The following is a 115,343-nucleotide window of genomic DNA, read 5'->3' as shown; positions in this document are numbered from 1 at the left end:
TAGATAGTTCGCTCGGTCATCCGCTCTGCTCCGCAGCCTTTAGCCGGATCGGTCAGCACCGATCATTCCGGCCGCCGCAGGCCCCGGGAAGAGCACTATCAGACGAGGGCCGGGCTCATCTCCCTGGTTCTGGGCGGCCCTATCTACGGCCAGGAAACTGTTGGCGGCCGAGGATCGCCCCGACCAGGCAGAAGTGACGGCAGGACTGGAACATTGCTGCGTGCAGGCGGCCGCCGTCGGCACTGGATCTCAGATGGACTGTGAGACCGCCCCATGTAGCCAAGCCCGTGGTTCGTCAAGCTTCGGTGAGACCGGTCAAGGTCCGCTGAGAGGGGAGCAGGCCCTCAGGTACGTACTCGGGCACCGTGCCGAGCAGCGCATCGATGGCCGCGCGACCCTTGCCGCCGGCCTCCGGCATGAAGTGGGCGTAGTGGTCGAGGGTGATGGTCGGACTTGAGTGACCGAGCCACCGGGCGAGCGTGACGATGGACTCGCCCGCTTCGAGGAGGACCGAGGCGTAGGTGTGCCGAAGCACGTGGAAGCCATCCTTGCGCGAGGCCTTCCACCGTGCACCCTTCTCCCGCACGGGAATGACCCCGGCCGCTGCGAGGGCTGGCTTCCACGCCTCGTCGTTGAAGATGTTGGCGCGGATGGCGTTCCCGTACGTCGTGGTGAGGATGAGCGGGAAGCTCTGCTTCTCCCGGTCGGGCTCCGGTCCGCCCCAGGGGAGCTCGACATCGACCGCCGGATGGTCGAGGAAGTACGCGGCCAGCTCCGTGGCCACCGACCGGGGCATGTCGACGATGCGTGTCTTGCCACCCTTGGGCAGGGCGAAGTAGAGGCGTCCGGAGAGAAGTTGCACCTGCCTGCGCACCCGGATGACACCGCGTTCGAAGTCGATGTCCTTCGGCGACAGCCCGAACACCTCCCCCTGGCGCAGCCCACACCCCAGCGCGACGACGACCGCGATCCGGTAGCGAGGATTGATCACGTCCCGCACCCTCTGTGCCGTTGCCAGCGGCCACGCGTCACGATCCTCGTCGGGGGCCTTCGGCCAACGCACCGTCTTGGCCCGCATCGGGTTGCGGACGAGGCGCTTGTCGTCGATCGCGGTCTCGAAGATGTTCGACAGCGAGGTGAGGATCTGCCGGGCGTACCTCGGAGAGCACTCGCCTTCGAGCGTGGCTATGTAGCCGCGCAGGACGGTCGCCGACACGTCGCGCAGTGCCACCGCGCCGAGGTGCGGAAGGACGTGGAGTCGTACACGCTCGTCAACTCGCTTGACCGTGCCGGGCGCGCCGCGAACGCCGGCGCGCCAGTGGCGCGTGACGAAGTCCGTCAAGGTGATGGAGCCGTCGCGCGGGTCGACGAACTCGCCTCGTTCACTGTCGGTGCCGGACCGTCGGAGCCACCCCTTGGCGTCCTCCAGAACGTCGAACGACATGTCCCGGACGCCCGGGATTCCAGCGACACGATATCGGGACCCCTTGCCGTAACGGGTCGTACGCTCACACTTCCCTGTGACGGGATCCTTCTTCTTTTTGATCCAACGGTCTTCGATATAGCCAGCCAAAGAATTCCTCGGGGTAAGGGTTGGTCGTAGGGCGGGTGGCAAGGCCGGGTAGGTCGGTCATGCCGTGGCCGCGTACCCGGCGCGGCGCTGCGGGGCGGCATTCACCGGATTTAGGGAAGTGTTACTGCGGGAGTCCGCCTGCTCCTGTTCTCGGATCCACTCGTCAAGCGTTTCGATCCGGTACATCACGCGTCCGCTCCGTCCCATCCGAAAACTCGGCGGACCCTGGCGACGGTGCCGCCACACGTAAAGGGTGGCGGGCGACAGACCCAGGTATTCGGCGGCTTCACGCACATTCAGAAAACCCCTCCGCAGCGGCGACACACGGGGAGACATACGGACATTCGCCAGCAATTCACTGTCACAAGCAGCACTTCGCACGTATCGAAACCTTCGGGGTCTTCCGTCGACAGCCTGTGGCGACGGACATCGGGCATGACGAGTCCACCCCCGCTTGCTGTCAGGCAGGTGGAGCGGACTACTTCAATGGTCTGGAGAATCCCCGGTTTGGCTGACCGGGGATCGTCGGGTGTAAGCCGGGGCGACGTCACCGCGCGCCTGCCCGAACCCCCTACGCCGCAGGCTGGAGCAGGGCAAGTGGGGAGACACCGAGGGCAGCCGCAATGGCAACGAGGTCATCCGCGTCGCAGCGCCGGCGGGTGCGTTCGATGCGGGACAGCATGGTGTTGGTCATGGGGTGGCCGAGCTCAGTGACACGGGCAGCGAGCTCTCGCTGGGCGAATCCGCGCGAGGTACGCAGCCGCTCGATGGCGTGGGCGGTCCGTTCTCCGGCGGGACCGATTTCCGTAGCTCTTCGGGGCATGCGTCTGTTGTAGCTCGGGTTCCCGGTTTCTCGTAATCACGGAAGCCCAGACATGGGACTTTGGGGCTCGTTTCACGGAGAACGAACTGATGATTCCCGCATAGGCAGCCATTGCGGAACTATGACCCATCTCGGACCGCAGAGGTGCGCACACCGTCAGCGGCTCCGGGCAGCGGAAACATAGATCGCCTCGCCTACCCCGGTCAATGATTTTCGACGTTCGATCTTCGCCGCTCCCCCTGCGCCGTCGACTTTTTGGTCAACCGGGGATTCGCCCTTACTGTGAAGACGTTCGCGATCAGCGATGCACTCTGACGCTTTTCGAGTGCGGATTCGCTGGACTTCCGCGGGCTGGGTGTGGCTGTCTTGGCTAAGCACCCCTGACAAAGAAATCGGCTCCCGGCGTTGCAGCGCCGAGAGCCGATGGGAGTCCCTTGTTCAAACCGCCCACTCCTGAACGGATCTGAGGAACGTCTATGCCCAACAGTACGGCCGAAGCAGCCGTCCGCACACCTGCGCCCACCCCGGCATTGCCGTCCCAGCAGCAGACGAAGACGGGGCGATAGGCATGGCACGCATCCGCACCATCAAGCCGGAAGCCTTCAGCTCCGAATCGCTGGCCGCCGTCAGCATCACCGCGGAGCGGACGTTCTTCAGTCTGCTCACCCAGGCCGACGACCACGGCCGGTTCCGTGACCAGTCCGCCGTCATCGCAGGCCTCTTGTGGTCCCTGCGCCCCGAACACGGCCCGATCGAGGTCGAGGACGACCTCACCCAGCTCGCCGGCAATGAACTCATCTGCCGGTACGAGGGCGAGGACGGCAAGCGGTACCTGCACATCGTGACCTTCTCCAAGCACCAGAAGGTCAACCGCCCCAGCGGTGTCCGGCACCCGAACTGCCCCTACCACGACGGCGGCCGGGTGCCCCTGACCTCACCGCTGGCGCAGGGAGGGCTCCGTGAGGCGTCCGTGCACCATCAGGCACCCGCCCCTGAGCTCGCACGCACACCTCATGCCGCTTCAGCGAACCTTATATCCGCAGGTCAGGACGGGTTCACTGAACCCTCCGTGCAGCGTCAGGGAGAGGTACGGGAGCCCACGCCGAGCCCTCACGGTCCGGATCTAGGACCTAGGATCATGGATCTAGGATCTCCGTTGGGAGGCGCGAGCGCCCCCACCCCATCCCAGACCGTCACAGCCCAGCAGATGGTCGGCGAGTACGCCGCCGCATGCGGGAAACGTCCCCCGGAGAGCGTTCTGGGCCATGTCGGCCGGGAGATCAAGAAGCTGCTGCGCGAAGGCATCGACCCCGAGCACGTCCGGGCCGGCGTCGAGCGCATGCGCGTCAAGAGCCTCCACCCGGCCTGCTGCCCAGCCTGGTCAACGAGGCCATGAACCCGCCCCAGCCCACTGCTGGCGCCCGCAGAGCCCCTCAGCCGTACACCAACCCCGTTGACGCCGAAGCCGCTTACGGAGGCCAGCTGTGACCACCGCGACCCGCGAACCCCAACGTGCTGGCACCCTGGCAGCCCGTCTCCAGGCCATTCTCGCTGCCAAGGGCATCGACCCCGACACCGCACCCGCCGGGCCCACGGTGGAGCCGGTGACCGCCCTGGAACTCGCCGACCGCCGCATCCCGCCCCGCTACCGCGAGGCACTCGCCACCCAACCCGAAGTCCTGGGCTGGGTGGAGGCGGTCACCCGCGCCGGGCGGAACGGGCCGGCCGGTACCCGGGGCATCGCCTACGGCCCCTCGCTGCTGATCGCCGGAACCACCGGCATCGGCAAGACACATCAGGCCTACGGAGCCGTCCGCTCGCTGCTGGCCGCCGGAGTACGCCTGCGCTGGCAGGCGGTCACCTCCGCCGACCTCTACGCCCAGCTCCGGCCCCGGCCCAACCACGACCCCGAGCGGGAGATCCAAGAGCTCGGCCGGTGCCCGCTGCTGATCCTGGACGACCTCGGCGCGGCCAAGCAGTCCGAGTGGACCGAGGAGCTGACGTACCGGCTGATCAACCGCCGCTACACCGAGATGCTCCCGACCCTGATCACCACCAACCTGCCGATCGCGGAACTCCGCAACGCAGTCGGGGACCGCGTCGCCTCCCGCCTGGCAGAGATGACCACCCGCGTCATCCTCACCGGCCCGGACCGCCGACGCACCCAGCCGTCGGGCTCCTGACCACCACGGTCCCCACCCGGGTCGGCCCCCGTCATCGTAGGGACCGAACCACTGACCTGAGCCGTTCGGGGACCGTACCCAACCCGGTCCCGGTCCCGTCCCCATCACGGTCCCCAACCCGGTCCCAGTCCCCAAACGAGCCCCGGTCCCGTCTGACAGCGCCCTCCCCAGGAGGGAACCGACAGCAGTCGATCGGGGACCGTCCCCTGATTGCGCTGCGCGCGCCGGCCACCACGGGGACCGGTCCCCAACTCTGTTTCCGCAGGTCACCCCCGCCTGACGTCCCCCGACTCAGTGGGGACCGTCCCCTCGGTCCCCACCATCCGGGACCACCCTGCGGCGGTTCGGGGACCGCCAGGTCACCGCGTCGGGGACCGTCCCCACCCACCACTACGGGGACCGAGACGGGACCGGTCCCCCACGCCCTTGCCGCCGGGGACCGAGTTCCTACCCGAAACGGGGACCATCCCCGCCCGGTCCCCGGACAGCACCGGCAGCGTTTCGCGTCACGAGCGAGCGGTCCCCAACCGGTCGACCCCGCCCAACAGCCCCTTCACACGACCAGCCTCTACCACTTCAAGGACACGCATGCACAACCCACCGCACGACCGTCCCACCCACGACGATCACATGCCCTCGCTTCCAGCCTCAGGAGGAGCAAGTTGTACCCAGAGCATTGCTCCCGTCGGGAGCAATGCTCTGGGCTCCCCCGCCCCAGGGGTGGCGGGCGCGGACCGGCACCAGGGGGTGCCGGCCCTTCGGGATGCTGCCGAGGCCGGACCGCACCACGAATCGGAGGGACAGCACGCCTGCCACACCCCCCGCTGCACGCACACCGCCCCAACGACATCGCACGTGCGCCAGCGTGAGCGCCTGCTCGCCGAGAAGAAGCGCATCCACCAGCCCAGTTGCCGCATGAACGACGATGAATTCCAGCTCCTCACCCACGCCGCGGCTGCCTGCCGCATGAGCACCGCCGGGTTCCTCGCCCACTCTGCCCTGAAGGCCGCACGCGACCTCGAACACACCGAAGCCGAGATCGCCACCCACCGGGAGATGGTCAGAGAGCTGTTCGCGCTGCGCCGGGCCCTCGGCCAGATCGGCAACAACCTGAACCAGGTCGCCACCGTCTTGAACTCCGGCGCCGATGCCCCGCACGCCAAGGCGGTCCTCGACGCCGTCCAGCGGACCGCCGAGCGCGTGGACGGCTTCACCCAGCGATACGTAGAGACGGAGGCTCCCACCGGATGATCCCCCGCGTCCACAAGATGGGCACCCGCACCATCGGCCTGATCCGCTACCTCTACGGCCCCGGCACCCACGAGGAACACACCGACCCACACCTCGTGGCGGCCTGGGACAGTCTCGTCCCCGACCCCGGACGCAACTCGAAAGCCACTTACGGGGACCTGCAAAGGCTCCTCGACCAGCCGTCGAAGCCCTGCCCAAGTCGCGACGCCCCACCGAGCACGTATGGCACCTGTCCGTACGTGCCGCGCCCGAGGACCCGATCCTCAGCGACGAGCAGTGGGGCGACATCGCCCGCCGCATGGTCGCCGCCACTGGCATCGCCCCCGACGGCGACACCGCCGCCTGTCGCTGGGCAGCCGTCCGCCACGCCGACGACCACATCCACATCATCGCCACCACTGTCCGCGAGGACGGCCGCCGGCCCCGCCGCCACAACGAAGCCAAGCGCTCCCAGGCCGAAGCCCGTCTCATCGAAGCCGACTACGGCCTGCGCCGCCTCAACGCCGGTGACGGAACCGCAGCCCAGCGCCCCACCAGTGCCGAACACCACAAAGCCGACCGCCACCAGCGGGAACGCACCCCGAGGGAGGAACTGCGCGAGAGCGTCCGACGCGCGGCGGCCGGCGCCCAGAGCGAGGAGGAGTTCTTCGACCGTCTCAGCCGTGCCGGTCTCCTCGTAAAGCGGCGCGTGGCGCCGTCCGGGGACCTCCTCGGCTACACCGTGGCCCTGCCCGACGACCGCAACAAGAACGGCGAACCCGTCTTCTACTCGGGATCCAAGCTCGCCCCCGATCTCTCCCTGCCCCGTATCCGCGAACGCTGGACCCAACCGGCAGAATCCTCCTCGGACGAGGACATCTCACCGGAGCTCCCCGCTCTCCCGCCGGTCACCGGCCCTGCGTACGCCCGCCGCCGCGCCACTACTGCGACCTGGCAGGCACTGCTGCTCATCGAGCATGCCGACGAAGGCACGGCAGCAGCCCAGATCGCCGCTGCCGGGGAGGTCCTCGACGCCCTCGCCAAGACCTCCGCCGCCTACACCCGCAGAGAACTCCGCGATGCAGCCTTCGCGTTCGAGCGGGCCTCCCGCTCCCACGTCCGCGCCGTACGCGGGCACGACCACGCCCTGCGCCAGGCTGCGCACGACCTCGTCCACAGCGGACGGTCCCTCGGCCGCGGAGAGGACGGCGCCACCACCGCCATGCTCATCGACACCGCGTTCTTCCTCGTCACCGCGGCGGCGAACTGGCACACCAAGAAGAAGCACGCCCAGCAAGCCGAAGCCGCGCACCAAGCCGCCGAACACCTGCGCGCCGCCTACGAGATCGCGGGCGCCCAGCCGATGTCCGTGCTCCACCAGCGAGGCCGCTCCCTGCCACTGCAGCGACGACAGGCAGCCGTCCTACGCCAGGCGCTGCCCGAGATTGCCGAACAAGTTCTGGCCGAGCCGGGCTGGCCCGCCCTGGCGGCCACACTCGCCGATACCCAGGCCGCAGGCCATAACCCGGCCCACCTCCTCGCAGAAGCCACCCGGCACCGGGAGCTGGACAGCGCCACCTCCGTCAGCGACGTCCTCGTCTGGCGTCTCCGCCGTCTCGCGCACCTGCCTGCCGATCCCGCAGCATCGCTCCCCCGGCGCGTGGTGACCACACAACCCGCTCCGAAGGCCGCGAACAACGCCTCCCGCCGCCGCTGACGCCCGGACGTGGCCGTCCCTACATAGCCGACGATCCCCGGTCAGCCAAACCGGGGTTTCTCCGGAGCATTGAAAACATCACCACCGGCCCCATCCCGTAAGGAACCCCCGCATGCCCGAAACCGAACTGCGCATCGAAATCATCGCCCTGCTGTTGGACGCGGACTTCAAGCTCCGACCCGACACCAACACCTGGTCCCACAGTGATGGGCGCCCCTTCACACGGGCCGAACAGGCCACCACCTTCCAGGCCACGCGCGCCGAGCTCGAAGCCACGGCAGCACTGAGCGCCCGCAATGCCGCGGCCGTCCTCGAACAGGGCAACGCCGTGGAGGCCCTCACCGAGCTCGTGCTCTCGTACTTCGCCCAGCACCCCGAAGCCCGCATGGTCATGGACGTACTGCCGCACATGACCGAGGAAGACCGCGCCGAGTACGAGCGCCTGTGCGCCATAGCCGCTCCGGACGGCGGTATATACCTCCCCTACGAGGACTGAGAGGCCCCCCAGCACAGCACCCGCCGCCCGGTGCCGGGTACCCCCGGCCACCGGGCGACGGCGTTCCTCATGTGGAAATCCGCCAGGCCCTACCACTGGCAGGCGTAGATCAGTGGCGTGCGTCGCCTGCCGCGAGGAACGGTGCCAGGAGGTCGACGGCTTCCCCCCAGCGGAAGCGGTCGGCGCCGCCGCCGGACTTCGGGCGATGCGGCTCGTAGCTGCCGACCAGAACACCCATCTCGCGCAGCTCTGCGAGGCTCCGCTGGTACGCGCGGTGGGCCGCGAGGGCGGTGTTCACGTAGGGCAGGACGGCGGTGGGGATGCCCATGCCCGGAGCCTCGCAGAGGATGCCGAGGGCGAGGTTGTCCGCGAAGCCGGCCGCCCACTTGTTGACCGTGTTGAAGGTGGCCGGGGCGACGGCGATCGCATCAGCGGGTGGGAAGGACCGTGCGTCGCCGGGCGCGCGCCAGGCGGACCGCACCGGGTAACCGGTCCGGTCCTCGATCTCGGACACGTCGAGGAAGGGAAGCCCCTGCGGGGTGGCGACGACACCGACGTCCCAGCCCCGCTCGTGCGCGGCGTCGATCAGCTTGCCGACGTCGCCCGCGATCCCGGCCGCGCAGACGACGACGTACAGGAAGGGCTTGCGCTGCGGCTCGGTCACGCGGGTACTCCCAGTCGGCGGCTCAAGTGGTCGAGCTCTGGCAGCGTACGCCGACGGTCGCGGGCTGCCATGTCGGCGACCAGGTCCCGGACGGCTGGGCCTCTTTGCCTCTGGGCAGCAGATGGTCCGCGACCACGCCACTGTCTTGAGACGGCCGCCACTCAGCGAGCAGGCTGTTCCCCCAAATGGGACAAGACCTCTGCGACCGACAGGTTGTAGTGGTCCTTGTCTCCTTCCCAGCGGGCCATGACCGCGACCGCCGCTTCGGCCATATCCACAGGCAACCCGGCTGCGCGGAGCGTTTCGGCGATGTCCTCCATCTCCGGAGCCCAGCGCCAGGCGCGTGCGGCCACGCTGGGCAGGTATCCAGGGTCGGAGAGGATGTTGGACGCCATCAGCTGCGCCTCGGCCGTGAGCTCGTCGCCGACGCCATGAGCGTCGGCCAGCGCGTGGGCCACGCCGGCGAGGGTTCGGGCGGCCTTCTGGTAGCTGGCGAACGCCATCTTCAGCGCGGAGGCTGAGCCGACGCTGCCGCTCGCGCGGCGGACGTGCAACGCTGTGTCCTTGAACACGGGCTGCACCGTGTCCACGGCCTGGGCTTCGCCTGCGAGGTAGAGGCGAGCAGCCCGCTGGGCACCGGGCGGCGGGCCGAAGATCGCACCGTCGAGGACCGTGGCGCCCGGCCTGATCTCCTCCGCGATTCGCTGCATTCGCTGGGGGTTGATCGCGTTGGCGTCCACGTACACCCCGGCGAAGGCATGGCCGGCGACCGTGGTTGCCACGTCTTCGGCGGCCTGCGGAGGACAGATCGACAGGACGATCTCACTCCGTTCCAGCGCCTCGTCGAGCGAGTCACACGCGGTGGCGCCGACTTCCTTCGCGCGTCGGTGGGTCGCGTCGCTGCGGCCTTCCGGCACCCACAGCACCTCGTGGCCTGCCTTGACGGCCTGGGCGGCGACGGCCGCGCCCATGGCGCCGGGGTGCAAGAGGGTCACGGTCGTCACTGGCTGCCTCCTGGCGGGAGCTGAGCGGGCATGCGTTCCTGATGAGCAATGATCACCTCACGAAGGCCGATGGCGGCAGGTGATCCGGCCCCGGGGTGCAGCGCGAGCTGACGGCTGAAGTGGCCGATCCGGCGGTCTACGCTCTCGGTGCGGCGCCGGGCGCTGACCCCGAGGACGGCGTGGATCTGGGTCGCGGCCCCGTCGATGTCACCTCGGCCCAGCCGAGCCATGGCCAGGTCCATGCGGGCCAGGGACATCTCGCCGAGTCTCTGCTGCTCCGGCGGCGCAGACTGGAACATCTCCACAGCTTCGTCGGCGCGAGCCTCGGCATCGCTGAGGTGTTGGGTGCCTGCCAGCCAGAGGTGCGTGCTGCTGGAGTAGAACAGTTGCTTCTCGACGGGGAAGGCCATCATCCCGCCTGGCAGTTCGTCTCCCTCGGCGAGACGCTCTCGCAGGTGGTCGGCGGCACTGAGGGCCGCCAGGGCATCGCTGCCCCTGTTGAGCTGGCCGTAGGCGCGTGCCTTGATGCTCTCCAGTCGGATCTGCGCCGTGCCGGACTCCGGGGTGAACGCGCTTCCGGAGTCCGCAAGGCGTACGGCGTCTACGGGGCGGCCGTCCCAGTACGCGATCAGTGCCTGGAGTCCGCGTACCCAGGAGCGCAGTCCGTTGTGCCCCGCGAGTTCGCCGAACAGGAAGGCGGTACGGGCTTGTGTTTCGGCCGCGTCGTAGCGGCCCAGGTCGAAACTGGCGTTCGCCAGTACGCCGCACAGAACGCCGGCGCCCACGTAGAGGTCGGAGGTGTACCGCGGTGGCTGACGTCCTTCGAGAAGTTCGAACGCGCGGTCTCGGAGGGCACGGACCTCGCGGAACAGGGGCCCGACGGGCCGGTTGGGGTACGTCATGACGAGGCGGCGGATGTCAGCTTCCAGCTGCTCCAGCGTGTGCGGTCCCACGTTGCTGCTCTCTGCCCTGGCCGCGAACTGCGCCGACTCATTCGCCGCCGCCATGACCACGTCTTCAAGGCCGTACTCGGATGGATCCACTGCATCGCGGTCGTCAGCCGCTGGGTGGTGTGGGGAGGGGCCCGGCTTGGACTCCGCAGGCCCGAGGAGTCGGGTGGCCGGGATGCCCGGAAACATGAACTCCAGGACGCGGCGGGCGACGGTCTGCGGGGTCCGGACCTCGCCATGCGCGTATCGGAAGAACTGCCGCTTCTCGATCGTCGCGGTCGAGATCGAGGGCGGTCCCTCCAACTCCGCTAATTGCTTGGCCGCCTGCTCGTAGCGCCGCTTGAAGACCTGGTAGTCCTGCCAGCCCCGCTGGTTGATCAGGGTCTGGAAGAGGGTCGGTCCTGATGGCTCCACAGCCGCTCCCTCATGCCGGGGTCCTTGTCCGGCATCCACGCTAGACATCAGCAGCCGCCGATCGAAGATCTGTTGTCGAGAAATTCCAGGTGGAGGGCGAATAGACATCGGTTAGGCACGAAAGGGCCGCGTTCGGCGTCGTTCAGAGCCTCGTTCAGGCGGGAGCCGCCGGGAACACTTCGTCTTCGCCCCGGCAAGACAGCGGTCCCTGCGAGGCCGAGTCTCCGCCGTGGTAACGCAAGCCAGGCAGTTCAGGAGGCCCGCTCATGGCAGCGCACCATCAGCTCGCGTTCACAGTCGCCCGCACGTCAGCCGCCGCCCAGCAGGCACGACACCACGTCGTGGCCGAGATCCGCTCCTGGGGCATACGGCTCGACGCGGAGGCACTGGCCGGAATCGAGCTGGCGGCTGGCGAGCTGATCACTAACGCCGTGCGCCACACCGCGTCGGGGCCGGTCACCGTCAGCGTCTACCAGGAGGGGCCTGTGCTTGTGGTCGAGGTGCATGACGCTACGAAGGCGCTGCCGCGACCGGAGCCCTTGAGCGGGAGTGCCGAGTCCGGGCGCGGTCTGTATCTCGTATCCGTGCTCGCCGACCGCCACGGTGCCGATCTGACGGCGACGGGCAAGCGCTGCTGGGCGGAGTTCGATCTGCCCCGCAGTGCGGGTGATCGACCGACAGATCAGGACAGCCGTCGTGATCGGCGTCTGCCCCACGACCATGCCGGCGACGTGGCTGATCGGGCGGTGACGAGGGTTCGTACACCGGCAGCTGGAGCGCCATCGCACACCCGAACGAGGGCCAGGCGCCGGACTGTAGCCCCGGCAGCAGGGCGGCCCTTTGCGGGCCAGCCCATCGACTGAATAACGCTGATTTGACAGCAAGTTGGGGGCCTAGACTCGTGGGCTTCCCCGGGACACCGACTATCGCGGTCGACCACGGGACAAGCAGTCCCCGGCCCTCTACCGGGCCGGCCCACGAATCAGCTCCTGTACCAAGTGGAGGTTGTTGCTATGCCCGAGAAGGTCACGAAGGAAAAGGTCCTCGTCTACGTCGTGCGCGACGGGCGCCTGCTGGTGTTCCGCCACACCGACTATTCCTACGAGGAGGTCGGCATCCAGGTCCCGGCGGGCAGCATCCGCCCCGGTGAGACCCCGGAAACCGCCGCCCTGCGCGAGGCCCGCGAGGAGACCGGCCTGTCGGACTTCAAGATCGTCCGCAAGCTCGGCGAGACCGAGTACGACATCAGCCCGTACCGGTTCGAGATCCAGCACCGGTATGTCTTCCACCTGGAGCTCACGGAGCCGACGCCGAAGCGGTGGATGAGCCAGGAGGACCACGACGGCGAGCAGGAGCCTACTCACTTCGAGTGCTTCTGGATCCCGCTGGAGGCCGCGCACATCCTCCAGTCGGGCCAGGGCGCCCTGCTGGGGCGTTTGTCCGACTAGCCAGTCATCCGGTCACGGCAGCGTAGGAGGGGGCAGCCGATGAACCTCAGCACAGAACAGCGCCACACGCTCGACGGGCTCTACCGGAGCCTGGACGCCGATGACACCAGCACCGCGGTGTCGGTCATCGTCAAGACGCGCGGCGAGACGTGCGACATCGACTGCCTCTACTGCTACGAGAAGCGCAAGGAGGCCCCTGGGGGTGCCAGGGTCAGCGCCGGGCAGATCAGGCGCCTGGCCGACATCTTCAAGGGTCGCTCGCTCGCCGTCGAACTCCACGGCGGCGAGCCGCTGACCGCGGGGCGGGAGCACGTCGGCGAGATCCTCAAGGAGCTGGCCGACCTGCCGCAGGTCGTCCGCGTCAGCCTGCAGACCAACGGTGTCCTGCTCGACGCCGACTGGCTCGACATGTTCGACACCCTCTGCCCTGACCTCCAGATCGGTATCTCCCTCGACGGTGACGCCCAGGGCAACGCCTGGCGCGTCGGCTACGACGGCAAGCCCGTGTATCCGCGCGTCGCCGCCGCCCTGAACCTGCTCGCGGAGCGGGGCCGGAGCGTCGGTGTGATCGCCGCGGTGACCCCGGCGGTGCTGGACCGCGCCGAGGAGGTGCTGGACCACCTCGCCGGCTTCGGTTCGGTCAACGCGATCAGCTTCGTACCCTGCTTCGACTCCACGATCCGCCGCTCCACGGCCCTGCCGAGTAGACGCAAGTCGGCCAGCCGACTGCTTCAGCAGGCTGCCGTGAACGCAGCCGATGGCCCGGCCTGGGCGATCCATCCCGACGAGTACGCCCAGTTCGTCCTTGCCGCCACCGCTCACTGGATCACCGACGGACACTTCGCCCGCATCAAGCTGGAACCTGCTGTCTCCACAATCCGGCGATTACGGGGTCTGCCGACAGGGTTCTGCCACTTCTCGGATCTCAAGTGCGACCACGTCTTCACCCTCTACCCCGATGGCCGCCTCGGGAGTTGCGACGAACTGCCCTGGCCCCAGGCCCGCCTCACCCAGCTGGAGTCCACGGCCGACGAGCACGAGGTGGTCCGCGCCCAGCAGGACTCCCTCCTCCTGGATCAGGGCAAAGCCCTGATGGACAAGTGCACGACCTGCGACTACCGCACCACCTGCGGCGGAGGGTGCATCGCCACCCGCTGGCGCCAGGACCCGACCAACGATCACGACGCGTACTGCGACTACCGCATGCGGATGATCGACGGCGTCGCCGCACTGCTGGCCCAGCCCGCACACCCCGCCGGCGCCTGGTGCCAGAGCCTGCGCTGGCGCCCGCGCACCCCGAACAACATGCGCGACGTGAACGCCTTCCTGACCAGCTGGGACGCTCCCGACCTCGCCCGAGGCGAAGTGAGGCTGCACACCAGTGAGCACGGCAACATCAACGCCGTGGGCCTCGCCGGTATCCACGAGGCCGACGATCTGACCCCAGCCCACCCGATGTGGCGGGCCGCCATCGAACCCGGCGTCTGGCCGTTGGTCGACACGGTCACCCGAGCCTGGGGGCTCGTCACGTACGACAGCTGCCAGGGCCACCAGTACACCGGCGCGTACCTGGCCCCCACGGGTCTACGCATCGGGCTCCTCCCCCGCGACCGCCAGGAGTACGCCAGCGCTGCTGCGGCCCTGTGCCGGGCCGCCACCTTCGCAAGCACCCTCCTCCCCGCGGGCATCGAGGTCAACGTCGGCCGCTCGGAGCTCACCTGCGAGAACACGGGCACCACCACCCCGGTCCTCGACCTGAGCCTGGACCCCGGCTCCGGTCAGGGGTGGGACGGCTACTTCGCCCGCCTGAACGAGGCCACCGCCGTGTTGGCGGCAGCCCTCGACGCCGAGCGCCCCAAGGTCGAATCCGCGTGCGTCTGCCCGCTACCGGTGTCGCCGCAAGCCGCCGAGGGGGTGCTGCGATGAAGCCCGGCGACGCGGTCACCATCCACCAGCTCCTGGGACGCATCGCCTACTTCCACACCCTGTTCATCGAACCCGCCCTCACCTCCAGCGAGCAGCCCGGAGCGGGCGAGCCTTGCTGCAACCACAAGGACACCGCGGGATCCGGACAGCCAGACGTCGGAACCGTGCTGGCGAGGACCGCTTGGGCAGTCCTCGACGAGATCGCAACCACCCTATGCGAGCACCTCCGCCCATGCCCGGACTCCGACCACCGATGCTGCGCGGCCTGCCGCATCGCAGCCTCCGGCGCCGCCATCGCCCAGGCATGGGCAGTCACCGAACACCGCTCATACGGACTGCCACTGCCCCCGGACCCCCTCGTATGGGCCTGCCGCACCACGGCCGCAACCCGTCTCGCCCTCGTCTTCACCCAGCAGCACGGGACCTCGTGCCGCACCCTGGCCCAGGCCGATACACCTGCTGCTGACCTGCTGCCCGACAGCAGCGCCCTGCCGTTGACCGGAGAGCTCCTCGCCCTGTGGCGGGACCCGCTGGCTGCCACCCGTAGGCCGGTCGTCAGCTGGCTCAACCACTGCACGGACCTGAACGACATCCACCGCGTGCTCCAGCAAGGGGGAACCACGAAGTGATCCACACAGCCGAGACCGTCGGCGTCGGAAGCATCGAGAACTTCCTCAGCAACGCCGAGCGGACCCACCTCGCCAATCTGATGAACGACGTCCTGACCAACGGCGGCACCAGCCGCTTCGGTGACGAGCGCCGCACCTCCATCCACGAGATCCCCGGCCACAGCCCCGAACAAGCTATGGCCGTCTACGAGCCGGCCGGACGCGTCGAGATCCCCTCGATCCCCCAGGCCGCCGAGAAGCTCTTGGGCGACGCCTTCGAACGCGCTCGCCCGGCGCTCTCCCGCGTCATGCCCTCGATCACCATCTGCCGCCCGTGGACGTACGTCGAGTACGGCGTGGGCCAGCACATCACCTGCCACCTCGACGGCATCGCCCCCGACCCGCTCGCCTGGCCCCGCCAGATCGCCGGCATCAGCGTCGTGATCACCCAGGCCGACGCCGGGGGCGACTTCTACGTCGAGACCTCCTCCAGCGACCGGCTGTGGAACGGCAAGGCCCCCGATGCCGCATCGAACGGCTACGCGGAGGGCATGTGGCTGGCCCACGACGGCGCGGACAACTCCGCGACCTGGTTCCAGCAGATGCCCCGAACCCGCTGGAGCGTCGCCCCGGCCCCCGGTACCGCCCTGCTGTACGGCTCCCAGCTCGCGCACGGAACCCGCCCGGTCACCGCTGGCCGGGTCGCCAAGTTCATCAGCTGGCTCATCGCCGAGCCCACCGCGGCCGGGTGAGCGCGTGCTCCTGGCTTTGGAAGGCATAGCGGGCGCCGGAAAAAGCACCCTCCGCGACCAACTCCTGGCCATTGCCCACGCCGAGGGCATCCCCCTCAGCCACATCGGCCAGTTCTCCTGGCTCTCCCACTCGGCCACCCGCACCCTGATCCGCCTGCGGGCCGGCCACGGAGGGGACGAGCAGGAGGCCATCGAGGCCGCCACACAGGACTTGGCCCTGCACTCCCGCTTCAACATCGCCGTCGCCCTCACCGAGGGCCCGGTCCTCGCCGACCGGTTCACCCTCTCCACCGCCTGCCTGCTCGCCCTGCTCCACCAGCAGCCCGTCGACGCGTACGTCGAGCGCCTCGCCGAGCAAACCCAGGCCCGTCCGCAGCTGACCGTCCTGCTGATCACCGATCCCGACATCTGCCACACCCGCATCACTCGACGCGCGACAGAGCGCCGCTTCACCGAACGCCCCGAGGCCGCCGCCCGGCTGGCCGACCTCTACAACGAGGCCTCCGACGCATGGACCAAGGCCACTGGCCTTCCCGTGCTGAAGCACCCCTGCACGACCCATGCCGATCTCGAAGCCCTGGTCGACGCCTGCATGGAGGACCTCCGCTCGGCCGGCAACCCAAGAACAAGGAAGCGAGCCGATGAACCTGCACCCGATGCATCCCGCAGCCTGGGTCCTTGATCAGCTCCGCACGGACGGGTGGCACATCAGCGACCTCCTCGCGTTCACGCGGGCCAGCACCCTGGTCAGAGCGAGCCGCCCCGGCAAGCAGGACGTCGTACTGAAGGCGGGCTTCGGCAGCAACCACGTCCTCGCCGACCTCGACCCCAGCCAGAAGCCGGCCGCGTACGGTTTCTACTGGTACGCGCAGATGACCGAGACCGAACGTGCCCTCACCCGTGAAGACTTTCGCCATGAGGCGGAGCTGACCGCCGCCGCCGGAGGAACCGATCACGTCGTCCCGCTGCTGGAACAGGGCAGCTCGGAGCGGTTCGACTGGTACACCATGCCGCACTGCGACGGCGGGAACTTCCGGGCCTTCATGGCCTCGTCGAAAGACACCGGGAAGGGTCTCAGCATCCTCGCCGACGTCGCCGACGGCTTGGACAACCTGCACCAGCGCGGAATCGTCCACCGCGACGTCTACCAGGAGAACATCCTCATTGACCAGGGCCGGGGCCTGATCACCGACCTCGGAGCCGCCCGCCGCCTGTCCACCCCGCGCGGGCCTGAACACCGCGGCCCCGAGGTCCACTGGCCGCCGGAGTACCTCACCGGCTACAACAAGGCGTCCCCGGCTGCCGATGTCTTCAGCCTCGCCGTCCTCGTCTACCGCTACCTGTGCGGGGACATCCCCCGCCTGGCCAGCCACACGAACCTGCCCTTCGTCTCGGAGCCCCTGCGCAGCGTCGTGACCGCCGCGCTCTCCGACGACGCGGGCGACCGGCCCGCCATGGAGGACCTGCGGACCGCGCTCCGCACGGCGGCCGACCTCCACCAGCGCTGACCGACACGAGGGAGCCCCTCATGCCCAGGGCGAGATCTCCGCCCCGAATCCGGGCTCACAGCAGAGCAAGCGGAACAAGCCGAAGCCAACGAGACCGAAAGGCGGAACACCCCATGAACCAGGACCGCATCGCCGACTTCCTCGCCAACGTCGAGGACCTGCGCGGCGAGGACGAGACCGTCCGTACCACCGCCCACACCTCCAGCGTCTCGGCCGAGGGCTGGCCGGCGGCCGAGGCGGAGACCACCACCGCCTGAACCGCCGCAGCCGCCCGGCGCTCTGAGCGCCGCCGGTGAACACACCCGGGGCCGGGCCGCCAGGACCTGCGGCCCGGCCCCGGGCCCACCACGTAACAGGAGAGCCGCCTTATGCACACCCTCGCCGACCTCTTCGACCTCCCGCCGATCGACCGTCTGCACCACGAACGCACGCAGCGCATTCACGCGGTCATCCGCCCCGGAGCCCAGCCGCCTCAGTCGAGCACCAGTACGGCGGCTGACTACTGCCTGGCCCACCACGCCCTCGAAGGGGCCGAAGCCGCCGCCCGCGCCGGAGATGCCGCGACCTTCGACTGGTACGTCGCCCACCCCGACGCGGGGGCCACCATCAACTCTGTCCCCACAGCGGTCGGCACCCGTGTGGTCGCCGCGCCCACACTCTCCGAGCTGCCCCGGTCCGCGATCTCCGAGACCCCCTACTACGTCCTGGGCCCCGGTACCGAGCCCGCCCCGGCCCACCTGCTCAGCCTCGCGGCCGACGCGTACACCAGCGCCGCACGAGCGGGCTTCGGCGATCTGCTCGCCGCGCACGCCGTCGTCCTGTGCCTGCTGCGGACCAAGAAGCTCGGCGAGACCCTCGACAGCTGGACCATCAGCCGCCTGCCCGGCACGGTTTTCATGGACCACGTCGACGACCCGGTCGTCCTAGCCCGCGACCTCATCCACGAGGCCGGGCACAACTGGCTGAACGACGCCCTCGCGGCAACGGGATGCAAGATCAGCGACACCGCGCACTTCCACTCCCCGTGGAAGCAGACAACGCGGCCTGCGTTCGGATTCCTCCACGCCTGCTGGGCGTTCCCGCTCACCATACTGTTCACCGCGCACGCGCTGAACAGCACCGCGGGAGACCTGCACCGGTTCCTGACCGCCTACCTCGACCAGCAGCGAAGCCTCCTCGCCGATACGGCCCCCGACCATGCCCGCGCTCTGGAGCTGATCAGCGACGACGGACTCCGCCACCGCCTCGCCGCCGCCCACCACCAGGCACTCGCCCTGTGAACGCGGCCCGCGACGAGGAGCCCGGCCTGTCCCTCCTGGTCCACCGGCCAGGCGAAGAGCCCGCTCTTCTACACACCGGTCTGGCAAGCCTCGAACACGGACTGCCCATCGGACCGGACACCACCTTCAACGTCGGCTCGGTCGCGAAGCAGATCACCGCCCACCTGATCCTGCTCGCCGCGCATGACGACCTCCTGCGCCTGGACCAGCAGGCCGCGGACCTGCTGCCCCGACTCAAGATCACCGATGTCACCGTCGCGGATCTGGTCGCCCACCGATCGGGCATACGCGATGCCGAGTCCCTGCTGTCCCTCGCCGGCTTCCGGGACCTGGACCACTACACGGCCGACGATCTGCGAACCCTCGCCTACCGGCAGGACCAGCGCGCCGTCCCCGAAGGCCGCTTCCTCTACAGCAACACCAACTACCTCCTCCTGGCAGAGATCCTCGAAACGGTCCACCGCACCACACTGCCCGACCTCGCCCAGCACCGCGTTTTCGGCCCGCTCGGCATGCACTCCACCCACTTCAAGAGCGACCCCCGCCAGGTCACCCCCGGAGCCGCATCCGCCTACCAGGCCACCCAACACGGGTGGCAGCACACGGAAACGCCGGTCACCCTGCCCGGACCCGGCACCCTATGGACCGCAGTCGGCGACCTCGACCGCTGGCTCGCCCACCTCCACCAGCTCTGGCAGCACCCCCACCAGCTCCCCTGGCAGGAAGCTGTCGACTACGAGCCTGGCGACCACGAGCCCTATCTCTATGGCCCCGGCCTCTACGCCGACGCCCGCCCCGGCCGCACTGCCGTCTTCCACTACGGCCACGAACAGGGCTTCTCCGCCGCTGCCCACGTGGAAGCATCAGGGCTACGCGTGATCGCCCTGTCCAACAACGCGGGGCTCTCGGCCGACCGCGTCACCGCCGCCACCCTCCGGGACCTCCACCAGCAGCCGACGCTGGCCCCGAAGGAGGCCGTCGTCCGCGCCACAGCCCTGCAGCGAACCGCAAGCACTGCCACACGAGACCAGCCCACACCCGATGACCTCGGCCAGCACACAGAGCTAGGCACCTTCGCCTGCGACCAGGCCCCCGGCAGCCTGCGCCTCACCCGCAGAGCCGACGATCTCCACCTGTGGCGCCGGGGGACATGCGACCAGCTCACCCCCACGGGCTCGGGCACCTACGTAGGCAACGGCTACACCCTCACCGTGCCCAGCAGCACGGACCAGGTCGACCGCTTCACCCTCGACCTCGACCGCGCCCCCAGACTCACGTACATCCGCCAGTAGCCACCGCCGCAAGGCGCCATCTGACTTCCCCGCCCACAACTGGTGGGGACGCGAACCGAACTGGAGACTCCTGATGCTCAACCACCTGGTGATTTCCGGGATCGCGGCGTACACCCACGAAGGTCTGCCCACGCCCGCCCAAACCGATGACTCGAACACCTGGGTCGACGGTGTCTGCTGGCTGTACTGCGGACAACGCCGGACACGCGTCTTATGGATAGGGCCAGCGAGCGTCGCGGGCATGCAGGCACCAATGTTTGCCTGTAGCCCCTGTATCTCCGAACTCCACGAGCGGGTATGGCAGTCCATCCGCCTCAGAGACGAACCACACCGGAACAGCACCCGCACGCGAATCGAGGTCGACGACCATCCCCGCCCCCACGGTGGCCGCCACCGAGCCCGCAGTAGTTCCCTGCGTGCATGAACCACAGCACCTGCCTGAACAGCGATGGCGGATGATGATAGCCGAGCGAAGCCGACCCAGGGAGTGCCGTGAACCTGCTGCCGACTACCACCAGCATGGACGTCGCGAAGCTTCAGCCGCGCGTCGCAGTGCTCCCCGTCGGCTCCTTCGAGCAGCACGGCCGCTACCTCCCACTGATCACCGACACGGCGATCGCCTGCACTATCGGCCAGGCGATCGCCGACGCGTATCCCGTGCACATGCTCCCGCCGATCACGATGTCCTGCAGCCACGAGCACGCCGCGTTCCCCGGCACCGTCAGCATCAGCGCGAAGACCCTCTACGCCGTTATCGACGACATCCGGGCATCCCTCGCCCGGTCCGGCATTAGGAAGCTCGTGATCGTCAACGGCCACGGCGGCAACTACGTCCTGTCCAACATCGTCCAGGAAGCCAACGTCGACGGCCCCGCCGTCTCCCTCTTCCCGCTCAGCGCCGACTGGGACCGCGCCCGCGACCACGCCGGCCTGGTCTCCGACCGCCACGCCGACATGCATGCCGGCGAGATCGAGACCTCCATCCTCCTCCACGCCGCCCCAGAGCTCGTGCGAGACGGAAACACCGATGCCGACCATGATGGCGGCCCCCGCCCCTTCCTCCTGGTCCAGGGGATGAGCGCGTACACCGAATCCGGCGTGATCGGCTTTCCGTCCTTCGCCACTGCGGGCAAGGGCAAAGCCGTGCTGGCCAGCCTCACCGATAGCTTCGCTGACCACCTTAAAGTCCTCGGTGCCACCTCTTTCAGGCACGGGGGCCTCGGCGAGGGTGGCTAGGACGGCTGCTCTCCAGGTCCGAATGTAAGGACGAGGCTTCCGGTCTTCTTGATCCCGCTGAGCAGGACATTCCCGGTGGGGCGGATGCGGAGCTGACTCAGGGGATCCGGGATCAGGCGCAGGGTGGGCTCGGAGCCCGCAACGAGTCCGGAGGCCACCACCAGAAAGAAGGCGTCTCCAGAAGCGGCCCGTTCGCACTCCGCTGCCGTCAGAGTCACTGTGTCCTGTTCGGGTCCGTACGTTGTCTTAAGCTCGTAGAACCGGCCCAGACCGTCCACGGCGTCAGCGCCCACGCCGTGCTGGGCCCGCAGGTCACGCAGCCACTCCGGTTCCTCCTCTGCACCAAGGACCTTGCGCAGCAGGTCCAGGGCGACCCTCTCCTGCCGGTCGACGTCGTGCGCGGGTGGCATCGGACGCGGGCCCGGCACGACCGGCACCGGAGCAGGCTGGGCGAGGCCGGACCTGGCCGGGGCCTGTCCACCAGACCCGGCGACCCCGACATCGCTGGACGGTGTCACCTGGGTGGTCCGCCGGGTGCTGACCAGGCGGACGGCCGCCGGATCGACGAACTCGCGTGGTGCCGGGACGGGTACGTGGGGGACCTGGTGGGCAGAGGGAGGGGACGGTGACGGCCGGGCGGGTGGCCTTGCCGCGGCCTTGGTCTGAGCCTGCTTCAGGTCCTGCTCCATCGATGCGAGTCGTAGATCGAGCTCGGCGTCCGTCGCTGCCTGATCCCGTTCAACTTGTTCTTCGGCGAGCCTGAGCAGTACCGCCGCGCGTCCCCGTTCCGCCTCGTCGTAGGCAGCTGCCCAGGAGTTGGCGACCTCGCGCCTGTCCTGGGTGAAGCGTGTCGCGATGGCCCGGCCCACCTCTGAGGGCCGGCCCAGAAGGCTCGGGTCCACCGTCCACAGCGTGCGGGACTGCAGGTCGAGGGCGGTACGGACCTGACCCCGGGCGGATTCGCCACCGGGGAGGGTGACGACGCACTCCAGAGACGAGGTGAACCGCACACTGACGTCGACGAGGTCTTCCCAGGAACAGTCAAGCGATCTCGCCGCTGATAGGGCGTTGCGCTGCAGGTCTTCCCGCAGCAAGGCCAGCGCCGACCGCGCCAGGGCGGTCGCGTCCTCGTCGATGGGTGCGTCTTCGCTGGGGCTGAAGGTAACGCTCTTCGCTCCCAGCTCGACCACGCGGAGCGGTCCCAGGAGAGCACGGAACTGTTCGAGCTCCGCACCCGGCAGCCATACCGGTATCTGGGAGCCCAGTGCTTCGGCCAGCATCGCGTCGGCCGCGTACACCGGGCGTTTCGTGGTCCAGCCCTTACTCGTGCGCAGCGGCAGTTTCCCCAGGAGAGAGGCGGTCACCGAATCGGGCCGGCCACTCGCCATCTGCGCAAGCATCTGCAAGGTCTGGAGCATGACGGTCTCGGATTCGGGATCGACCGATGCCTGCGGACCTCGCTCCTGCTTCGCCTCTCGGGCCACTTCCCTGACGACCCGTACCGCGTCCTCGACACCGGCCTCCGGTACTCCCAGAGTCTCCCAGAAGCCATCACTCCCCTTAAAGGAAGGCGCAAAGCCAGCCCAGCGGCCGAAGACCGGCAGACCACGGAGACACTCAGCCGGCCGACGCCAGCCCAAGGAGGTAAGGACCAGTCCTCGGTCCTGCGCGAAGGCACGCACGACCGTGGCAGTCACTTGCGGGGCGTCCTTCCCCCTGTGGGCGGCCAGGCGCTCAGCGAGCGCCCGGTACAAGAGCTGCGCCGCCGGATGGTCGGGGCCATCGCCTTCCTTGCCTCGCAGCCTGCGCAGCGACTCGAGGAGGTCGTCGATGCCCGGCTCGCCAGTGACCCCCAGAGCGACCAGGACCTCTCCTCGCCTGCCCACCGCTTGTTGGAGCTCAGGGTGCAGGAATCCGGTGCTGTCCGTGCCGTAGACGGCGACCGTACTGGTCGTACGCTCGCGCAACTGGCTGGGAGCAGTCGGGACACCCACCTGGTTGTCCAGCCATGCAGTCGTCTTCAACTTCCACAGCCAGAAGCCGTCCGTCTCCCCACGGGCGATCCACTGCTGGTAGTCGTACACCGCGCGCACTTTCCGGTGCTCGGACAGGACGCCCCAGCCCCGCCCCAGCACCCGCAGAAGCGCGGCGGCCCGCCGCCGTCGTACGTGCTCGTCCGGCTCTGCGGCAATGTTACGGATGACGGCCATCAGATCAGGGCTGTCGCAGTCCGCCAAGGTGTACGTGGCCGACCGGCTCTGCAGGTCCTTCAAACGCTCGGAGGGGCCGCCCGTGATCCGGGCCGGCAGCCCCTCATTTGGAAACGAAGCGTTGAACCGGTGCTCAGTGCCGGGGTGCGGCCGGAGCCGAGGGCCCTTCTCGGCACCGAGCAGGTGGAAGAAGGCCCGGGCGCCCAGGCCGGTCCCCGCCCCGGGCAGAACCTTGGCGTAGCGGGGCAGGAGCCACGCCAGGCCAACGGCCGCACCCGCGGCGGTCTCGAAGCTGTCCTCGCGGTCCACGCTGTCCAGCCGGGCCGGGAGGTACGCCTCGGCGGGCCGGACCTTTACCTTTGCATCCTCCCGATGGCCCTTCGGCCCAAAGCGGCGGCCCTGCAGCAGGATGGCGCGGCCCGCGTCCCGCCCCAGCCGTTCCCGCTCCTTCTCGGGAACGTGCAGGAAACCGTTGCGCAACGCCACCAGCTGGTCATCCTCCAGAAACAGGGGCGCGGCCGAGCCGTTGGCACCACGAGCAGCGAGCAGCCGGATGGCGGGCACCGGATCCGCACCGGTCACGAAGACCTTCTGCTGGCTCAGCCACGTACGCACCTTGCCTGCTGCCGGGTTCTCAGCGAGGAACGCGGAGTGCAGGGCACGGCCGAGCCCGAGTACCTTCGAGAGCCCTTGGGCCTTGTCGGTGAAAACCTCGGCGGCTCCGGTTGTCGGTAGCCCGTGCCGTGCGCCAGAAGCATCAACCAGCCAGTCATTCCATCGGAGTGCGAAGGTCTCATTGTTGGCAATCGCCACTGCGGCAAGCGCGACCGTTGCCTCCGGGCTGCGGGACTCGTCCCCCAGGAGGGTGTGCAGAGCCATTGGGACGCTGACGGCCGCTGGCGCCGCTCCGCCATGGCCAGCCCAGTCCCTGAGTAGGTCCTGCCACCGGCCGGCTCCGTCTCGCGCCGACTGGGGCAGGACCGCCGTTCGCCGGGCTACCTGCGCAATTTCGGACTCCGAGAGCACGCTGGCGAGTGCCTCGTCGCAGACCGCAAGGTCTGCAAGGCCGAGATCGCCGTGGCTCACCGTCTGAAGGCGGAGTTCGTGGGACACCTTTTCGCGGGCCAATGTCAGCAGCTGCTTCTCCAACTTGCGCACCGGGCCCTTCGGCGCCTGTACGTCCTCAGGCAGCGGCAGGCACTGCCAGGCCACGGCCGGGTCCAGCCGGAGCTGGCGGATCATCGCTGCTGCCCAAAGATCGGCCAGCAACGGACGCAGCGCCCCGTTCCACGAGGTGTCGTTGAGCTGTTGGCGGCTCGGGTTCGGATCGAACTGGGCACTCACCCTGAGCGGGAGGCCAAGCTCGATGACGGGCAGTCCGACATGCACCTGCCCGGGAACCCCGCGGTCCACGGCCTGCTGCAGAGGTAGTGCGACGGCCAGCCCTGTCGTTTCACCTGCGGCCTTGCGGATGCGCGGGACATCCGGCGGACTCGGCACGGTGGCGCGGCTGACCTGCCACGACGTACCGTCCGTTGCCTGAGCTGTACGAACGCCAACCATGGTGTCCCGACCGTCGACGGTCGCTTCATAGGTGCCGCGTTCGGTCCACTTCAGAGCGAGCTGGCTGCGTACGCTCCCGTCCTCCCGCTGATGCAGGACTGTGCGGACGTGGTCGAGGAACAGCAGCGCCTCATCGCCCCACGTGTTCAGCCAGTCGTCCACGTCGCCGCCCTGGACTTCAGTGGGTGCGGCGAGCGGGATACGCAGGACCGTCCAGCCGTCCTCAGCAAACGGGCCAGGAACCGGGAAGGGGTCGGCGAGGGACACGTCGGGGTCGCCGATCCGGACTCGGTAGAAATCACAGAACACTTCCAGCACAGGTGAAAGCCGCCGGAGGGTCATGAGACCGATGCCGAACCTGCCCGTGGCGTCCGGGTCGTCGGCCTTGCTCGTTAGCCACGGCATGGCCAGCGCCATTACGTCGGGCAGCCTCACTGGACTGCCGTCGTGCGCCACCAGCAGTTCCGTCTCCCGCACCAGAATCCTGACCTGGGAGGCTCGGAGATCATCGGCGTTCTGCACGATCTCGGACAGTCCTTGCAGAGGGTCAGTTGAAAGATCCCCAGCGTTGTCCCGCTGCTGGCGCAACCCAAACCGCATCATTCCGGGAAGGCCCGCGAACAGTTGCCCGAGCCGTTCAACAGCCGCACAGGTCGCCTCTGGACCGACTGGTTCCGCCACCTCTGCCCCGCCCGCGAGTCCCTCCCGTTCGAAGAGCTCCTCGGCCGCCTGTACCGCACACGCCACTTCGGCCGCACTCGACTCGGCGCGCTCAGCACCCATGCCCCGCCCCCTTGGTTTCCCATCCCCCGAGCACCGATCGTAGATCGTCAACGGGGATGAGGGACGAGAACAGCAAACGAGCGTGACACCCTTGCCTGGCTGATAGCCAAGCAGAACGCGAAAGTGCGTGGTCTCATTTCGAGTCTAATTCGCCCGCGTCCAAAGCCTTCCAGAATCCCGGCGGCCAAACGCTCCGCCGCAGGTCGGGGCCACGCAGCCGGGCGGCCTACGCCACTCTCCAGCACCCTCTTCGTCGTCGCCGAGTCAGTTCTGGCCCCAGTTGCGCTTCCGCGCCCCAGTTCGCCCCAATGTCCGATCGTCGACACCTTCAAACAATTGCTCGCGTAGCGCGCCCGCAGGAGCCCTCCGCAGAGCCCTGAGCAGGCCGGAGGCCCCGATCCGGTCCAGGTGCCATTTGGTCGGAATCAGTCCTGATGTGCAGGACTGTCCCCACTGCTGCTAGACATGGAACCGTGCACTCAGATCTCTCCCCTTCGCAGCTTCAACTTCTACACCACCTCATGACCGCCGAGATTCCATCCGTCGATGCGATAGCGGTGGCAGTCCGGGATCTCGACGAGACGAACATCGCTGGCGACGTGCAGACTCTCAGCTGGATGGGCCTGTTGGAAGTCACGGGTGAACGTATCTCCATCAATCCACGCGGCAGGGCGGCCTGCCTCGAAGCCGAGTGCGCCACTCTTGGGAAACGTCTGGTCGAGGTCAGCGTCTTCGCGGACGAGCTGCAGCGCCGTGCCCCGTCACTCAGCACGGAAATGCATGCACTCCGTCAACTCGCAGAAGGGGTGTGGAGCATGACGGAGGCGACCGCGTACCTGGAGCGCCGGGCGTAGGAGGCTGAGGCGCCCCTACGGCTCCTCGCCCACGTGCGGGGGAAACTCGACTCGCCGGTGGGGTTTGCGTGCCTTGGCGGGTACCGGAAGGATGCCAGCCTTCTCCAGATCGGCTGCCGTGACCGTGGGAGCAGCGAGGATCCGATCCAACAGGTCCTGCTGTGCCGGAGCGAGGTCCACGAGCCGACGCAGTACGGAGAGCAGTTCCATGAGCTCGCGGGACCAGTCGGCCGGCCAGGACTCGACATGCAGATCGTCCAGGGGACTGGTCTTACGACTGTTGGGGCTTGCCTTGCGGTAGCCGAACCACTTTTTGACGATTTGCATGCCGCCGACGTCGTAGTTCCACACCTCTGCGGGGACCGGACTGACGTATCCAGCACCCAGGTGCAGGGTCCCGTTCATTTCGGCGTAGCGGATCTCTGCGGGAACTTCCGTCCCGATGTGCTGGTCGTATCGGAGCCGGCGTGGATCACCCTGCGGGAAGAGGACGTCGCCGGCTAGCCGACCGTCTTCCGGATCGACGTACCGTTCCCCGTAGGTCGAGGCCCACAAGAGCTGGCTGCCCAGTTGTACCGCCTCATGCCACATGGCGGGATCACGGGTGAGCGGAAGCCGCACGCCCGGGGTGAGGAGTTCTTCGGTGAACCGCTTGGTGAATCCGGCGTGGCCGGCGACAGCCGCCGCGTACGCAGCCAGATCGTGCACCGTGATGTGGTCCAGGCCGAGTTCGCCAGCGAGGTACGTGAGGAGGCGAGGGTGCACGTTGGGGGTGCCGTCTGGATGGAGGATCGGCATGATCTTGCCACCGCGGCCGTTGAAGTGGTGGGTGTCGGGGAGCAAAGCGGTAGCGACGATCGCTGGCCCGGTCTCGATCTCATGCGAGGACTGCTGGTTCAGGAAGAGCTGACCCGGCCGCATGGCTTCCCACAACTCAGGTCGGGGGCGGTCGACGACACGGCTGTCAGAGATCAGCCACTGGCGGTCGAAGCTGCGCATAGCGATGGGTACCACGTCAGGCGTCAGGTCTGTTTCGGCCGCGAGTGGCCGGAGGTGCTCAGGCTGTCCGTACAACGGAGCCCTGCTGGCGTGCAGCGAACGGTCTTCTGTCTCCTTGAGTAGTTCCGCCTTCTTGACCAGGTCGTCCTCATGGATCAGCCGTGCCCATCGCTTCTCAAGTACCTGCTTGCTCGGGCCGTTCACCCACGAGCGGTTGGCCTTGATGCCCGGGTTTCCCCAACGGAAAAGATCGTCGAGAGCGGGGTAGTCCTCCCACCCCGTCTCGGTGGTCGGGCGGAAGGGGCGGATGGCATCCGTGTGCGTGTCCTGCCAACCGTCATCGTCCAGTCGGATCTCTTTGAGCTGGCGGTACTTGACTGCCCGCTTGCCGTGCACAGCGCGGTAGTGGATACGGGCTGGCCGCGCAGGGTCGGTGTCCTTGCTGCGGACGAAGATGCAAATGGCCAGCGGCTGGGCGACGCCGGGGAAGATCCGACTGGCCACGTCTGGGCGGTGCCCTTCCGGAGACAGGTCGATGATCCAGCCCTCGTCACAGGTGCGCCGCAGGTAGTTCCGCATGCCGCGCCCGCCCGGTCCGGTGGTGAAGCCGGAGGGGGTGATGAAGCATACGACCCCCTGCTGGTCCTGCGGATGGGCGTCGAATACCTTCCATGTCGCCCAGCGCCAGAAGTAGACATACAGGTTCTTGAGCACGTGCTCATAGCGACCGTTGCCGGACCACTTGAAGGCCTCGATGGGGGCAATGCCCTGAGCGGAGGTTCCCTTCTCGATCCAGCCGCCGCGCCCCTTGGCCTTGTCGTCGTAGGGCGGATTACCGATCGCGACGGTGACGGGCGTCTTGGCTTTCACCTCGTTCGCCCGCTTACGGGACTCCGATATAACGCCGTATGTCGAGGCGAGAGATTCCTCAGCCAGGTAGGGGTCGTCCAATGTGTCGGTGACGAACAGCTTCAGGCCGTCCGGCGGTGCAACTGCTTGATGCCGCTTGAGCAGGTCCGAAGCCCGTAGTTCCGCGACAGCGAAGGGGCCCATCTGCAGCTCGAAACCGATCAGGCGCTTCGCCAGACTGCCAATCGCGTCCGGTGTCGCCCCCGGTCCGATGTTCTCCGCTGTCCAAGCGGCGACATGCTCGATGACCGCGTGAAGGTACGTGCCGGTCCCCATAGCCGGATCGACGATTCGCACGCTCTCGTCCGCGTAGCCGTCCGCACGCCCCAGGCGGGTACGCAGCACGTCCTCAGTGAGGCGCACCATCTCCTCGACCACTTCGCGCGGGGTGTAGTACGAGCCGCTTTTCTGCCGCAGCTTCTCGTCATACACCTCCAGGAACGACTCGTACAGGTGCAGGTACGCGTCCCTGCGGCCCTTGCGAATCGCGGCCCAGTCGACCGCGTCGATGACTTGGATGAGCAGGTCGAGGCTGACCTCGAAGCTCACCGTGATGTTGTCGGTCAGGAGCTGGAGAGCTTTACCCATCAGGGCATGTCCGGCATCCAGGCGCCGGCCGACCTCATGCAGCCCCACCCCCTTCAGGGAGATGCCCTCCGTGCGCGCGAGCAGCAGCGCGAAGGTCACCGTCTGGGCGTATCCATCAGCGAACGTCGCATCGTCCGCTGTCGGAAAGAGCAGTCTGCGCCAGTCGTTCTTCAGCCCGGTGAAACGCAACTCCTCGGGACGCGCGCCTTCCGCCGCATACTGCCCCTCGAAGTCCAGTTGTTCCAGGACGGCCGCCCGCAGAAGGCGGCACAGCGGGGCAGTGCGTCGGACCAGTGCGGAGGCTTGACGGATCGGCTCGGGAACCCAGTGCAGGAAGGTTCGCAGGAGACTACTGAACGCGGCAGGCTCACGGGCGGCCAACGAGCGTCCCGCAGCAGCCAAATCCCCCTCGAAGATGACCGGGGAGCCGATCAGCTCTCCGGTGCGGAAGAGCCGCCATTCCGTACCATTTGTGTAGAGCACGTTCGGCAGATCGCGCAGGCGCTCCCACTGCTTCTTGTTACGCCCGGTGAACTTCTCCGGATCAACAGGGTGGCCAGGACGCTTGACCTCGATGTAGCCGACGATGTCGCCATGCACCTCGACCGCATAGTCGGGGCGCACACCCACGTCACGCAGAGGCGTTTCGGAGTGCCACAGGACACCGTCCATGGCGTCGTGACTACCCACGGTCTCCAGGAGCTTCTGCAACGGCGGGCGGATAGACGCCTCCGGGTCACCCGGACCGAGCACCATGTCCTTGCACGACGCACCGAAGGTCGATATGGCCTCCGAGAGCCAGTCAAACTGCTCCTGCGTCACTGCCGCACCCCCACGCACTGCCGATCATGATCCAAGGAGTATGTCAGGCATGCCAGGTGCATGGGACCACATCAACTCAGTCTATTTTCAGCCACCTTGGCCCAACGACTATCGGTGTTGACGGTTCTCCTGGCGCCCGCCGGGGCGCAGAAACCGAACAGGAGTCGGCCCTCTACAGCTCCACAGGCACTGGCATGTGGATCAGTACGGCCCAAAGCCGCTGGGCCGTACTTCTGACCAACAAGCTCCGCCTCAACCGCGACCGCGACCCCTCACGGCCGTCCGCAACAATCTCCGGGCAACCGCCTTCGGCACTCGCGCCTCCCACCCGATCGTCCTACTGCTCGTCATTCGGCGTGTTTGGCTTCTGGCTCTGTGGTGCGTTTCGCGGCTCAGTTGGGCCTGTGCTTGGATCAGGCATCCGGCCGAGGTCGTGGGGGAAGGTGTCCCGCCTTCCGATAGGAAACCTCCTCCGGGTGCCGGCGGAGGCGGATCTCCCTCCAGGCGACGTCGAATGAGATGGTGCCGCGGCTGGCCCTGGAGAGCCTCCAGGCAAAGAAGCTGGTCCGCGGCGAAAGCGTCCAGCGCCAGAACGCGCTGGTTACCTTCACCGCCGGGCCTCAGAAGTGCCGCGGGGCATTGCGGTGTTCATCTGGCGCTCCAGATGGCGCCGGTATCTCTGTGATTGCATCTGCGATCTCCTCGACCCTTGCCGCGTGGGCGGGCCGCTCGGCCCTCTGCATTCCTGCGCTGAGGAGCCCGTAGACCATCTGTTTCTGTGCTGGCTCAGGGAAGGAGGCCAAGAACTCCCGAACCGCTTCCACCAGTGCGTACTCGACGCCGTGACGCCCTGGTGGCCGGTAGCCGGCGAACAGCTCGGCGAGACTCTTGGCCTCGCCCGAGCGCTTTGCCCAGTCGGTTGCGTCGGTCGTGACCCAGCGCGCCATGACCCCGGCGGGGTCGGAGAGCTCCTCGGCGAGATCCTCGAGTTCCTGCCGCCGGATAGCCGTGGCCTTTGACTGCTCGCGCTGGGAGGCCAACAGCGCCTCCACGGCAGCCTGGTCCCCCGGCAGCAACGCCACGTCCACGCGCGCGTCGTACCGGATCTCAGGATCGACCAGCGTATGACTCCGCGCCATTTCGCGTGCCAGCAGGTCCTGAACAGAGTGGAGGTCTGTCGCGGACTGCTGCCGGAGGAAATCTGCCGCCTCGTGTCTCAAGGCGATGCGGACGGCACGAGCCGCCCCGTCCGCATCCCCCAAGGCCAGGCCGGCGTTCCGGACCCGCGCGTGGAAGACCACCTGGAAGGCGATGCCCTCGTGCGCGCTGTCCAGCCGGGCCTCGAAGCGCTCCAACAGAGCCTGGACTTCACCCCGCGGGTCGGGCGGATTCTGCTTTCTCCAACCCACGATTTACGGCTCCCGGCTGCCATCGGTTGCCGACCACGGACCGACCTGCGAAATCTGCCTCAGGTCGGCCCGCAATTCGATCACCGCGGCGTCGTAGGCAACGCCCGGCTCGCCGATCAGCAGCGCAGAGACCGGCGCGGCCGTCAGGTACCGGGAGATGACCCGCCCGAGGATCTCCGTGACGTGCTCACGAGGCACAGTGCCGTCCGCCCGCGCATGGGCCCACCGGTCGATCAGCGCCCGGCACTCCGGATCGACAGCTCGGTTCTCCAGCGCGGTGCTCCACCCGGTGACCAGTGCATCCGCAACGACTGGGTCAGCCGCGGCCGAGGCAAGGGTGACCTGCAAGGCGTACGGGTCGGTCTGTGGGTCGATGACTGCGAGGAACGCCCGGCTCCCGGCGGTGTTGCCTCGCTTGGCAGCCCAGGAGTTGACCATGCGCCAGACGGTGGGCAACTGCTTCTCCGTGGCCGCCATGGCCCGCAGCGCCGCGTCCGCCTCCGTGACAGCGGTGTCCCGCTCGGCCCTTCCCAGGATGTGCTGGATGCGCACCAGTGCCTGCCGGGGGTAATGCTGGGCGAAGTCGCTCTGACAGACCAGAGCCACCACCCGGGCAACAGATTCCTGCCCGTCCTGTGCCCAGTCGAGGAGTTTCGCCCGGACGGCAGGGCCCAGTCTGTCGGCCTGCGCAGTTCGGCTCAGGACACTGGCGATCAGTCGCAGGTGCCGTTCGTCGGTGCTGACCCCAATCCAGCTCTTGATGGTCTCCACCACGCGGATGTCGTTCTCGGCGATGGCCAGCTCGACCAGCAGATCACTGATCTTCTCCAAGCGTTTCGTGCCGCCGGCCCGGTCCGCCACCAACCGGTCCAGCCAGCGCAGTAGAGGGGTGTGGATGTCGGGACGCTGGTGCCACAGGTGCAGGAGCACCGCCCTGGTGTAACCCGGCCGGTGGTCGAAAGATGCCTGCCGGCCCGACACCCTTGCCTTGACCGATTTGAGCCGGTCGCTGAGGTCCGGCCCGGTGAGGATCTCGCGGACGCCGTCCTCCCCCTGGTCTCCCAGCAGCGCCCGGGCGCCCTCCTGAATCGCGAGGGCGTCTTCGCCGCTGAGGAAGATTGCGGCAATGAGCAGCGCCCGGTCCTCGGGCATCTGCGTCGTAGCCGCGAACACCGCGCTGACGTCGGTGGACCACTCCTGGAACCTGCTCACCGCCGTCTCGATGCTCTCCGGCGAGCCGTCCGCAGCCGCCAGGAGGGCGGCCAGCCGGGCTCCGTCCGCCGGTGTGGACTCAACAGTCAGCAACCGGGCGGCCGGGCCCGCCTCGAGGTTGGTGCGATCGGCGGTGACGAGATCGGCCCGGCCGGGCAGGTCGTATACGTACTCCAAGTGAGTACGGGCCACCAACTGGGCCGACGGCCTATTCTTCACGCGGACAAGGGCCGCGGTATGCGCGGCTCCCTGAGGCCAGACCCTCTCATCGGCGATCACGACCAGACATGATCCGACCTTCGCCAACTTCTCCGCATGGACGGCCAATGCGCCAGCCACCCGGTCCGGGTTCGCCCAACCGGCCATCTCATTTTCGACGTCCAGCAGGTATCCGGTGTTGGCCGCGTCGGGCAGTACGGAGCAATCCGGCTCCGCTGGATCCTCCCAGTCGGGCTCAATCTCCTTCAGCTCCATGGAGCCGTCCCTGGCCACCCGCGAACGCGCTGTCCGCCACAGGGCCCGGATACCGGTGGTCCGCTTGCCGTACTCCGGAGCGCCGGCGATGACGGTCAGAGCGTTGCCCGGTACAGAAAGCACCTTGGCGGCCTCGTCGGCAGCGGTAACGGGCAGATCGTCCGCATCCTTGGACACCCACCCCTGGCTGGCCGCCCTCAGCTCGAACGCAGATAGGTCGATGACGGTGAGTGGCTGCTTGCCCGTCGACAGGAACACGGACCCGAGGGCAGCCACAACGAACGCATTGTGGTTGCCGGACACTTTCAGCCCAGGCGGCGATACTTCCCCGTCGCCCTCTGGCGCACCCGTGTCTGCGCCTTTCCCATCGGCCGTGGGCGTATGCCCGGACACGTCTGCGCCGTTCGGATGGCCGGTGTCCTTCTCCAGTGGGCCGGTGGGCTCGGCCGGCTCAGGGGTGTCCGCCGACTGGCGCTGCCCAGAGCGCTGGGGGCGCACCCAGTCCGGGATTCCGTCGTCGAAGGCAGCCGTCACTTGGACTCCTCCGCCCGATAGGTGAAGCTGCCACCGAAGATCGAATTTCCGGTCATGACGACCTGGCTGTTCGTGTTGTTCTCCGCTACCATCCGCGGCCCCGAGTTTCCTTCACCGTTGGCCCGCTGCCGCTCACGTACAAGCGCCATGAGGTCGACGGCGGTGTCGGGGTACTTCGCGAGGAAGCCCTTCAGCTGAATGAACAGCTCTCCGCAGATCTCCTCGCGCACCCGCTCGCGTTCCGCCTCCGGGGTCTCCACCAGCCGGACCTGGTGGAGATCCAGCACGCGAAGCTCGTCTGCGGCTGTCCCCTCGTTGCCTCCCCGGAAGAACGCGACCAATGCGTCGCGCACACCCTGCCAGCCCGACCTGGCCATCTCGGCCGCCAGCACCCCCGCGCCACTGGTCGCCACCTCGAGGACGTTGAACGCTTCGGTCATGCCCGCACCCCCACCCGCTTCGTCGCCGAATTCGAGAGATCAGAGTGGGGGGTCAAATTGCGGCGAACAATCGAAACGGCGTTCTTGGCCGATAACAGTCGAAGGTGTGCGACATCAATCAGCCATGATTCACCCGACATTGAGGCAAGTGGATCACGATTCGCGCTGGCCCCAGCCAACTGCAACGATCTGCCTGAATCAATCCCGGCCGTCGAATTTGACTAACGAGTGGCTTAAAGATTTCGAAATACTATCGGACAAAGTTACAGAACTGCGCTTCAGAGTAGACCGCCAAATGCAAACATTGTCACTCTCATGGCGTGTCGCCCGGTGAGGGCCGGGCTGGCGCCGGGAGCCGGCTTGGGTTTTTTAGCCGAGCCCCGTTGTCTGGCGGCCATGCAACCTCTTCGAGCTCCGGGACGCCACCCAAGGGCCCGCGGATCCGTCGGCGCAACCGGCGGCGGAGGACGACGGCCTGGTTAGCCTTGGAATGGCGATCGCACTGCACGCGCAGCGTTGCGGCAATGCATTGGATGAACTGGCCAAGGCTGTCGGACAACGAAAGGTATGTTCCGCCCCGTCCCGCGGCGGCAGGCTGAGCCTTACGGGGCGCGCCACCACATCCAGCGCCTCACCTTCCACACGATCACGTCAGAGCGGGCCCTGTTCCACCGACTCGACCATATGTCCGACACGGAACTCGCACTCGACCTCAGGGAGTACGCCCTCGGCACAGTCTGCGCGGCGGTGCCCACGCCCCTTGGCTCGGCACCCGAGTGCGTGGCGCTGTCGCTGCCTGTCGGGCAGGCACACCACCTACCCCAAACGTCCCGTACCCTGCGGCGCCCCGCCCTGGCGGTGATGCTCAGCCAGCAGTGAGCGGGGCGCGGGCGACGGAGCGCAAACGCCCGGCCGCCCACGCCCCCGCACCACGCTTCCCAGGGAAGCCGGCCGACGCTGAGGCTCTCCACCTCCGCAACGCGTCCGTGCACGTCACAACGCCCGTGAAGCAGCTGGGAGCAGCCACCTTCGAAGCACTTGGCTGCAGCACCGAGCTGTGTAAGAGGCCTCGGATACCCGGCTTTGGGGAACTTCATGCGTCACCGTCCACCCCGGCCCAGCCCACCGGCACACGCCACTGTGTCTGTTTGGGGGAACTTCAGTATCGGTGTCCCCCAAACCGTCATACGGCGATGAGCCCCGACGTGGCCAGGTCTCGCAGGTCGGCCGTCTCCGGTCGGCCTCCCACCCGCTCATAAATGCTCAGCGCCTCGCTCCAGCACACCCTGGCCTCTTCGTTCCGTCCGAGGCGGTCCCAGGCCCGGCCCAGCACGGTGAGGACACCGGCCCGGCGCCGCTCGCCTCCGATACTGCCCAGGGCGAGGGCGCGTTCCGCGTGCAGTGCGGCGGCTTCGTACCGGCGGGCGGCGAGATGGGCTTCGGCCATCCGGAAATTGGTCATTCCCTCCCACAGCCGCTGTTGGTGTTCTTGGAAGAGCGTCAGCGCCTTGGACAGTTCCTCGAGCGCCTCGGCCGGGCGGTCGGCCTGGGTGAGCGCGATGCCCAGTGCGTAGCGGCAGTTGGCTTCCCGCAAGGTGAGGCCCATGGAGCTGAAGATGGCCAGCGCCCGGCGGGCAGGCTCGATGCCGTCGGATGGCCCGCCCACGTCCACGCGAACCCGGGAGAGGACGCTCAGGACGCCAGCCTCGCCGAGCCGGTTCCCGTCGGCGCGGTACGCCGCGAGCCCCTCGGTCAGGAACCGTTCGGCCTCCGCGTGCCGGTTCTGGTAGGCCGCGATGACCCCACGGTCGTGCAGACCCGCCCCCACCGGGAGCGGATCGCCGCTGGCGCGGGCCAGCTCCACCGCGATCCGCGCCTCCTGGTCGGCCTGCTCGAACCGCCCGGATGTCAGGAGCAGCGAGGCGTAGGCGATCCGGGCACGGGCCTCCGCGCGCGCGTCGCCCGCCGCCCGCGCCGCTTCCCGTACGGCCGTGGCGGTGGTCTCGTACTGGCTCGCGTCCGCTCCCGCGTCGGCCAGGTCCTTCGCCGCCCACAGGAGGTCCGCGGCCTGCGCCACCGAGCCCGCGGCCGCCTGCTGCCGTACGCATGCCAACAGGCAGGCGGCCTCCCCGTACAGCCAGTCCACCGCCTCGCTCCCGTCCTCGAAGTCGAGCCCCGAGCGGCGGGCTACGGACAGGTGCTCGAGCAGCCGGTCGCCGGGACGCTCCAGCGCGTACACGGCAGCGGCCGTCGCCAGATAGAAGTCGACCAGGCGTGACAGGGCGGCGGCCTGCTCGCTCGCCGGCTGCTCGTCGCGTTCCGCGCACGCCCGCGCGTAGAGGCGTACGAGGTCGTGGTACCGGTAGCGCCCGGGTGCCGCGGATTCCAGCAGGGAGGTGTCGACCAGTGATTCCAGCAGGTCCTCGGTTTCGTACTCCGGCAGGTCGAGTACGGCGGCTGCAGCGGGCAGCGAGATGTCGGGCCCGTCGGCGAGGCCGAGGAGGCGAAACGCCCGGGCCTGAGAGGGTTCCAGCTGGCCGTAGCCGAGTTCGAAGGCGGCTTTGACGGCGAGGTCGCCGGCCTGCAGCTCGTCGAGGCGGCGGCGCTCGTCGGCGAGTTTGGCGGCGAGGACGGAGACGGTCCAGGTGCGGCGGGCGGCGAGCCGGGAGGCGGCGATGCGGATGGCGAGCGGGAGGAAGCCGCAGGCGCCGACCACGTCGAGGGCGGCCTGGCGCTCCGCGGCCACCCGCTCCTGCCCGACGATCCGCGTGAACAGTAGCCGGGCCTCCTCCGGGCTCATCACGTCCAGGTCCACCAGGTGCGCACCCGGGAGAGCCATCATCCGCACACGGCTGGTGATGATGACGGCGCTGCGGCCCGTGCCGGGCAGCAGCGGCTGCACCTGGGCGGCGTCTCGCGCGTTGTCGAGCAGGACCAGCAGCCGACGGCTGTCGAGCATCGAACGGAAGAGGGCGGAGCGTTCGGCCAGCGCATCGGGTATCGCGTCGTCGGCTGCTCCCAGGGCGCGCAGGAAGGCGGCGAGTACGGTCCCGGGCTCGGCGGGCCGGGGCGCATTGCCCTGCAGGTCGACGTAGAGCTGGCCGTCGGGGAAGTCCGGGCGGGCCGCGTGCGCGACGTGCACGGCGAGGGTGGTCTTGCCGACGCCGGCGAAGGCCGACAGGGCGAGCACACGCTTTGAGCCGCCCGCACCGGACAGGATCCCCCTGAGTTCGGCAATGAGGGCGTCGCGGCCCGTGAAATCGGGGACGGTGGCCGGCAGCTGCGCGGGGGGAGCGATCACCAGAGTGGTGGTGATCGCCGTGCGCGATGCCATCGGCGAGGCGAGTTCGGGGTCGTCGCGCAGGATGCGCCCGTGGAGGGTGATGAGCTCAGGGGTCGGGTCGACGCCGAGTTCGTCGGCGAGGAGCCGTCGGGTGTCGGCGTAGACGGCAAGGGCGTCGGGCTGCCGGCCGCTGCGGTAGAGGGCGAGCATGAGCAGCTCACGGAGTCGTTCGCGCAACGGGTGGACGGAGGTGAGCGCGATGAGCTCGGAAACGGTCTCGGCGTGGCGTCCGGCTTGCAGGTCCAGGTCGATGCGGATCTCGAGCAGTTGGAGGCGCCATTCGACGAGCCGGGTGCGCTCGGTGTCGGCGTGCGGGCCCGGGACCCCGGTGAGCGGCTCACCGTCCCAGAGGTCGAGTGCACGGGCGATCAGCGTACGGGCGAGGGCGTGATCTCCGGCGGCGCGGGCGCGGTCGGCGTCGGCGGCGAGGTGGCGGGCGATGCCGAGGTCGAGGGAATCAGCGGGGGTGCGGATGGCGTAACCGCCGGATTCGGAGACGAGGAGTCCGGGATCGAGCGTCTTTCGCAGCCGGGCGGCGTAAGTACGGATGGTGGCGAGTGCCTGCTGCGGCGGGTCCTCGCCCCAGATGGCATCGATGAGTTCGGGCGCGGTGGCGGTGCGGCCTTCGCGGAGCAGGAGCGCGGCGAGCAGGGCGCGCTGCTGGGGCGTGCCGGAGGGCAGCAGCTCGTTGTCGCGCCAGATCCGCACCGGGCCGAGCACGCTGAAGCGCAGCATCGCGGCGGTGGACCGAGGTCCGCGGGAAACGTCCGCCAGCCCCCGCTTCCGGGTGATGTCGCGCCGCTCGTCGGCCGACGGCCTGACCGCGGCCGCGACCAGAGCGCGTGCGCCTTGGAGGCGGGGTTCATCCTGGTTCGTACGGGCGGACTCGAACTCGGTGGTCGCCAGGTTGGCCAGAGCGGACAACGCGAGCGGATGACGGGGCCCCAGAGTCGCGGATGCCTTCTGGGCGGTGACGGCCAGGACGTCGGTGGCACGTTCCATTCTCTCGCTGTCATTGACAGCTTTGGCCGACTCGAACTCGGCCCGCGCCAGGGTGATCAGCGCCGCCAGGCCCTTCGGGTGATCGCCGCCGAGAAGACGGGTGAGCTGCCGGGCCGTCTCGGCGATCGCGTCCACCCAGCGGTCCGCGTCCTCGTGCCGTCGTTCCAGTCGCGCAACCGCGGCCAGTACCGACTCGGTCAGCAACCGCACGTCGAGACCATCCTCGGACTGCTCACCCCGGGGCAGGAGCTGAAGGGCCTGCCCGGCTGTCTGGCCGGCTCCAGCCGACGCGCCCTGGCGTAGCTTGATCGCCGCGACATTGGCCAGTGTGCGTGCCGCCTCCAGAGACGATCTGGTCCCGCCCGGCCGGGGGAAAACCACCATGGTCGACAGCAAGGCGGCCGCGGCGGTGAGCTCGCCGCGGTCCGCCAGCGCGACCGCGAGGTTGTTGCGGCCCTCGTGGGAGAGGTCGGCGGACGCAGGATCCAGGAAGATCCGTCCCACCACGTGCTCGATCAGCCGGTGTGACTCCTCCAGCAGGTCGAGCGTGTCGAGCAGGGCGGCAAGATAGCCGAGGTCCCTGCCGAACTGGGGACGGTGCAGCGGCGGCGGTTGGGTGCGCAGCTCGGCGACGGCGGCCTGGGCGAGCCGCCTGGCCGCGAGGTCACCGCGCAGGGCCCGCTCGGCGTGGGTGGCGGCTTCCTGCCAGGCAGTGGTCATGCCTCACCCCCAGGTGACTGCCGCTCGATGAACGTCTTCGCGGTGAGGAACTTGAGCTCGCTGCTCTGCGAGGCGTCCAGCACCCCGCGCTGTGTCCACTTCTCTATCTGGTCGAGCAGCAGATCCGTGACGGCGGCCGCCGCCCCCAGCCCCGTACCGCTCTCACCGCGCTCCTCCACACGGCAGTGAACGTGGTGCCGAACGGCTTGCTCCGGTGCGGGCTTGGCCGGGCGCAGTACGTCGATCAGGTGCTCCACGTCGAACTGGTCGAAGCGGCGCATCGCTTCACCGATGGTCGCGGCGAAGAGCACATTGGCGGCACGGTGCGACTCCGCCCGGTCCGGTGCCTGCTCCAGGAGGATGCCCACGATCAACGGCTCCCGATCCTCGGGCAGGCCTTTGACCACCGGGCCTCCTGAGTATCCCGAGTAGTCGCCCAGGTGTTGGTGTGTCGTCAGCTGCAGGGCCTCGATGACCGCTCCGCCCTCGCACGGATACTCGGCGGATCCGCTGTCGACCTGTCCCCGAAGATGCACCTCGGCAGCCGCGGGCCGGTACGGTCCGTGCCAGTCGTCACCGCCGTGCGCGACACCAGCACGAGGGATGGGCAATCGGACCTCGAAGGCGGCCGAGACCGTGATCAGCGCGAGGTCCGCCTCCTTGTCCTGGCGGCAGACCTGCCCCGCCAGCCGCGAGCCGTCCGCCAAGACGATGTCCACGCGCTCGTCGGGCGATGTCAGGCCGCGCAAGCAGTGCAGCGCCGTCAGGACGTAGCGGGGGGTCAGCAGGAATCCGCCGCCGAGGCGCTGCCGGTCCTGGAACAGCTCCACCCAGTAGCTCGCGCCGCCGATCATTCGGATTCCGGAGCCCGCTCCACGGTCAAGGTGACCTCGAACGACGCCTCGGCCGATGCCTTGGACAGGATGACTCCGGCTTCCGCCGCCAGGGTCAGCCCGAAGGTCACCTCCATGCCGGAAACCTGCCAGCCGTTGTGCCGTGGCACCCTGGCGAGTGACTGCTGGGCGATGGTGGAGGCCTCGACTATCGCCTGCTCCAATTCCTCGGCACGCTCTCCGAGGGCAGCGCTGGTACGCGTTCTGCTGGCGATCTGGCGGCTGCCTGACGCATCGACAGCGACCGTTTCGACCCTGACTTCGGGCATGAGAGTGCGTTCCCGTCTCTAGGTGCTCAAAGTGCAGCGGCGCCCCGCCCCCGTCAAGAAGCCTAGCCAGACCGGTGCCGAGAGGCGACGGAATCACGTACAAGATCTAGAACTGCCGTACGGATCCGGCCACGCCTGATCCAAGGGACACAGCCCGGCGAGACCGCCGTCGCCCTCGCGGGCACGGAGGGCCACGGCCCTTCGGGACTGACCACACTGGAACTCACCATCATCGAAGCAGCGGTCAGATGGAAGTAACCGGACCGGCAGCCCATCCGGCGACAGCACCGCCGTACTCATCATCCGCCGAGGGGGATGCCGACGGCACGGCACCTCGTACCCGACCTCCTCGGCGGCCGGTCTACTTCCCCCACCACGACCGGCTGGCCCTCGCCAACCATCCCCCACCCGCAGACCGGAGGTTGTGGGTAACCCGCGCCAGCACAGCGTCTCAACCTGACGACTTTCGCACCTGCCGAACAGTTCGATCAAGCGCTGCAAGCCCGGGAAGAGTTTGCTACGGGACTCCGGTGATATCGAGGCGAAGACGCCTACCTCGTCCAAGCCAGATCTGGTCTGGAGGGGTACTCTTCCCCCCAATCGGTGGTGCCGGAGAACCCTGCAACTGGACTACGTTCCATTACTCGACCCTGCCACCGCACTGCAGCAAGTCCTCGGGAACACCCGGCCGGCGCGCCGCTCATCGCGTCCGGTAGGGACCGTACGAGAGGCGTGCATCAGCGTCACACCGCGCTCCCCTCCGCCCCCAGTGAACGCAATGGCCATCACTGCACCGATCGCCTCCACTACGTTGCGTAGCCCATCCCTACACCTGGATCGGGCCCGCGGCCAGCGGCGATCCACCTTCCCGGGCGGTCGCGGCTGGGGGGAATCTGGGGAGAATAGAACCCCGTTGGGGAGCGGCTGGGGAGGATCGGCCGTACAAACGGGCAGCACCGTGAAAGGGTCGGAAAGACGGATCATCGCAGGTCGAACTGCCTACGCAGCCGATATTCGCAGGTCAGCGGCGTGAGGGTGACGACTTCAAGAAGATCTCCTCCTGGGCCGCCATCCTCTTCGCCCCCACCCTGGTAGGCACGATCTACGGCATGAACTTCGAGTCCATGCCTGAGTTGGGTTGGAGCTTCGGATACCCCCTTGCGATCTGCCTCATGGGGATGGTTTGCATCAGTTTGTACGTGATTTTCAAGCGGCGGGACTGGCTCTGAGCCCCTCGTATCCCGCTCAGTCGTCCTTCGCACTTCGCTCTCGCGACACTCACAGGACGGCCCAGAAGCGGCCGTGGGGGGAATGTGGGGCGAATCGACTGGCAGCCAGCTGGTGCCTCGCGTCCGCAGCAACGGGCCCGTCCGAGTGCGCGTGGCTGCGGCCTGGAACTGCTGGCGGCCGAGCACGGCCCGGACCAGACAGAGGCGACGGCAGGACTGAAAGCAATCGCCGCAGTCAGCCACGACCTCCGTACGCCGCTCGCCTCGATCAAGGTCTCGCGGTCGGGGCGCCTCATCGTCCTGCAGAAGCCATGCTCTCGGCCCCCTCCTTGTCGGCCGCCTTCCTGCCCGCCGACCGGTGGCGGGCAGAGTGGCTCCGGATTGGCCCGAGTCTGTCTCCAGGTGCCGCAGGGGTGCTCCGGGTGGCGGGCCTCGCGGATTTCCGGCCGCCCGCTGGACGGGGACCGGGCCGTGAGTGTGCCTCCGGGGGGCCCGTCCAGGACGGAGTACGGGATGCCAGACGTACTGCCCGGAGCACAGCAGGCGCAGTGCTTGAGTCCGACGTTTCAGAGCCGCGGCACCTGTGCAGGGCCGTGCTCTACGGCGGGGCCCGAAGCCTTCTCGGCTACCTCACCGAGGTGCCCCGCCGGCCCCAACCTGGAATCCTCCAAGCGGTAGCCGGACCTGGTAATGCGCCTCGTGGCTGTAGGTCCGCACACCAGTCACGATGCACACCTCGGATACGGGCACATCACACGGCGGCGGAGTGCAGAGTCGCCTTCCCCACTACCTCGATCCCTGTGCGCTCGCCGGGGCGTGCGGCGGCAGGGGCGGGGACTCGGACGTCGATGGGCTGGTCGAGGCCGTCCACCGCAACCGCGACCATGGCGTCGTGGCCGTAGAAGCGGACGTCAGTCACCGTGCCACGGGCTTCGGCCCCATCCGGGTCGGTCAGTCGGAGCTGCTCGGGCCGGAGCAGCACCACGCCGTCGCGGACCCCGCGGGACCGATCCGTCAGCGGGATACGGCCGAGCGCGGTGGCCGCCACGCCTTGGTCCGCGGTGCCGGTGACGAGGACCGCGTCACCGACGAATGCGGCCACCCAAGGGTCCGCGGGACGGCTGTACACCTCGTGCGGCGTGGCGCACTGGGCAACGCGGCCGTCCCGGACGACGGCGACGAGGTCGGCCGTGGAGAGGGCTTCCTGCTGGTCGTGGGTGACGAGCAGGGCGGTGGCTCCGGTGGCGCGCAGGGCTGCGCGCACGTCGGCCCGTACGCCGGTGCGCAGGGCGGCGTCGAGGGCGTTGAACGGCTCGTCGAGGAGGACCAGGGCGGGCTGCGGTGCCAGAGCCCGGGCCAGGGCGATGCGCTGCTGCTGGCCGCCGGACAGCTCGTGCGGCATGCGGTCGCCGTAGCCGGCCAGTCCGACGAGTTCGAGCATCTCTTCCGTGCGCCGGTGCCGGGTGGACCGGTCGAGGGTGGTCAGGCCGAAGGCGACGTTGCGGGCCACGCTCAGGTGTGGGAAGAGCGCGCCCTCCTGGGGCACGATGCCGATGCGGCGGCGTTCGGGCGGAAGGTGGACCCCGGGGCCGCTGAGCGCGCGTCCGTCGAGGGTGACGGTGCCCGCGTCGGCGCGCAGGAAGCCCGCGATGATGCGCAGCAGCGTGGTCTTGCCGCAGCCCGAGGGACCGAGGACCGCGGTCAGCGCGCCGCCGGGGACCGTGAGGTCGAGGCCGTCGAGGACCGGCGCCGCACCGGGGCCGTACGCCTTGGCCAGTCCGGCGATCTGCAGGTCGGTCATGTGCGGTGCCTTCCGAGGAGATAAGACGGGATGGCGGCCAGCAGGATCAGCGCAGCGGCGTAGGGCGCGGCGGCGGCGAAGGAGCCGGTGCCGGTCTCCGTCCACAGGCGGGTGGCCAGGGTGTCCATTCCCGTGGGGCGCAGCAGGAGGGTGGCGGGGAGTTCCTTCATGCACACGACGAAGGTGAGCGCGGCTCCGGCGGCGACCCCGGGGGCGGCCAGCGGCACGGTCACCTCGCGCAGCACGCGCAGCGGGGAGCGGCCCAGCGAGCGGGCCACGTCCTCCAGGACGGGCGGGGACTGGAGCACGGCCGCGCGGGTCCCCGCGACGGCGACGGGCAGGAAGAGCACGGCGTACGCGCAGACCAGCAGCGGGAGTTCCTGGTAGACCGGTTCGGCGTAGCGGACCGCGAAGAAGACCAGGGACAGGGCCACCGTGATGCCCGGGAGCGCGTGCCCGGCGTAGGCCGACTGCTCCAGCAGTCGGGCGGTCCGGCCGCGGTACCGCGCGGCGATCACTCCGACCGGGAGGGCGAGCAGGGTGGTGAGCGCGGCTCCCGCGGCGGCGACGCCGAGGGTGGTGGCGGCGGTGTCGAGGAGCGTGGCCGGGTCCCAGGTCGCGGAGTTGCCGACGGCCAGCCAGTACCCGAGCGTCGCCAGCGGGGTGAGGACGGCGATGCCGGTGACCGCCGCGCACCAGGCCAGCGCGGGCACCCGCCAGCGGCCCAGCGCGGCGGGAACGGCGGGGCGGGCGGTGCCGCCGCCCGTTCTCGCGTGGCCGGCCCGGCCGCGGGTCCGCGCCTCGGCGGCGACCAGGGCGATCGTCATCACCACGAGGACGATGCTGAGGGCGGCGGCCGGGGTGCGGTCGAAGCTGGCCCGGTAGGAGGTGTAGATGCCGCGCGTGAAGGTGTCGTACCGCATCAGCGACACGGCGCCGAAGTCGGAGAACACGTACAGCGCCACGAGGACCGCCCCGCCGGCGGCGGCGGGCCGCACCTGCGGCAGCGTCACCCGCAGGAACGTCTTGAGCGGGCCGTGGCCGAGGGAGCGGGCTACCTCCCCCTGCGCCGGGTCGGTGCCGCGCAGGGCGGCGGTGACGGGCAGGTAGACGTACGGGAAGCTCACCAACGTCAGCGCGAGGGCCGACCCGGTGAAGCCGGCCAGCTCCGGGAAGGCGGACAGCCAGGCGAAGGCGGCGACGTAGCTCGGCACGGCCAGCGGCAGGGTCACCAGCACGGACCAGGCCCGGGCGCCGGGCAGGTCGGTGCGTACGGTCAGCCAAGCCAGGGAGACGCCCAGGACCAGGCAGGCCGAGACGACCACGACGGCCAGTCCGAGGCTGCGGCCTAGCAGTTGGGCGGTGCGCTCGTCGGCGATGACGTCCCAGGCGAAGGCCGGGCCGCGCTCCAGGGAGCGGACGGCGAGGTATCCGAGGGGCAGCAGGGCGAACACCGCGGCGACGGCCGCGGGAACGAGCAGGATGGCGGGTGGCCGGCGGCCGGCACGCCACCGCCCGCTCCGCGCGGTGGCGCCGTCCGGGCGGTGGGCAGTGGCGGGATCCGTCGGCGTGACGGGATCCGTGGAGGGCATGAGGGTCAGACCATCCCGGCTTCTTGGAGCATCTTCAGGGTCTCCTGAAGCGATTCCAGCTTCCCGAGGTCGATCTTCGGTGCGTCCAGGGAGGCCAGCGGCGGAAGGCCCTTGACCGTGCTGGTCACGCCCGAGGCCAGCGGGTACTCCTTGGTGTCCTCGGCGAAGTACTTCTGCGCCTTCTCCGAGAGCAGGAAGTCAACGGCCTTCTGGGCGACCGGCGCCTGGTCGGTTCCCTTGACGACGGCGACACCGGCGGTGTTGACGAGGCCACCCGCGTCACCACCGGGGAGGAAGTGGATCTTCGCCTTGACCTTCGCCTCGCCCTTCTCGGCGACCTGCTCGTACCAGTAGTAGTGGTTGACCAGCCCGAGCGAGACCTCGCCCTTGCCGACCGCCTCCAGCACCTTGAGGTTGTTGTCGTACACCTTCGGCTCGTTGGCCTTCAGGCCCTTCAGCCAGGTGCGGGTGGCGTCGTCGCCCTCCAGGACGCGCATGCCGGTGACGAAGGCCTGGAAGGAGGCGTTCGTCGGGACGTAGCCGACCTTCCCCTTCCACTCCGGCTTGACCAGATCGTGAACGGTGTCCGGGACCTTGGAGACCTGTCCCGGGTTGTACGCGAGGACGCGGACCCGCCCGGAGGTGCCCACCCAGTCGCCCGCGCCACCGCGGAAGCCGGGGTCCACCTTGTCGAGGGACGCCTGCGGAAGCTTCTCCAGCATGCCCTTGGTGGACAGGGCCCCGAGGGCGCCGGCGTCCTGGGAGAAGAACAGCCCGGCCTTGGTCTTGCCGCCCTCTTCCTGGATCTGGGCGGCGAGTTCGGCGCTCTCGCCGTAGCGGACGGCGACCGTGGTGCCGACGGCCTTCTCCAGCTCGTCCAGGAGCGGCTTGACCAGCTTCTCGTTGCGGCCCGAGTAGATGACGAGCCCTGCGTCGTCCTCGTCGACGCCGCAGCCTGCGACGGCGGGGAGGAGGAGTGCCGCCGCGAAGAGCGCGGTCAGGCGTCGGACCAAGGGGCGTCGCATGGGAAGCCTTCCTACAAGGGCAGCGGAGAACCGGGTATCGCCCCATAAGTAAGGTAAAGCTAACCTAAAGGTCAAGGGTGATGCACGCAACAGTTCGACCGCGCCCACCCATCGGCGGAGCCGACCCTACCGCTTATTTTTCTATGGATCTTCCATGAGTCATCTGTGACTTTCCTGTGACTATCGGGCGAGGTAAGGCATTCCTAAGATGCGCCCGTGACAGTCCTTCCCGGCCTACTCCCAGGCACCGCGTCCGTCCCGTTCGCCCTCGGCCTCGCCGCCCACGGCGACCGGACCGCCGTCATCACGGCCGACGGCACGTTCAGCTATGCCGAGTTGGCCGTACGCGTGGACAGGACGGCCCGCCGCCTCGGCCGGGAACGCCGCCTGGTCCTGCTGGTCGGTACCAACACCGTCGACGCCCTCGTCGTCCACCTCGCCGCCCTCGCGGCCGGGCACCCCGTCCTCCTGGTACCGGGCGACCACCCCGAAGCCGTCCAGTCCTTGATCGACGCGTACGACCCGGACGTCGTGGCCCGCCCCGAGGGCGAGGACATGCTGCTCGACGAGCGGCGCGAGGTCTCGGCACACGACCTGCACCCGGACCTCGCCCTGCTGCTCAGCACCTCGGGCTCGACCGGATCACCGAAGCTCGTCCGGCTGTCGCACGAGAACCTCCAGACCAACGCGGAGTCCATCGCCCAGTACCTGGACATCCGGGACACCGACCGCGCCGCGACCACCCTGCCCCTGCACTACTGCTACGGCCTGTCCGTCGTGCACAGCCACCTCCTGCGCGGCGCCGGACTGATCCTGACCGACCTGTCGGTCGCCGACACCTGCTTCTGGGAGCTCTTCAAAGCCGCGCGGGGGACGGCCCTCGCCGGGGTTCCCTACACCTTCGACCTGCTCGACCGGGTCGGCTTCGCCGCCATGGAACTGCCCCACCTGCGCTACGTCACCCAGGCGGGCGGGCGCCTGGCACCCGACCAGGTCCGCCGCTACGCCGCACTCGGCCGCGCAGCCGGCTGGAAGCTCTTCGTGATGTACGGCCAGACCGAGGCGACGGCCCGCATGGCCTACCTGCCGCCGCACCTCGCGGAATCCCGCCCCGAGGCGGCAGGGATCCCCATCCCCGGCGGCTCCTTCCGCCTTCGGCCGCTACCCGACAGCGCCGACGGCCCTGACGGCACCGACGGCACCGACGGCACCGACGACGACACCGGCGAACTGGTCTACTCCGGCCCCAACGTCATGCTCGGCTATGCCCGTTCCCCCGGCGACCTCGCGCTGGGCCGGACCGTGCACGAACTCCGCACCGGCGACATCGCGCGCCGCTCGCCCGACGGGCTGTACGAGATCGTCGGCCGGAGCAGCCGGTTCGCGAAGATCCTCGGCCTGCGCATCGACCCCGGGCAGGTCGAGGCGATGCTCGCCCGGCACGGCGTCAGCGCCCTGTGCACCGGCGACGACGAGGCACTGCGCATCGCGGCCGTCGGCGGCCACGACCGGGACGCCCGCCGGATAGCCCGGCGCGTGGCCCACGACTGCAGTCTGCCGGCCCGCGCCGTGCATGTCCGCGTCCTGGCCGCCCTCCCCCGCCTCCCCTCGGGCAAGCCCGACTACCGGGCCGTGCGCAACCTGACCCGTCAGGCGCCCGACAGCACCACTGACACCACCACCCGCCCCGCGGCCACGCCGGACGGCGCCCCCGAACCCCTGCACCTGCTCTACGCACGGGTCCTCGACCGCTCGGACGTGACGGACGACAGCTCCTTCGTCAGCCTGGGCGGCGATTCGCTCTCGTACGTGGAGATGTCGATCCAGCTCGAAGAGCGGCTCGGTCACCTGCCGGCCGGCTGGCACACGACACCGATCCGGGACCTCAGGCCGCCCGAGCACGCGGACACCTCCCGCAGGCGGACCCTGGAGACGAGCGTCGCGCTCCGCGCCCTGGCCATCTTCTGCATCGTCGGCTCGCACATCCAGGTGTTCGGCATCAAGGGCGGGGCGCACATCCTGCTCGCGGTCGCCGGATACAACTTCGCCCGCTTCCACCTCACTTCTGCCGAACGGCGCGTACGCGTACGCCGGGGCTGGACCAGCCTCGCCCGCGTCGCGCTGCCGAGCATGGCCTGGATCGGCCTGATCCTGCTCCTCAACGACGACTACACGCTCGCCAATCTCTTCCTGCTCGACAGCGTCATGGGCCCCGCCGACCTCAAGACCGGTATGCACTTCTGGTTCATCGAGGCCCTCGTCTACATCCTGATCGCCGCCGTCGGCCTCCTGGGCCTGCCCGCAGCCGACCGGGCGGAGCGCCGGTTCCCGTACGCCCTGCCCCTGGCCCTCGCCGGCCTGGGACTCCTCACCCGGTACGACCTCGTCGGCCTGCCGGAGCGCGAGCACATCCCCGACGCCGTCACCGTCTTCTGGCTGTTCGCCCTCGGCTGGGCCGCCGCCAAGGCCGCCACCGTGCGACAACGCCTCCTGGTCACCCTCGCGGCCCTGGCCACCGTGCCGGGCTTCTTCCCCGGCGACCCCGGGCGCGAGGCGATTATCGTCGCCGGATTCGTGCTCCTGGTGTGGGTGCCCAGCCTCCCCAGCTGGGAGCGCCTGAACCAACTGGCCGGCCTCCTCGCGACCAGCTCCCTGTACATCTACCTGACCCACTGGCAAATCTTCCCGCTCATCGACGGGTTCTCCCGGCACCTGGCGTTCTTGGCCTCGCTCCTCTTCGGCATCGCCTACGCGGCCGGCGCCGCCCGCCTGATGCGAGGACTGTCGGCACGCAGAGGGGCTCGCGCCTCGGCGGACTCTGCTGGGGGGAATCTGGGGGGAATCGGCTGACGATCCAGGTCTTGCGTCTGCGGCTTCGGCTTCGGCTTCGGCTTCGGCTTCGGCCCAGTCCCACTTCCTGGTCAACATCTCACCGTCGCCCTTGCTGACGCCCCTCGGCGCCTGATCCGAGGGGAACCGGCCGCTGGTGCCAGGACTCCGCCAATGCCGTGGGCAAGAGGCTGCGGGCCCTGAGGAAGCAGTGGAATGCCTCGAACAAACCTCACCTCGGCACGCTGGGCCGACAGTCCAGTGGATTGACGACTCCCATGGCCCGGCCGGCTTTGCCGCACGCTCCCCTACCCGCCGGTAATCCTCAGTTGCGGCTGGACTCCCGTATACGACCCGATCAGACCGGGTCGGCTCGCTCCCAGGCATCCCGGACATCGGCGGGGATACGGCCGTGGGGGCGTACTTGGTAGCCATTCGCACGTGCCCATTCTCGGATGCTGTCAGTGCTGACCGCGGGTCTGGCCGCAGGCTCGGGGTAGTCGATGGCGGGCGCCGTGGAGGGGGCGAAGGTGATGGGAGGGTCGAGGAGGTCCTTCGGGAACTGCGGGACGGATGTTTCTCCGCTCAGGACCGATGCGAGAAAGGCAGTGAGGGTGCCGTCGTAGGTGTACCAGAGGGGGCCGCGGGCTTCGTTGACAGCGATGCGCCAGCTGTCGGGGGCGTCTTGGGGATCAGTGATCCAGAACAGATACTCGCCATTGGAGGTGACCCCGATGGCGAACAAGTGCTGAGGATCGTAAGGGACGGGGTGGGTGCCCTGGTCGTAGTCACGCTGGAGATGCCCGCGGATTCGTGAGGGCATGGGTCCGGTGAGGTTGACCCAGGGTGTGTTCGCCCGTGGGTGGTAGACGTTGATGTAGTCGCTGTAGAGCCCTGGCCCGTAGGTGGCCGCGAGCTGTTTGTAGTCCTCGGGGAGGCGCACGCCGAGCTCCGCTTCCACGGTGCTCCAGTCGATCGGGAGCTGCGGTGCGGCCGGCGGCGGGCAGAGTTGGGTCAACACAGTGAGGTCGGCCATTGGATTCCTTGCTGGCGGCGGATCACTTGGGCGACGGCGTCGGGATTGAGCCGGCTCGTTCCCATGTGGAAGCCATCCTTGCCGTTGGCCTCCAGCTGGATCCACTTCGGCACGGGGTCTGCTCTGTTGTCGGGGTAGTCAAGGTAGACGCCGTACTGGGCAGTCTGCCCGGGGACGTTGTTGGCCGAGTCCCCGAAAACCGCGTTGTAGCCCCTCTGTTCGTCATCCCGCATATCGGGGGCATTCGTTGGGTCCTGGGTGATCGTGAAGAAATTGTCCAGGATGTCGCGGGAGCCCCCAGCATCCGCGCGAGCATGTGGCCGCGACCCTGGTTGTGGTCAACGCCGTGAACGAAGCCGGGCGGCCGAAGAGAGTTCCGCGCGTGGGTACCCTCGTCGAGCAAGTCCCGCGTGATCGTGGCGTGCAATTCGTAGACGCGACCGTGTTCGTCACGGACGAAGACGACTCGCCCGCCCCATGTCGGATGTGCCTCGCAGCCGGCCAGACCCAGGGGGTCCCACAGAGTGAAAGGGTTGCGGACGTAGCCGTAGTGGTTGGGTCACGGTGGGAGACCCAGCGGGTCGGGACCGATGTACCGCCCTGTGGTCGGGTCGTAGTACCGCCCACGCCGGGTGCTCCCCCGCACCTTGGGGCGGCCATCCCGCACCGCCGATCAGCTTCGACGGCACGCGGTTGCGGGCCCGTGGGGCGTCGATGTCCGACCCCCTGTCTAGCCTGTCTCCGTGAAGCCCACCGATGACCGCCAGTTCCCCGCCGCGCTCGCCTCTGCGATGGCCGTTCGATTCGACTACGCCGACGGGAAGGACGGGGTCGACTTCGAGCCCTTCCCGGCCTTCATGTCGGCTGCCGAGACCACCGACTGGTTCCAGGCGTGGACCGGGAACAGTGAACTGGACGGCGACGACTTCCGCGTGTTCGGACAGGACGGCACGGGCGGGTACGCGGCGATCTGGCTCATCCGCCCGGGCCGACCGCTGGCCGAGCAGCCCGTGGTGTTCCTCGGCTCCGAGGGCGAGACCGGTGTCGTCGCGCGCGACCTGGGCGACTTCCTGTGGCTGCTGGCCGACGGCTTCGGCCCCTGGGAAGCCGCCACGTCCTACGAGCCGGACTGGCAGGCGCGGCCCAATCCGGAGCTGGCAGCCATCGCCGAAGGATTCGCACCGCACCAGCGCCGGCCGGCGGCAGCCGTGATCGAGCTGGCCGCCCAGGAGTTCCCCGACTTCGACGACACCATCATGCAGCTCTGCCGCTGATCCCAACACCGTCTTCTGCACGACCGGCCGGGATCACTGGACAGATCCTCGATCGGACGCGAGTGATCACCGCCGACCTCACCGCTTCGGCACGGTCCCCACGACGGGGAAATGGGGGCTGCTCACCGGGGAGCTCACGAAGCTCTTCCTGTTCTTCACGCAGACCCGGTTCCGGGACGGGCGGGGCTCACCTCCCGAGTTCTGGGCGGCCATGGTCACGGCTGGGGAACTGCTGGCGACCGAGGACGGCCCGGACCAGGCGGAGGTGACGGCGAGGCTGGAACATTCCCGGGCGCAGGCGGCTTCCTTCGGTACGGGATCTCAGATGCGGCCGTGAGAGGAGACCAGGGCCTCAGGTACATACTCGGACACCGTGCCGAGCGGCGTGTCAATGGCCTCGACTCCAGTCCGTCGGGCATGTCCTGCGAGAACCAACCGCCGAGGAACTGTCCCATTTCCCCGAAGCGGCGTGCCACTCCCAGCGGGTCTGGGGCGCGACCAGCGTGGGCACGTCTCCGGACTCCAAGGTGCAGAAACGGGTACGCCTGGGAGGCCCTCAGTCGATGGTGAAGCCCCAGAAGATGCCAACTTCCTTGGCAGAGACAGCGATTACGCCACAATCCATGACGTGGCTGGTGAAGCCCTCATAAGCACCCTCGCGACGCAACATATCGGCATGGGGATTCTCTCGCGCCGTCGCCGCATTGGTAAAGAACAGCGCGTCTTCTCCGAATCTTGCCAGGATCGTTCTCGCGTGCGAGGACAGCTCGGCCTCTCGCGCATCGAAGTTCGGAATGTCGTCTGTTTGGAACCACTCGCCCTGGAGAGTGACCAGGATGTGTTCGGAGCCCCTCCTGGACACAGGGAAGACCGTGCTGAAGTCTCCTGGCGTGAGAGCACTGAACGGGCTGTCCGGGCCGGTGCCGTAATCGCCCCCTCCCGGTGCCACGGCAACCTTCGACCAGCCACGCGGATCGTCCGTCCGCAGCTGCATGACGTCGAGGGCGTCCAGGCGCCAGTCATCGCGCCGCCGCGCCCCCACGGCCGCGAACATGCCTTCCCCGAAAAGGGCCCGCAGGGAACGGCTCCACGAGGTGGCATCAGTCCGAGTCATGGGGCTTACCTCGGTTCTCAACTTCAAGGAGATCTCCTCCAGGGCCGCCATCCTCTTCGCCCCCCTGGCGGGGGCGATATCCGGCATGGACTTCGAGGTCGCGCCGGAGCCGAAGCGGGGCGCCGGCTACCCCTTCGCGGCACTGCGGATGCCCCGTCGCCGTCACCTCGCACGTACGGGGGCCCAGAGGCTGACGCTCCATACGTCCCCGTGCCCTGCGTGGTAGCCCCGTTCCTCCTCGTCGTCGTCCACGACGAGGACGGAGACGTTGGATGCGGCCGCCCGGTATTCGAGGAAGCCTCCCTGGTCGGTCACCTTGAACTCCGGGGCTCTGGGGACGCGCGCGAGCGCATTCCGCACATCGTCCCAGGCCACGTAGCGGGGGAACCCGACTCCCATGGTCCGGGCCCATTCCTCCGCCATGTCGTAGCCGGACGCAAGTCGGTGCAACTCGATCGATCCGCCCGACATCACCCATTCCTCGCCGGGGTTGAAGTAGAACTCCACGAATCCGAGATCGCGGCGCAGTGAGGCGCCACCCTCGTCGACGACATCGACGAACCGGTGTGCGATGGCGCGGTCGACCTCTTCGAGGGTGGAGCCGATGCCGATCCCGTGCAGGCGTCCGGCCGCGATGAAGGAAGCGAGGAATTCGATTCCGGTCACGGCCAGTTCTCCAATGCGTCGATCAGGGCTTGCATTTCGGAGCGAACCGACGGGCGAGACTCACCGTTTCGCCCATCCTGCGGACGAGTCCGCGGCCGGCCGCGTCGCGCTCGAACGCGATCGTACGGCCAGATGCCGTGAGCTCGACGGGGCGGCCGGCCGGAGCGGCGGTGGGCGGCGGGCCGCCCTTCGCGATTCTGCTGGTGGCCGTGGTCTGCGTCAGCCTCTGCGTCGTCTTCAAGAAGCGCGACTGGCTCCGGACATGGCGGGTTCGGGTGCGGCCGGTCCCTCGGGCTCGTGCTTGGGGTCCGGGCAGACGGTCGGACGCTCGGTCCAGAACGTGCCGGACGCGGCGCGCCGGGCGAGCATCACCAGCACCCCCACGAGGCTCAGGCCGAGCGCGATGACCAGCGGCGGGCCGAGGCCGAACCACGAGGTACCGCCCGCGGAGTTGGCGGGGTCCGCCATGTCGGCGACCGCCTCCGCCAGCAGCCAGATCAGCAGCCCGGCACCCACCAGCGGGCCGACGCCGATCAGCAGGAACTCCCGTACCCCCGAGGTGATCCGGCGCCGGTGGTACACCGCGCAGGCGATGCCGGTGAGGGCGTAGTAGAAGGCGATCAGGAGGGAGAGCGCCGTCAGCGAGTCGGCGAGGGCGTTCTCGCTGATCCAGTGGATGAACAGGTACCAGGCCGTGCCCGTGCCGGCGACCCACCACGTGCTGACCGCGGGGGTTCGGTGGCGCGGGTGGATCCGGCCGAAGCGGCGCGGGAGCGCGTGCCTGCGCGCCATCGACAGCGCGGTACGGGAGGCCGGGATGATCGTGGTCTGGGTCGAGGCGAGTGCCGAGGTGGCGACGGCGACGAGGACGATCCAGTCCCAGCCGCCGAGGACCTCGCGGGCGAGGGAGGCGAAGACGGCCTCCTCGTCGTCGGCGTGCGAGGTGAGGTACCCGGTGCCGGCGTAGGCGACGACCGCGAAGGCCACGGACACGTAGGTGGCGAGCAGGACGACGGTCGACCAGATGCCGGCCCGGCCCGGAGTGGAGGAGGGGTCGGTCGTCTCCTCGCTGAGGTTGACGGCCGACTCCCAGCCCCAGTAGACGAAGACGCCCAGGAGCAGGCCACCGGTCAGGGCCGGGCCCCCGGCCCCGAACGGGTCGAGCCAGCCGGCCGCCGGCCGTACGGCGTCGAGGGAGCCGGTCCCCGCGTGGACCCGGTACAGGGCCACGGCGGCGAACACGAACAGGCAGAGGGTCTGCAGCAGGACGAGGACGTTCTGCAGGCGGGCCGCGGCCTGGGTGTCCCGCACGCACAGGGCTGCCATCGCCACGATCAGCAGCACGGTCAGGGTCTGGCGCACCAGGGTGTTGCCGGCCAGGTCGTCCAGGCCCGCGGCGAGCAGCCCGAAGTTCACGGCCACGTCGGCGAGCGAGCCCACCACCAGCACCCCGGTCATGGTGATCGCCCAGCCGCCGAGCCAGCCGGCGGTGGGGCCCAGGGCCCGGGTCACCCACGAGAAGGTCGTACCGCAGTCGGGATCGGACCGGTTCAGGTAGTAGAACGCGGAGGCGATCAGCACCATCGGGACGAAGGACGCGAGCATCACCCCGGGGGCGTGGACCCCGACGAGGGCGACGATCGGCCCGATCACGGCGGCCAGGGAGTACGCCGGAGAGGTGGCGTTCAGTCCGATGGCGAGGGCGTCGACGAACCCGATCGCGTTCGGTTTGAGCGTGGCGGCCGGCGTCCGCGGGGTGTCTTCGACCATGGTCCCTCGCTGGTGCAGTGTGTGGGGGTGGGTGAGTGTGAAGAGGAAACCCGCGCGCCGCACAGGGGGTCAATGGTGTTGGCATAAGCCGGCGAGCCGGCCGGGGCCTCGCCCGCTCAGGCGGCGGAGCCCCCGTCCGCCAGTTGGCGTTCGGCGCTCTCCAGCAGCATGTCCAGGGCGACCGGGTACGCGCTGTGGGGCATGCGCTCGGCCAGCAGTCCGGCGGTTGCCGCGATGTTCGGGTACGCGTCGGCCGGCAGCCGGGCGTACGTCGACTCCCACATCTCCTCGTCCGCCTCGCGCGCCTTCGCCGTCAGCGCGAGGGCGCCCGCGTCGAGCGCCGCGAAGGCCAGGCACTGGTCGACGTAGGCGTGGTAGATCCGCACCGCGTCCACGTCCGTGAACCCCGCGCCGCGAAGGCTCCCGAGGATCGCCTCGTCGGTGGCGATCTCCCGCGGCCGGCCGGTCACCCGGCTCGCGGTCAGCAGCGCGGCCTGCGGATGGGCGAGGTAGGCGCCGTGGATGCGCAGGCCCAAGGAGCGCAGGTCGGCTCGCCACCGCCCCGTTGCGACCCAGCCGGCCAGTGCCCGGCCGATCAGCTCCTCGCCGATGGCGAGCGTGAGCCCGTCCATGCCGTCGAAGTACCGGTACAGGGTGCTGGGGTCCGCCCCCAGTGCGGCGCCGAGGCGTCGGGCGGACAGGCCCGCACTCCCGTGCTCGCGCACCATCCGCAGCGCCGTCTCGACGATCAGCTGCTCGGAGAGCACCGTGCCCTGCCGGGTGGGACGCCGTCGTCTGCGCGCCTCCTCGGGGACCACGTCCTTCGCCATCGCCACGCTCCTCCGTGTCACCGTCCAGGTCGGCCCCCTTATGCCAACACCATTGACCTTAACTCGGAGCGCCCGGTTCCATCAGCCCGAGGCACCCGCCTCACCGAAAGAAGGACCTTGCCATGCGTGTACTGCTTGTGGGCGCCGGCGGTGTCGGTAGCGCGATCACCAAGATCGCCGCCCGCCGCGGCTTCTTCGACCGCTTCTTCGTCGCCGACTACGACCTGGCCCGGGCGGAGGCCGCGGTCGCGGCCCTGGGCGGCGAGGAAACACGGTTCAGCGCCTGCCGCGTCGACGCCTCGGACGAGGCGGCGGTCACCCGGCTACTCACCGAGCGCGGATGCGACGTCCTGATGAACGCCACCGATCCGCGCTTCGTGATGCCCCTGTTCAACGCCGCGCTCGCGGCGGGCAGCCACTACCTCGACATGGCCATGTCCCTCTCCCGCCCGCACCCCGACGATCCACACGCCACCTGCGGCGTGAAGCTCGGCGACGAACAGTTCGAACGGGCCGCCGAATGGGAGAAGGCGGGCCGCATCGCCCTCGTCGGCATGGGCGTCGAGCCCGGGCTCTCGGACGTCTTCGCCCGCTACGCGGCCGACGAACTCTTCGACGACATCGAGGAGATCGGCATCCGCGACGGCGCCGACCTGACCGTCGAGGGCTACGACTTCGCGCCGTCCTTCAACATCTGGACGACGATCGAGGAATGCCTGAACCCTCCCGTGGTGTACGAGCGGGAGCGCGGCTGGTTCACCACCGCCCCGTTCAGCGAGCCGGAGGTCTTCGACTTCCCCGAGGGCATCGGCCCCGTCGAGTGCGTCAACGTCGAGCACGAGGAGGTCCTCCTGATCCCGCGCTGGGTCGGAGCCCGCCGGGTCACCTTCAAGTACGGCCTCGGCGACGACTTCATCGGCAAGCTCAAGACCCTCCACGCGCTCGGCCTGGACTCCACCGCGCCGGTCACCGTCCGCGGGGAGGACGGCAGCCCGGTCCGCATCTCGCCGCGCGACGTGGTCGCCGCCTGCCTGCCGGACCCGGCGGCGCTCGGGGAGCGGATGACCGGAAAGACCTGCGCCGGGACCTGGGTCAAGGGCACGAAGGACGGCCTGCCCCGCGAGGTGTACCTGTACCACGTGGTCGACAACCAGTGGTCCATGCGCGAGTACGGCTCCCAGGCCGTCGTCTGGCAGACCGCCGTCAACCCGGTGGTGGCCCTCGAGCTCCTCGCCACCGGCGCGTGGTCGGGGCCCGGCGTCCTGGGCCCCGAAGCCCTGCCGCCGCGCCCCTTCCTCGACCTGCTCACCGCGTACGGCTCCCCCTGGGCCCTGCGCGAACAGGAGCCGTCCGCCACGTCCGGCGGCACCCCCGGCCGGCAGGACTGAGGACGGTCGCCGGGCACGCGTAGCCGGTCAGCCGGTGCTCGCCGAGGGGGGTGGAGCGTACCTGGGGGTCGCCGGTATTGGATATGGTTTCCATTACCAGTAAGCGACACCCAGAGAGAGGCGGGAATCACGCATGTCCGCACACTGCCAACTGACCGGCGCCGAGCCCGGGTTCGGCAACAACATCTCCCACTCGCACCGGCGCACGTCACGCCGCTTCGACCCGAACATCCAGCACAAGCGGTACTGGCTGCCCAGCGAGGGGCGCAATGTCCGCCTGACCTTGAGCACCAAGGCGATCAAGACGGTCGACGCCATCGGCATCGAGGCCGCCGTGGCCCGGATCCGGGCGCGCGGGGTGAAGGTCTGATGGCGAAGAAGAGCAAGATCGCCCGGAACGAGAAGCGCAAGGGCGTCGTCGAGCGGCACGCCGCACGGCGGGCCGCACTGAAGGAGATCATCCGGCGCCCTTCGTCCACCGAGGAGGAACGCAGGAGTGCACTTGCGGAGCTGCACCGGCAGCCGCGCGACGCCAGCGCCACCCGCGTACGCAATCGCGACAGCGTCGACGGCCGCCCCCGTGGCTACCTGCGCAAGTTCGGGCTCTCCCGCGTACGCGCCCGGCAGCAGGCACACGCCGGATTCCTCCCCGGCGTGACCAAGTCCTCCTGGTAGCCCCACGCGGACGACACTCCCCTGACGACGTACCCCGCCATGAGATCCGGTGGGGTACGTCTGCCATGCGTCGGCGCCGAGCTGCCGCCGGGCCACACTGCTCCTGATTGAAAATGGTCGTCATTTTCATGTAGCTTTTCCGTCGAACGTCCTCGACACCTCAGGAGACCCCGATGGCAGTCCCCAAACGGAAGATGTCCCGCAGCAACACCCGCCACCGCCGGGCCCAGTGGAAGGCCACGACCCCGCAGCTCGTACCGATCACGGTCGACGGCTCCGTGCACCAGGTCCCCCAGCGCCTGGTGAAGGCCTACGAGCGCGGCCTTCTGCGCCCCGAGGGCTGAGCGGATGACCGGCGCGAAGCCTGCGGCACTGCCCGTCACCGTCCTGTCGGGCTTCCTCGGGGCCGGCAAGACCACCCTGCTCAACCACGTACTCGGCAACCGCGAGGGCCTGCGGGTCGCCGTCATCGTCAACGACATGAGCGAGGTCAACATCGACGCGGCCCTCGTGCGCGGCGGAGGAGCGGCACTGTCGCGCACCGAGGAGCGGCTGGTCGAGATGACCAACGGGTGCATCTGCTGCACCCTGCGTGACGATCTGCTGGAGGAGGTCGACAGGCTGGCCCGCGAGGGGCGCTTCGACCACCTGCTCATCGAGTCGAGCGGGATCTCCGAGCCGATGCCGGTGGCGGCCACGTTCTCGTTCCCGCGCGAAGACGGCGCCACCCTGGGCGACCTGGCACGTCTCGACACGATGGTCACCGTCGTGGACGCGGCGAACTTCCTGCCGGAACTCGCCGACGGCGACGAGCTCACCGCCCGCGGGCTCGATCAGTACGAGGGCGACGAGCGCACCGTCAGCGATCTCCTCGTGGACCAGATCGAGTTCGCCGACGTCATCGTCCTCAACAAGCTCGATCTGGTCGGGCCGACCGACGTCGCCCGGCTCCGCGCGACGCTCTCGCGACTCAACCCGGAGGCAAGGATCGTCCCCGCTGTCCGCGGGCAGGTGGCTCTCGAACAGGTGCTGGGCACGGGCCTGTTCGATGTCGAGCGGGCCCAGCAGGCCCCGGGCTGGGTCAAGGAGCTGAACGGCGACCACGTCCCGGAGACCGAGGAGTACGGAATCTCCTCGCTCGTGTTCCGCTCCGGCCTGCCGTTCCACCCCGGCCGGCTGTGGACCTTCGTCACCAAGGGCCTCGACAGCGGGACGTTCGGACAGGTCCTGCGCTCCAAGGGCTTCTTCTGGCTGGCCAGCCGCCCCCGCGTGACCGGCCTCTGGTCCCAGGCCGGCGCCGTCGCCCGCTTCGAGCCCTCGGGCGCCCGCGGGCCGGACACCGCTCAGGGCCAGGAGCTCGTGTTCATCGGCACGGGCCTGCGGGCCGACTCACTGCGGGCCGCGCTCGAAGCCTGCCTGCTGTCCCCGGGCGAGGCCGTGCCCGCCGTGGACGACTTCCCGGACTGGGAGACGTACGGAATCGACGACGTCTGCGAGCACGAAGCCGCCACCCCCCAGGCGGCCTGAAGCTCCGCCCCAGGAGAGCCGGATCTCTTATTGAAAATGATTCCCATTTCCGTATACTGGTGTCATGGCACGCAACGAAGTTCGCCCCGTCATCAAGCTCCGCTCCACCGTCGGCACGGGCTACACCTACGTCACCCGCAAGAACCGGCGCAACGACCCGGACCGGATGGTGCTGCGCAAGTTCGACCCGGTCGTCCGCCGGCACGTCGACTTCCGCGAAGAGCGCTGAGCAAGCCCCTCCTCCAGAGAGAGCAACCCCATGAAGCCTGGAATCCACCCCGCCTACGGCCCCGTCGTCTTCCGCGACAAGGCCGCCGACTTCGCGTTCCTCACGCGCTCGACCGCCTCCAGTGACAAGACGGTCGAGTGGGAGGACGGCAACACCTATCCCGTCATCGACGTCGAGATCTCCTCGCAGAGCCACCCCTTCTACACCGGCACCGCGCGGGTCCTGGACACCGCCGGCCGCGTCGAGCGCTTCGAGCGCCGCTACGGAGGGCCCAAGTGACCCTCCCGGTCGTGATCGTCGGCGGCATGCACGCCGACGCACGCAAGGAGGCCGTCGAACACCTGCTGCGCGCCGTGCCGGGGAGTATCGCCCTGCACCACGACCTGTCCTCCGCCGCCGGCGGTGCGGTGCTCCGCACGCTGCGCGATTCCGGGGGCGCGATCTCCGCGGACGAGGCTCCGCTGGTCAACGACTGCGCCTGCTGCGCATTGCGCGAGGACCTCGTCCCCGAGCTGGAGCGACTGGCCGCCGGCGGGCTGACCCGCCTGGCCGTCGTGGAACTCTGGGACTCGGTCGAGCCCAGGGCCATGGCCGAGGTCGTAACCGCCCACGCCGGTGACGTACTGGAACTCACCAACGTGATCACCGCAGTCGACCCCGCGCTCGTCCTGCCCTGCCTCGGCAACGGAGACGACCTCAGCGAGGCCGGACTCGCCGCCGCGGCCACCGACCAGCGGACCGTCGGGGACACCTGGGCCCGTCAGCTCGAGTACGCGCCGGTCCTCGCGATCGCCGACAGCGAGGAGGCCGACGACGAGGACCGCGCCCTGCTCGCCCAGCTGCACCCGACCGCCCGCCAGGTGCCGACCGGCTCCAGCGAACTGACCCGCCTGGCGTTCGCGGGCTTCGACGTGGAGAGCGCCGCAGCCGCCCAGCACCCCGCTTGCGCGCTCCTCCCCCAGGAAGCCGACGAAGCCGGAGTCGCCACGCTCGTCTGGCAGCGCCGCCGGCCCTTCCACCCCGAGCGGCTCTACGCGGCCCTGGAGGACCTGACCTGCGCCGCCGCCCGCAGCCGCGGCCGGTTCTGGCTCGCGGACCGGCCGGACACCCTCTTGGCCTGGGACGCGGCAGGTGGCGCGCTGTGCGTGGAGAGCGTCGGCCCCTGGCTGGCTTCGCTCCCCGACGCCGCCTGGGACCTGGTCCCCGCCATGCGTCGGGCCGCGGCCTCCCTCGACTGGGACGCCGAACACGGCGACTGCTGCCAGCACCTCGTCTTCACCTCACCGGGCCTCGACCGCGACGGGATCGAACAGCTCCTGGACTCCTGCCTCCTGACCGAGTCCGAGTACAGGGCCGGGCGGGAAGCATGGAAGCAACTACCCGCCGCCTTCGGCCCGTTGCTCGATTCGGTTTCCTGACCCACGGCCCCCTTCACGCCCCACACACCTGAGGAACACCGATGGCCCGCCGCCCTTCCCCGAGCAAGCCGCCGACGTCCCGCCCCAACCCTCTGGACGCGGCAGGAATCACGTACATCGACTACAAGGACACCGACCTGCTCCGCAGGTTCATCTCCGACCGGGGCAAGATCCGCAGCCGCCGCGTCACCCGCGTCACCGCCCAGCAGCAGCGCCGGATCGCCCTGGCCGTCAAGAACGCCCGCGTGATGGCCCTGCTCCCCTACGCAGGCCGGTAGCCCGCGGCCCCGGCCCTGCGACCCCGCCCACGAGCCCCGGCCCCCCACAGGCCGGGGCTCTCCCACGACCGGGAACGGGCAGGGCTGCGGACCCTCCTTCAAGGGGTCGGTGCGGGCGGGTCCTTCACTCTCCGCCCGGCTCGGACCCCATGGCGCGCTCGGCTTCCTCGGAACGCCTCTCCATCTCGTCCGGCGGAACGTCCTCGATGTGCGTGGCGATGCTCCAGCGATGTCCGAAGGGGTCCTCGAACTGGCCGGTGCGGTCGCCGTAGAACTCGTCCCTGAGCGGCCGCAGCCCGGTGGCACCCCGGGCGAGGGCCGCGAGGAAGACCGCGTCGACGTCTTCGACGTACACGTGCAGGGTCACGGGTGTGCCGCCCACCGATTTCGGTGAGCGGAAGCCGATGTCGGGGTGCTCGTCCGCGAGCATGATGACCGAGCTTCCGAGCTCCAGCTCGGCGTGGCCGATCTTGCCGCCGGGTGCGGCCATCCTCATCCGCTCCCGTGCACCGAGTACGGAGACGTAGAAGTCGATCGCAGCCGCGGCGCCGTCGATACAGAGGTAGGGCGTGACGCGCGGATACCCCTCGGGAACGGGCTGGACGGTCACCGGCCACCCGCCTTTCCGGACCGGGGCGGCCCCGCCGGCCGCCATCTGCGACCAGAGATATCCCGGATGTGGCGCACCCGTACCCGCGCCGCGCGGCGGCCGGGCACCGGATGCCCCGAAGGGCTGCGGGCCCGGCGGGCTGCAGGCCGGAAGGGAGACCCTTCAAGCCTTCTCGTTCTCCAAGGACCGGGCGAGCGCCTGGAGGTGGGGGGACGGCTGTGCGGAGGTCTCTGCCTGCTGGGCCTGGCGCGCGGTGGTGACGAGTTGCTCGGCGGTGAGTCCGGGCAGGTCCGCGGCGAGGGCCTCGAGCAGTTCGCCGGCAGCAGCCGACAGGCCCTCGTCGCTCAGCGGGCGCCGGTCGGTGGGGAACCGGTCCAGCAGCAGGGTGCGGGCCGCTCGCTCAAGGTCACGCACGCCGATGTCGCGGACGGTGAAGGAAAGGTGGACCGACAACCCCGAATCGCCGGTGGCGCGGTGGGCGAAGCCGCGGGGGATGTAGAGCACCTGGCCGGCTTCCAGGAGCGGCGACAGGAGGGGCGGGCCCGTCTCCGGCGTCGGGCCCGGTCCCCAGTGGGCGTCTTCGGGGCCCGCATGGACGTACCACTGCTTGGCTCCGTTCAGCTGGACAACGAACACGTCGGCGTCGTCCCGGTGCAGGCGCAGACCCTGGGCACCCGCGGGCGTCACGAAGAAGAACGCCTCGACCTTGCGCCCCAGTTCCTCGCCGAGGCGGCGGGCGAACTCGGCCGTTCCGGCGTGCCACTGCTCCACGCACCGCAGCACGAGGGTGGTGCCGGCGTCGAGCTGGGCCCGGATTCCGGTCGCGTCGGCGTAACCGGGGCGGGTGACCCGGTTCACGGTACGGGCGCGGGTGTACTCGCCGAGCGGGACGATCCGGTCCGTGCGGACCATCTCGACGTAGGGCGCGTGGAGCACCCCTGCGGTCAGGGCGGCGTCGAGCTCTTCGAGGGCGAGGACGCCGTCGGGTCCCGCGCCGGGAGACAGGACGGCGGGCCGGTTGCGCCAGTACTCCTGGAGGAAGCCCTCCGTCTCGCCGACGAGCTCGACCAGCCCTGATGAAGTCATGAAATGTTTCTCCGCATTCGAGAAGGCGAACAATCAACATTGACACGCCACCTTGACTGGCAGTCACACTCGCTGTCAAGATCTGGGTCATGTCAACTGAACACGCAAGCCCGGGGGCGAAGACCCGTATACGTGACAAGCTGGTTCCGGGCACCGTGGAGCACGCTTATCAAATCCCCTACTACCAGGATCTGTGGGCCGGGCTGCCGGTCCGGGAGCTGACCACCACCGCCGATCTCCACTGCCTGCCGGTGATCGGAAAGTTCGAACCGTCAGGTGGCGCGGCTGCCGTGCGGCATCCCGACCGCACGCCCTCCGTCCTCATGCACAGCAGCGGGACGACCGGGCACCCCTTCACCCGCTACCGGTGTGCGGAGGAAGTGCGAGCGCTCGCCGACATGCTGGCGAACCTCAACACACGGGCGCGTGAGAGGACGGGCGAGACCCGCCCTATCGTGCACCTGTCGACCATTTCCAAACGGCACCACGGGAATTCCATCGGCGCTCTCGCGGTGGAACGTTCCGTCACTCTCGGGCTGACGTCCGCCCGCGACCTGGACAAGGCGCTCGGCCTGTTGCGCCGTCCGCAGCTTTTCCCCGATCTTGCCGACCCCCTGATTCAGGTCAGCGGAACTCCGGACGACCTCGTCGTCCTGGCTCATGCCGTCGCGGAGGCCGGTCTCGCGGAGCGCCTGCGGCCCCGTACCGTCACCGCCCTGGCCGACTACCTGACCGACGGGCACCGCGATGTCCTTGCCTCGGCCTTTCCGGGTGCGCGCATCGTGCACCGCTACAGCCTTTCGGAGGTGGCGGGCGGTGCGACCCGGTGCGCTGCCTGCGAGCTGTTCCACTTCGACGTCCACGTCGTCCCGCAGGTGGTCTCGCTGGACGGGCAGCAGCCGGTGACTTCGGGAGTGGGGCGGCTCGTGCTCACCGAGCTCCATCCGTTCTCGCAGTACCAGCCCTTCGTCCGGTACGACACCGGGGACCTGGTCGAGGCGGCCGAGAGCCCCTGCGAACCCGGCGAGGTTTCCGTCGCCCTGCTCGGCCGGCGGGCACACACCGCCCTGGTCGAACACCAGGGCCGGCAGGTCCTCGCGTTCCGCCCGATCGCGCTGCGCGAAGCGCTGGAGCGGCTGCCCGAGCTGGCCCGCGGCGTCATGCACGCGTCCATCGCGCCCTACGACGCGCTGCCGGGATCGGCCCCACTCGCCTCGGTGGAGTTCCACCCCTCGCGTGAGGGAACCCGCCCCCGTGTCGAGCTGACCTGTGTGACCGCCTTCGCCCCGCACCTGTTCCCCGAGCTGACCGGCCAACTGCGCGCCCGCGTGCGCGAAGCGGCGTTGAACAGTTCTCCCGAACTGCGGGCCATGGCCGCGGACGGCACCTGTGAGCTGCACGTCCACCTGACCGGGGATCAGCGGGCCGCGGCCCCCTTCACCGTCCGCAGCCACTGACCGCGCCCCGCGGTCGCCAGACACCACGTACCGAGAAAGGGTCCTCCATGCGCTGGTCCCAACTGCACGTTCCCACGCTGCGCGACGATCCCGCCGAGGCGGAAGCGGTGAGCCACCGGCTGCTCGTCCGGGCCGGATACATCCGTCAGCTGATGGCGGGCCACTACTCGCTGCTCCCGGCGGCGGTCCGCGTACGGACGAAGGTCGTCGCGATCATCCGGGAGGAGATGGAACGCATCGGTGCTCAGGAGTTCCTCCTGCCGACCGTCCACCCCGCGGAGATCTGGCAGCGGAGCGGGCGCTGGACCTCGATGGGCGATGAGATGTTCCGCCTCCGTGACCGCAAGGGCGCCGATCTGGCCCTGGGCATGACCCACGAGGAGATCTTCGCGCACCTGGCGCCGGAACTGCGCTCGTACCGCCAGCTTCCCCAGGCCTGGTACCAGTTCCAGACGAAGTTCCGCGACGAGCCCAGGCCGAAGTCGGGCCTGATCCGCACCCGCGAGTTCACGATGAAGGACTCGTACAGCTTCGACACCGACACCGCCGGCCTGGACCGTTCCTTCGCCCTGCACCGGGAGGCCTACGTACGGATCTTCGCGCGGCTGGGCATTCCCGCCGTCCCCGTCCAGGCCTCCAGCGGAACCATGGGCGGCAAGGTCTCCGTGGAGTTCATGTGCCCCTCACCCGCAGGTGAGGACCTCGTCGTGCACTGTCCCGCGGGCGATTACGCCGCGAACGTGGAGACGGCCGGGTCCCGGCTGGCCGCGGTGCGGGACGCTCCCGGTCCGGCGGCTCCCGAACCCTTCACGACACCGGGCGCCGCGGATGCGGGGGAACTCGCGCGCGTCCACGGCATTCCCCTCGACCGTCAGGTCACGGCCCGGTTCGAAGTGGCCGACGACCAGGTCACCATGGTGCTGCTGCGCGCCGACCATGCGCTCGTGCCGCAGAAGCTGGCCGATGCCCTGGGCGCTGCCGCCACCCGGCCCGCCCGCCCCGAGGAGATCGCTGCCGCGCTCGGCTCCGCGGGAGCGGGCGTACCCGGGCCGGTCGGGCTCACCGGACTGCCGGTCGTCGCCGACGAGGCCCTGCGCGGGCGGCGCGACCTGGTGACGGCCGGCAGCAGGGACACCGAACACCTGCGGGGCGTGGACCTCGCCCGGGACGTCGCCGTGACGCTCTGGGCCGACCTGCGCGAAGCCGTGGCGGGCGAGGGGTGTCCCGAGTGCGGCCGCCCTCTCGCAGTGGAACGGGCCGTCGAGGTGGGGCACATCTTCAAGCTGGGCACGACCTACAGCGAGCTCTACGGAGCCTTCGTGACGGATGCCGACGGCAAGCGCGTCCCCGTGGTCATGGGGAGCTACGGCATCGGCGTGGAGCGGGCCGTCGCCGCGATCGTCGAATGCCACCACGACGAGTCCGGGATCGTCTGGCCCGTGGCGGTCGCGCCCTTCGAGGTCGCGGTCGTCGTCGCCCAGCACTCGGACCCGGCCGTCACCGAGGCTGCCGGGAAGCTGTACGAGCAGCTGCGCGCCGCAGGGGTGGACGCCGTGCTCGACGACCGTCGGGAGCGGCTCGGGATCAAGCTCCGGGACGTGGAACTGGCAGGCATCCCCTACCGCGTCACGGTAGGCGCCCGCGGCCTGGCCCAGGGCCTGGTGGAGGTGACCGACCGGGCGAAGCGCGACCGCGAGGACATCTCGCTGGACGAAGTACGGGACGCGCTCGTCACGCGCGTCGTCGCCCGTCGCTGACCGCCGACGGGAAGGGGGTGGGGGAAGACCGTGCGGTCTTCCCCCACCCCCTTCCCGTCGGCGCCCTTCTAGTGCTGCACCGCCGCGTACGGAGCCCGCAGGGCCTCGGTGCCCGAGACGATCGCCTCGCGCAGCAGCTTGATCTCGTTGCCGAACGCGATCAGCTCGAAGCCCTCCTCGGCGTACTGCCGGGCGAGTTCGGGCGCGTAGGCGAAGATGCCGGCGCGCTTGCCGTGCTTCCGGGCGGCCCGCAGCACGGTGGCCCGCGCGGTGTCCATCGCCGGGCCCGTCATGACGCCGGGTTGTCCGAGGGCGCAGGCGAGGTCGCCCATGCCCAGGAACAGCACGTCGACGCCCGGGACGGCGGCCATGGCCTCGGCGTTCTCCAGTGCCCGGGCCGATTCGATCTGCACCACGCAGGAAGTCCGTGCGTTGGCCCCCGCCAGATAGCCCGCCACATCGGCGAAGTAGCCCGACGCCCTTACGGGGTTGATCCCGCGCCGTCCCTCCGGCGGGAAACGGCATGCGGCGGCAGCCTCCTCGGCCTGGGCCGCGGTGTCCACCTTGGGGATCATGACACCCGCCGCTCCGAGATCCAGTGCGTGCTCGATCAGGTGCTGGTTCAGCTGGGACACCCGTACGACCGGCGCGCAGGACGAGCCGGTGAGGGCTTGGAGCATGTGCAGGGCGTCCTGCCCCGTCATCGGCGACGCCTCCGCGTCGAGCACCACCCAGTCGAGGGGCAGCGTGCCGCACAGCTCGGCGATCATGCTGTTGCCGCTGAGCAGGAACAGTCCCAGCGCGGGCCCGGGCGCGCGGTCCACGACCTCGGACAGGCCGGGGCCCGCTGTCAGCAGGGGATGTCGGACGGATTCGGGCATGGTGCGTGCTCCAGGGTTCGAGGGCGGGTGGTGGGGAGGGCGGGAATCAGGACGCGGCGAGCTGGGCGAGCTGGTGGACCTGCCGCCACAACGCGGTCGGGGCGTCCAGATCGTCGTGTCGGCCGGAGGGCCGAGCGGAGCGCCCCGGCAGCCGGGGCCGCGCGCCGCCGCCGACGGTGGGCGCGTCCCGCAGGTGGCGCTCCAGTGCGGTCACGGCGGCTCCGACGGCGGTGGCGGCGGTACCGAGGGCGTCGACGCGGAACGCGACGAACAGGCCGCCGTTGCCCGGCCCCTGCGGAGCGGCCGCGTGGCCGGCTCCGGCCACGGCGCCGGCCAGCGTCTCCACCATGGCGGCCAGCGCGTGCCCCTTGTGGCCTGCGATGCCTCCCAGGGGGGTGAGCGCCGCCCTGGGCGGGTCGCTGTACAGCAGGCGGGGATCGGTCACCGGGCTGCCGTCGGCACCGATCAGCAGACCGGGCGGCAATGGCCTTCCGGAGAGCAGTGCGGACCGGACGGCGCCCTCGGCTGTCGCGCTGGTGCTCATGTCCACGACCAGCGGCGGACCCGGCGGCGCAGGACAGCCCAGCACCACGGGATTGGTGGCCCATCGTCCGTCGGTGCCGCCCGCGGGGGCCACCTTGCGGCCCGCGCCGCAGAAGTTGACGAACCCCATGACGACGAGTCCGCGGGCCGCGACGTCCCGGGCCAGGGGCGCCAGCCGCCCCAGGTGCCCCGAGTCGCGCAGCCCCACCACGACGGGCCCGCCTTCACGGGCGCGGCAGAGCTCGGCCTCCAGCCGGCGGCGTACGAGGGCGCCCGGTGCCCGGTTCCCGTCCACCATGACGGCCCGGGGGCCGGTGCGGCGCACCTCGGGGCGGGCCTTCGGCGACAGCTCGCCCGCGGCGGCCGCGGCGACGTACTCGGGGACGCGCAGCAGCCCGTGCGAACTCTGTCCGTCCGCTTCGGCGGCGACGAGCTCGGCGGCCGTGTCACGGGCCGTGTCCGCGGGGAATCCGGCGTGTTCCAGGGCCGCGCCGCACACCTGAAGGGCCTCGTCCCGGGACACCCGCGTGAGCGGTTCGGCCGCGCCCCGGCCGGTGGCCGGGGCGATCGTTCCCCCGGGCAGGTCGGCGGCCTCGGCCTCGGCGACGCGGTCCACGACCTGGTCCAGTGTCAGGGTGTGCGTCGCCACGTTCCGTACGCCCGGCACGTCGGCGACCTCGGCGTCGAGGTGGCTCCAGGACAGCCGTCCGTCGGCCTCCTGGAGCTTCGTGTCCGCAAGGATCCGGCCGGCCAGGTTCTCGGGTGAGGCCCGCAGACCGTAGAAGACCCACTCCAGCCGGGTGTCCGCCAGCAGATCGGCGAACTGGTCGAGGGTGCGTCCCGGCAGCATGACACCGCTGATCACGACGACCCGTGCCCCCCATTCCACGTACGTGTCCAGACACGCCCGCAGGTTCCGGCCCAGCACCGTGTACAGCCGCTCGTCGGCCTGCCAGGGGTGGACGTCGGCGACGGCGTCCGTGTCGATGAGGGCCGCCGGGACCCGGTAGCGGCGCACCAGACGGCGGCCCGTCTCGGTCTTGCCCGCCCCCGGCGCACCCGTGAGGACGACGATCCTCACCTTCTCCTTCGCCGGGTTCTGTCCGTCGCCCATGGCGGTCACGTCCGGGGGGAGATGTAGGCGACGGTCGTGGTGGGCCGGCCGGTGACAATGCAGGCCGCGGGCTCCGGTGCGCGTCGGAAACCGAGCACCTCACCCAGCTTCCAGTGCGCCACCGTCGCGACGGCCGCCTCCGTGGCGGTCAGGGGGGCTACGGCAACGGCGCGTTCGGCGAGGACGCTCCGCACGGTGGTGGCATCAGCGGGCCGGCACTGGCGCTGGGCGAAGCTCCAGGCGCGTCTGCGGTATCCGGTGCCCACCTCGGCCAGCGCGGCCGGCAGCAGGTCGGCCAGGTCCTCCAGGCGGTCGGGCAGCAGCACGGCTTCCTCACGGGTGTCGGCGCGCACCACCACCGCACGGGTGCGGTCCTGGGGGTCCCGGCGGGGCTGGAGGTAGATCCGCAGCGGCACTCCCTGGCGGCGCCAGCGCCGGTGGAGGGAACCCACGGATCTGCGGTCCCCGTCCGCCCGCAGATCACAGCGCACGCCCAGGGCGGCCAGCCGCGCGACGAGGCGCTCCGCGTCGGCCCGCTCATCGGGGGCGGAGCCGGTGAGGGTGATGGCCACCTGTACGGGGGCGAGGTCGGGGTGGAGCAGCATCTCCCCGTCGCTGTCCATTCCCAGCATCAGATGGGTCAGCACCAGGCGGCGGGTGAGGGCGGCGGTGACGTGGTGGGTGTGGACCTGCTCGCCGCCTTCGCGGAAGCCGACCCCGTAGAGGGAGGAGAACCGCCGGCCCTGGTCGTAGAGGCAGCCGACCTGGAGGGTGGCACCGTGCGGCAGGGGGACGTCGCCGCCGATGGTGGTCTCGGAGACCTGGGTGTTGTTGGTCCACGGGGGGCGGGTGGACCACAGGACGGGGACGTGCAGGGCCTTGCCGACGTGGCGCGCCATGTCGATGGCCCGGGCGAAACCCTGACGGGCCGTGGAACGGTCCGGGTAGCAGGCCTGGAACTCGTAGATGTCCTGGGACTCGATCGCCCGGAAGACGCTGCGGCCCGCGCGCGCGGGGCGGAAGTAGCGGGCCTTGCGGTACGCGAGGATCGGCAGGTCGCTCCGGCTGCGGACGGTCTTCGCCCAGTGGGTGTAGACGGCCCCCTCTCCGGTGGGGGTGAGCACCATGCGCCGGCGGTCGGCGTCCCAGTCGTCGTCGCTGCCCGCGTAGAGCAGGGAGCCCTTCAGCGGGAGGAGCGCGCGCGTCGGTTCGAGGACCGAGTCCGGCACCAGCATCGGGTAGTCGTATTCCTCGAAGCCGGCCTGCTCCCCGGCGCGTTCGACGATGTCGTTGAACCGGCGGATGATCCGCGTGCCGTAAGGGAGGGTGACGGTGGCGCCGGGCAGTTCGATGGGTGCCTGGTCCAGGACGTCGGCGTCCCGCAGCCAGTTGGCGAACCGGCCGAGGTCGAAGCCCTCCCGGTGCGGCTGTGCCGCATCGACGAGGGCGCGCACCTTCGTACCGCCGCGGGGCGGTTCCCAGTCGAGCGTGGGGGCGGTGGGCGGGGGCGGGGCCGGCAGCGCGTCGCCGTCCCAGGCGAGGATGCCGGAGGCGGCCATCTCAGGCACGGGTGCTCCCCGCGGTGGCCGCGGCGCCCAGCTCCGAGACGCACAGCCGGAACTTGCCGGTGGAGGAGTCCGGCATCCGGTCGAGGGTCTCGAAGTCCAGCGCGAAGGGGTATCCGGTGTGGTGGTGGATGCGTTCGGTGAGGGTCTCCACGGTGTGGCGGCTGAGCCCGCCGGGCGCGTAGACCTTCACCCGCAGGCGGTGCGGCTCGCTCTGGACGACCTGGAACCAGTGGACCTCGGGGAAGCGCATGAACAGGTACGAGAAGAGGTAGGCGTCGACGTGGTCACCGCCCGGGGTCAGGATCAGGTCCTGGAGGCGGCCCGCGACGGAGGTCATGGCCGGGTAGGGCAGGTTCGCGACGGCCGAGCGGGGCAGGGGCGCGGCGAGGTCGCTGGTCTCGTAGCGCAGGAGCGGCATCGAGCTGTTGTTCAGCGTGGTGATGACCATCCGGCCGGTCGTGCCGTACGGGCACGGTTCGCCTGCCTCGTCGAGGAATTCGACGAAGACGTTCTCGGACTGGATCAGCATGGGCCCGCCGCCGGGCTGTTCGTGGGAGACGATGTTGGTCTCCCGCATGCCGTACTTGTCGTAGACCTCGCATTCCAGTACCCGGCCTATGGTCTCGCGCAGTGCGGGCGGCAGCGGTTCCGAGGTGCCCTGGACGGCGCGCAGGCCGGGGATGCGCAGGGATCGGCTCTCGGCCTCCTTGGCGATCAGGTGCATGGCGTTGGAGTAGGTGCTGACGAGCGCCGGCTGGAAGCGCACGAGCTTGTCGGTGACGTCGGTCACCAGCTGCGGGGAGAGCCGGAAGGTGTTGAACTCCCTGCGGTTGGCAAGCAGGTTCTCGGCCCGGTCGGTCAGCTGCTTGAAGGACCAGTAGATCTCCGACCCCCACAGCAGGACGAAGGGATCGCCCAGCTGCCAGCCGCTGCACCACTCGTACGTCCGCAGCTGGTGGGCCCTCATCCACATCCGGAAGTCGGCGTCCTGCTGGAACTGCGCCCGTCGTCCGGTGGAGCCGGAGGAGTAGTTGGTCTGCAGGGTCGCGCGGTCCGCCTCCGAGGAGACCAGATCGTCCTGCTCGCGGATGAGCACGTCGCGGGTGAGCAGGGGGAGTTTGCGCAGGTCGGCTACGGACTCCAGGTCTCTGATGCCGCGTTCGTCCATCACGCGCCGGTAGTACGGGACGGTGCGGTAGGCGTGGCGGACGGCGGCCCGGAGCTTGTCGAACTGGAGCTCGTCGATCTCGGCCGGGGTCCGTTCCTGGTTGGCCCGCAGCCACTGGAGTCGTTCCTGGACACCGGATCGGCCGCGCAGCCGCTGTTCCTGCCAGTACAGGGAGCCGGCGAGTCGTCGGGGGAGGTGCATGGCCCGCAACCTTTCAGTGCTGGTGGAACCGGTGATAGCGGTCGAGTGGGAGGGGGTCGGTCAGGCTCGGGTGGGGCGGGCGCCATCCGCGGCGGCGGTCGAGGAACTCCTGCTCGATGCGGCCGCCGAACCAGGCGGCCAGGATCGCCGAGTGGCTGAAGGAGCTGCGGGGGTCCTCGATGTCGAAGTTGTCGTCCCAGTCGTAGAAGACGACGTCCCGGCCGGTGTCCAGGGCGGTACGGATCTCGTCCAGCACGCTGTCGGGCACGAGCCGGTCGAGCAGGTGGAGGTAGGTGGGCAGGTAGATGGAGTAGCGGGCGGTGACGAGATCGACGGGTGTGCCCGCGTGGCTGAGGGCCGAGCGGGCGTAGTCGAAGCCGTTGCCCCGCAGGTGCTCGGCCGGCCGCTTGGCGGCGGGCCGTCGGAGCATGGGCAGGTCGGTCTCGCCGTCGACGATCCTGAGCGCTTGCCACACGCTCTCCACCGAGTGGGACACCGCGTCGAGGCCCGGGACGGGGATGCACCAGCCCTGGTCGAAGTGGAAGGGGTTCATCGTCGCGAAGCGGCGCATGCCGGGCGGAGCCGCGGCCGCGGTGTCGACGCACAGGACGCGCGGACCGGTCGTCGCCAGGCCGCTCGCCCGGCTGACCGCGGCGGTGGTGCCGGTCATCGCTGCGCCCGTGTGCCCGCCAGGGCAGCGAGCACCGCGGCCGAGGCGGAGCCGTACGCGTCCGCGGCCGGGGCGAGTTCGAACCAGGCGGCGTCGGGGCCGGGGCGGGTCACGTCGCCGAAGGTGTCGGGCTGTGTGCGGCAGGTCTCCCACAGCGCTTCGAGCGCGGTGCGGGGGACGTCCTCGCCGGCTCGGGCCGCGACACAGCGCAGACGGTCGGCGCGGCGGTAGACGTCGATTCCGGCCGCCCGGTGCTCCAGCCGCCACTGGGGCCGCTCGGTCCGGTAGGCGTTGCGGCGCTCCCAGTCGACGAGCTTGACGCCTTCGGTGGCGGCGGCCTCGCGCAGCGCGTCGGGCAGGTCGGCGAAGGGTACGACGACGGCTTCGGCACCGAGGCCGGCGTACACCGCGAGGTCGTCGGCGCGCGGCAGGTCGGTGAGGTAGACGACCAGGGTTCCGGTGGGAACGGCGGCGGGCATCGCGGCGGCCAGCCGGCGGGCCAGGTCCCAGTCGCCGTCGTCGTCGGCCCGGGCCAGCGGGGTGCCGGCCGTACCGCCGCCCGGTATGGCCGCGCAGGCCACGGAGCGGTCGGCGAACTCGGCGACGGAGTCCTGGAGGGGCTCCAGCCAGTCCGCGTGGGTCTCGAACGACCAGCGGTAGGCGAGGTCCTCCTTCTCCAGCATCAGGGTGCTCATGTTGTGGATGTCCAGCGGGGCTTCGAGCGGGGCGAGTTCCACGTCGAAGCCCGCGTCCCGCAGGAACGCCTCACGGCGCGGGTTGTTGCTGAGGAGCCGGACGGCGGGGACGCCGAGGTGGCGCAGGATGGCGACGACCGGTTCGTAGGAGCGGGCGTCGACCGGTGCGTCCAGGCGTGCGTAGACGGCGTCGGTGTCGAGGTTCTCCTGCTGTCGCATCGCGTAGATGGCGTAGTGCGCGGCGATTCCGAGGCCGCGGGCGTCCTGGTCGATGCCGTACAGCAGCAGGCCCCGGCCGTTGCGGGCGAAACTCTCCATGGCCCGGTCCAGCTGGTAGCCACAGTCGCACTGGGCTGAGCGCAGGACGTGGCCGAAGATGCAGGCGGACTCGATGCGCAGCGGGACCGGATCGCCGGAGTGGATGTCGCCGGTGTAGGCGGCCGTCCAGCGGTCGCCGCCGAAGTCGAAGTGCCACAGGACGAAGGGGGTCTCGCCGCCGTCCCAGCGCAGCGGGAGGTGGGCGGGGCCGTCGGGCGTGGGTACGGGCAGAGGTGCGGGGGCGGGGGCGGGGTGCACGGTCGTCACGGGTGCAGCACCCCCGGGACGTCCCGCTCCTGGTGGGCGGCCGTTCGGCGGGGGGACGGGGAAGGTGTCCGGGTCACAGTGGTTCTCCTCTGCGGGGAAGGGCGGGTGGACGGCGGGTAGGGGCCGTTCGCCTCAGCTGGTGGGGAGATCGGTCAGGATGGGGCGGCTGCGTGTCCTGCGCGGCATCGTGATGACGTCGGCGCCCAGGTCCGACCAGCGGGGCCGGTGGTTCTTCTCGACGGCTGCCAGTTGTTCGATGAGCAGGCGGCGCAGGAGGGTGATGCCGCGGTCGGCCTGTCCGAGGCGTTCCCGGGTGCGGTCGGTGATCGGGCCCTGGGTGACCCAGGCCATGACGTCCTGGCCGTCGATGGTGTCGAGGTTGTAGGTGCCGTCGGCGTGGAAGACCTGTGCCTCCGACACGCTCACGGCGCCCGGCCGCGCGTGCTCGCCTTCGTGCACCTCGTACCAGATGTGCCAGGTACGCGTGTCGTCCAGCGGAACCCGGAACTGCAGGGAGCGGAAGGAGCGGCCGGAGACGTACATGGCGAGGGGGAAGAGCACCAGCTGTCCCACGGTCCAGTCCTCCTCCGTCGTGTCCTGGCCCGGGAGCAGGCGGCGCTTGACGATGCCGAGTTCGTGGGTGTCGAATCCGAGCTCCTCGTGGTGGCCGACGTCGTACAGCTGGTCGCCGCCCGACTGCTGGGACTGGTGGTTGGCGAAGTGGCCGTGCAGCCACTCCAGGTGGACGGGGTCGAGCCCGTTCTCCACGATCTGCAGCCAGTTGCAGGGGATCACCGCGGTCCGGATGCGGATCTCGACGTCGGGGTCCTCGAGGAGGTCGAACCGGGGAAGCTCGGGGGCGGGGGCCGGTCCGAGGTAGGCGAACACCAGGCCGCCCCGCTCGCGGACCGGGTAGGCCGGCTGGGAGACCCGGTCCTGAAATCCGAGCGCCGGGTCCTCGTTGGGCATGTCGAGGCACTTGCCGGCGGTGTCGAAGAGCCAGCCGTGGTACGGGCAGCGGATGCCGCGTTCCTCCACCATTCCGTACGCCAGTGAGGTGCCCCGGTGCGGGCAGCGCTCGTCCAGCATCGACCAGGAACCGTCCGGCTTCCGGAACAGGGCGAAGCGGCGCCCGAGCAGTTCGACGGGCCGGACCTGGCCGGGCTCCCAGCCATGGGCGACGGCCACCGGCATCCAGTAGTGGCCGAGGAGAACGCCCATGGGGGTTCCCGGTCCCACTTCGGTGAGTCGACGGTTTTCTTCGGCGCGGAGCGTCATGACAAGCCTCTCGGGTTCGGGACTCGTGTGCGGCGCGGGACCAGGCCGCACTGAACCCCGACCCGCAGTCATGAGCGGAGATTATTTTAGTCAATTTAGTTTGTCAATAAACCCCGATTGGGTCCGGTCAGGGTTGTCACTATTGCTGTCACGACTTAAGTTCACCGACATGAACCAGGGAGGAACATCCATGACGATCCGTCTGCCACTGGACGCGCAGCACCGCGACCTCTTTCGCGACCAGGGCTTCCTCGGCCCCCTCACCCTCATGTCCCCCGAGGAGATGGCCACGCTCCGCGTCGAGCTGGAGGAGGTGCTGCGGGCTCCGGGGCGGGCGCCTGCGCCGGACGCCGAGCAGTCCCGGGGCAGGCTGGCCGACCTGATGGCCCCCCGCAACGGCGGCTCACCCGTCCCCTACGTCGAGTCGCGCCATCTCGACGCGCCCGCGGTCCACCGCCTGTGCACCCACCCCGCCCTGCTGTCCGCGGCCCGCTCGCTGTACGGCGCGGACCTGCTGCTGTGGAGGTCGACCCTCATCTCCAAGGCACCCGGAGGCCCGGACTTCCAGTGGCACCAGGACTGGGGCGGGGTCTTCGCCCCGGGCGACGAGTACGGACTGGAGCCGCCGCTCTCCTTCACCTTCTGGATCGCCATCAGCGAGGTGTCCGAGGAGAACGGATGCCTGCGGTTCGTGCCGGGCACCCGCGCCGTCCTGCCGGCCGCGCCCGGGGCCGGGCGTCGGGCCACGCTGCTGGCGGACGGCAACGCGGTGGACCCTTCGGTCCCGGTCCCCGTGCCGCTGCGCCCCGGACAGTGCGTGGTCTTCACCGACCGCGCGCTGCACGCCTCCGGCCCCAACCTGTCCGGCGCCGAGCGGATCGGCCTGGCCGTCCGGCTGACCGTGCCCGCCGTACGGGTGCGGCCGCACTTCCCCGGCCACGCCGTGCAGCTGGTCAGCGGCCGGGACACGGCGGGCCTGAACACCCTGGCGGACGCCCCTGTCACGACCCGAGTCAAAACAAACTTGACTGAACATGTTGACCAGTCATGACAGAGCCCGTAGAGTTTGAGTCACAAGGGCCGGACAAGCGGCCCTGATAAATGAGGAGATAATGTCATGGACATCTGCCGCGAGATCACCGAGCTGTTCAGCAACGACGAGCTCGACATCGTCCTGGGCGCGGCCATGATGGCCGAGACCATCTGACGGTCCTGATCGGATCGGGCTGCCACCGAGCACGGCTCGGTGGCAGCCCGCCTCGTTGTCCGCCCAGTGATGAGGACCCCGAATGACAAGCGGAACTGAACAGACCCCGGCGGTGCTGACCGTCACCGGGCTGACGCGCTCCTTCCCCGGACGCCACGGCACCGTCCAGGCACTCAACGGGGTGGATCTGACGGTGAGGCCCGGCGAACTCGTCGGCCTGCTCGGGCTGAACGGCGCGGGCAAGAGCACCCTGCTGAAGATCGTCTCGACCTTGCTGCTGCCCACCGCCGGCACGGTGAGCGTCTGCGGCTACGACGTCGTCCGCCAGCCGCGCGAGGCGCAGCGCCGCCTCTCCCTGGTGCTGGGAGGGGAACGCGGCCTCTACCTGCGCCTCTCCGCCCGCGACAACCTGCGCTTCTTCGCCACGCTCACCGGCCTCAAGGACCCCGATCTCAGGCGCCGCTGCGACAGGGCGGTGGAATTCGTCGGCCTCACCGCCGCGGCCGACCGCCCCGTCGAGACCTACTCCAAGGGCATGCGCCAGCGTCTGCACCTCGCCATCGGCATGGTCACCCGCCCCGAGCTGCTGCTCCTGGACGAACCGACGGTCGGACTGGACCCCGCGGAGGCGGAAAACATCCGGACCGCCGTCTCCCACATGCAGCAGGAGGGCACCGCCATCGTGCTCACCAGCCATTACCTGCACGACATCGAGCAGCTCGCGGAGCGCGCGGTGGTCCTCCACGGGGGACGCGTCCTGCACGACCTGCCCCTGCCCCAGCTGCTGGAACGGGCCAAGACCGCCGCGGTGGTCACCCTGACCGGCCGCGGCACCGCCCCGGCGAGACCGCCTGCATCCCTGCACTCGCTCACCGGCGCGGGAGAGCTCCGCCAGGAGGCGTCCACCTGGTCGTGGGACCTGCACGTGCGCGCCTGGACGCCCGACTCACTGCGCCAGCTCGCGGATCTGTGGCCGGACCAGCAGATCACCGATGTGCGCGTCACCCCGTCCGGCCTCCAGCAAGTGTTCAAGGAGCTTGCCGACGACGTGCGGGCCGCCTCGTGAACACCGTGAACGCACTCCCCCGTCCGGCGGCCTGGCGTGTGTCCGCCGCCGCCTTCCGCCTGCAGCTCCGCGGCATCTCATGGCTCAGCCTGCTCGTCGGCGCGGCCATCCAGCCCGCCACGTACGTCACGCTCACCCTGGCCGCCAACCGCACCGGCCGTCTGGACGCCGACGCGCTCGTTCTGGGCAGCGGCGTCCTCGCCGCCTGGACAGCCACGCTGTGGCACTCGGGAATGGTGCTGCGCAAGGAGTTCTGGAGCGGGACCCTGCCCGCCGTCTGCTCCCGCCCGGGCGGACTCGGTCCCGTGCTGGTCGGCAAGACCGTGGCCGCCACCGTGCTCTCCGTCGGCGTCATCATGCTCTCCGTCGCGCTCGCCGCCGCGCTCAGCGGCCACCGCCTGCGCATCGCCGATCCCGCGGCGTTCACCACCGCTCTGCTGATGGGCGTGGTGGCCACGATCCCGCTCGGTCTGCTCGTGGCGTGCCTGTTCCTGCTGACCCGCGCGGCGATACGGGTGGCGGAGGTCCTGGTCTATCCCGTACTCATCATCGGCGGACTGCTCATCCCCCTGACCGAACTGCCCGGCTGGATCCAGCCGCTCGCGGGCGGCCTGAGCCTGCACTGGCTCAGCGTCCTGCTCACCGACGCCGCCGCCGGCCGGCCTTCCGCAACCGCGGCCTGGTGCGCGCTGGCCGCGACCGGGCTGCTCTACACCGCCGCCGCGAACCTCGCGTTCCGGCGGGTCCTGCACCGCGCCCGCAAGGAGGGAAACCTTGAGATCTTCTGACCTCCTGCCCGCACTGGCCACGACCGGCCGCCTCGGAGCACGGGAGTACCTGGTCGAATACCCGCCCAGGATCCTCTTCGGGACGGTGGCCCCCCGCGCCCTGCTCCAAGTCCTCTTCCTCACCGTGCTGGGCCGCGCTGTCGGCGGTCCGGACGGCGCACTGGCGGCGGGCATCGGGGCGTCGGCCTTCAACGTCGTGAGCGCTACCGTGATCAAGGCCCCCGACGTCCTGATCAACGAACGGGTGCAGGGCACCCTGTACCGGCTGCGCATGACGGAGCTCCCCCTGCTCACCCTCGTGGCCGCACGGTGGCTCGTGTACGCGGCCGAAGGCATCGCCTCGGCCCTGCTCGCCGTTCCCCTGGTCGCCCTGCTCACTGCCGACCCGGTCCTCCTGACCGGCCTGCCCGCGGCACTGCCGCTGTACGCCCTGACGACGATGACCACCAGTGGTTTCGGGCTGGCCCTCGCCGTCGTGGCCCTCGGGCGACGCGCCGACGTGTTCCTGACGAACTTCGGCTCCTACCTGCTGCTCGCCCTGAGTGGGGTCCTCGCCGCGCTGCCGGCCGACGGGCTCCGGGCGCTCGCGGGGTCCGTACTGCCGCTGACCCACGGCATCGCGGCCCTGCGCGCACTGCACGACGGAGCCGGGCTCACCGAAGTGCTCCGCCTCGCCGGGGCGGAGGCCCTCGTGGGCCTGCTGTGGGTGTCCGCGGCGGCGGTCGGGCTACGCGTCCAGACCCGGCGGCTGCGCCGCTCCGGCAACGACTTCCTGATCTAGGCCGGGAGGACCCCACGATGATCCGGCCGCGCACCGCCGACCCCTTCGCCCCCCTCGACGCACAGCAGGCCCTGCACCTGTTCGACGCGCTCACCTGGTTCCCCGCACCTGCCGGGGAAGCCTCCCGGTGGCACCGCGCGGCGCAACACGTCGCCGCGCACACACCCGCCACGGAGCCGCCTTCGCCCCAGGCCTGCCGGGCGGTCGCGGAACGCGTCCTGACGGCCTCCGGCGCCGGCTGCTCCGGCCCCGCGGACGACCGCACGGCGCTGTACCGCGCCAAGTACCACGTCATGACCGTGCTCTACCCGGACGCCTGGTTCACCTTCATGAACATGGGATACGACGACGGCCTGCCCCCACCGCCCGCACTGCCGGTCACGCGCGGCTCCGTCTGGGAATCCGCCGCCCGCCTCTACGACCTGGTGGCGCGCCAGATCCCGCTGGCGGGCAGGGACGTACTCGACGTCGGAGCCGGGCGTGGGGGCGGAACCGCACTCGTGGCCCGTACGCACCGGCCGCGCTCGGTCGTCGGCATGGACAACACGGCGGCGAACGTGGAGTTCGCCCGCCGAACCCACCGCGAACCGGGTCTGTCCTTCCACCGGGGGGAAGCCGGACTCCTGCCGTACCCGGCCGCGCACTTCGATGCGGTCCTTTCCGTGGAATCGATGCACTGCTTCACGGACCCGGACCGGTTCCTCACCGAGGCCGTTCGGGTACTGCGCCCGGGCGGGCACCTGCTGATCGCCGACGAGTGGCACCGGTCGGCGCCGTCGCCCGACGCCCGGGCGGCGGCGGCCGGCCTGCGGGTGACAGGGCAGCGCGACATCACCCGGGACGTCATCCGCTCACTGGACCAGCTCCCCTCGCACGCGCAGAAGCTGCCGCCGGGCCGGCACGCCGGTCAGGCGGACGCCTACCGCCGGTTCTTCACCGAACGCCTGGCCCGGGATTCCGGCAGGAACCTGCGGACCGGGCGGTTCGGCTACGTCGTGATCCGGGCGGTGAAACAGGAGTGAGCCCGCTCCCGCCGAGCCCTCCCCCGGCAGCTTGACTCAGGCGGCTTGACTCAGGCAGTCAAATGTTAGTCTTCGTCGCGAGTCACGGAGGTGTGGTCGTGGTAGATCTGCAAGGGCTCGGATCCCGTATCCGCCAGCTCCGCCGGGATGCGGGGATGTCCCAGGCCGACCTGGCGGGCGACAACCTGTCGCCCAGCTATGTCTCCCTGCTCGAAGCGGGCAAGCGCAACCCCTCGGGCGCCGTCCTGGAACAGCTGGCCCAGCGCCTCTCGTGCGACCCGGCCGGCCTGCTCGGTTTCATCGAGGAAGCCGGGGCGGAGGACCTCGAACTAGAGCTCCACTACACGGAGATGCTGCTGCTCAGTGGTGACCCCGAAGAGGCGCTGAGCGGCTTCGAGGACCTCCGGGAGAAGGCCGCTGCGGACGGCGACCGGGCCACCGAGGAGGCCGCCGAGCTCGGGGCGGCCCGTGCGCTCGAACACTGCGGCCGCCTGGAGGAGGCCGCAGTGCGCTACGAGGCGCTGCGGACCGCGGCGCGCCAGCCCCACAGCCGTCTCCCGGAGCTGTCCGTGGTGGTGGCACTGTGCCGCTGCTACCGGGAACTCGGTGACCTGTCCCATGCGGTCGACCTCGCCGAAGCCACCCTGTCGCACGTCCAGGACCTCAATCTCGCGCCGTCGGTGGCCGGCATCGAGCTGGTCTCGACCCTCGTCGGGCTGCACATCGAGCGCGGCGACCTGCACCGTGCCGCCTACCTCGCCGCCCTCGGCATCGAGCGGGCCAAGGAAGTGAGCGACCCCAGGGCGCTGGGCGCCGTCTACTGGAACGCCAGCGTGGCCGCGCACCGCAACGGCCGCTCCGGCGATGCGTTGGAGCTGATCCGTCAGGCCCTGGCGATCTACTCCGAGGGCGACAACCACCGTGCGCTCGCCCGGCTGCGCAATGCCTACGCCGGTGTCCTCCTCCAGAGCGACTCCCCCGACGTGGACACCGCCAAGGAACTGCTGCGACAGAGCGCCGACACCTTGGCCAGCCAGGGCAGCACCGTCGACCTCGCCTACTGCGAGACGGCGCTGGCGCGTGCCGAGTTGCTGTCCGGCCGTCCTGACGAGGCCGTCGCCCACGCCCGGCGGGCCCTGGACCTGCTGGGGCCCAACCACCGCCTGGAGACGGCCCGGACCCTGCTGGTGCTGGCCGCCGCCCACCTGGAGCTGGGTGACGAGGAAGCGGCCCGGGCCGCCTACGAACGGGGTGCGCTCACACTGGAGGCGTCCGAGGCCGGACGTCAGGCGGCTTTCGCCTGGGCGGAGCTCGCCGAGGTCCTGGAGCGCTCGGGGCAGGAGGAGCGGGCGGTGTGGGCGTACCGGCAGGGCATGCGGTGCATGGGCCACCGGAGCAGCCTTCCCGTGGGGCCTCGGGCCGCGTCGTCGCCCGTCTCCGACGGCGGGCGCTGACGCGGCCGAACGCGGGGAGGCAGCACGGGACACCTCCCGCGGGGTCAGCTCGCGGCGTCGGCCGCCACCAGGGTTCCCCGTGTCTCGAGGCAGGTCAGCGCCGCGTCCCTCTCCTTGGCCAGGAAGATCGTCTGCGCCATCATCTTGTATCCCGACATGCCCTCACGCCGGGTTTCCAGCGATTCCTCCGGATGCACCGAGTCGACAACGGCGTTCGGGCCCACGGCATTGAACTGGTGCGAGACTCCGCAGGGCACCTGCATGTCCACCCACGAGTTCGGGGGCACGATGACGTTGTACCGCTCCCTGGTGTGCGGAGCCGGGACGTCCGGGAGCAGATCGACGAAGGTCTCCAGCGGGCCGCCGTTCCAGCCCGGTGAGGAAAACACATCGACCGGAACGAGGCTCGAAACCCTGATGGTGGTATCGGGACCCGTCATCATGCGCACGAACCGGAGCCCGGTGTGTATGTGCATGCGCGAGCAGATGTTCCTGTCCCGGACATCGTAGAAGTCCATGAGGTAGCGGCAGGAGACGAACCCCTCGAAAGGCGGCTCGACCATGAAGACGTCGCCTTCCTCGAATTCCTGCGCCCGCTTGACGGCGCCGTGCGGCGTGGGGTCGGTGCGCTCGCGCCGGTGCGCTTCCCGTACCACCTCGGTCAGGGCATCGACCACGGTGAGGGCGGCGTCCGGCGGGAGCTGGATGACGGGGGTCAGGCGGTTCCGGGCCGGGTCCTGGTGCTGGACGACGTCGTAAGACTCGTCCTCATGGTCCGGCGAATGCTTCATCCTGGCCGACATGCGTCCTCCACGTTCTCTGTTCTCTCGGTGCGATTTTCGGCACGACAACGGGCGCCGGTGTCCCGGCGGTTCTTCAAAGCTGGGGTGAAAGGGAAAGAAGAGCGGGTCAGCAGCAGAGCGGCACGTCGCGCATCGGCCGGTCCAGCGAGGTGACGAGGGACGATCCGCTGTCACCGCCGCGCCCGGAGGGCTCTTCGCCCACAGAGGCGAAGGCGAGGACTGCGACGGCCGGCACGACCAGGGTGGCGAAGAGACGGCGGAACATGGTGACCCCGGTTCGGGAAAGGGAAAGCGGAAGGGCTGGAAGCGGCAGGACGTGCACCGGTTTCAGTGGCCCCATGTGACGTCCTCCCGGTCCTTGTTCCCGCGGTTGCCCGTCGAGTCGAGGTCCACGTGGCCGGGAAGGTCTGCAGAGCCCGCGACGACGGTGTGCTGCGATTCCGTGACGGTGTCCGCGGTGGCCGAATGCGGCAGGTTCAACGCGCCGATGGCGAGAAATGCGACGGCGACGGTCCTGGCGGCTCGGATGGCAAACACGGTCATCGGGTTCCCCTCGGGGTGAAGTCTTTGTGATTACTTTTCCCGGGTGCCCCCTGCGGTTCCCCGGTGTCGGCTGGTCCGGCCGATGTCCTTACTCTGCTGCGTCTTCAGAACGGGTGGAAGGGATTGCCGGTGGACGGATCCTGCAACTGCATATCCCGTCCATCGGATCGCAGGAGACCGTCCCAGTACTCCGGGACCAGCACGGCCCCGCTGTCCCGCACGGACAGGCCGGCGAGCGCAGGGTGCAGGTGAAGGGCCCTGCGGCAGACGACCACCGCGGTGTGTTCCGCGGCCGCCAAGGAGCGGGCCGTCAGGTAGAAGCCCACGACCGGTCCTTCCGGACCGTCGGTGTGGGTGCTGACGTGTTCCGCGCCCTCCCCGTCGTGGGCGCAGCCCAGGAACATTTGCGCGGCGTCCGGAGGGAAACGGGTGTGGTCCGGAGCGTGGAGTCGGACATGCACGAGATACATGCCGTCATCCTGGGCAGCACGCGTTGTTTCCGTACAGGCGGCCGGGCGGGACTGTTTATGCAGGAACAGGAACCGACCATGGTCAACTACGCCTGCGGGAGGCGCATAAAATCGACGTCCATGCCCAAGGGGAAGCCCCCTACCCGTATCGGTGAGACGAATCCATGCTGGAACTCCTGGGCCTCGACCGTGAGGCCGAACGCGTCTATCGCGCCCTCCTCGTCCACCCCGACGACGGGGTGGGAGAGCTGACCCGTCGCCTCGCCCTTGACGAGACCGTGCTGCGCGAGTGCCTGAACCGGCTCAGCGCCCTCGCTCTCGTACGGCCCTCGGGCCGGGAAGAGGGCGGTTTCCGGCCGCTGAACCCGGAAGACGCCATGGAGCTGCTGCTGGCCCGCCAGCAGGCCGAACTGGCCGCCCACCAGCAGAAGGTGGAGGCCTCCCGGGCCGCCGCCGCGCAACTGATAGCAGAGTGCTCCGCGCTGCGGCCGCACAGCGTCGGCGTGGAGAGCCTGCACGGGCCGGAGGAGATCCGCGAACGCCTGGCACGGCTCGCCGCCACCACCCGCCACGAGATCATGACGTTCGCACCCGGCGGGGCGCACACCGCCGGCGACCTGGAAGCCAGCCAGGGCCCCAACATCGAGCTCCTCGACCGCGGCATCACCATGCGTACCGTCTACCTCGACAGTGTCCGCAACCACCAGCCCACCCTCGATCACGTGGACTGGCTGAGCCAGCGCGGCGGACAGGTCCGCACCGCCCCCACCCTGCCGATCCGGATGATCATTTCGGACCGGCGCGAGGCCGTGCTGCCGCTGGACACCGACGACGCCCAGGCCGGCGTGGTGGTGCTCACCTACGGGGGCACCATCGCCGCGCTGTGCGCCCTCTTCGAGAGCGTCTGGCAGTCCGCCACCCCGCTGGGCACCATGGTGGAACGCGATATGGACGGGCTGACCCGCCAGCACCGCGAGACGCTCCACCTGCTGCTCCAGGGCCTCACCGACGAGGCCATCGCCAAACGCCTCGGGGTCTCCCCCCGGACCGCCCGCCGCATCGCCGCCGAGCTCATGGACGCGCTCGGTGCCCGCAGCCGTTTCCAGGCCGGCGCCCACGCCGTCCAGAACGGATGGCTGCCGGCCACCCGGAACTGAGCCGCTGACCACGAGGACCTCACCCGTGGTCAGCGGGACCGCCCGGTCCCTCGGCTCCCGTCGGGGCCGACTCCTGCGGGACCACGTGACTCGGTCCGCGCTCCGGTGGGCCGAGCGACGCTTCGGTGGTCGGGCTGCGCGCAGGACGCCCGGCCTTCTACCCTGGAAGCATCAAACTGATGTGACATCAGGAACGGGTGGGGTCGATGGACATTCCTCTGGTGGATGCGGTGGCGGCGGTACGCGACGAGCTGCTGGCGGCCGCGGCTCAGGGCGCGGACCAGGAGGTCACGTTCGCGGTGGGGCCGATCGAGATGGAGTTCCAGGTCGAGCTTCGTGCCGATGGAAAGGCCAAGGGGGGCCTGCGGCTGTGGGCCGTCTCGGCGGAGACCGAGGCAGGTGTCTCGCGAGGCCGGACGCATCGCGTCGCCTTCACCCTGACGCCCAGGAGCGCAAGCGGTGAGGACCTACTGATCAGCGGTTCGCAGAACCGCCCGGACGGGCCTGGTGATACGAGTCGGCGCATCCCGCACTGACGGGCAACTGCGACAGGATGCCGGCACAACACTGGGGGCAGGGTGGACGAGGCAAGGCTTGTGGCGGTCACCGGGCCTGGCGGGCCGGGATCAGGGTATGCGGTGGGGCCGCGGCTGGTGCTCACCTCGGCGCACGTCGTGGCACGCAAGGGCGGACGCGTAGGGGTCTTCCATCCGGGCGGCGAGCGGAAGTTCCTGGGCGAAACCGTGTGGTGCGGGACACCGGGCGGCACCGACGACGCCGCACTGGTCCTGGTCACCGACGACCGCTGGCGTCCTCCTCGGGGAGCAGAGGTGCGCTGGGGGCGCCTCGTCACCTCCCGGCCCGGCCAGGAGTGCGAGACCTGGGGCGTGCCCGAACTGGTCCAGCGCCCCGCGACGGCGGTCGAGGCCGGTCAGCAACGCGGCCGGGTGAACCCGGGCAGCGGCTACGTGCGCAACCAGTACGTCATGGACCTGGCGGCGTACCCACGGAGCTGGCCGACCACCGCCTCTTCGCCATGGGGCGGGCTGTCGGGCGCCGCGATGTTCTGCGACCGCCTGCTGACGGGCGTGGTCCTCGCCGAGTCGGCACACTCCGGGCATGCCGCGCTGAAGGTCGTCCCCGCCTACGTGCTGCACCACGATGCGTCGTTCCGTGCCGCCCTGGCCGCACACGGCGCCGGCCCACGGTCGCTGGAGGCGGTGGAGTTCCAGGACCTGGCCGCCGTGAAAGCCACGCCCGCCCGCGGCCCGCAGTCGCCCGCGGCACTGCTCGCAGCGGACCGGCAGACGGTGCCCTTCCGCGGCCGTGAGGAGTCGATAGCGAGGCTGGAGGCGTGGTGCGGCCAGGCCGGCTTCGGTGCCTTGCTCCTCCACGGACCCGGCGGACAGGGCAAGACCCGGCTCGCCCACCACCTCGCCGACACCCTCGCGGCCGAGAGCTGGGCCGTACTGTGGCCACACTCCGAGGCCACCGCCGCCGAGGTGCGGGTCCTGCGGCACGCCGCCAAACCCCTGCTGGTCGTCGTCGACTATGCCGAGGCACGAACCAGCCAGCTCGCGGGGCTTGCGGAGGCCGCCGCCGAGCACGGCGGCGGCACGCCGTTCAAGATCCTGCTGCTGGCCCGAACGGCCGGGGACTGGTGGAGCCGGGCGCAGACCTTCACCAGCACCATGCAGGACTACCTCGAGAGCACCGCGGTGGTCGCCCTTCCTCCGTTGGACCCCGATCCGCCGGACCGCGTCAAGTCCTACTGGGCAGCCGTGCAGGCCTTTGCCGCCGCGCTGCCGCAGGTTCAGGGCTACGAGCACCACGACTGGCCGGTCCTGGCCACGGCTCTGCCCACTCCACGGCTCGCCCGGGACGGCCTGGACAATGCACTGACCCTGCTGATGACCGCTCTCGCAGACCTGCTCGACCGTGCCGAAGCGCCGGAGGCCGCCACCACGGCGGTGCCTCACCACGGTGCGGAGAAGCGTCTGCTCGGCCACGAGAGCCGCTACTGGACCCGCGTGGCCGGGGTCGCGGGCGTGGCTCCCGATCTCACCGGGACCACCCTCCGCGACGCGGTCACCGCTGCGCTGCTCGTCGGCGCCGCCGACGAGCAGCAGGCCGACAATGCGCTGCGGCGCGTACCCACGCTCGCGGATCAGCCACGTGATCGGCGGGCTGCCGTCAGCTCCTGGTTGACCGCGCTCTTCCCACCCTCGGTCCGGGGCCGCCTGTGGGGAAGCCTCCACCCCGACCGGCTGGCAGAACGCTTCATCGGGCTGCGCCTCGAGGCCGATCCTCTCCTGGCCGAGTACCTGGCACCGGACACGGACGCCCAGCAGGCGGCGCAACTGCTGACCGTCTACAGCCGGGCCGCCGCGCACCCCGACGTCGAAGGCCGCCTGGACGAGCAGTTGACCGAACTGTGCGTTCGGCACGGCGGTCACCTGGCACCGCAACTCATCGACGTCGCCACCCAGACCGAGTATCCCGGCCCCCTGTTCGCCGCGCTGGAGCGGATCACCGGCGGCGACATCGGAACGGATGGCCTGCAACGCCTCGTCGGCCTGCTCCCGCAGTCCAGCCGACGTCTCGCCGTCTGGGCCGCTGAGGCCTCCGGGCGGCTCGCAGACGGCTGTCGCGCGCTGCCGGAAGACGAGCCCGACCGGCTGCCACGCCTCGCGAGGGCGCTGAACGAGCACTCCAACAGGCTGAGCGAGCTGGGACGGCAGGAGGAGGCGCTGGCAGCGGTGGAGGAGGCCGCCGCTGTGTTCCGCGACCTCGCCCGGGCCGATCCGGACTCCTATCTGCACGATTTCGCGAAGGCCCTGAACAACCTGTCGAACCGACTGAGCGCCTTGGGTCGGCAGGAAGACGCGCTGACCGTCATCGAGAGCACCGTACGGATTCGGCACCGCCTGGCCCAGGCATCCTTCGTGGAGCATTTCCCGTCCTATGCAATGGCGCTGAACAACCTGTCCACCCGCCTGGGTGAGGTGGAACGGCATGAGGAAGCGCTGACAGCGGCCGAGCAGGCGCTGAGTGCCCATAGCCTGCTGGCCGACCTCGACCCGGACGAGTACCTCCCCGTCCTCGCCCTGATCACGAACAACCATGCGGTGAGACTGGCCGCCACGGGGCGGCGTGAGGAAGCCCTGTCCGCCATCGAAAGCGTCCTGGCCACCTGCCGTGGCCTCGCCGAGAGCCGACCCGACGCGCACCTCCCCAACCTCGCCATGGTCCTCGGGAACCTGTCGGTCGAACTGGGCGCCCTGGGGCGCCACGAGGAGGCCCTGGCCGCGTCCGAGGAGGCCGTCGACACGTACCGCGCGCTCGCCGAGAGGTACCCCGCCGCATACCTCCCGGATCTCGCACGGGTGGAGAGCAACCTCTCCGCCAGACTCCGCGACGTGGGCCGGCACCAGGACGCGCTTGCCGCGGCCGAGCGGGCAGTCGCGATGTACGGGGGCCTCGCCGCGGTTCACCCGGACGCCTACCTGGCGGGCCTCGCGACCGCACTGGACCGGTCGTTCCTGTCGCTGAGCGCCCTGAACCGGAGGGACGAAGCCCTGGCCGCCGTCACCCGGGCCGTGGCCGTCTACCGCGGCCTCGCGGAACGTCTGCCCGACGTCCACCGACCGAACCTGGCCAGGAACCTGCACAGCCTCGCCCTCGCTCTGGGCGTCCTGCGCCGATGGCAGGAAGCGCTCGCCGCGGTCGGGGAAGCCATCGAGATCCGGCGCGACCTCGCTGCGGCGGACCCTGAAGCCCATGAGGCTTCCCTCAACAAGTCGTGGGAGCTGCGCGCCAGGCTCCACCCGTTCGGGACCCGTCCGACGACGGCTCCGTGAGGACGGCCGCGCAACAGGTCACCGCCGTCCCGGAGTGCGCTGGTGGCGGTGGCGGTGGCGGTGGGCCGCGACAGCCCGGCCCGTACGTCATCTCCGGGAAGCGTGACCGTTCTGAGCAGCCGCACGGGCTTCCCTGTTGCCGGGGAACGCGTTCCCCCGGCTCTCGGCAGGGCCGGGATGCCGCCCCGTGAGATCCAACCGGACCCCGAGCGTTCCTGCGTTCAGACTGACCGTGATGTCGGATCCCGCCTGAGCCGCGCACTGGATCACGTGGTGGACCGGGATGTCCACCAGAGGCCGGGCGCACTCCGGGTCCCAGACCCGCAGTGACCGGTCGTCACCAGCGCTCACCAGCACGGTGCGGCCGTCGACGACCGAGACCCACAGCTGCTGCACCCGGGCCGAGTGGCCCTCGAGAACGGCGACGGGCTTCTGGGCACACACGTCCCAGAGCTGGATGACTCCGAACTCGGTTCCGGTGGCGAGCAGCACCTGCCCGCCCACGCGGACGGCGCACTGCGCGGTGAACGCGGCCCGCCCTGCGCTCATCCGGGCCACCTGCTTGCCGGACCCCGTGTCCCACACCGCAACGCGCCCGTTGAACGTGATGCCCGCGATGGCGAGCTGCCCACGCACCGGCACCGGGCAGATCGCCCCGGCTCCCGCCTTGCCGATCTCGCAGGCGTGGACCGGCTGTTCCCGCGCCAGGTCCCAGAAGTAGAGGGAGGTGCCCGCCGAGGCCACCAGCACCGGGGTGGTGCCGAATCGGATGGCACAGAGCGAGTTGACGTACAGGTACAGGAGGTGGGGGTGCTTGAACAGGCCGGTCTGCTCGCCGGTCTCGGGATCCCAGAGCGCGATTTCCTGGGCGGCGACGGCGAAGTAGGACCGCCCGGCGACCGTCACCCGGCAGATCGCCTGCACGGCTCCCGTCGGCAGACTGCGGACCTTGTCCCAGGAGACGGGGTCCCTGATCTCGGTTTCCCGGCCGTTGACCCTTGCGGTCGCCATGAGCATCCCGGATGCCGTACGGGCCACGCAGGCGACGTCGAAGGTGTCCTCCTCCTCGTCCTCCGCCAAGGCCGTGGGTTCACCGCTCGCCGGATCCCAGATGTGGATGACGCGGTCGTCCCCGCTGCTGGCCAGGCGGACCTGGGAACCGGCGTGGAGGGCGCACACCGAGTAGACCGAGCCCGCGTGGCCGTGCCACAGGGAGAGCTGAGCGCCGGTCTCCGGGTCCCAGAGCCGCACCGTCTCGTCCGCGCCGGCGCTGACCAGTACCGGCCTCCCGTCGAGGGCGGTGGCGCAGAGGGCGAGCACCGCGCCGTCGTGCTCGCTCAGGCTCCCGACCTCGTCGCCGTCCCGTGCGTCCCAGAGCCGGATCACGTCGTCGTACCCGGCGCCGGCGATCAGAGTCCGTCCGCGGACCTCGATCGCGCACAGATCCGTGGTCCACTGCCAGTTTCCCAGGTGGCTCACGCTCCAGCGGGTGGCTCCGGTTGCGGGGTCCCACAGACGCGTGACCCCGTCCTCGCCGGCCGAGGCGAGCAGGGTGACGCCGTCCAGAGTGATCGCGCAGAGAGAGGTCACCCAGTCGTCATGGCCTTCGAAGGCCGCGATCCGCTCACCCGTGGCGGGGTCGAACAGCTGGACGGTGAAGTCCGCGGTCCTCGCAGCCGCCAGCAACGGACGGCCGTCGCAGGTGAACGAGCAGAGCGCCGAGTACCCGTTCGCGTCCCCGTCGATCTCGCCGAGCGGCTCTCCGACGAGGGGATCCCACAGGCGGATCTTCCCGTCCCGCCCGGCGGAGGCCAGCGCCTCGGTCGTTCCGAGACGTACGGAAGCGATGGACCTGACCTCGTCCGTATGTCCCTCCATGACGTGGAGGACTTCCCCCAGCACCGGGTCCCAGATCCGTACGGTGCCGTCCCCGCCCGCGCTGGCCATCAGTTCCCTGCCCCCGGCGGTGAGTGTGTGGAGGGCGTACGACCAGCGCGTATGACCGTCCAGCACCGCCTCTTCCCGGCCGGGCACCACAGTGGACCAGCGGGCGCGGTAGGGCGCGGACAGGGCCAGCTCGCGGTACACCCGGCCGAGACCCTGCTGGGCCTCCGTCACGCTGAAGAGGGCGATCCGCTGGCTGGGACCGGCGTTGAGGGCCTGGGGGGTGCGCCTGATGAATTTGGCCCTGGAGACGGCCAGTTCGGAGTCGGCGCGATCCGTCATCGGGAGCAGCCGGCGCAGATCGGCGTGCAGCAGGTACTCCTCTTTGATCAGCAGCTCGTCCAGTACGCCGCCGGCCTCGGCATGGCCGGACAGCGAGCGGTGGACGTACTGGTCGGCATGCTCCCAGCCGGCCCTCTCGCCTTCCGCGATCATGGCGCGGGCGAGCGCCCGCTCGTCCTCCCGGCGCGTGTGCAGTTCGGCCCGGGCACTGATCAGGGTGTCGTCGAGCGCTTGGTGGAAGAGCCGGTAGACGGTGTCACGGCGCTCGCCGCCGGACTCGACCAGGAAGTTCGCCGCCGATGAACGGGCGAACGCGGAAAGAGCGTCCTCCGGAATGACGGGACCGCCGAGCGCGACGATCGCAAGACGCCACAGGGCCAACGAGAAGCCCGGGGCCTCGGCGAAGGCGAGAGCGGTGAGGACGGAGCCGGCGGCACACCCGTGCACGGGCTGGATCCGGTCGAGATAGTCGCGGAGCGCTCCGTCCACGGTGGGGATGAAGGCGATCTCCTCCGGCCGGACCGCCTCCCTGTCGTGCAGACCGTGGGCCCGCGCCACCAGGCCGGCGACCAGGAAATTGCGGTCGGCCATTTCGGCGATGCGGGAGGCGACCGGCTCGGCCGTGAGGTGGTCGGCGTAGGGGCTGTCGTGCCTCTCGTCACCGCGTATCTGGAGGGTGGCGAGGGTGTAGGACCGCAGGTCGCCCTGCTCGAAGAACCGGGGCTCGTCGAGGTCCACCAGCGACAGGGCACGGCCGAAGGAGGCGAGCAGATCGCCCGCGTCGTCCCGGCGTCTGCTGCCCACGATCACGCGGATGTTGAGGTCCGTGCACGTCTCCACCAGCGGGGTGATGATCCGCCGGATGATCAGCCGCGCCTGCTGGGGGGTGACGGCCTCGTCCAGGGCGTCGATGACCACGGTGAAATCGGGCGGGACGCCGTCGTCCCGGGCCGAAGCACGGACCTTGAGCGCCTCGCGCAGGTTCTCCGGCAGGTACTCGATGTCATCGGGCAGTGCGGCCGACGCAGCCGCGGCGATCTCGACGGCGACGTCGAGCGCCGTCTTGCCCTTGGCGTGCACGGCGCAGGAGATCGACCCGACCGGTGTCCGTACGGCGGTGTCGTCCGACGGCAGCATGTCCGCGATCTCCCGGTCGGCCGTGGTGACGATGCGGCCCAGGACGGCGGACTTGCCGACTCCCGGCGATCCGGTGACGACGAGCGCCTTCCGGGCCGGCAGATCCTCGATCCAGTCGACGATCGTGGTGAGGGCGGCCGTCCTCCCCCGGAAACGGAACCCCTTCTCGGTGTCGATGCCGACGCCGCGGGCCCGCGGCCGCCAGTGACGGGGGGCCTCCGGATCGGTCCCCAGCGCCCAGCCCCAGGAGGCGAGGGCGGACTCGCCGGCCGCCTCGACCGTCCACGCGGCGAGGCCTGCGATGCCTTCCTCGGGGAAGATCCGGTCGACCTGCCAGAGCGACAAGGCGCGGGCGTCGCCCTCGCCGCTCGCCTGACCGACCATGCCGACGATCGCGTCGTACTCGGGTGACCACATCGCCGACCCGCTGAAACCGGATTTGACCGTGTAGCGGGACTGGGTGTCGAGACGTGCCCATCCGTAGCCCAGGGCCTCGCCGATGACACCGGCGGCCGAGTTCCCGAGGACTTCACCACCGGGGAAGCCGAACGCCCACCAGTCGCGTCCCACCATGTCGTCGGGGCTGGGGCAGCGAAGCCTGGGGATCCGGGACGCCGGGACCGGACCGGCGAGCCGGAGGACGGCGACGTCCTGGGTGCGTTGGCGAGCGGCGGGTGGCAGGACGATCTCCCGGACCGGGATGCGCACCGTGTCGTGCTCCTCCGCCTTCGGAAAGGCGACCCACAGACCTGCTCCGGCATCGACGGCGGCACGCACCACGTGGGCACAGCTGAGAACGCGGTGGGCATCCAGCACGAAGGCGGAGCCGAGCGACGCCTCGTCGGTGTCGCTGCCGTGGACGGCAGCGACCCAGGAGTCCTTCGTGGGCCTGCTGCGCTGGTTGTCCATGACCAGCCCCGTGGCGCTGCCGCCCACCCCTGCCGTGCCCCTCCTACGATTCCGGCCGGGCGGCCGGAGCCGCGCCGTCCCGCCACGTGAGGGTGACCTCGAAGTTGGCCTCCGTCGCGGCCTTCGCGACCAGCCAGTTCGCCGTGCCGTTGACCTTGATCCCGAACTTGAGCTGGACCTCGCCCGGCTTCATCTCCGCGACCTGGTCGAGCACGGTCCGCGCCGCTTCCACGGCGGGCTGGACGGCATCACGGACGCGGGCGACGGCCGTACCGGCGCCGACCTGATGGAAGTTGTCATCGGTCTCGATCTCGAAGCCGACCGTCGTCTGGTCATCCAGCGCGAACGAAACTACGTGCGAAGGCATTTGACCCCCCAAATGATCCACGGACCACTGATGTTACCGCTCGTGTCCGCGCCGCCGGACACACGTTCCGCCAAGGCGGCCACGCGGTGTTCGCCGGGGTCAACCGGGCGCGGACGGCGCGCCGGCGGGGGCCGGGCGGTCGGCGGTGAGGAGGAGGGCGAGCAGGAGGTCGTCGATGCGGCGCGCCAGCAGGCCTGCCGCCGGGATCAGGCGCCGGGAGCGCCGGACCGGCAGGGACAGGGCGATGGTCGACGGGCTGCCGGGCAGCCCCAGGGGCAGGGCGGCGCAGACCTCCCCCGCGGAGTATTCGAGGAGGCTGAACTGGGGGGCGTCCGGGCCGTGCCGGTCCAGGTCCGGGAACAGGACGTGCGGCGCGGTGATCGTGCGGTCGGTGAGTCTGACGGCCGGGTAGCGGGCGAGGTGGTCCGTGCGGGACACGGGGTCGAGCTGGGCCAGGAGGCTCTTGCCGATCGCGCTGGCATGGGCGGCCGTCCTGAACGGGACCCATTCGGTGACCCTCGGCGTCCTCGCACTGTCGGCGTACGCCTGGACGGTGACCTCCCCGTCCAGGTAGCGGCTGAAGTACACCGCCGCGCCGGCCTCGTCGCGCATCCGGCCCAGGGCGGTGGCGAACAGGTCCCGGTACGGGGCGGGTCCGGCCGCGGGCGTCAGCAACGGGCCGGGGAAGTGGGCGCCCCGGTAGGTGGTCACCAGCCGCTGTCCGGTCAGCCACGTCAGCAGGTGTGCGGCCGCGTCCGCCGACAGGCCGGCCCGGCGGGCCAGGGTGGGGGTGTCGATGCCCTCCGCGCTCTCGATGAGGTGCAGCAGGTCCCGGCCCCACTGCGCCCTGCGCGACCGGGCGGCCGTCGGGCGCGGGCGGGCCGCGCCGAGGCCGCCCAGGCTGGAGGTGAGCCGTAGGACGACCCGCGGGTTGAGGGCGGCAGCGGGACTGAGCCGGGTACTGGGCAGTCGGTAGGGCCGGGTGACCCGTTCCCAGGCGGTCAGCCAGTGCCCCCTTTGTTCCTCCGGGGCGCCGCACCCCTGGAGGAAGGCGGACATCTGGCCGCGACTGGTGGGGAGCATCTTGCGGTTGAGGATCCGGGAGAGGCTGCTGAGGGCGAGCCAGACCTTGCCGGCCCGGTCCTGCATGTGCCGGTAGGAGGGTGATCCCGCCTGCCGGTGCAGTGCGACCAGGGCGGTACGGAGCTCCGCGCGCGTCGAGATGAGTGCCACGGGGATCGCGACGCCTTCGGCCGGGGTGAACTGCGCCGTGCGGGCGGCGCGGCGCAGTGCGCAGCCCCGGGCGACCTCGTCCGGGGTCGCGCCGCAGGCGGTGAGGAACTTCCTGACGGTGGCCTCCGAAGGGACCGTCCGGCCGGACGCCGCCCGCTTGAGCGTGGCGGCGGACACTCCGGTCCGCAGGGCCAGGGTCCTGTGGGTGACTCCGGTCGTGCGGCGTGCGGCGCGCAGCAGGTCGGCGAGGAGGCCGCAGGCTACGAGGGTCCGGTCGACGGGCTTCTCGGGGCGTCCCATCGCAGGGTCACCGGGTGATGCGCAGGACGGCGGAGGCGACGCCCGCCGCGAGCCGCCGGCCGCCGCTCGCCACCAGCACCGTCGTGACGCCGATGGAGGCGCAGTACCCGAGGAGCGGGATGATCTCCGCGGTCGGCAGGCCGGCCAGGGCCAGCACGGTGCCCAGGACGGGGAAGGTGACGAGGGCGGCCACGTAGGGCAGGGACAGGCGGTGCGGATCGTGCTGCGGGCGCGTCCGGGGAACCCGGTCGCCGGGCTCCTGCGTGCGGCTCGTGGACATGGCTGCATCCCCCTGGGGTGCGGAGTGAGAGGTCTCGCGAAGGTCGGTCTACTGGCTGCAAACGGCATGCACGTGGAGGAAGTTGGCGCTTCCCGTGCGGCAACTTATCAGGGCTCGGACGGGTGCCGGGCGCCTCTGTGAGGGGGCGTTCGTCGGCGCTGCTTTGGCTCACTCCCGTTCCACGGGGCGGCCCTGACCGGGGCGTGGAGGACGGCGCCGGGACGCACCTCTGCTGCCAGCGAAGATCCCCCGCGGAGCCGTTCCCGTACCTGACGGGAGATCACCGGCGCCCGGCCGGGGGTGGCCGCGGGGCGTTTTGGCTCATCCGCGTTCACACCGGGTTGAGTTCCGGGGCCCGAAGGGGGAGGCTGACGCCGGTGGCTGCCTAGGCAGCCACCGCATCCCCTGACTGCTACTGGCTGCAACCGTACGGACCAGGGATCCCGGGCAGCACCCACGTTGGCGCGTGGACTGCCGCAGAGGCCGTCGCCCCGGTTCCGGGGACGGCGGCTTCGTGCTGCCGCGGGCCGCCCGGTCGGAGGCGGCCGTAAAGCGGTGGACAGTCCTCCTGTGCCGGGCGAGCATCTCCGCGATGGACAACGAACTTCTTGACTCCCGCCCCCGCGCCCTCCCCCGACGCGTCCGCTTCGTCGAGCTCGACGCGAAAGCGCTGCGGGCCCTTGCCGACGGCGACCTCGCCGCCGGCAGTGCCGAGTGCGGGGTCGCCCTGGACGAACACTTCGTCTCCGACCGGGCCCGCTGGATCTTCGGCTACCGCGCCGACCAGCTCGCCCGGGACCCGTCCGCCGCACCCTGGACCACCCGGGCCGCGGTGTCCGAGCCGGACGGGGCCGTCGTCGGCGACGCCGGGTTCCACGGGCCGCCGGACGAGGCCGGCGTGGTCGAGGTCGGCTACACCGTCGTGCCCGGGTACCGCCGCCGTGGCTATGCCCGCGCCATGCTGGCGGCGCTGCTCGCCAGGGCCGCCGAGGAGCCCGGGGTCAGGACGGTGCGGGCCACCATCCGGTCCGACAACGAGGCTTCGCTGGCCACGATCGCGGGTTTCGGTTTCACGCGCGTCGGCGAGCGGGGGAACGAGGAGGAGGGGATCGCGTTCGTCTTCGAGGTCCCGGCGGAGGCGGCCGGGCGCGGAGACGGATTTCCTCCGGACCGGTAAGCGGAATATAAGCTTCCCCGGCCCGGGCCCCTCCCTGACCGTCATGGAGCCTGCCCGAGGACGGAAGAGGAAGCCATGTTCGACTCCCTGGCATCCGGGGGCGACCTCGCACGCTTCGCGCCGACGGCATCGGGTCCCGGCTCCCGCGCCGGTATCGGGCGGCGCGGTGCGGCCCTCTTCCTCGACCTGGCCGTCGGCGTCGTGGCCGCCGTCGGGCCGCTCGTGGCCGTCGACCGGCTCGTCCTCGGGGGCGACACCGCCGACCTCACCGACATGACGACGGCCCGCGCCCTGGCCGCGCTGTGGGTCCTCGCGTTCTTCCTCCTCTACTCCCCCGTCAGCGTCTCCCGCTGGGGTGCGACCCCCGGCAAGCGGCTGCTCGGGCTGGAGGTGGTGCACGCCGCGACCGGCGCACGCCTGACGTACGGCCGCGCCGCCCTGCGGCACCTCGTGAACCTCGTGACCTGGCTGGTCCCCGTACTGACCGCCGCCAACGCCGCCGCGATGCGGCTGGACGAGCACCACCGCGGCGCCCACGACAGGGCCGCGGGCAGCAAGGTCGTCCTGCGCCGCGGCTGACGGACGAGCCCGAAGGGCGGACCGGGCGGGCCGAGCGCGCGGGCGGCTCGTACGATGAGTGGATGATCGCCGCCGTGCACCGTACGAGCCGCCGCCCCGCCGGGCCGCGGTTCGTGCTGCTGGTGCTCGCGGTCCTGGCCGGGGTGCTGGCGATGCACGGCCTCGGTCCGAGGCCGGTACCGGTACAGGTACAGGTATGGGCAGCCGCTCCGGCGGCCGTGCCGGTCCACGTGGCGGCCGACGCCCATGCCGGGGCCGCCGGCACCCACGGAGACTCCGGGGCCGCAGCAGCCTCCGAGGACTCCGGGGCCGCGCACCACGGCAGCGCGGACTGCTCCCACCCGGCCGGCGGCGCGGAGCACCCCGCCCACGCGGACGGGACCTGCGCCGCCGCCGGAGTCGGCTCGGCTTACGCCCCGCCCGCCCTGGCCGCCGCCCTGGACGCGGCGCTGCCCGCCGCGCCGCCGTTCGGCGCGGCAGCGGCCTCCACCGGCGCGGGACGTGCCCCGCCCGACCTCTCCGAACTGCAACTCCTGCGGATATAGGACGCCGCACCGCGCCCGGCCGCCCCGGTTCCCTCCGGCGGCGGGCGCGCGCCCCGGCACGTCCTGACCACTTCACCCGAGGAGTTGCACCACCATGACCGCACACCGTTCCCCCCTGCGCCGCGGCGCCGCCGCCGTGACCGCCGCCGCCGCTGCCGCCCTCCTGCTGGCCGCCTGCGGCTCGGAGGACTCCGGATCGGCCGGGCACAGCGGGCACCCCGCCGCCTCCCCGTCCGTGACGGCCTCCGCCACGAAGTCCCCCGCGGCCGCGGGCGAGCACAACGCCGCCGACGTCGCCTTCGCGACCGGCATGATCCCCCACCACCGCCAGGCCGTGGAGATGGCCGACCTCGCGCCCGGCCGGGCGGAGTCGGGTCAGGTCAAGCGGCTCGCCGAGGAGATCAAGAAGGCCCAGGACCCGGAGATCAAGACCCTGTCCGGGTGGCTGACCGCCTGGGGCGAGCCGGTGCCCGCCGCGGACGCCTCCGGCCACGCGCAGCACGGGCAGCACGATGCGGGCGGGGGCATGATGTCCGCCGAGGAGATGGACGGGCTCCGCAAGGCCTCGGGCAAGGCCTTCGACACCGCGTTCTTGGAGCTGATGATCAAGCACCACGAGGGCGCGGTGGAGATGGCCCGGACGGAGCAGAGCCAGGGCTCCTCCGCCGAGGCCAAGACCATGGCGGCCGCCATCATCGCCTCGCAGTCCGCCGAGATCGACACCATGAAGGGCCTTCTCGGCAAGAACTAGCGGCATCGGCCGCGGCAGTGACCGCGGGGGCGGCCCGGCGTCCGTACGACGTCGGGCCGCCCCGTTCGGCAGACGTACGGCAGACGTACGTCAGAACCGGCGGAGCCTGGCCGCGAGGTGGTGCTGCATCGGCTGGCCGACCGCCGCCATCTCCTGGACGAACACCAGCTCGTCCTCGTGGATGCCGTACCGGCGCCGCGTCCCGGTGACCTCCTTGGCCAGCGGGGTGCGGGCCACCTCCTTGGTCTCCAGCTCGATCTCCTCTCCGGAGACCTGTCCCACCAGGACCTCGACGATGCCGGTGGGATGCGTGAGCACCACCTCCAGCGAGGCCTCGGGCGTGATCCGCCACCATCCGGCCTCCCGGCCCGCGGGACGCACCGCGGCCCCGGTCCCGTCGATCAGCCAGGCGCGGGCCTCGTAGCGCAGGAAGGGCCGGCCGTCGTGGCTGAAGGTGACCTCCTGGGCGTACTCGAAGTCCTGCTCCAGGGTCGGGTACTCACCGCGTCCCCGGCCGTGCCAGCGCCCCAGCAGCGGCAGCACCGGCCGCAACAGCGGGTGCGGCTCGGGTCCTTCCCCGAGGGTGTGGCTGTCGGGGAAGGGATTCTCCTGGACCGGTCCGAGCACGGGGCACACTCCTGCTTGATGGCTGCTGCCGAAATGTGAAGCGTAGCTCCGGGACGCGGCGAACGGCCGACCCCTTTGCACCCCTGCGCGTTGACCGTGTGGCGGAAGTGAAACCCGAGCGGATCTGAGGCGTTAGAAGGGCGGACCACTGCGCCCCGCCGGGCGCCGTGCCAGGTCAGACGACGAGCGGGACCAGCACGAGGAGCGAGATGACGGACCCGATGCAGGCCGGACGCGGCCGCATGAAACTGGCGGCCCGCTGCCGGGTGGTCACGGAGGCCCAGGCCTTCGGGTTGGTCATCTTCTGCGCGATCCTCTTCAACGCCGCCCTGATGGGGCTGGAGACGTACAGCGGGCTCGCCGCCGAGTACCGGCAGGTGCTGGGGGCGGCCGAGAACTGCTGCCTGGCCCTGTTCACCGTGGAGATGCTGCTGCGGCTGGGTGCCTACGCCGACCGGCCGAAAGCATTCTTCCGCGATCCGTGGAACCTCTTCGACCTCGCCATCGTGGCCTCCGCCTTCCTCCCGATGATCCGCGAGAACACCACCGTCCTGCGGCTGCTGCGCCTGGCCCGCGTCCTGCGCACCGCCCGTTTCCTGCCCCACCTGCGAATCCTGCTGATCGCGGTCGGCCGCAGCCTGCCGGGCACCGCCAGCTTCCTCTTCATCGGCGCGCTGGTCCTGTACGTGTACGCCATGGTCGGCTGGGTCTGCTTCGCCGACTCCGACCCGCAGCACTACGGCTCCGTGGGCCGGGCGGCGCTCACCCTCTTCCTCCTGACCACGCTCGACGGACTCACCGACGCCGTGCGCGCGGGCCTGCAGATCTCCCGCCTCAGCATCATCTACTACGCCTCCTACGCGCTGCTCGCCTCGTTCGTCCTGGTCAACGTGCTCATCGGGGTGGTCCTCAACTCCCTGGACGAGGCGCGCGAGATGGAGGACGAGGCCAGCCGCGTCCCGCCGCCCGGCAAGGGGCCCGACCCGGCCACCGAGGTCAGGGAGCGCATCGCGACGGCCCGCCGGGCCCTCGACGACATCGAGGCCGGCCTCGCCACGGCCGACGCCCGCGCGGGAAGGCAACTGGAGTCCGCCACCCGCACCGGCACCTGAACCGCCGCCCCTCACGGGGGTGGTTCGGGGTTCAGGAGCCGGTGCAGGTGGACGAGGCCGCCCGGGCGGCGTTCCACCGTCCAGTGGTCCGGGTGGTCCGCGGACGGGAGGTGGACGCCCGTGTCGGACAGGAAGCGCACGCCGTCGAAGCGCACCCGGCCCCGGTAGCTCGCGTGGTCGAAGGTGGCCGGCCCCTCGAACACGGCCCCGTCGCAGAGGAGTCCGCGCTCCCAGTGCGCGTACGAGAACACCGCGGGGCCGACGAAGACCGCCCCGCTCATCCCGGCCGGTCCGCGGAACTCGGCGTTCGTGAAGTCCGCGGGGCCCGTCACCCGCATGCCGTCGAGGTCCGCCGAGACCTCCAGGACCGCCCGGCCGAAGGAGACCCCGTCGCGGAACGCGGCGTCCGCCAGGCTCACGGAACCGGCGAAGACGGTGCGCCGGAAGGCGGCCCGGCCGGAGAAGCTGCTCCGGTCGAAGGCGGCGACGTGCTGGAACACGGCGCCGTCGAAGGAGGCCCGGCCGGCGAACGTGGCGGCGTCGAACAGGGCCCGGCCCGCGAACGCGGCGTGCACGAAGAACACGCCGCCCGCGAACTCGGCGTCCCGCGTCGTCCAGTCGTCCACGAACTGCGCCCGGTCGAAGGCGGCGCGCCCCATCCGTACCCGGCCCGTCCCGGGATCCCGGAGGGCTTCCAGGACTTGCTGGAGCAGGCCGTTCTCGAAGGTCGTGCCCCGCAGGTCCACGGGCGATCCCGGGCCGAGCGCCGCGAGGGCCGCCTGCCGTCCGGCCCGGCCCAGATGGGCCAGGCAGCGGGAGGAACCGGGCTGCCGGATGCCGATGCAGCCGAGCGGATCGGTCGCGGAGGAGCCCGTACCGCAGTGCGGCCAGCCGGGGCCCGAGCTGCGGATCGCGGCGGCCTCCAGGAGCGCCCGGCCCAGTTCGGCGGGGTCCCGGGTGCACTGCCAGCCCTCGGTCCCGCCGGCCAGCGGGGACAGGGTCAGCCGGACGTCGGGCCGCAGCAGCCTGTGCAGGCCCTCGTACAGCGGTGTGGACAGGAGCAGGCGGACCGGGGGGAAGCGCCCGGGGCCGGGCCGCCCGGCGGCCTCCGGGGCAGCGACCAGCAGGGCGGCCTCGCGCGCGGCCTGTCCGCTGAAGCCGTCCTCCGCGCTGTCCACCGGGCCGGTGCTCGCCCCGACCACCAGCCGCTTCTGCGGCCGCCCGGGTCCGGCCCCGGCCCCGCCGTCGTCCCGGAACTCCTCGAACCGGCCCGGCAGTTCGGCCAGGATCCGGCCGGCGCCGGCCAGTGCCGCGGGCTCGTCCACCACGAGGAGGGCCGTCTCGACGGTCTCGATCACCCTCCCGGCCACCCCGGTGTCCCGCAGGATCCCGCGCAGGAAGTCGGCCAGCTCGGGCCCCGCCGGCAGCGCTTCGGCGTCCGGGGACGCCTGGACGCGCGCCAGCAGGCAGATCGGCGTGCCCGGCCGGCCCGGCCCCGGGAGGGCCGTCGTGTGCGCGGCCAGCACCTCCTGGAAACCGGGCAGTTGGAGCACGGCCTGGCCGGACAGGAACACCATGCGGTCGGGCCAGACCCCGTGCACGACCCCGACCAGGGCTCCGTGGCGGGAGACGGGGCCGCCACGGTAGTGCGTCCAGGTCTCCGGCTCGGAGGAGAGGCGCACCAGCTCGCCGTTGCGGGCGCCGCCGTACGGGGCCATCTCCCCCGTGAGCAGGACCGCTTCGCCCTGGTCCGTGCGGCCGTCGACGTACACCTCCTCCGGGCGGGCGCCGTGCGGCCTCGCCCAGCGCAGCGGCTCCGGCCAGGTCTGCGGGTCCACCAGGTCCTCCCCCGCCGCGAGCAGGAACACCCGGGGCGAACCCTCGTCCCACCACACCGGGTGGCACAGGACCTCGCGGTCGCCCGCGCGGACCCAGGCGAGCACGCTCGCGGCCGCCCGGCCGTCGCCGGTCGTGAGCACGAGCCGGGGCGTCAGCAGCGTGCCGACCTCCTGCGGCTCCGGTGCCGGGTCGTACCGGACCCGCACGACCCGGTCCGCCAGGCCCGGCGGCTCCGGCAGGGACCCGAGGGGCAGCCGCTCCGGGGCCGCCCGGGTCTCCGGCCCGCCGCGCCCTTCCTGCGCTTGCGGCCCTCCCTGTGCTTCCTGCCCTTCCGGCAGGAGCCCGGTCCGCGGCCGCGCCGCGAACGGGATCGCCCCCGGGGGCAGGCGGCGACGGCCGTGCTCGCCCGTGGTGACCTCGGTCGCGGAGAAGTCCGGCCCGGTACCGCGGTTGCGGGCCATGTACTCCCCGACCCTGCGGCGGACCAGCTCCCGTACGGCGGCCACGTCCCCGCGCAGCTGCGAGCCGAGCAGGGCCTCCCGTACCCCGGGGAGGAACTCGAACTCGACCTCCTCGGCGCTGCGTCCGGTGTCCCCCCAGGGGGCGAAGAGCCCGCCGAGGGCCACCTCCGCCAGGTGGCCGTGCTCCGAGCCGCTCAGCAGGGAACGCCGGACCAGGTTCATGACGGGCAGCGTGAGGGGTACGGCGGCCAGGTGCGCGGCGAGCTGCTGGGCGGTCGGGGAGGCGGCCGCCCGGAACCGTTCCAGCGCTTCGAGGGCGGTGGGGGCGCCGTCCGCGCCGGGCGCCGTACCGGGCCCGGCCGCGACGGGCTCCGCCACGGCCCCCGGATCCGTCCGCTCCGCGTCCAGGCGCAGGCAGGCCAGCCGCCGCCACCGCCCGTCCCCCGAGACGACGCGCACCAGCCGGGCCAGGCTCCCCGAGCCGATGCCGACGACCGGCACCACGGCGCGGCCGGACCCGCGGCGGCCCGTGCGGGGCGAGCGGGCGAGGCGGGCCAGCGGGACCTGCTGCCAGGAACGGGTGGCGGCGGCGGGCCGGTCCGCGCGGACGGCGAAGGCGACGGGCCGCACGGCGCCGCGCGTCCACAGCCGCTCGGGCAGGACGTTCAGCACGGCCACCGCGTTGTGCCCGCACCAGTGCCGCAGCACGGCCTGGAGCGGCGCCTGGCGCCAGCCGCCCGCGACGGTGTCGGAGAGGACGAGGATCAGCCGGCGGCCCGCCGGGTCGGCCAGCTCCAGGGGGTTGCGGGGCGGACCGCCGCGCCGGCGGGTGAGCATCGGGAGGCCGCCGGGCCCGGTGCCGGTCAGCTGCCAGGTGCGGACGTCGCGGAAGACCCCGCTGCGGGTCAGTACCCGTCGGAGCTCGTCCACGAGGTCCGACCACAGCAGCATCGAGTGGTGGGTGTCGACGACGAGGGCCAGGTCCAGCCAGCGGCTCTCGGCGGGGCGCAGGACGGGGGTCGGGACCATCCGTTCGATGCTGCGTTCCACGGTGAGCTGCTCGTCCAGCTCCTCCCCCGGGCCGCCGATGGAGCGGCGGCCCACGGGGCGCAGGGAGCGCATCAGGGCCAGCGGGTCGTCGAGGGAGGCGGCGCGGGGCAGTCGCAGGGCCGTGCCCCGGCGGCCTGCGCCGGAGTCGGCCGGTCTGCCCGTGAGGTCCGCCGCCGGTCCGGGGTAGAGCTCGACGGCCGCCTCCTCCCCGGCGGGGCGGGCGGGCGTCTCCCCGCCGGCCCCGGGCGGGTCCGTGCCCGTGCCCGGCGGCTGCTGCGCGCCCGCCGCGCCGGACGGCGGTCCGGGCGGGCGGGCCCGGGCCGGGTCCACCCGGGCCGCCAGCCACAGGATGTCTGCGATCTCCTCCGCCCCGGCTCCCGGGCGCGGGCCGCTGTCCCCGTCGCCTTCGGCGAAGGCGGCGAGCAGTTCCTCGATCATGCGGTGGGGCCCGTCAGGTGCTGCATCACCGTGCCGAGGAACCGTTCGCGGTCGCGGGGGTCCGACCATGCTCCGGCGAGGCGGAGCTGGATGGCGTTCAGGAGCTGGTCGGTGGCCAGGTCGCCGTCGTCGGCCCGGTCGAGGAAGCTCCGGACGAGTTCCTGGTACTCCTCGCTGTCGCCGATGTCGACCTTGAGGCGCTGCTGCACGATGCGGGCGAGCTTCTGCGGTCCCGGCGGTTCCAGGTGCAGCCGGACGCAGCGGCGCAGGAAGGCGGGCGGGAAGTCGCGTTCGCCGTTGCTGGTGAGGACCACGACGGGGAAGTACCGGCACTGGACGCGGCCTTGGCTGATCCGTACGCCGGCGTCGGGGTCGTCGTCGGTCCCGATGGCGACGGTGGGGTCCTCCTTGGCGAGGCGCGCCAGTTCCGGGATGTCGAAGCCGCCGTCCTCGAAGACGGTGAGGAGGTCGCCGGGCAGGTCGATGTCGCTCTTGTCGATCTCGTCGACGAGCAGCACGCGCGGCCGGTCCTGCGGCAGCAGGGCGGTGCCGAGGGGGCCGAGGCGCAGGTAGCGGGCGATGGAGGGGCCGGTGCCGGGGTCCGGTGCGAAGGCGGCCGGGTCGGCGGCGGCCTCGGCGGCAGCGGCCCGGGCGGCGGCGCCGGGGTGGACCGCGGCCGCGGCGCCGGGGGTGCGCAGTTGCTCCAGCCCGGCCTCCTGGAGGCGGCCGATGGCGTCGTACAGGTACAGGCCGTCGCGCAGCACGGTCCGGCTGGTGATCGGCCAGTGAAGTACGGGGCCCAGGTCCAGGTCCGCCGCGATGCTGTAGGCGAGGGTGGACTTGCCGACTCCCGGCTTGCCGGTGATCAGCAGGGGCCTGCGCAGGTGCAGGGCCGTGTTGACGACGTCCTTCTCCGGGCCGTCGGGTACGTAGCCCTCGCCCCGCCGCCGGGTGCGCTCCCAGGCCGGTCCCGCGCAGCCGGGCGGCTCGTAGCCCGGGTCCGGGGTACCGGTGAAGTCCCGCCAGGGCGGCGGGGATCCGGCCTCCAGGCGGGCGCGCCGGACCTCGGCCTCACCGGTCCCGTGGTACAGCCACCAGTCCTTCGCCACTGCCTCTGCCTCCATGGTCGGGTGTCGCGGTCGGTCGGGGACGGACTTCGGGCCGGGCCTGCCCGTCTCGGGCGGCGGCGTGGGCGGCGGCATCGGCATCGGCATCGGCATCGGCATCAGGACAGGGACCGGAGGGTGAGGGTGTCGTCGGGATCGTCCCACAACAGCACCAACCGGTCTCCCCCTTCCGGCTGTTGGTGCGCCGGGCCCGCTGCGCGGCCCGCCCCCGCGGCGGCCCGGCGCAGCGCCCGGACCCGGGCGGGCAAGGCGAGGACGTCCAGCGCCCCGGGGTCCGGGACCCCGTCCGGGCCGTCGGGCGGTGCGAGCAGGCCGAGGAGTCCGCCGGGCGGGGCGCCGCCCCCGCGGCGCCACACCATCACCGGGACCCCGCCTTCGAGTACGGCGTCCAGCAGTTCCCCGGTCCGCGTCCCGGCCGAGGTGTGCGCCAGGACGCAGGCCGGTGCCGGCTCCGCCCCCAGCTCCATCCCGAGCACGTCCGTCACCTCCGCGTCCTCCACCGTCCGGACCGCTCCGGCGTGCCGCCCGCCCTGCGCGCCGAGCCAGCGCCACTTCCTGCGCCAGTCCGCGCGGGCGTCCTCCCGTTCCTGTGGGCAGCGGACCACCACCTCGTAGAGCAGGCCCAGTGCCCGGGTGGTGCGGCCGCCGGTGCCCCGGGGCACCGGCCAGCGGTCGAAGGCGGTGTCCAGCAGCTCGTACGGCACGTGGAACTCGATCCGCTCCACGCCGTCGTAGGGCTGCCCGGCCTCCGGACCGCCGCCCGGGGTGCCCGCGACCGCGACGAGCCGCCGCACCAGCTCCTCGTGTACGGCGTCCAGCGCGACCGGGCTGCCCTCCGTCTCCCAGACGTGCTCGGTGGCGTCCCTGCGCAGCCACATCCGGGCCAGGTAGCCGTCCTCGCCGCCCGGCGGCGCCTCCAGCCGGACGTGCAGGGCCGTGCGCCGTGCCGGTGGCGGCGGTGGCGGCAGCGCGGGCAGGGACAGCCGCTCCCCGGTGGACCGCACCCACTCCCGCAGCCGGGCCGCCCAGACGGCGTCGTCCGCGACACCGGCCCGCCCCGACCCGGCCCGGTCGGCCACGAAGCGCACGAAGGGCACGGCGAGCGGCATCCCGCCGGGGCCGCCCCGGCGCTCGTCGAGGTCCTGGACCACCTCCAGCAGGCTCTCCCCCGGCAGTCCGCCGCTGACCGGGGTGGTGCAGCCGGCCGCCTTGAAGGCCCAGGTGTAGGCCTCGTGGGCGCAGCGCGGCAATTCGCGGCCCTCGAAGAGTTCGCCGAGGCCGTCCCAGGCCGTCTGGTCGAGCCGGGTGGCCGCTGCCGGGGGGCCGGAGGGCAGGTCCTCGTCGAGGAAGGAGCAGGCGTCCCAGTCGCGGTCCACGAGGAACTGCGGCAGCTGCCAGCCCTCGCCGCGCTCGCGCAGTTCCCGGAAGCTGCGGTGGATGCGGCGGGCCGCGTCGGGCAGTCCGGTGACCCCGTCCCGCACGGACTGCTGCCCGAGTTCGCCGAGGAGGGCCTCGGTGAAGCGGCCCGCGCCCCGTTCGGCGTCGCTCTGGGCCGCCTCGCCCTCCCGGGAGGCGTACAGCCGGAACTGGCGTCTGCCCGGTACCGAACTCCCGCCGCCGTAGTCGGTGGTGCCGAAGTTCCAGCGGGTGTCGCGGGGTGCGTCGACGCGGCAGCAGTCCACGAGGGCGGCCTGGAGCGGGAACCTTCGCTGTTTGACCAGGTCGGTGCGCCACCAGCGCAGGGCCGAGTCGAGGTTGAGGTGGCGGATCTGGCTGGGCCGGGCGTCGGCGCAGGGCAGGATCAGCTCCTGGCGCCCGCCGAGGTAGCCGTGCCCCGCCCAGAAGATCCACAGCAGGTCGCCGTCGCACTGCGGGAGTTCGTCGAGCAGCGCCGACTTGACGTTCTCCTCGGTGGCCGGCCGGTGCGCCGCCCGCAGGGACTCCATGGCCGGGGAGTCCGGCCACTGCACGGCGTCCGGATCGTCGAGCGGGGACAGCAGCAGCCGTACGTTGCCGGGCGGCACCTCCCCCGGGCCGGTCAGCCAGCGGGCGAACCGCAGGGCGTCGCGGACCGGGCCGCGCAGGTCCCAGTGGTGGCTGATGTCGTACCGCTCCACGCCGGCGACGAGGGCGAAGGTGCGCTGCGGGCCGAGGCCCGGGGGCAGCAGACCGGGGGGAATCACCCGATCTCCGCCTCGGCCACCGCCTGTTCGATGCGCTCGTAGAGGGAGTCCTGTTTCCAGTAGGCGCTGTGGCAGGCGGGGAAGGGCTGGCGGCTGGTGAGCTCGTGGTCGGTGACGCGCGGGTCGCCGGGGAAGACGGGGCCGGCGAGGTACGCGAGCACGTCCTGGCGGTCGTAGACGTTGAGCCAGCCCGGGAAGCCGTCGGGCAGTTTCGCGCCGGGGGCGAGGGCGGTCAGTGCGCCGAGTTCGTGGAGGAACGGTGCCTGGGAGCCGACGGTGACCAGCAGTTCCGCGCCGGGGACGGGCTCGCCGCGGGCGGCGGCGAGGGCGAGGAGGTCCACCAGGGCGATCCCGCCCAGGCTGTGGCCGATGAGTACGGTCGGCCCCGGCCCGGCGGTGATCCGCTCGCGCAGGAACTCCCGCAGGTCGTGGCCGCGGGCCTGGTAGCGCAGGATGTCGCCGAGGGCCGGGGTGGCCCCCACGGTGAGCGAGCCGCGCCAGGCGTTGAGCAGGGGCTGGGTGGTGACCCTCTGGGCGAGTCTGCCCAGGACGGCCGCCGCCCGGGCCCCGGGCACGCGGGCGTCGCCGCCGAGGCGGGCGCCGAGCAGCTCGACGAGGCGGTCGCGTTCGGCGCCGGTGCAGTCGGCCTCGGTCCCGGCGGAGGCGAGGGCGGCGGCCGTCACGGCCCGGGCGAGGGCGGTGGCCAGCTCGCGGGCATGGTGCTCGGCGGTGGCGCGGGCGGCGGCCCGGGCGGCCTCGGCGGAGCGGGCGGTGGAGTCCAGGGCGGCGGGGAAGCCCGCGACGAGGCCCGTGTCCCGGAGCAGGGCGGCGAGTTCGTCCTCGCCGTCGCCCTCCCGCACGGCCCCCGTGGCCGGGACCTGCGCCGGCGCGGGCAGGGCGGCCAGCAGGTCGAGGACCCTGGCCCCGGCGGACCGCACCCCCGGCATCGCGAACGGGTCGTGGCCGGGGCCGTCGGAACGGCCGGGGTCGTCGGCGCCGCCCCCGGTGTCCCAGCCCGCCTCGGCCAGGACCCGTACCTCGCAGAGCGGGTCGACGAGCAGCAGCGCCCACTCGGCCGTCTCGGCGTCGACCGGCGCGGGTCCGTCCCCGTCCCCGCCGCCGTACGGTCCCGGTGCGGTGACCGGGCGCGGGCGCAGCCCCGGTACGGACCGGCCCCCGGCGCCGAGGCTCGCCCCGAACCGGTCGCCCCAGTAGCAGGACTCCACCGAAGCCTGCGGGAATCGTGCCGCCAGGCGGCCTTGGACCAGTGCGAAGAGCGTGTCGTGCCGCTCGCGCCGGACTCCCGTGCCGTGGACAAAGAGAAAACGCATCGGTGCCCCGCCCCCCCTCGTGCATCCGTCCCCGCCCGCACCATAGCGCCGCCCGGATGACAGGGCCCCCGGAACGGCCGCTTCGGCCACGGGGCGCGCGGGAAGCGGAAGTTCAGGAGCGGTGGGGCGGTCCGCCCGCGTAGTACCGGCGGCAGGCCCGCAGCATTCCCTCGGCGGAGAGGGTGAACACGTCGACGAACTCCCGCTGCTGCGGGGCGAGCAGGCCCATCGCCACCACGCAGTCCCCGTCGGCGACGATCCGGGTGATGTGGTGGCGGGCACCGGGGGCGGGACGCTCCAGCTCGGCGACGCCGAGGGCGTCGGCGTGCAGGAGGGAGCCGTAGCCGTCGAGGTCACCGGCGTCGAGGTAGTGGTACGCGAGGCGCACGTGGTCGACTCCGGAGTCGGTGACGACGGGGCTGGGCGGGAGCCTCCTGGCGTTCCGGCTGTTCATGGGGGATGTCCTTCCGTACGGCCGCACCCCGGCCAGGTGGCGGCAGGTACACCGTCCTCGGGGACCGCAACTCGGGGCTATCGCCGCCCTATCACCGCCCACCCGGACACCGTCACCGAATCTCCACACCATGGACAACCGGAGAGGTGTTCGGGAAGACTGACCCCGCGCTCCACCCGTTCTCAGGTGTGCCCCAGCTGGGAGACCCATGACTTCTTCGCCCGGCGGGGTGCCGCACACCCCGGACGCGGTCGTGTTCCGGATCCTCGGCCCCTTACAGGTGACCGGGCGGAGCGGGCCGGTCAGGATTCCGCCGGGACGGCAGGAGGTCATCCTCGCCGCCCTGCTCCTGGAGGCGAACCGGGTCGTCAGCACGGACTACCTCGTCGATCTGATCTGGGACGACGAGCCGCCGGACACGGCGCGCACCCAGGTGCAGATCTGCGTGTCGCGGCTGCGCAAGCTGTTCACGAAGGCGGGGATCGCCGCCGCCATCACCACCCGGCCCCCCGGCTACGTCCTGAAGACCGAGGGCGATCTCGTCGACGCGGCCCTCTTCGCCCGCAAGGTCGCCGACGCCCGCACCCTGGGCCGCCAGGGCGGTGCGGCCGAGGCGGCGGAACTGCTGCGCTGCGCAGGCGAGTTATGGGAGGGCGACTGCCTGAGCGGGGTGTCGAGCGAGACCCTGCGCAGCAAGGCCCTGCAGCTCGACGAGGAACGGCTAATCGCCGCCGAGACCCGGATCGAGCTGGAGCTGGACCTGGGACGGCACCACCAGCTGGTCGGCGAGATCCAGTTGCTGGTACGGGTCCACCCGCTGCGGGAGCGGCTGCGCGGGCAGCTGATGCTGGCCCTGTACCGCTCGGGCCGCCAGGCGGAGGCCCTGGAGAGCTACCGGGTCGGGCGCGAACTGCTGGTGGAGGAGCTCGGCCTGGAGCCGGGCGGGGAGCTGCGCCGGCTGGAGTCGGCGATCCTGTCGGGCGAGGTCCCGCCCCCGTCCCGGCCGGGCTCGGACGGCTACAGCCCGCCGCCGCAGGTCCCGTACCCGGGATCCGCGTACCCGGACGGGAGCTCCGGCGCCTCGGGCCGGCCCGGGGGCGCCCCGGCGGGGGACGCGTACGGCCACGGCGGCGGGGCGCCCGCCGACGGGAGACCCGGCGAGGCGAGACCGGGCGGCAGGAGACCTGACGGGGCGAGACCCGGCGGGGACGCGGCCGGCGGTACGGCGCACGGAGCCGCCACCGGTACGGACAGCCGGCGGACCACCGGCGTCGGCGGCCTCGGCGTCGGCGCGGCCGGTGCACCCCTGCCGATCCCGACGGGACCGGGGGGCCGCCCGCGGGGCGGGTCCGCGGACCCCTTCGACGCACCCGGGGCCTACCGCGAGGAGACGCCCCGCCAACTGCCCGCGGACACTTCGGACTTCGTCGGCGACGAGGAGCAGATCGGCCGGATCGAACGGGCCCTGCTCGGCGAGGGCGGACGGCGGGCCGTCGGGCTCGCCGTGATCGTCGGGAAACCCGGCACGGGCAAGTCCACGCTGGCCACGCACATCGCGCACCGGCTCACCGACACGGGTTTCCCCGACGGGCAGTTGTACTGCGACCTGCGCGGCACCGGGGCTCCGGCCACCGCCGCGGAGGTGCTCGGCCGGTTCCTGCGGGCGCTGGGCATCCCGGGGCCGGTGATCCCGGAGTCGCAGGACGAGCGGGCCGAGATGTACCGGACCCTGCTGGCCTCGCGCAGGGTGCTGGTGGTCCTCGACGACGCCGCGTCCGAGAGCCAGATCCGGCCCCTGCTGCCCGGCAGCAACAGCTGCGCGGTGCTAGTCACCAGCCGGGTCCGGCTGACGGGACTGCCGGGTGCGTACCGCGTGGAGCTGGACGTCATGGACACCGCGCGGGCCCTGGAACTGCTGGTCCGCGTCGTCGGCGGCGACCGGGTGGAGCGCGAGGGGGTCGCGGCCGAGGCACTCATCCGGACCGTGGGCGGGCTGCCGCTGGCGCTGCGCATCGTGGCGGCCCGGCTGGCGGCACGCCCGCACTGGACGCTCGCCTCGATGGTGCACCGGCTGGCCAACGAGCGGCACCGCCTCGACGAGCTCACGCACGGCGAGATGACGATGCGGGCGAGCCTGTCCCTGACCCATGACGGGCTGGCCGCGGAGGACCGGAGGCTGCTGCGCCTGCTGAGCCTGGCCCAGGGGCCGACGCTGCCGGGCTGGCTGGCCGGGGCCCTGCTCGACGATCACCGGCCCTTCCCCTCGGACCTGTTGGAGCCGCTGGTCGACGTACAGATGCTGGACGTCGTCGGGGTGGAGTCCACGGGCGGGTTCCGCTACCGCTTCCACGAGATCATCCGGGTGTTCGCCCGGGAGCAGCTGGCCGTCCACGACGAGCCCGCCGCCCAGTCGGCGGCGCTCGGCCGGATGATGGGCGGCTGGATGTCGCTGGCCGAACAGGCCCACCGCAGGATCTACGGCGGCGACTTCACGGTGCTGCACGGCACCGCCCCGCGCTGGGAGCCCCCGGCGAGCTGCGTGGACGAACTGCTCGTGGATCCGCTGGAGTGGCTGGACAGCGAGCACGCGAACCTGGTCCAGGCCGTCGAGCACGCGGCGCGGGAGCAGATGGACGAGCTGTGCTGGGATCTGGCGACGACCCTGGCGACGCTGTTCGAGGCGCGCGGGTACTTCGACGACTGGGAGCGTACGCACCAGCTCGCCCTGGAGGCGGTGCGGGCGGCGGGCAACCGGCGGGGCAGCGCGGCGCTGCTCAGCTCGCTGGGCGTGCTGCACCTCGGCCGCAGCCAGCCGGAGGAGTCGCGGGCGGCCTTGACCTCCGCGCTGGGGGTGTTCCAGGAGCTCGGCGACCGGCAGGGGCTCGCCCTGTGCCACCGCGACCTCGCGCTGCTGGAGCGGATGCGGGGCAACGAGGACCGTGCGCTCACCCTGTACGACCGGGCGCTGCGGGATTTCGACCTGGTCGGTGATGTGGTGGGCAGGGCCATCGTCCTGACGCAGAGCGCGCACATCTGGATGCGGCGCGGGCAGACCGCCGCCGCGCAGGGCCGACTGGACGAGGCGCTCTCCATCTACCGCTCGGTGGGGTACACGGGCGGTCAGGCGCGGACCTTGCGCCGGGCGGGCCAGCTGTTGCAGGGGCAGGGCGAGCACGAGCGGGCGGTGCGGACGTTCAGCGAGGTGCTGGAGCTGTGCCGGGACGGCGGGGACGTGATCGGCGAGGGGCACCTGCTGCGGGACCTGGGCCACGCGTACGCCGACATGGGCCGGGGCGAGGCGGCGCAGGGGTTCTACACCCAGGCGCTGTCGGTGCGGGAGCAGATCATGGACCAGGGCGGGGCCGCTCTCGTCCGGATGGACCTGGCGCGGCTGCTCGCGTCGGACGGTGGCGCGGCGGAGCGTTCCCGGTCGCGGGAGCTGCTGGAGACGGCCGTACGGACCTTCCGCGAGCGGCGCATGGAGCCGGAACTGGCGGAGGCGGAGCGACTGCTGGGCGCTCCGGCGGATGCTGTGGGCGCTCCGGCGGATGCGGTGGGCGTGCCTGCCGATGCGGTGGGCCGGCCTTCCGGTGCGGTGGGCGGTCCGGCCGCTGTGCCGGGCGGGGCTGCCGTTCAGCCGGGTGTGCGGCGGGGTCTGTCGGGGGCGGCGGCCGTGGTGGGAGCGGAGCCGGCCGGCTCCGCGAGCCCCTTGGAGCCGCTGACGTCAGGGGTGCGCGTACCGGCGACGGGGTCCGCCGCCGGGGTCTGAGTTCCGCCGTGCGGTGTCAGTCCCAGGGGTTGGTGTCGGTGGTGGTGCTCGGCGACGGGGTGGCCACCGGCGCGGTGGTGCCCGCCGGGGTGGCGGGGACGGCGGGGCCGTCGGCCTGGGCGACCTGGGTGCCGAGGGCGGCGGCCCCGGCGATGGCAGCGGTGACGAGGGCGGCGCGGAGGGCGTGGGCGAGGTTCATTTCGGGTCCCTTCGTCGATGCGCTCCGGCCTTCCGGGGCGCTTCCTTCCTTCTGGACATCAACTTAGGAACCGCTGGAATCCCGGAACCGGCCCCGCTCCTATCCCCGCGCTATCACGCCCCGGCCCGCTGCCCGCCCCGGGGCGAACCGGCGATAGGACGACCGTCCGGGGGCCGTCCGTCCCGGGATGCCGGGGCGATAGCGGGCTGCCGACGATGGGAAGCAGGAACCGGGCCACACCACCCCAGGCCACGCCGTTCCCCACCACCTTCGCCGGGAGCGCACACATGAACGGGCACATGAACGGGCACATGACGGCGCACACGAACCTGCCCACGGGCCGGCACACGCACGTGCAGCCCCTCGCCACCACCGAAGCCACCGCCACCGGAGCCGCCGCCACCGCGCCGCTGGGCACCTTGATACGCACCCACCGGCTGCGGATCGGGCTCACCCAGCGGGAGCTGGCGGACCTGTCGACGATCAGCGTCAGAGCCATCCGCGACCTGGAGCAGGGCAAGGCCAGACGGCCGCGTCCCGACACCGTGCGGCTGATGGCCGACGCCCTGCGGCTCGGGCCGCGGGCCCGGGCCGCGTTGGAGGCGGCCGCCCAGCAGGGCCGGGCCACCGGGCTCGGGCCGGCCCGGCTGCCCGCGCCGCCCACCGCCCTGCACCCGGTCGTGGGCCGGGACACCGAAGCGGAGGTCCTCGCCGGGGAGCTGGCCTCGGGCACGGAGCGGCTGGTGAACGTGGTGGGGCTGAGCGGGGTGGGCAAGACGCGGCTGGCGCTGGAGGTCGCGGCGCGGCTGCACACCCGTGGCCTGCCGGTGCTGTGGCACGCCTTCCCCGGTGCGGCCGCCGACTACCTCGGCTGCGCCGGGGGCGAGCCCGCGGCCCGGGTCGCCGCGGCCGTCGCCGAGCTGTGCACGGTGGCGCCGGGCGGGTCCGGCGAGACTTCGGACGGCGCCGGGGAGCTCGCCGAACTGCTGGGCGAGCAGCCCGCGTTACTGGTGCTGGACGGGGCTCCGGCGGGGCCGCCCCGGTTCGACCGGCTGACCGGGCTGCTCCGTGCCTGCCCGGGGCTGCGGCTGCTGATCACCTCGGACGGGCCGTGGGAGGTGCCCGGCGAACGGATCTTCCTGCTGTCCCCGCTGGAGGTGCCCGCCGAGGGTGCCACGGACCCGGCCGCCGCCGCTGCGGTACGGGTCTTCCTCGGCCAGGTCCGGCGGGTACGGCCCGAGTTCGTGCCGGCTCGGGCCGACCTGGAACGGGCGGCGTGGATCTGCCGTCGCCTGGACGGGCATCCCGGGGCGCTGGCCGCGGCGGCGTCCTGGCTGGTGGTGTGCGACCTGGCCGCACTGCACCAGAGCCTGGACGCCGATCCGCTCGCCCTCCTCGACCACCTGGGCGCGGGGGCGGACACGGGGACGGGTGGGGGTTCCCAGCCCTTCCGGACGGTGCTGCGCGAGCGGATGGAGCGGCTGCCGCGGGGTGCGCGAGAGCTGCTGGCCTCGCTGTGCGACCGGCCCGGGGAGGAGTTCGCACTGACGGACCTCACGGGGCTGACGGGGCTCGGCCTGCCCGAGTGCGGCCGGATGCTGCGGGAGCTCCTGATCAGCGGGGCCGTCCGGGCCGCGCACGAGGGCGGCAGCTCCCGGTTCCGGGTGCTGGGCCTGGTCCGGGCGGCCTGCGGGGCGGGCCTGGCGGCTGCCGCCGGGGCGTGAACTGCTTCCCGAGTGCCGGAACAACTGCCGCCGCGTGCTGCACCCCGCGGGTTGGATGACGTACGGCCGGACCGCCCAGCACCCCGAGCAACTCCCCGTTTCCCAGCATCACTTGATGCCACCCATCCCCCGCGCACCGCCCGCGTGGCGCCTGCTCGCCGCCCGCTTGCCGTCCCTTTGCGCCACAGCGACTATCCCGAGGAGCCAGTGCATGTCCCCCAACGCGTCCGACCAGGACACCGCGCACGGGCCGGCCGCTGTGCGGCTGCCCCTGTCCGCCGCGCAGCGCGACATCTGGATGGCCCACGGTCTGGACGCCTCGGGCTGCCGCTACAACATCGGGGAGTACCGGGAGATCCTGGGCGCGCTCGACGCGGAGCTGTTCGCCCGGTGCTGGTACCAGCTGGCCCGCGAAGCCGACGCGCTGCGGCTGTGCGGCACCGGAGCGGGCGAGGTCGTGAACGCCGACGCCGAGGCGGACGCCGAGGCGGACGGCAGCCTGTGGCAGCTGCTTCACCCCGAACCGCACGGCCGGGAACTGGAGTTGCTGGACCTGAGCGGTGCGGACGACCCGGCGGCGGCGGCCCGCGACCGGATGGCGGCCGAACTGGCGCGGCCCTTCGACCTGACGGCCGACTGGCTGACCCGGCACCTGCTGATCCGGGCGGGCAGCACCGAGGAGGGGGTGGAGCGGTGGTTCTACTTCCACGGCTTCCACCACCTCGCCATCGACGGCATGGGCATCGCCCTGCTCGACCGCAGGCTCGTCGAGCTGTACGAGCAGGCCTCGGCCGGGGAGCCCTGGGGGCCGAGCCCGTTCGGTTCGCTGGCCGAACTGCTGGCGGAGGAGGCGGCGTACCGGTCGTCCCCGGAGGCGGCCGAGGACCGCGCGCACTGGACCGCGCACCTCGACGGCATCCCGCAGACCCCCCGCCTGGGAGAGGGCCGGACGGGCGGTGCCCCGGTGCGGGGCGAACTGCCCTTCGTACGGCGGACGGTGGTCCTGGCGCCCGGCCGGGTGGAGCAGCTGCGGGAGGCGGCCCGGGCCCACCGCGCTCCGTGGACGATGCTGGTGATCTCGCTGGTCGCGGCGTACGTGCACCGGGTCGGCGGGAGCCCGGAGCTGGTCCTGGGGCTGCCGGTGACGGCCCGGCGCACGGAGCTGGCGCGCTGCACGCCCGGCATGCTCTCGAACGTCGTACCGCTGCGGATACCGGTGGCGGCGGACGGATCGCTGAGCGGTCTGCTGGGCTCGGTGGTCACGGAGACCCGCCAGGCACTGCGGCACCAGCGGACCCGGTACGAGGACATCTGCCGGGACCTGGGCCTGGGTGAGGGGGAGCGGCGGATCGCGTCCCCGCTGGTCAACATCATGGCGTTCGCACCGGGGATGCGGTTCTGCGGCCTCCCGACCACACAGCACAACCTGAGCAACGGGCCGGTTGAGGACCTCGCGGTCGGTGTGTACGACCTCGGGCCGGAGGGCGGGCTGCGCATCGACTTCGACGCGGCCGCGGACGTGAGCGACATCGCGGTGGTGGCCGGGCACCAGGACCGGTTCGTGCGGTTCGTGGAGGCGGCGCTGGAGGACCTGGGGCTGCCGTTGTCGCAGGTGGAGCTGCTGGGGGAGACCGAGCGCCGACAGGTGCTGGAGGAGTGGACGGGGATACGCCCTCCTGGACCCCGAGTTCCCCGACGAACGCCTCACCGGCACCGCCCGCGACGCCGACCTCCACACCCTCGTCACCGACACCCGCCACCACCAGCGGGTAGGCGGCCCCTGGACCACCGTCCTCACCGACACCGAGAGCGAACTGATCGACGGTCAGGACGCCGCAGACCCGCGCGTCCCGCTGTCGCCGTCGGACGTGGCCTGCGTGATGTTCACCTCCGGCTCCACCGGACGCCCCAAAGGCATCCTCTCCTCCCACCGCAACCTCGTCTCCACCCTC

94 protein-coding genes and 6 pseudogenes (1 of these 100 running past the window's edge) are annotated in these 115,343 nt (G+C 70.9%); 51 read left to right on the top strand and 49 right to left on the bottom strand.

Translation table 11 applies throughout. The features are described 5' to 3' along the window. From IO30_RS0133055 to IO30_RS0133045, 4 genes are all read right to left on the bottom strand, one after another. Positions 1–20, bottom strand: partial view of a hypothetical protein gene (locus IO30_RS0133055; RefSeq protein ID WP_031149220.1) — the 5' portion only. Its footprint begins 391 nt before the window's first position; the window shows 20 of its 411 coding nt (coding positions 1–20); the start codon lies at positions 18–20; its stop codon lies beyond the left edge, outside the window. Positions 21–295: 275 nt separating this feature from the next. After that, entirely contained in the window at positions 296–1,573 is a 1,278-nt protein-coding gene (locus IO30_RS0133050; RefSeq protein ID WP_051902753.1) for a tyrosine-type recombinase/integrase, read from the bottom strand. Positions 1,574–1,630: 57 nt separating this feature from the next. Then, complete coding sequence (locus tag IO30_RS44075; protein WP_078904891.1) at positions 1,631–1,909, bottom strand: helix-turn-helix transcriptional regulator; 279 nt, start codon at positions 1,907–1,909, stop codon at positions 1,631–1,633. Between the two features lie 235 nt (positions 1,910–2,144). Then, a complete protein-coding gene (locus IO30_RS0133045; protein WP_031149216.1) occupies positions 2,145–2,396 on the bottom strand; it encodes a helix-turn-helix domain-containing protein in 252 nt (83 codons plus the stop codon). Between the two features lie 568 nt (positions 2,397–2,964). On the opposite strand from IO30_RS0133045, the pseudogene IO30_RS41345 reads away from it, so the two are divergent. The 5 genes and pseudogenes from IO30_RS41345 to IO30_RS0133020 all read left to right on the top strand — a co-directional run bounded on the left by IO30_RS41345 (position 2,965) and on the right by IO30_RS0133020 (position 8,022). Further along, positions 2,965–3,884 (top strand): annotated as a pseudogene (locus tag IO30_RS41345) (hypothetical protein). Next, positions 3,881–4,579 (top strand): ATP-binding protein, encoded by a 699-nt coding sequence (locus IO30_RS0133035; protein ID WP_031149215.1) that lies wholly within the window; start codon positions 3,881–3,883, stop codon positions 4,577–4,579. Before IO30_RS41345 ends, IO30_RS0133035 begins: the two are co-directional and overlap by 4 nt. A gap of 855 nt (positions 4,580–5,434) precedes the next feature. Further along, positions 5,435–5,830 (top strand): plasmid mobilization protein, encoded by a 396-nt coding sequence (locus IO30_RS0133030; RefSeq protein ID WP_031149213.1) that lies wholly within the window; start codon positions 5,435–5,437, stop codon positions 5,828–5,830. Then, positions 5,827–7,526 (top strand): annotated as a pseudogene (locus tag IO30_RS41340) (relaxase/mobilization nuclease domain-containing protein). Before IO30_RS0133030 ends, IO30_RS41340 begins: the two are co-directional and overlap by 4 nt. A 112-nt stretch (positions 7,527–7,638) precedes the next feature. After that, entirely contained in the window at positions 7,639–8,022 is a 384-nt protein-coding gene (locus IO30_RS0133020; RefSeq protein ID WP_051902751.1) for a hypothetical protein, read from the top strand. 109 nt (positions 8,023–8,131) lie between these two features. Here the strand turns inward: IO30_RS0133020 and IO30_RS0133015 are convergent, their stop codons facing one another. The 4 genes and pseudogenes from IO30_RS0133015 to IO30_RS0133005 form a co-directional block, all read right to left on the bottom strand. Beyond that, positions 8,132–8,686, bottom strand: coding sequence for a flavoprotein (locus IO30_RS0133015; protein WP_031149210.1), 555 nt, complete (start codon positions 8,684–8,686; stop codon positions 8,132–8,134). After that, a pseudogene (locus IO30_RS47340) lies at positions 8,683–8,805 on the bottom strand (heavy metal transporter CzcB); the annotation flags it as partial. The gene IO30_RS0133015 and the pseudogene IO30_RS47340, both read right to left, overlap by 4 nt. Positions 8,806–8,847: 42 nt before the next feature. Continuing rightward, positions 8,848–9,690: an NAD(P)-dependent oxidoreductase gene (locus tag IO30_RS0133010; RefSeq protein ID WP_031149208.1), complete on the bottom strand. Its 843-nt coding sequence runs from the start codon at positions 9,688–9,690 to the stop codon at positions 8,848–8,850. Continuing rightward, the gene (locus tag IO30_RS0133005; protein WP_031149207.1) at positions 9,687–11,054 is read right to left on the bottom strand and encodes an NsdA family TPR-like regulatory protein; all 1,368 of its coding nucleotides are present in this window, start codon (positions 11,052–11,054) and stop codon (positions 9,687–9,689) included. The genes IO30_RS0133010 and IO30_RS0133005 overlap by 4 nt, the downstream gene beginning before the upstream one ends. A gap of 266 nt (positions 11,055–11,320) precedes the next feature. Between IO30_RS0133005 and IO30_RS44070 the strand changes: the two genes are divergently transcribed. The 11 genes from IO30_RS44070 to IO30_RS0132950 all read left to right on the top strand — a co-directional run bounded on the left by IO30_RS44070 (position 11,321) and on the right by IO30_RS0132950 (position 21,104). After that, on the top strand, positions 11,321–11,917 hold the full coding sequence (locus IO30_RS44070; protein WP_078904890.1) for an ATP-binding protein: 597 nt from the start codon (positions 11,321–11,323) through the stop codon (positions 11,915–11,917). 150 nt (positions 11,918–12,067) lie between these two features. Next, the gene (locus tag IO30_RS0132995; protein WP_031149204.1) at positions 12,068–12,502 is read left to right on the top strand and encodes an NUDIX hydrolase; all 435 of its coding nucleotides are present in this window, start codon (positions 12,068–12,070) and stop codon (positions 12,500–12,502) included. 39 nt (positions 12,503–12,541) lie between these two features. After that, positions 12,542–14,428 carry a radical SAM/SPASM domain-containing protein gene (locus tag IO30_RS0132990; protein WP_063768482.1) on the top strand — a complete coding sequence of 629 codons (1,887 nt, stop codon included), beginning with the start codon at positions 12,542–12,544 and terminating at the stop codon, positions 14,426–14,428. Further along, positions 14,425–15,057: a hypothetical protein gene (locus IO30_RS0132985; protein ID WP_031149202.1), complete on the top strand. Its 633-nt coding sequence runs from the start codon at positions 14,425–14,427 to the stop codon at positions 15,055–15,057. The genes IO30_RS0132990 and IO30_RS0132985 overlap by 4 nt, the downstream gene beginning before the upstream one ends. Beyond that, the gene (locus IO30_RS0132980; protein ID WP_031149200.1) at positions 15,054–15,788 is read left to right on the top strand and encodes a hypothetical protein; all 735 of its coding nucleotides are present in this window, start codon (positions 15,054–15,056) and stop codon (positions 15,786–15,788) included. Before IO30_RS0132985 ends, IO30_RS0132980 begins: the two co-directional genes overlap by 4 nt. A 4-nt stretch (positions 15,789–15,792) precedes the next feature. Then, the gene (locus IO30_RS0132975; RefSeq protein WP_157853431.1) at positions 15,793–16,470 is read left to right on the top strand and encodes an AAA family ATPase; all 678 of its coding nucleotides are present in this window, start codon (positions 15,793–15,795) and stop codon (positions 16,468–16,470) included. Continuing rightward, a complete protein-coding gene (locus IO30_RS0132970) occupies positions 16,430–17,296 on the top strand; it encodes a protein kinase domain-containing protein (protein ID WP_031149196.1) in 867 nt (288 codons plus the stop codon). Before IO30_RS0132975 ends, IO30_RS0132970 begins: the two co-directional genes overlap by 41 nt. Before the next feature lie 113 nt (positions 17,297–17,409). Beyond that, a complete protein-coding gene (locus IO30_RS46185) occupies positions 17,410–17,553 on the top strand; it encodes a hypothetical protein (RefSeq protein WP_167347301.1) in 144 nt (47 codons plus the stop codon). A 111-nt stretch (positions 17,554–17,664) separates the two neighbouring features. After that, a complete protein-coding gene (locus IO30_RS0132960) occupies positions 17,665–18,576 on the top strand; it encodes an aKG-HExxH-type peptide beta-hydroxylase (protein ID WP_031149194.1) in 912 nt (303 codons plus the stop codon). Further along, a complete protein-coding gene (locus IO30_RS42405; protein WP_031149192.1) occupies positions 18,573–19,868 on the top strand; it encodes a serine hydrolase domain-containing protein in 1,296 nt (431 codons plus the stop codon). Before IO30_RS0132960 ends, IO30_RS42405 begins: the two co-directional genes overlap by 4 nt. Before the next feature lie 519 nt (positions 19,869–20,387). Next, positions 20,388–21,104, top strand: coding sequence for a creatininase family protein (locus IO30_RS0132950; protein ID WP_202205147.1), 717 nt, complete (start codon positions 20,388–20,390; stop codon positions 21,102–21,104). Here IO30_RS0132950 and IO30_RS0132945 read toward each other — a convergent pair. After that, positions 21,101–25,660, bottom strand: coding sequence for a sacsin N-terminal ATP-binding-like domain-containing protein (locus tag IO30_RS0132945; RefSeq protein WP_031149188.1), 4,560 nt, complete (start codon positions 25,658–25,660; stop codon positions 21,101–21,103). The genes IO30_RS0132950 and IO30_RS0132945 overlap by 4 nt on opposite strands. 521 nt (positions 25,661–26,181) lie before the next feature. Here IO30_RS0132945 and IO30_RS0132940 point away from each other — a divergent pair. Continuing rightward, positions 26,182–26,514 carry a hypothetical protein gene (locus tag IO30_RS0132940; protein ID WP_157853430.1) on the top strand — a complete coding sequence of 111 codons (333 nt, stop codon included), beginning with the start codon at positions 26,182–26,184 and terminating at the stop codon, positions 26,512–26,514. Positions 26,515–26,529: 15 nt separating this feature from the next. Here the strand turns inward: IO30_RS0132940 and IO30_RS46525 are convergent, their stop codons facing one another. Continuing rightward, entirely contained in the window at positions 26,530–29,832 is a 3,303-nt protein-coding gene (locus tag IO30_RS46525) for a type ISP restriction/modification enzyme (protein WP_037895845.1), read from the bottom strand. Positions 29,833–30,005: 173 nt separating this feature from the next. Here IO30_RS46525 and IO30_RS47335 point away from each other — a divergent pair. Next, positions 30,006–30,142 (top strand): annotated as a pseudogene (locus IO30_RS47335) (serine hydrolase domain-containing protein); the annotation flags it as partial. Between the two features lie 310 nt (positions 30,143–30,452). Here the strand turns inward: IO30_RS47335 and IO30_RS0132930 are convergent. Genes IO30_RS0132930 through IO30_RS0132920 form a run of 3 tightly spaced genes read right to left on the bottom strand, consistent with a single transcriptional unit; the run spans position 30,453 to position 33,901 of the window. Further along, positions 30,453–31,241, bottom strand: a complete 789-nt coding sequence (locus tag IO30_RS0132930) for a hypothetical protein (protein WP_157853429.1) — start codon at positions 31,239–31,241, stop codon at positions 30,453–30,455. 3 nt (positions 31,242–31,244) lie between these two features. Further along, a complete protein-coding gene (locus IO30_RS0132925) occupies positions 31,245–33,461 on the bottom strand; it encodes a hypothetical protein (protein ID WP_031149180.1) in 2,217 nt (738 codons plus the stop codon). Further along, positions 33,458–33,901 (bottom strand): hypothetical protein, encoded by a 444-nt coding sequence (locus IO30_RS0132920; RefSeq protein ID WP_031149179.1) that lies wholly within the window; start codon positions 33,899–33,901, stop codon positions 33,458–33,460. Before IO30_RS0132920 ends, IO30_RS0132925 begins: the two co-directional genes overlap by 4 nt. A gap of 567 nt (positions 33,902–34,468) precedes the next feature. On the opposite strand from IO30_RS0132920, the gene IO30_RS47955 reads away from it, so the two are divergent. Further along, positions 34,469–34,780, top strand: coding sequence for an IclR family transcriptional regulator domain-containing protein (locus IO30_RS47955; protein ID WP_031149177.1), 312 nt, complete (start codon positions 34,469–34,471; stop codon positions 34,778–34,780). Positions 34,781–35,084: 304 nt separating this feature from the next. Here IO30_RS47955 and afsR read toward each other — a convergent pair whose 3' ends face one another. The 3 genes from afsR to IO30_RS0132900 form a co-directional block, all read right to left on the bottom strand. After that, positions 35,085–38,018: an SARP-family global regulator AfsR gene (gene afsR, locus IO30_RS0132910; RefSeq protein ID WP_037895924.1), complete on the bottom strand. Its 2,934-nt coding sequence runs from the start codon at positions 38,016–38,018 to the stop codon at positions 35,085–35,087. Positions 38,019–38,962: 944 nt separating this feature from the next. After that, the gene (locus IO30_RS0132905) at positions 38,963–39,820 is read right to left on the bottom strand and encodes a S1 family peptidase (RefSeq protein WP_037895844.1); all 858 of its coding nucleotides are present in this window, start codon (positions 39,818–39,820) and stop codon (positions 38,963–38,965) included. Further along, positions 39,817–40,128, bottom strand: a complete 312-nt coding sequence (locus IO30_RS0132900) for a CU044_2847 family protein (protein WP_031149171.1) — start codon at positions 40,126–40,128, stop codon at positions 39,817–39,819. Before IO30_RS0132900 ends, IO30_RS0132905 begins: the two co-directional genes overlap by 4 nt. A 1,043-nt stretch (positions 40,129–41,171) precedes the next feature. Here IO30_RS0132900 and IO30_RS44055 point away from each other — a divergent pair. Next, a pseudogene (locus tag IO30_RS44055) lies at positions 41,172–41,357 on the top strand (CorA family divalent cation transporter); the annotation flags it as partial. Positions 41,358–42,108: 751 nt separating this feature from the next. Here the strand turns inward: IO30_RS44055 and IO30_RS0132890 are convergent. The 3 genes from IO30_RS0132890 to IO30_RS0132880 are packed head-to-tail and all read right to left on the bottom strand — an operon-like array spanning position 42,109 to position 45,775. Next, positions 42,109–43,158 carry an ABC transporter ATP-binding protein gene (locus tag IO30_RS0132890; protein WP_031149167.1) on the bottom strand — a complete coding sequence of 350 codons (1,050 nt, stop codon included), beginning with the start codon at positions 43,156–43,158 and terminating at the stop codon, positions 42,109–42,111. Further along, positions 43,155–44,750 carry an ABC transporter permease gene (locus tag IO30_RS0132885; protein ID WP_031149165.1) on the bottom strand — a complete coding sequence of 532 codons (1,596 nt, stop codon included), beginning with the start codon at positions 44,748–44,750 and terminating at the stop codon, positions 43,155–43,157. Before IO30_RS0132885 ends, IO30_RS0132890 begins: the two co-directional genes overlap by 4 nt. 5 nt (positions 44,751–44,755) lie before the next feature. Next, positions 44,756–45,775, bottom strand: a complete 1,020-nt coding sequence (locus IO30_RS0132880) for an iron ABC transporter substrate-binding protein (RefSeq protein ID WP_031149163.1) — start codon at positions 45,773–45,775, stop codon at positions 44,756–44,758. 216 nt (positions 45,776–45,991) lie between these two features. Between IO30_RS0132880 and IO30_RS0132875 the strand changes: the two genes are divergently transcribed. After that, a complete protein-coding gene (locus IO30_RS0132875; protein ID WP_051902749.1) occupies positions 45,992–48,625 on the top strand; it encodes an AMP-binding protein in 2,634 nt (877 codons plus the stop codon). A gap of 337 nt (positions 48,626–48,962) precedes the next feature. Here IO30_RS0132875 and IO30_RS0132870 read toward each other — a convergent pair whose 3' ends face one another. Further along, positions 48,963–49,640, bottom strand: coding sequence for an Lsr2 family DNA-binding protein (locus tag IO30_RS0132870; protein ID WP_031149159.1), 678 nt, complete (start codon positions 49,638–49,640; stop codon positions 48,963–48,965). After that, on the bottom strand, positions 49,619–49,873 hold the full coding sequence (locus IO30_RS46520) for a hypothetical protein (RefSeq protein ID WP_031149157.1): 255 nt from the start codon (positions 49,871–49,873) through the stop codon (positions 49,619–49,621). The genes IO30_RS0132870 and IO30_RS46520 overlap by 22 nt, the downstream gene beginning before the upstream one ends. A 510-nt stretch (positions 49,874–50,383) precedes the next feature. Here IO30_RS46520 and IO30_RS0132860 point away from each other — a divergent pair. Next, complete coding sequence (locus tag IO30_RS0132860) at positions 50,384–50,914, top strand: hypothetical protein (RefSeq protein WP_031149155.1); 531 nt, start codon at positions 50,384–50,386, stop codon at positions 50,912–50,914. A 556-nt stretch (positions 50,915–51,470) separates the two neighbouring features. On the opposite strand, the gene IO30_RS0132850 is transcribed toward IO30_RS0132860, so the two are convergent. The 4 genes from IO30_RS0132850 to IO30_RS0132835 all read right to left on the bottom strand — a co-directional run bounded on the left by IO30_RS0132850 (position 51,471) and on the right by IO30_RS0132835 (position 55,294). After that, positions 51,471–51,968, bottom strand: coding sequence for a hypothetical protein (locus IO30_RS0132850; protein WP_157853428.1), 498 nt, complete (start codon positions 51,966–51,968; stop codon positions 51,471–51,473). A 222-nt stretch (positions 51,969–52,190) separates the two neighbouring features. Continuing rightward, a complete protein-coding gene (locus IO30_RS0132845) occupies positions 52,191–52,694 on the bottom strand; it encodes a hypothetical protein (RefSeq protein ID WP_031149152.1) in 504 nt (167 codons plus the stop codon). 237 nt (positions 52,695–52,931) lie between these two features. Next, on the bottom strand, positions 52,932–54,464 hold the full coding sequence (locus IO30_RS0132840) for an APC family permease (RefSeq protein WP_051859202.1): 1,533 nt from the start codon (positions 54,462–54,464) through the stop codon (positions 52,932–52,934). 116 nt (positions 54,465–54,580) lie between these two features. Continuing rightward, on the bottom strand, positions 54,581–55,294 hold the full coding sequence (locus tag IO30_RS0132835; RefSeq protein ID WP_031149148.1) for a TetR/AcrR family transcriptional regulator: 714 nt from the start codon (positions 55,292–55,294) through the stop codon (positions 54,581–54,583). 122 nt (positions 55,295–55,416) lie between these two features. Here IO30_RS0132835 and IO30_RS0132830 point away from each other — a divergent pair, with 122 nt between their 5' ends. The 9 genes from IO30_RS0132830 (at position 55,417) to rpsR (ending at position 60,809) form a co-directional block, all read left to right on the top strand. Further along, positions 55,417–56,682, top strand: coding sequence for a saccharopine dehydrogenase family protein (locus tag IO30_RS0132830; protein WP_051902747.1), 1,266 nt, complete (start codon positions 55,417–55,419; stop codon positions 56,680–56,682). Positions 56,683–56,815: 133 nt separating this feature from the next. Further along, on the top strand, positions 56,816–57,052 hold the full coding sequence (gene rpmB, locus IO30_RS0132825; protein ID WP_031149144.1) for a 50S ribosomal protein L28: 237 nt from the start codon (positions 56,816–56,818) through the stop codon (positions 57,050–57,052). Continuing rightward, positions 57,052–57,357, top strand: a complete 306-nt coding sequence (gene rpsN / locus IO30_RS0132820) for a 30S ribosomal protein S14 (RefSeq protein ID WP_031149142.1) — start codon at positions 57,052–57,054, stop codon at positions 57,355–57,357. The genes rpmB and rpsN overlap by 1 nt, the downstream gene beginning before the upstream one ends. Before the next feature lie 173 nt (positions 57,358–57,530). Continuing rightward, positions 57,531–57,701 (top strand): 50S ribosomal protein L32, encoded by a 171-nt coding sequence (gene rpmF, locus IO30_RS0132815; protein WP_031149140.1) that lies wholly within the window; start codon positions 57,531–57,533, stop codon positions 57,699–57,701. 4 nt (positions 57,702–57,705) lie between these two features. Further along, positions 57,706–58,884 (top strand): GTP-binding protein, encoded by a 1,179-nt coding sequence (locus IO30_RS0132810; RefSeq protein WP_031149138.1) that lies wholly within the window; start codon positions 57,706–57,708, stop codon positions 58,882–58,884. A gap of 64 nt (positions 58,885–58,948) precedes the next feature. Beyond that, positions 58,949–59,113, top strand: coding sequence for a 50S ribosomal protein L33 (gene rpmG, locus IO30_RS0132805; RefSeq protein WP_031149136.1), 165 nt, complete (start codon positions 58,949–58,951; stop codon positions 59,111–59,113). Positions 59,114–59,143: 30 nt separating this feature from the next. Further along, positions 59,144–59,392: a type B 50S ribosomal protein L31 gene (locus IO30_RS0132800; RefSeq protein ID WP_031149134.1), complete on the top strand. Its 249-nt coding sequence runs from the start codon at positions 59,144–59,146 to the stop codon at positions 59,390–59,392. Between the two features lie 26 nt (positions 59,393–59,418). After that, on the top strand, positions 59,419–60,531 hold the full coding sequence (locus IO30_RS0132795; RefSeq protein ID WP_051902776.1) for a CobW family GTP-binding protein: 1,113 nt from the start codon (positions 59,419–59,421) through the stop codon (positions 60,529–60,531). A gap of 41 nt (positions 60,532–60,572) precedes the next feature. Beyond that, on the top strand, positions 60,573–60,809 hold the full coding sequence (gene rpsR / locus IO30_RS0132790; protein ID WP_031149130.1) for a 30S ribosomal protein S18: 237 nt from the start codon (positions 60,573–60,575) through the stop codon (positions 60,807–60,809). A gap of 124 nt (positions 60,810–60,933) precedes the next feature. On the opposite strand, the gene IO30_RS0132785 is transcribed toward rpsR, so the two are convergent. Together IO30_RS0132785 and IO30_RS0132780 are read right to left on the bottom strand one after the other, a co-directional pair. After that, the gene (locus IO30_RS0132785) at positions 60,934–61,419 is read right to left on the bottom strand and encodes a VOC family protein (protein ID WP_031149128.1); all 486 of its coding nucleotides are present in this window, start codon (positions 61,417–61,419) and stop codon (positions 60,934–60,936) included. A 162-nt stretch (positions 61,420–61,581) separates the two neighbouring features. Next, positions 61,582–62,505 carry a JmjC domain-containing protein gene (locus tag IO30_RS0132780; protein WP_031149127.1) on the bottom strand — a complete coding sequence of 308 codons (924 nt, stop codon included), beginning with the start codon at positions 62,503–62,505 and terminating at the stop codon, positions 61,582–61,584. A gap of 89 nt (positions 62,506–62,594) precedes the next feature. On the opposite strand from IO30_RS0132780, the gene IO30_RS0132775 reads away from it, so the two are divergent. Both IO30_RS0132775 and IO30_RS0132770 read left to right on the top strand, forming a co-directional pair. Beyond that, positions 62,595–63,962, top strand: coding sequence for a phenylacetate--CoA ligase family protein (locus IO30_RS0132775; protein ID WP_157853427.1), 1,368 nt, complete (start codon positions 62,595–62,597; stop codon positions 63,960–63,962). A gap of 47 nt (positions 63,963–64,009) precedes the next feature. Next, positions 64,010–65,719 (top strand): proline--tRNA ligase, encoded by a 1,710-nt coding sequence (locus IO30_RS0132770; protein WP_031149123.1) that lies wholly within the window; start codon positions 64,010–64,012, stop codon positions 65,717–65,719. A gap of 68 nt (positions 65,720–65,787) precedes the next feature. On the opposite strand, the gene IO30_RS0132765 is transcribed toward IO30_RS0132770, so the two are convergent. From IO30_RS0132765 to IO30_RS0132735, 7 genes are all read right to left on the bottom strand, one after another. Continuing rightward, complete coding sequence (locus tag IO30_RS0132765) at positions 65,788–66,600, bottom strand: HpcH/HpaI aldolase family protein (RefSeq protein ID WP_051902745.1); 813 nt, start codon at positions 66,598–66,600, stop codon at positions 65,788–65,790. A 46-nt stretch (positions 66,601–66,646) separates the two neighbouring features. Then, positions 66,647–68,257 (bottom strand): Ldh family oxidoreductase, encoded by a 1,611-nt coding sequence (locus tag IO30_RS42400; RefSeq protein ID WP_051902743.1) that lies wholly within the window; start codon positions 68,255–68,257, stop codon positions 66,647–66,649. Positions 68,258–68,262: 5 nt separating this feature from the next. Further along, entirely contained in the window at positions 68,263–69,825 is a 1,563-nt protein-coding gene (locus IO30_RS0132755) for a hypothetical protein (RefSeq protein ID WP_157853426.1), read from the bottom strand. Next, positions 69,818–71,194: a phenylacetate--CoA ligase family protein gene (locus tag IO30_RS0132750; protein WP_031149115.1), complete on the bottom strand. Its 1,377-nt coding sequence runs from the start codon at positions 71,192–71,194 to the stop codon at positions 69,818–69,820. The genes IO30_RS0132755 and IO30_RS0132750 overlap by 8 nt, the downstream gene beginning before the upstream one ends. Before the next feature lie 13 nt (positions 71,195–71,207). Further along, entirely contained in the window at positions 71,208–71,864 is a 657-nt protein-coding gene (locus tag IO30_RS0132745; protein ID WP_031149113.1) for a DUF6939 family protein, read from the bottom strand. Beyond that, complete coding sequence (locus IO30_RS42395; RefSeq protein ID WP_051859159.1) at positions 71,861–73,144, bottom strand: GTP cyclohydrolase II; 1,284 nt, start codon at positions 73,142–73,144, stop codon at positions 71,861–71,863. Before IO30_RS42395 ends, IO30_RS0132745 begins: the two co-directional genes overlap by 4 nt. 132 nt (positions 73,145–73,276) lie before the next feature. Further along, the gene (locus IO30_RS0132735) at positions 73,277–74,365 is read right to left on the bottom strand and encodes a Rieske 2Fe-2S domain-containing protein (protein WP_051859158.1); all 1,089 of its coding nucleotides are present in this window, start codon (positions 74,363–74,365) and stop codon (positions 73,277–73,279) included. 247 nt (positions 74,366–74,612) lie between these two features. Here IO30_RS0132735 and IO30_RS0132730 point away from each other — a divergent pair, with 247 nt between their 5' ends. From IO30_RS0132730 to IO30_RS0132700, 6 genes are all read left to right on the top strand, one after another. Continuing rightward, on the top strand, positions 74,613–75,473 hold the full coding sequence (locus IO30_RS0132730) for a phytanoyl-CoA dioxygenase family protein (RefSeq protein WP_031149108.1): 861 nt from the start codon (positions 74,613–74,615) through the stop codon (positions 75,471–75,473). Positions 75,474–75,711: 238 nt separating this feature from the next. Beyond that, on the top strand, positions 75,712–76,695 hold the full coding sequence (locus tag IO30_RS0132720) for an ABC transporter ATP-binding protein (RefSeq protein WP_078903914.1): 984 nt from the start codon (positions 75,712–75,714) through the stop codon (positions 76,693–76,695). A 5-nt stretch (positions 76,696–76,700) separates the two neighbouring features. Then, positions 76,701–77,483, top strand: a complete 783-nt coding sequence (locus tag IO30_RS0132715) for an ABC transporter permease (RefSeq protein ID WP_157853425.1) — start codon at positions 76,701–76,703, stop codon at positions 77,481–77,483. Next, positions 77,470–78,264: an ABC transporter permease gene (locus IO30_RS0132710; protein ID WP_031149102.1), complete on the top strand. Its 795-nt coding sequence runs from the start codon at positions 77,470–77,472 to the stop codon at positions 78,262–78,264. Before IO30_RS0132715 ends, IO30_RS0132710 begins: the two co-directional genes overlap by 14 nt. Positions 78,265–78,281: 17 nt before the next feature. Beyond that, entirely contained in the window at positions 78,282–79,286 is a 1,005-nt protein-coding gene (locus IO30_RS42390) for a class I SAM-dependent methyltransferase (protein ID WP_051902741.1), read from the top strand. A gap of 155 nt (positions 79,287–79,441) precedes the next feature. Further along, on the top strand, positions 79,442–80,740 hold the full coding sequence (locus IO30_RS0132700) for a helix-turn-helix domain-containing protein (RefSeq protein ID WP_234321651.1): 1,299 nt from the start codon (positions 79,442–79,444) through the stop codon (positions 80,738–80,740). A 44-nt stretch (positions 80,741–80,784) separates the two neighbouring features. On the opposite strand, the gene IO30_RS0132695 is transcribed toward IO30_RS0132700, so the two are convergent. The 4 genes from IO30_RS0132695 to IO30_RS0132680 form a co-directional block, all read right to left on the bottom strand. Beyond that, on the bottom strand, positions 80,785–81,543 hold the full coding sequence (locus IO30_RS0132695) for a hypothetical protein (protein ID WP_199921014.1): 759 nt from the start codon (positions 81,541–81,543) through the stop codon (positions 80,785–80,787). 106 nt (positions 81,544–81,649) lie between these two features. Beyond that, positions 81,650–81,808 (bottom strand): hypothetical protein, encoded by a 159-nt coding sequence (locus IO30_RS45700; protein ID WP_157853424.1) that lies wholly within the window; start codon positions 81,806–81,808, stop codon positions 81,650–81,652. A 62-nt stretch (positions 81,809–81,870) separates the two neighbouring features. Then, positions 81,871–82,086 carry a hypothetical protein gene (locus IO30_RS0132685; protein WP_031149094.1) on the bottom strand — a complete coding sequence of 72 codons (216 nt, stop codon included), beginning with the start codon at positions 82,084–82,086 and terminating at the stop codon, positions 81,871–81,873. 104 nt (positions 82,087–82,190) lie between these two features. Continuing rightward, a complete protein-coding gene (locus tag IO30_RS0132680) occupies positions 82,191–82,556 on the bottom strand; it encodes a hypothetical protein (protein ID WP_157853423.1) in 366 nt (121 codons plus the stop codon). 164 nt (positions 82,557–82,720) lie between these two features. Here IO30_RS0132680 and IO30_RS0132675 point away from each other — a divergent pair, with 164 nt between their 5' ends. The 3 genes from IO30_RS0132675 (at position 82,721) to IO30_RS0132665 (ending at position 87,573) form a co-directional block, all read left to right on the top strand. Further along, a complete protein-coding gene (locus IO30_RS0132675) occupies positions 82,721–83,713 on the top strand; it encodes a helix-turn-helix transcriptional regulator (protein ID WP_031149090.1) in 993 nt (330 codons plus the stop codon). A 206-nt stretch (positions 83,714–83,919) separates the two neighbouring features. Next, a complete protein-coding gene (locus IO30_RS0132670) occupies positions 83,920–84,249 on the top strand; it encodes a trypco2 family protein (RefSeq protein WP_031149088.1) in 330 nt (109 codons plus the stop codon). A gap of 102 nt (positions 84,250–84,351) precedes the next feature. Continuing rightward, positions 84,352–87,573 (top strand): tetratricopeptide repeat protein, encoded by a 3,222-nt coding sequence (locus IO30_RS0132665; protein ID WP_051859155.1) that lies wholly within the window; start codon positions 84,352–84,354, stop codon positions 87,571–87,573. Between the two features lie 87 nt (positions 87,574–87,660). On the opposite strand, the gene IO30_RS0132660 is transcribed toward IO30_RS0132665, so the two are convergent. From IO30_RS0132660 to IO30_RS46180, 4 genes are all read right to left on the bottom strand, one after another. Beyond that, positions 87,661–91,872, bottom strand: a complete 4,212-nt coding sequence (locus IO30_RS0132660; protein ID WP_051859154.1) for a trypsin-like serine protease — start codon at positions 91,870–91,872, stop codon at positions 87,661–87,663. Between the two features lie 16 nt (positions 91,873–91,888). Then, positions 91,889–92,212: a CU044_2847 family protein gene (locus IO30_RS0132655; protein WP_031149083.1), complete on the bottom strand. Its 324-nt coding sequence runs from the start codon at positions 92,210–92,212 to the stop codon at positions 91,889–91,891. A 99-nt stretch (positions 92,213–92,311) separates the two neighbouring features. Further along, a complete protein-coding gene (locus tag IO30_RS44040; RefSeq protein WP_051902739.1) occupies positions 92,312–93,745 on the bottom strand; it encodes a helix-turn-helix domain-containing protein in 1,434 nt (477 codons plus the stop codon). Between the two features lie 7 nt (positions 93,746–93,752). Next, positions 93,753–94,025 carry a hypothetical protein gene (locus IO30_RS46180; protein WP_031149078.1) on the bottom strand — a complete coding sequence of 91 codons (273 nt, stop codon included), beginning with the start codon at positions 94,023–94,025 and terminating at the stop codon, positions 93,753–93,755. 592 nt (positions 94,026–94,617) lie between these two features. Here IO30_RS46180 and IO30_RS0132640 point away from each other — a divergent pair. From IO30_RS0132640 to IO30_RS0132625, 4 genes are all read left to right on the top strand, one after another. Continuing rightward, on the top strand, positions 94,618–95,202 hold the full coding sequence (locus IO30_RS0132640; protein WP_051859152.1) for a GNAT family N-acetyltransferase: 585 nt from the start codon (positions 94,618–94,620) through the stop codon (positions 95,200–95,202). Between the two features lie 75 nt (positions 95,203–95,277). Beyond that, positions 95,278–95,781 carry an RDD family protein gene (locus tag IO30_RS0132635; protein WP_051902737.1) on the top strand — a complete coding sequence of 168 codons (504 nt, stop codon included), beginning with the start codon at positions 95,278–95,280 and terminating at the stop codon, positions 95,779–95,781. A 62-nt stretch (positions 95,782–95,843) separates the two neighbouring features. After that, positions 95,844–96,326, top strand: coding sequence for a DUF6153 family protein (locus IO30_RS0132630; protein WP_031149072.1), 483 nt, complete (start codon positions 95,844–95,846; stop codon positions 96,324–96,326). 94 nt (positions 96,327–96,420) lie between these two features. Next, entirely contained in the window at positions 96,421–97,077 is a 657-nt protein-coding gene (locus IO30_RS0132625; protein WP_031149069.1) for a DUF305 domain-containing protein, read from the top strand. A gap of 90 nt (positions 97,078–97,167) precedes the next feature. On the opposite strand, the gene IO30_RS0132620 is transcribed toward IO30_RS0132625, so the two are convergent. After that, a complete protein-coding gene (locus tag IO30_RS0132620) occupies positions 97,168–97,704 on the bottom strand; it encodes a heme-binding beta-barrel domain-containing protein (protein WP_031149067.1) in 537 nt (178 codons plus the stop codon). A gap of 209 nt (positions 97,705–97,913) precedes the next feature. Between IO30_RS0132620 and IO30_RS0132615 the strand changes: the two genes are divergently transcribed. After that, positions 97,914–98,816 (top strand): ion transporter, encoded by a 903-nt coding sequence (locus IO30_RS0132615; RefSeq protein ID WP_031149065.1) that lies wholly within the window; start codon positions 97,914–97,916, stop codon positions 98,814–98,816. A gap of 11 nt (positions 98,817–98,827) precedes the next feature. Here the strand turns inward: IO30_RS0132615 and IO30_RS41320 are convergent, their stop codons facing one another. The 5 genes from IO30_RS41320 to IO30_RS0132590 all read right to left on the bottom strand — a co-directional run bounded on the left by IO30_RS41320 (position 98,828) and on the right by IO30_RS0132590 (position 107,699). Next, positions 98,828–102,604: a pentapeptide repeat-containing protein gene (locus IO30_RS41320; RefSeq protein WP_037895842.1), complete on the bottom strand. Its 3,777-nt coding sequence runs from the start codon at positions 102,602–102,604 to the stop codon at positions 98,828–98,830. Continuing rightward, positions 102,601–103,728 carry an AAA family ATPase gene (locus tag IO30_RS0132605; RefSeq protein ID WP_031149063.1) on the bottom strand — a complete coding sequence of 376 codons (1,128 nt, stop codon included), beginning with the start codon at positions 103,726–103,728 and terminating at the stop codon, positions 102,601–102,603. Before IO30_RS0132605 ends, IO30_RS41320 begins: the two co-directional genes overlap by 4 nt. A gap of 101 nt (positions 103,729–103,829) precedes the next feature. Next, complete coding sequence (locus IO30_RS42380; RefSeq protein ID WP_031149061.1) at positions 103,830–105,914, bottom strand: VMAP-C domain-containing protein; 2,085 nt, start codon at positions 105,912–105,914, stop codon at positions 103,830–103,832. Then, on the bottom strand, positions 105,911–107,245 hold the full coding sequence (locus tag IO30_RS0132595) for a hypothetical protein (protein WP_031149059.1): 1,335 nt from the start codon (positions 107,243–107,245) through the stop codon (positions 105,911–105,913). Before IO30_RS0132595 ends, IO30_RS42380 begins: the two co-directional genes overlap by 4 nt. Before the next feature lie 112 nt (positions 107,246–107,357). Continuing rightward, the gene (locus IO30_RS0132590) at positions 107,358–107,699 is read right to left on the bottom strand and encodes a nuclear transport factor 2-like protein (protein WP_031149057.1); all 342 of its coding nucleotides are present in this window, start codon (positions 107,697–107,699) and stop codon (positions 107,358–107,360) included. A 208-nt stretch (positions 107,700–107,907) separates the two neighbouring features. On the opposite strand from IO30_RS0132590, the gene IO30_RS0132585 reads away from it, so the two are divergent. Further along, positions 107,908–111,468 carry an AfsR/SARP family transcriptional regulator gene (locus IO30_RS0132585; RefSeq protein WP_107066950.1) on the top strand — a complete coding sequence of 1,187 codons (3,561 nt, stop codon included), beginning with the start codon at positions 107,908–107,910 and terminating at the stop codon, positions 111,466–111,468. A gap of 16 nt (positions 111,469–111,484) precedes the next feature. Here the strand turns inward: IO30_RS0132585 and IO30_RS0132580 are convergent, their stop codons facing one another. Then, the gene (locus tag IO30_RS0132580) at positions 111,485–111,667 is read right to left on the bottom strand and encodes a hypothetical protein (RefSeq protein ID WP_031149053.1); all 183 of its coding nucleotides are present in this window, start codon (positions 111,665–111,667) and stop codon (positions 111,485–111,487) included. Between the two features lie 287 nt (positions 111,668–111,954). Between IO30_RS0132580 and IO30_RS0132575 the strand changes: the two genes are divergently transcribed. From IO30_RS0132575 to IO30_RS48230, 3 genes and pseudogenes are all read left to right on the top strand, one after another. Then, complete coding sequence (locus tag IO30_RS0132575) at positions 111,955–113,391, top strand: helix-turn-helix domain-containing protein (RefSeq protein WP_234321650.1); 1,437 nt, start codon at positions 111,955–111,957, stop codon at positions 113,389–113,391. Positions 113,392–113,446: 55 nt separating this feature from the next. Further along, positions 113,447–114,979: pseudogene (locus IO30_RS0132570) on the top strand (condensation domain-containing protein); the annotation flags it as partial. Between the two features lie 88 nt (positions 114,980–115,067). Continuing rightward, positions 115,068–115,343 (top strand): AMP-binding protein (locus tag IO30_RS48230; RefSeq protein WP_425338118.1); only part of this gene is annotated, 276 nt, incomplete at its 3' end.

The organism is Streptomyces xanthophaeus (assembly GCF_000725805.1).
GTDB lineage: Bacteria > Actinomycetota > Actinomycetes > Streptomycetales > Streptomycetaceae > Streptomyces > Streptomyces xanthophaeus.
Note: the sequence above shows the minus strand (reverse complement) of the source record. Positions and strands in the feature narration are given on the sequence as shown.

Excerpts from the sequence above, each read along its gene's own strand:
- IO30_RS44075 (WP_078904891.1), bottom strand. The coding sequence starts at position 1,909 with ATGTCTCCCCGTGTGTCGCCGCTGCGGAGGGGTTTTCTGAATGTGCGT.
- IO30_RS0133045 (WP_031149216.1), bottom strand. The coding sequence starts at position 2,396 with ATGCCCCGAAGAGCTACGGAAATCGGTCCCGCCGGAGAACGGACCGCC.
- IO30_RS0133020 (WP_051902751.1), top strand. The coding sequence starts at position 7,639 with ATGCCCGAAACCGAACTGCGCATCGAAATCATCGCCCTGCTGTTGGAC.
- IO30_RS44070 (WP_078904890.1), top strand. The coding sequence starts at position 11,321 with ATGGCAGCGCACCATCAGCTCGCGTTCACAGTCGCCCGCACGTCAGCC.
- IO30_RS0132995 (WP_031149204.1), top strand. The coding sequence starts at position 12,068 with ATGCCCGAGAAGGTCACGAAGGAAAAGGTCCTCGTCTACGTCGTGCGC.
- IO30_RS0132990 (WP_063768482.1), top strand. The coding sequence starts at position 12,542 with ATGAACCTCAGCACAGAACAGCGCCACACGCTCGACGGGCTCTACCGG.
- IO30_RS0132985 (WP_031149202.1), top strand. The coding sequence starts at position 14,425 with ATGAAGCCCGGCGACGCGGTCACCATCCACCAGCTCCTGGGACGCATC.
- IO30_RS0132970 (WP_031149196.1), top strand. The coding sequence starts at position 16,430 with ATGAACCTGCACCCGATGCATCCCGCAGCCTGGGTCCTTGATCAGCTC.
- IO30_RS46185 (WP_167347301.1), top strand. The coding sequence starts at position 17,410 with ATGAACCAGGACCGCATCGCCGACTTCCTCGCCAACGTCGAGGACCTG.
- IO30_RS0132960 (WP_031149194.1), top strand. The coding sequence starts at position 17,665 with ATGCACACCCTCGCCGACCTCTTCGACCTCCCGCCGATCGACCGTCTG.
- IO30_RS0132950 (WP_202205147.1), top strand. The coding sequence starts at position 20,388 with ATGGACGTCGCGAAGCTTCAGCCGCGCGTCGCAGTGCTCCCCGTCGGC.
- IO30_RS0132945 (WP_031149188.1), bottom strand. The coding sequence starts at position 25,660 with ATGGGTGCTGAGCGCGCCGAGTCGAGTGCGGCCGAAGTGGCGTGTGCG.
- IO30_RS0132940 (WP_157853430.1), top strand. The coding sequence starts at position 26,182 with ATGACCGCCGAGATTCCATCCGTCGATGCGATAGCGGTGGCAGTCCGG.
- IO30_RS0132920 (WP_031149179.1), bottom strand. The coding sequence starts at position 33,901 with ATGACCGAAGCGTTCAACGTCCTCGAGGTGGCGACCAGTGGCGCGGGG.
- IO30_RS47955 (WP_031149177.1), top strand. The coding sequence starts at position 34,469 with ATGTTCCGCCCCGTCCCGCGGCGGCAGGCTGAGCCTTACGGGGCGCGC.
- IO30_RS0132905 (WP_037895844.1), bottom strand. The coding sequence starts at position 39,820 with ATGATCGGCGGCGCGAGCTACTGGGTGGAGCTGTTCCAGGACCGGCAG.
- IO30_RS0132900 (WP_031149171.1), bottom strand. The coding sequence starts at position 40,128 with ATGCCCGAAGTCAGGGTCGAAACGGTCGCTGTCGATGCGTCAGGCAGC.
- IO30_RS0132890 (WP_031149167.1), bottom strand. The coding sequence starts at position 43,158 with ATGACCGACCTGCAGATCGCCGGACTGGCCAAGGCGTACGGCCCCGGT.
- IO30_RS0132885 (WP_031149165.1), bottom strand. The coding sequence starts at position 44,750 with ATGCCCTCCACGGATCCCGTCACGCCGACGGATCCCGCCACTGCCCAC.
- IO30_RS0132880 (WP_031149163.1), bottom strand. The coding sequence starts at position 45,775 with ATGCGACGCCCCTTGGTCCGACGCCTGACCGCGCTCTTCGCGGCGGCA.
- IO30_RS0132870 (WP_031149159.1), bottom strand. The coding sequence starts at position 49,640 with ATGGCCGACCTCACTGTGTTGACCCAACTCTGCCCGCCGCCGGCCGCA.
- IO30_RS46520 (WP_031149157.1), bottom strand. The coding sequence starts at position 49,873 with ATGCGGGATGACGAACAGAGGGGCTACAACGCGGTTTTCGGGGACTCG.
- IO30_RS0132850 (WP_157853428.1), bottom strand. The coding sequence starts at position 51,968 with ATGTTCGCGGCCGTGGGGGCGCGGCGGCGCGATGACTGGCGCCTGGAC.
- IO30_RS0132840 (WP_051859202.1), bottom strand. The coding sequence starts at position 54,464 with ATGGTCGAAGACACCCCGCGGACGCCGGCCGCCACGCTCAAACCGAAC.
- IO30_RS0132835 (WP_031149148.1), bottom strand. The coding sequence starts at position 55,294 with ATGGCGAAGGACGTGGTCCCCGAGGAGGCGCGCAGACGACGGCGTCCC.
- IO30_RS0132830 (WP_051902747.1), top strand. The coding sequence starts at position 55,417 with ATGCGTGTACTGCTTGTGGGCGCCGGCGGTGTCGGTAGCGCGATCACC.
- rpmB (WP_031149144.1), top strand. The coding sequence starts at position 56,816 with ATGTCCGCACACTGCCAACTGACCGGCGCCGAGCCCGGGTTCGGCAAC.
- rpsN (WP_031149142.1), top strand. The coding sequence starts at position 57,052 with ATGGCGAAGAAGAGCAAGATCGCCCGGAACGAGAAGCGCAAGGGCGTC.
- rpmF (WP_031149140.1), top strand. The coding sequence starts at position 57,531 with ATGGCAGTCCCCAAACGGAAGATGTCCCGCAGCAACACCCGCCACCGC.
- IO30_RS0132810 (WP_031149138.1), top strand. The coding sequence starts at position 57,706 with ATGACCGGCGCGAAGCCTGCGGCACTGCCCGTCACCGTCCTGTCGGGC.
- rpmG (WP_031149136.1), top strand. The coding sequence starts at position 58,949 with ATGGCACGCAACGAAGTTCGCCCCGTCATCAAGCTCCGCTCCACCGTC.
- IO30_RS0132800 (WP_031149134.1), top strand. The coding sequence starts at position 59,144 with ATGAAGCCTGGAATCCACCCCGCCTACGGCCCCGTCGTCTTCCGCGAC.
- IO30_RS0132795 (WP_051902776.1), top strand. The coding sequence starts at position 59,419 with ATGCACGCCGACGCACGCAAGGAGGCCGTCGAACACCTGCTGCGCGCC.
- rpsR (WP_031149130.1), top strand. The coding sequence starts at position 60,573 with ATGGCCCGCCGCCCTTCCCCGAGCAAGCCGCCGACGTCCCGCCCCAAC.
- IO30_RS0132780 (WP_031149127.1), bottom strand. The coding sequence starts at position 62,505 with ATGACTTCATCAGGGCTGGTCGAGCTCGTCGGCGAGACGGAGGGCTTC.
- IO30_RS0132775 (WP_157853427.1), top strand. The coding sequence starts at position 62,595 with ATGTCAACTGAACACGCAAGCCCGGGGGCGAAGACCCGTATACGTGAC.
- IO30_RS0132770 (WP_031149123.1), top strand. The coding sequence starts at position 64,010 with ATGCGCTGGTCCCAACTGCACGTTCCCACGCTGCGCGACGATCCCGCC.
- IO30_RS0132765 (WP_051902745.1), bottom strand. The coding sequence starts at position 66,600 with ATGCCCGAATCCGTCCGACATCCCCTGCTGACAGCGGGCCCCGGCCTG.
- IO30_RS42400 (WP_051902743.1), bottom strand. The coding sequence starts at position 68,257 with ATGGGCGACGGACAGAACCCGGCGAAGGAGAAGGTGAGGATCGTCGTC.
- IO30_RS0132750 (WP_031149115.1), bottom strand. The coding sequence starts at position 71,194 with ATGCACCTCCCCCGACGACTCGCCGGCTCCCTGTACTGGCAGGAACAG.
- IO30_RS0132745 (WP_031149113.1), bottom strand. The coding sequence starts at position 71,864 with ATGACCGGCACCACCGCCGCGGTCAGCCGGGCGAGCGGCCTGGCGACG.
- IO30_RS0132735 (WP_051859158.1), bottom strand. The coding sequence starts at position 74,365 with ATGGGCGTTCTCCTCGGCCACTACTGGATGCCGGTGGCCGTCGCCCAT.
- IO30_RS0132730 (WP_031149108.1), top strand. The coding sequence starts at position 74,613 with ATGACGATCCGTCTGCCACTGGACGCGCAGCACCGCGACCTCTTTCGC.
- IO30_RS0132720 (WP_078903914.1), top strand. The coding sequence starts at position 75,712 with ATGACAAGCGGAACTGAACAGACCCCGGCGGTGCTGACCGTCACCGGG.
- IO30_RS42390 (WP_051902741.1), top strand. The coding sequence starts at position 78,282 with ATGATCCGGCCGCGCACCGCCGACCCCTTCGCCCCCCTCGACGCACAG.
- IO30_RS0132700 (WP_234321651.1), top strand. The coding sequence starts at position 79,442 with ATGTCCCAGGCCGACCTGGCGGGCGACAACCTGTCGCCCAGCTATGTC.
- IO30_RS0132695 (WP_199921014.1), bottom strand. The coding sequence starts at position 81,543 with ATGTCGGCCAGGATGAAGCATTCGCCGGACCATGAGGACGAGTCTTAC.
- IO30_RS45700 (WP_157853424.1), bottom strand. The coding sequence starts at position 81,808 with ATGTTCCGCCGTCTCTTCGCCACCCTGGTCGTGCCGGCCGTCGCAGTC.
- IO30_RS0132685 (WP_031149094.1), bottom strand. The coding sequence starts at position 82,086 with ATGACCGTGTTTGCCATCCGAGCCGCCAGGACCGTCGCCGTCGCATTT.
- IO30_RS0132680 (WP_157853423.1), bottom strand. The coding sequence starts at position 82,556 with ATGTATCTCGTGCATGTCCGACTCCACGCTCCGGACCACACCCGTTTC.
- IO30_RS0132675 (WP_031149090.1), top strand. The coding sequence starts at position 82,721 with ATGCTGGAACTCCTGGGCCTCGACCGTGAGGCCGAACGCGTCTATCGC.
- IO30_RS0132670 (WP_031149088.1), top strand. The coding sequence starts at position 83,920 with ATGGACATTCCTCTGGTGGATGCGGTGGCGGCGGTACGCGACGAGCTG.
- IO30_RS0132655 (WP_031149083.1), bottom strand. The coding sequence starts at position 92,212 with ATGCCTTCGCACGTAGTTTCGTTCGCGCTGGATGACCAGACGACGGTC.
- IO30_RS44040 (WP_051902739.1), bottom strand. The coding sequence starts at position 93,745 with ATGGGACGCCCCGAGAAGCCCGTCGACCGGACCCTCGTAGCCTGCGGC.
- IO30_RS46180 (WP_031149078.1), bottom strand. The coding sequence starts at position 94,025 with ATGTCCACGAGCCGCACGCAGGAGCCCGGCGACCGGGTTCCCCGGACG.
- IO30_RS0132640 (WP_051859152.1), top strand. The coding sequence starts at position 94,618 with ATGGACAACGAACTTCTTGACTCCCGCCCCCGCGCCCTCCCCCGACGC.
- IO30_RS0132635 (WP_051902737.1), top strand. The coding sequence starts at position 95,278 with ATGTTCGACTCCCTGGCATCCGGGGGCGACCTCGCACGCTTCGCGCCG.
- IO30_RS0132630 (WP_031149072.1), top strand. The coding sequence starts at position 95,844 with ATGATCGCCGCCGTGCACCGTACGAGCCGCCGCCCCGCCGGGCCGCGG.
- IO30_RS0132625 (WP_031149069.1), top strand. The coding sequence starts at position 96,421 with ATGACCGCACACCGTTCCCCCCTGCGCCGCGGCGCCGCCGCCGTGACC.
- IO30_RS0132615 (WP_031149065.1), top strand. The coding sequence starts at position 97,914 with ATGACGGACCCGATGCAGGCCGGACGCGGCCGCATGAAACTGGCGGCC.
- IO30_RS41320 (WP_037895842.1), bottom strand. The coding sequence starts at position 102,604 with ATGATCGAGGAACTGCTCGCCGCCTTCGCCGAAGGCGACGGGGACAGC.
- IO30_RS0132605 (WP_031149063.1), bottom strand. The coding sequence starts at position 103,728 with ATGGAGGCAGAGGCAGTGGCGAAGGACTGGTGGCTGTACCACGGGACC.
- IO30_RS0132595 (WP_031149059.1), bottom strand. The coding sequence starts at position 107,245 with ATGCGTTTTCTCTTTGTCCACGGCACGGGAGTCCGGCGCGAGCGGCAC.
- IO30_RS0132590 (WP_031149057.1), bottom strand. The coding sequence starts at position 107,699 with ATGAACAGCCGGAACGCCAGGAGGCTCCCGCCCAGCCCCGTCGTCACC.
- IO30_RS0132585 (WP_107066950.1), top strand. The coding sequence starts at position 107,908 with ATGACTTCTTCGCCCGGCGGGGTGCCGCACACCCCGGACGCGGTCGTG.
- IO30_RS0132580 (WP_031149053.1), bottom strand. The coding sequence starts at position 111,667 with ATGAACCTCGCCCACGCCCTCCGCGCCGCCCTCGTCACCGCTGCCATC.
- IO30_RS0132575 (WP_234321650.1), top strand. The coding sequence starts at position 111,955 with ATGAACGGGCACATGAACGGGCACATGACGGCGCACACGAACCTGCCC.